Below are 111,452 nucleotides of genomic sequence, written 5' to 3'. Positions count from 1 at the left end.
GGGGCAGCGTGCCCATGCTCAGGAAGCGCAGGTCCGCCGGCAACGCTTCGGGCATGCGCCAGGGGCGGCGGCTGGCCACCACGAAGCCCCATTCGCCGAAGCTCGGCACGTGCGCGTGGTAGGGCGCCGTCTTCAGACCCACCGACTCCATCGTCTGCACCACCGTCCAGTAGCTCTGGCGCGCCACCAGGGGCGAGGTGGTCTGCACCACGGCGTAGCCGCTGGCCGCCAGGCGCTTGTCCAGCAGCGCGTAGAAGCTGTTGGTGTAGAGCTTGCCGATGGAAAAATTGGTCGGGTCGGGGAAGTCCACCACGATCACGTCGAAGACGTCTTCCGCCGCGTCGCAGCCGTGGGCCTTGCAGTGCTGCAGCCACCGGAAGGCATCGGTATTGACCACCTGCACCTTGGGCGAGCGCAGCGCGTCGCCGTTGAGCCGGGCGAGCGTCGGGTCTTCGCTGAACAGGCGCGTCATGGCCGGGTCCAGCTCCACCAGGGTGACGGATTCGACCGAGGGGTACTTGAGGACCTCGCGCACGGCCATGCCGTCGCCGCCGCCGAGCACCGCCACGCGCCGGGGCGCGCCGTGCGCCGCCATCGCGGGGTGCACCAGGGCCTCGTGGTAGCGGTACTCGTCGCGCTCGGCGAACTGCAGGTTGCCGTTGAGGTACAGGCGGTGGCCCAGCTTGCCATTGGTGACGACGATGCGCTGGTAAGGCGAGGCGCTGCTGATGACGATGCGGTCCTGGTAGAACTTGTCCTCCGCAAAGCTGGTGATGTGGTCCGCACCGACCAGCCCGGCCAGCAGCAGCGCGATCACGGCCAGGCAGGCAAAGGCATGCGCGCGCAGGCGGCGCAGCTCATGGCGGAACAGCCAGACGGCCCACAGTGCAACGAAGGCATTCATGAGCCCGAACAACAGACCTGTGCGGATGAGCCCCAGCTGCGGCACCAGCAGCAGCGGGAAGGCCATGGACACGGCCAGCGCGCCCAGGTAGTCGAAGGTCAGCACCTGCGAGACCAGGTCCTTGAGCGCCACGTTGCGCTTGAGGATGCGCATGACCAGCGGAATCTCCAGCCCCGCCAGCGTGCCGACCATGAACACCATGCCATACAGCAGCAGGCGAAAGGCCCCGGGCGCGTAGGCGTTGGCCAGGAACAGCGTGGCCGGCAGCACGCCGCCGATCAGCGCCACCAGCAGTTCGACGCGCAGAAAGTGCGCCGGCAGCTGCCGCTCGAAATAGCGCGACAGCCACGAGCCCACGCCCATGGCGAACAGGTAGGTGCCGATGATGGTGGAGAACTGCAGCACCGAGTCGCCCAGCACATAGGAGGCGAGGGCACCGGCCGCCAGTTCGTAGAGCAGGCCACAGGCGGCCACGACGAACACGCTGGCCAGCAGCGCGACATCGATGGGGCGCACGCCCGGTGCGGGCACGGGGGGGAGGGAGGTGGTGGTAGGGTTCGAGGACAAGCCGCTATTGTGCTGCGAACGGCGAGGGCACCGGCGGCTGGTGCGGCGTTGCGGTAGCCGGCACCGCCGCCGGGCCCAGCAGGCCCCGGGGCAGGTCCTTGCCCTGGGCCGTGAGTTGCGCAGCCAGGCCCTGGGCGATGGCTTCGGCGCGCGCCTGCCCCCGGGCCACCTGATCGGGCGGCAGGCGGGCCACCTCGCGTTGCATGAAGTCGGCCATGGCGTGCGGGTGGCGCACCATGCGGGCCAGCAGGATGCGGTAGGCATGGCCTTCCGCGGGGTCGTGGACTGCATACGCAGGGGCAGGCGGGACGCTGGGGCCCGCGTCGTAGAGCCACGCCAGGGTGCTCACGGCCGGCAGGGGCTCTTCCACGAGGGCCTGCTTCGCATAGCCCAGTACCTCCTGGTACCAGGCCGCCAGTTGGGCGTCGCTCTGGGGCACGCCCGCGAAGCCTTCGGGCCCATGGCGGCCGGTGGGCCCCACGTACTGGAAGTGCAGCTGCGCGTCCACATTGCCGGCCCGCGCGTGCAGACGCAGGATCTCGGTGCGCAACGCATAGTCGCTGTCCGACAACCGCGCACACAGCGCAGTGGCCTGTGCATGCCGGGTATCGAGCTCCTTCAGCTGGGCCGCCGATGCAGTGCCCTGGGACCGGCCCTCCCACAGCAGCCTTGGCAGGTCACCGCTGTACTCGCAGTAGCTGAGTGCAACCAGCATGTCCACATCGGCGTCGATGCCCGCCACCGAGGGGCCGGGATAGTTGCGCAGCATCTCCCACACGGGACGTGCGGGGGGCATGAAGGCGGCCGACATCATGCTGAAGCGGCTTGGCGGCCGCTGGACACCCGGCGGTTTTGAAGCTGTTGAGGGTGCACTGGCGGCGCCCAGTTGGGAATCCCACGGGAAATCCGTGGCCCGGGGCGCTGCGGCGCCGGCCGCGAGGCCCTGCCTGGATGCGGTGTGGGCTTTCGGTGCACCAGGCAGTGGGTAGCTCCAGAAGGTGCAGACGGCCAGCACCACGACAGCAACAGCCCCCGCCACCCAGCCCCACCCGCCGGGGCGTCGGGGTTTGGAGCGGGGTGCAGGTGCCATCACACAGCCAGTCTGCACGGGGGCGCATTGCCCCTCTTCCATGGCAGACAAATGGCGGGTTGCGTCAAAACTGGTAGTTCACGCTGACCAGCAGGCTGCGCGGAGCACCCGGCATGGCGTTGCCGCGCCAGTATTCCCTGTCCAGCAGGTTGGAGATGGCGGCCGTGGCGGTCCACACGCCCTGGCGCCAGCCGACCAACGCATCCCAGCGCGTGTAGCCGGGCAGGATTGATGTGTTGGCGGCATTGAGCCAGCGTGCGCTGGTGTGCGTGGCGCCGATTTCCGCGTACCACGGGCCTTGCGGCGCGTAGCGCACGAAGACATTGCCGTTGCGCAGGGCGGTGTCGACCAGGTACTTGCCCACCAGGGCCGGCTGCAGCTTGTCCTCCGTCACCTTGGCGCTGGTCACGCCCACGCCGCCGCGCACGTACCACGACGAGGCCACGCGGCCCGCCGCGCTGAACTCGATGCCGCGCGAGCGCTCCTTGCCGCGCACGGCCCAGGTGAAGGGGTCGTTGGTCGCGTCGGGGCGGTAGCGGATGTTGGCGTGTTCGAGCTGGTACACCGACAGCTGGGTCGAGAGCGCGCCGTTCAGCCAGTCGCTCTTGACGCCCACCTCGACCTGGCGCGAGTGCTGAGGCTCTTCGTCGTACACGGCGGTGGGCGAGACGTCCACGCTGATCATGCCGCGCCCGCCGTAGGGCGAGTAGCTCTTGTTCCACGAGGCGTACAGGCTGTGCGCGCGCACCGGCTGCCAGACCACGCCCAGGCGCGGGCTCACCGAATCACCGTCGTAGCCACGGCCCACATTGGTCAGCAGATTGGTGCTGTTGAAGTCGAAGCGGTCATAGCGCAGGCCGGCGAGCAGCTTCCACTCGGGCGTGAGGCTGATGAGGTCCTGCAGGTACAGGGCCTGGCCCTCGGCCTTGTGCAGGTTGTGCTGGGTCGGGTTGCCCTGCGCCGGCTTGGCGCCCCAGGCGATGGGCAGCAGCGGGTCGTAGCTGAAGGTGGACGCCGGCTGGCCGATGCGCGGGTGGCGCTTTTCCTCGCTCACTTCGACACCGGCCAGCACTTCGTGCTGGATGCCGCCGGTGCGGAACTTGCCCGTGAGGTCCACGGTGTTGGACAGGGTCTCGTTGGCCGTCTGCTGCCAGGCGTAGTTCGGCCGCACCTGGCCGCGCCAGGTGCAGGCCGCCCCTGCGGAGGTCTGGCCCGCCGTGTTGCAGTAGGTGCCGGCGAAGTAGTGGTCAAAGTCCTGGCTGGCCTCGCGCTTGCTGGCCACCCAGCGCACGCTCCAGGCGCTGTTGAAGTCGTAGGACAGGTCCGAGCGCAGCACGCGCAGGCGGTCTTCCACATGGTCGCCCGGGTGGGCAAAGCCCTTGCGGATGGAGACACCGGGCGGCAGCTGGTCGTAGACCGGCCCGCGGTCGGGCACGCGCCAGATGTTGTCGTAGGTGTACTGGCCACTCCAGCGCAGGCCGGTGCGGGTGTCCACCACGATGCTGGGCGAGACCATCTCGTTCCTGTTGCGGATGCCGCTGCGGAAGCTGTCGGCCTGCTCGCGGTCGGCCGTCAGGCGCACGGCGACGTGGTGGTTGATGACCTTGTTGATGTCCAGCGTGCCGCCGTAGTTGTCCCACGAACCACCGCGCAAGGTGACGCTGCTCTTGGCATCGAAGCGGGCCTGCTTGCTCACCAGGTTGACGATGCCGCCGCCGCTGCTGCGGCCGTAGAGCACCGAGGCCGGGCCCTTCAAGATCTCGATGCGCTCCACATTGGCGGTGCTGCGCCGCACCTGGCCGGACTCGCGCACGCCGTCGCGGTAGATGTCGCCCGAGTCGGCGTTGAAGCCGCGGATCACCACGCCCTCGCCGCGCATGTCGTACTTGGTGTTCACGCCGGGCACGCCGTCGAGCATCACCGCCAGGTCGTTGATGCCGTAGCTCTTGTACTTGTTGACCTCCAAGGTGTCGATGGTCTGCGGGATGTCCCGCGGCGCCATATAGGTCTTGGTGGCCGTGGTCACGCCCTCGGGGCGCACATCGTCGGCGTCGTACTGCGAGCCCGTGACCTGCACGGCAGGCAGTGCGGCATCGGCCTGGCCCCAGGCCTGCGGCGCCGTGCCCAGTAGGGCCAGCAGGCTGGCTGCTGCGGTGGCGGTCCAATGAAAACGGGCAGCCTTGTTGCTGCCCGCAGGGTGCTTGTGTGCCATGGGTACTCCAGATATTCGAACGTGCAGCCCCCTCCGGCCGCTACCGCTCACACGAAGTACACATTTTAATACAAACGATAATTATTCTTATTCAATTTTTTACACACCAAGGGACAAACGCGAGCAGGGCCCGTGAAAGCCCGTTGGAATCCGCCACCCCCTGCCCTCAATGGATGGCGGCAGCGACGATGATGCTGATGCCCAGGCACATGGCGGCCACCACCATGCCCAGCGCCCGGTTCTGCTTCTCGACGATCTCGCGCCACAGGTCGTACGGTGTGATCTTGTCGACGATGACAAAGCACAGCCAGAAGATCAGGACGCCGATCAGCGCGTACAGGATGGACCCGAGGAACGCCGCGGGCTTGAGCCATTCGATTCCCATCATGGTGGAAGCTCCTTGATAAATTACTTGTGCCCGCCGCCGCTGGAATAGCCGCCGAACGAGCCGCCCGAACTGCGGTAGCCGCTGCCGGATGACCCGGAACAGTTGCTCAGCAGGATCAGCAGGATGATGATGACGATCGCGATGATGATGATGGTGCCGCAGCCCAGGCCCGATTTGGCCACGAAGGGCCCCGGGTCGTCGCGCTGCAGCACATCCTTCTGGTCTTCGAGCTTGAAGGCCTTGGCCACGGTGTCGCTGGCCAGCTTGTCGCCCGAGGACCAGGTCAACTCATTGGGTGTCTGCTCCATCGACAGCAGGCCCTTGGCGCTGGCGAAGTCGCGGTTCGATGTTTTCTGGCCGCGCGTGACCTGCCAGTAGAACTCGCCGAGCACGTAGGTGGTTTCGGCCTCGTAGCTGTACTTGAGCTGGTAGGTGGTGCCCATGTAGCTCGCGCTGCGGCCGCTGGCGGCCATCTGCGGGGCGCCGGTGGTCGGGCGCACCATGCTCCAGCCGTCTTCGGCGTCCACCAGGAAGGCGAAGCCGCGCTTCTGGTTGTACAGCAGGTACTCGCTCCAGCCGAAGTGCTCGTCGTCGCCCGGCTCTACGCCCATGCGGTGCTGAAAGCCCACCACCTGCCAGTGCACGCCCTGCAGCTGGCCCTTGCTGCCCAGCGGGATGATGGGACGCACGGGCTCGTCCTGCTCGGTCGATTGCAGCTCACCGCCCACGCCGCTGTCCAGCGAAATGATGCTCGCGCACGATCCGCAGGTGATGCTCTTGGTGGTCGACAGCTGCACCTGCACCGGCGCACCGCAGTGCGGGCAGTTGAACTGGCGGCCCTTCTCGTCCTTGGCCGATTCGTCCTTGAGGCCGGTGAGCTTGAGGTCTTCGAGCAGCACAGCGCGGCCGCGCTCCAGGTGCGGCGGCGTGTGGCCGTAGTCGATGCTGAGCACCTCGCCATCGGCGCTGCGCAGCTCGACCATGTCGAAGGGCTGGCCCAGCGGCGGCAGCTTGGGCAGTTCGCCCTGGGCCGAGATCAGCGAGGCGCTGCCGCTGAAGGCGACGGAGTACGACTTGCCGCCAATGGCGGTGGTGGCGCCGATGCGAAAGCGGGCGGCCTCGGGCAGCTCGCGCCCGGCCTCCATGGGCCGCGTGAACACATAGGCGCCGTTGTCCTCGCCCAGGCTGGCCAGGGTGCCGTCCTGCAGGAAGGCGGCCCATTCCGTCCAGACGCCGGCCTCGGTCTTGTACTGCAGCCGGCCGATCAGGGTGAAGGGGATGTCCTTGCCATCGAGTTCGATGCGCCCGCTGGCCATGAGCTGCAACGGGCTGTGGTCGTCGAACAGCTCGGCCATCTTGCCCACGCGCTGCAGCACGTCGCCGCTGCGCACCACGGTGCTCTGGCAGTAGCCGCAGACGGCGTGGGTGGACTGCGCGCTGCGGAATTCAACCGGCGCGCCGCAGCCCGGGCAGGGCGCACGGTAGGAACGCTGTGTAGGGTCAGTGGCCATTCGGGCGGTGCCAATGGCGGCCGGGTGCGGCAGTGCAGGGGCCCGTCAGCCCGCTGCCGCCCGCACCCCAGGCGCCGGTAGCAAAGGTAGGTTGCGCCGGCCTCAGATCAGCTTCTTGAGCAGTTCGGACTTCTTGGCGTCGAACTCTTCCTGCGTGAGGATGCCCTTGGACTTGAGTTCGCCCAGCTTCTCGATCGTGGCCATCACGTCCTCGGGCTTGACGCCGGAGGACACGGCCGCCGCCGCTGCGGCAGCCGGTGCCGCATTGCCGCCACCCTGCAGGCCTTGCTGCAGGTTCTGCGCCATCACCTGGCCCAGCGCCACGCCGGCCCCCAGGCCCATGGCATCGCCCGCGATGCCGCTGCCGCCGCCACTGTTCTCGGCGAACTTGGGGATGGCCTGCGCGGTCTGGTACTGCATGAACTTGGCCATGTCGTTGCCGACCATGCCCATGCCGATCTTCTGGTCGAGGATCTTCTGCAGCTCTTCGGGCAGCGAGACGTTCTGCACCGTGAGGTTCTCGATCAGGAGGCCGAGCTTGGCGAAGATCGGCGCGAGCTCCTTGGTCAGCGCATCGGCGAACATGACCTGGTTGGCCGCCAGGTCCAGGAAGGGCAGGCCGCTGCCGGCAATGGCGTTGCTGATGTTCTGCAGCACCAGGCCGCGCAGTTGGCCTTCGAGGTCGCCCACGGGATAGGACTCGCGCGTGCCCGAGATCTCGGTGTGGAACAGCTTCGGGTCGGCAATGCGGAAGGCGTAGTTGCCGAAGGCGCGCAGGCGCACCGCGCCGAAGTCCTTGTCGCGGATGGTGATCGGCTGGGGCGTGCCCCACTTCTGGTCGATCTGCTGGCGCGTGCTGAAGAAGTAGACATCGCTCTTGAAGGGCGACTCGAAGAGCTTGTCCCAGTTCTTCAGGTAGGTCAGCACCGGCAGCGTCTGCGTGGTGAGCTTGTAGGTGCCGGGGCCGAAGACGTCGGCCACCTTGCCTTCATTGACGAAGACCGCCATCTGCGACTCGCGCACCACCAGCGTGCCGCCGTTCTGGATTTCCATGCCGCTCATGGGGAAGCGCCAGGCCAGCGTGCCGTCGCCGTCCTCGGTCCACTGGAGGACGTCGATGAACTGTTTCTTGATGAAGTCCATGAGGGCCATGTCTGCTCCCTAGTGCGTTGCCGCAGTTGAAAAGATGTCCATCATAGCAACGGGGTTGGCGCCGCCAAGGGCATTTTGTGTCCCCACTGCGTGACGGAATTAACGCGGAAGGCCGCAGACTTTCGCGGCCCCGCGCTTGATAGTTTCAATGACGCACTTAGCTGCGTTCAATTGGCAATTGCTATTGAGAATGCCTACCATTTCTCCATGCCTGCCCCGCCCTTGCGCAGGCGCTGAACGAAAAGGAATCCACGATGGCCCGCATTCGCCAACTCGCCCGCCAGAACCAGACCATGCTCAAGAAGACCGGCAGCTACTACCTGATCCACATCAGCGTGGCGGCCATGGTGGCCTATGCGGTCACGGGCAACCTCTGGGCCTCGCTCACGCTGAGCCTGCTCGAACCCACAGTGCAGGCCGTGGCCTTCTTCTTCCATGAGAAGGCCTGGGACCGTGCGGCACGCCGCCGCGCGGCCAATGCCACAGATGCCGTCCCTGCAGCAGCCTGACGGCCATGCGCAGGCACTTTGCCCAATGGCTGCAGCAGGCCCTCGCGGCCTATGCGAACGCGCAGTGACCGCCGCCGCGGCGGCTCAATGCCCCGCGAAATCGACCAGGGTGTACAACGGCAGGCCTGAGTCCTTGAGGCGCTGCGACCCACCCAACTCGGGCAGGTCGACGATGGCGGCGCCCTCGGTCACCGTGGCGCCCAGCTTTTCCAGCAGGCGCCGGCCGGCCATCATGGTGCCGCCGGTGGCGATGAGGTCGTCGATCAGCAGCACCCGGTCGCCGGGTTTGACGGCGTCGGTGTGCAGCTCCACCGTGGCGCTGCCGTATTCGAGTTCGTAGGTCTCCTCCACCGTGGTGAAGGGCAGCTTGCCCTTCTTGCGGATCGGCACGAAGCCCACGTTGAGCTCGTAGGCCACCACGGCGCCCAGGATGAAGCCGCGCGCATCGAGCCCGGCCACCACGTCGGGGCGCAGGGCCTTGTCCATGTAACGGTGCACGAAGGCATCGATCAGCACGCGAAAGACCTTGGGGTCCTGCAGCAGCGGCGTGATGTCGCGGAACTGCACGCCGGGTGCCGGCCAGTCGGGGACGGTGCGGATGTGCTGGCGCAGGTACTGGTTGACGCTGAGGGGCTGCATGGGGTGGGAGGCGGATGGCACAAAGGCTGCGAGTGTAAACACCCGCCCCATGGCGAACCCCGTCCGCAAGCTGTAAATGCTGACCCATAATGGGCCATCGTTACACCTGCGCCATGCAGGCTGACCTCCTCGCCTTGAAATTAAGCCAGATCGGCCATGCCCATCTCCGTCCTGTTGATCGAAGACGACCGGGAGCACGCACGGGCGTTGGTCGAGGCCTTGGTAGACCCCTGGCTGGGCTGGCGGGTCGAGGTGGCGCCCTCGCTGGCGCAGGCGCAGGCGTGGCTGCAGAACCACACCCCTGACATCCTGCTGGTCTGCCAGCATTTCGAAGACGGCTCGGCCTACGACGTGCTCGAACGCATGGGCCGCATACCGGCCTTGATCATCGTCGACGCCGGTGCCGACGCGCAGGCGGCGCACGCCATGCGCCATGGCTTTGCCGACTTCACCATCCGCGACCCCGACTGCAACTACCTGCTGGCACTGCCCGCGCAGATCGAGGCCGTGCTCGAACGCAGCAGCAGCGTGCGCGCCCGGCGCGCCGCCGAGGCCATGCTGGCGCGCCAGCACCGGCTGCTGCAGGCGATTTCGCGCGCACAGGCGGTGTTCATTGCCAGCTCGGCGCCGCGCGCCGCCTTCGATGCGCTGCTGCACGAGCTCATGGAGCTGACCGGGAGCCGGTTCGGGCTGGTCGGGCAGGTGCAGCGCACGGCCGAGGGCAAGCCCTTTCTGCGCATGCATTCCATGACCGATGTGGCGTGGGACGAGGCCACGCGCGCGCGCTACACCCGGGACGCGGAGGAGGGCCGGGTCTTCGATGACCTCGATTCCCTGCCCGGCCAGGCGATGCAGACCGAAAAGCCGGTGATCATCCACAACGCGCAAGGCGACCCCCGCAGCGCCGGCATGCCGCCTGGGCATGCGCCCGTGGTGTCCTACCTGGGCCTGCCTATCCTGGCCTCGGGCGAGCTGGTCGCGGTGGTGGGGCTGGCCAACCGGCCCGAGGGCTACACGGCGGCCGACGTGCAGTTTTTGCAGCCGCTGCTGAGCACCGTGGGCCAGCTGGAGCTGGCGCGCCGCGCCGAACTGGCACGCCGGCAGGTGGAGGAAGAGCTGGCGCGCACCAGCGACCTGTTGGCCGAAAAGACCCGTGCGCTGCAGAGCACGCTGGCCAGTGTGTCGCAGGGCATCACCAAGGTCGATGGCGAGGGCCGCATCCGCGTCTACAACCAGCGCTACCTGGAACTCCTGGACCTGCCCGAGGAACTGCTCGCGGGCGAGCCCCGGGTGGAGGAGGTGGTGCGCTTCCAGACCGAGCGCGGGGATTTCGGCACCGGTTTCCAGCTGATCGAATCCAAGGCCCGGGACTATGTGGGCGCCGAGTACGCAGCGCATGGCGGCAAGCTGACCATGCCGGACAGCTACGTCCGGCGCACGGTCACGGGCCGCTTCATCGAGGTGCGCACGCGCCCACTGGAGGACGGGGGACGCGTGCGCACCTTCACCGACGTGACCGACTACCTGGGCGCACTGGAGGCCCTGCGCGAGAGCGAGGCGCGCTGGCGCAGCCTCACCCAGCTGTCCTCCGACTGGTATTGGGAGCAGGATGCCGAGTTCCGCTTCGTGCGCATCGAGGGCAGCCCGCAGAACAAGATGGACCTGCCCGACGATCAGCTGTTCGGCCTCACGCGCTGGGAGCTGCCCAACACCCAGGCGGACGAGGGCCAGTGGCGCGCGCACCGCGAGCAGCTCGCGCAGCGCCAGGTGTTCCGCAATTTCGAGATCCAGCGCATGTCGGCGCAAGGGGAGCCGCTGTGGGTCTCCATCAGTGGCGAGCCGATCTTCAACGCCGAGGGCGAATTCACCGGCTACCGCGGCCTGGCGCGCGACATCACGGAGCGCAAGCGCGCCGAGGCCGAGATCCAGCGCCTGGCCTTCTACGACGAACTGACCCGGCTGCCCAACCGGCGCCTGCTGCTGGACCGCCTGGAGCGCGTGGCGACGGCCTGCGAGCGCGATGGCCAGCATGGCGCGCTGCTGTTCCTGGACCTGGACAACTTCAAGGGCATCAACGACACCATGGGCCACGAGTGGGGCGACCGCCTGCTGGTGCAGGTGGGCATGCGCCTGCGTGACAGCGTGCGCGCCACCGACACCGTGGCGCGCCTGGGAGGCGACGAATTCGTCGTGGTGCTGCAGGGCCTGAGCAGCGAGGAGACCGGCGCCGCCGTGGAGTCGGAGGCCGTGGCCCAGAAGGTGCTGCAGGCCCTCAACGAGCCCTACGACATGGATGGCAGCGAGCTGCACAGCACGCCCAGCATCGGCATCGCGCTGTTCCGCGACCGGCAGCAGCCCGTCAACGAGCTGCTCAAGCGGGCCGACCTGGCGATGTACCAGGCCAAAGCCCAGGGGCGCAACACGCTGTGCTTCTTCGACCCCGCCATGCAGGCGGCAGCCACGGCACGCTCGGCGCTGGAGGGCGACATCCGCCAGGGCATCCAGCGCAACGAGTTCCTGCTGCACTACCAGCCCGTGGTCAACGCCACCGGCCAGACCCTGGGCGCCGAAGCGCTGGTGCGCTGGCAGCACCCGCAGCGCGGCATGGTGCCGCCCGGGCAGTTCATTCCGCTGGCCGAGCAGACCGGCCTGATCCTGCCCCTGGGCCAGCGCGTGCTGCACTTGGCCTGCGAGCAGCTGGCGCGCTGGAACCGGGAGCCCGCCACGCAGGCCTGGACGGTGGCCGTGAACGTGAGCGCGCAGGAGTTCCGCCACACCGAATTCGTGCCCCAGGTGCTGCAGGCGCTGTACACCACGGGCGCCGACCCCGGGCGGCTCAAGCTGGAGCTGACCGAAAGCCTGCTGCTCACGGATGTGGAAGAGAGCATCGTGAAGATGCAGGTGCTGCGCAACCTGGGGGTGGGCTTTTCGCTCGACGACTTCGGCACCGGCTACTCCTCGCTCGCCTACCTCAAGCGCCTGCCGCTGGACCAGCTCAAGATCGACCAGAGCTTCGTGCGCGACGTGCTCACCGACCCCAACGACGCGGCCATCGCCTGCACCATCGTCGCGCTGGCCCACAGCCTGGGCCTGGACGTGGTGGCCGAAGGCGTGGAGACCGAAGGCCAGCACGACTTCCTGCTGCGCAACGGCTGCCAGCAGTTCCAGGGCTACCTGTTCGGGCGCCCGGGCCCGGCGCAGGCATTGCAGCCCGGCTGATCCGGCCGGTCAGCCGTTGAGCAGCTTGGCTTCGGCAAGGCTCAGCGCCGCAGGGTGGCCCGACAGCACCAGCGTGTCGCCTTCCGCCAGCGCTGCGCCGTCGACCGCTGCACTCACATGGCCGTTGGAGCGGCGCAGGTTGACCACGCGCACGCCCATGGCCGGCAGGGCCAGCTCGCCCAGCGCCTGGCCCAGGGTCTTGGCGCCCGAGGGCAGGGTAACGGTGGCCAGGCGCTCCTGGTCGCGCTCGTTGACGGTGTCGTCGTCGGCCCCGTGGAAGTAGCCGCGCAGCAGGTTGTAGCGCGCATCGCGCTGATCCTGCACCAGGCGCAGCACGCGGCGCATGGGCACGCCGACCAGGGCCAGCGCGTGGCTGGCCAGCATCAGCGAGCCCTCGATGGCCTCGGGCACGACCTCGGTGGCGCCGGCCTCCTGCAGCTTGTCCAGGTGCAGGTCGTCCTGGGTGCGCACCACCACCGGCACCTGCGGTGCATGGGAGCGGGTGTTGGCCAGCACCTTGAGCGCAGCAGGCACGTCGATGTAGGTCACGGCCACGGCACTGGCACGCACCAGGCCGGCGGCCATGAGGGCCTGCAGGCGCGTGGCATCGCCGTAGACCACCGAGTCGCCGGCCGCAGCGGCCTGGCGCACGCGGTCCGGGTCCAGGTCGAGCGCCATGTAGGGAATGCCCTCCTGCTCCAGCATGCGTGCCAGGTTCTGGCCGCAGCGCCCGTAGCCGCAAATGATCACGTGCTTGCTCGAATTGATGGATTTGCGCGCAATGGTCGTCATCTGCAGCGACTGCTGCAGCCAGTCGCTGGCCACCAGCTTCATCACGATGCGGTTGCTGTACATGATGAGGAAGGGCGTGGCCAGCATGGACAGCACCATGGCGGCCAGGATGGGGTTCATGAGCGCGGGCTGCACCAGCCCGTTGTTCTGGGTGAGTGTCAGCAGCACGAAGCCGAACTCGCCGGCCTGCGCCAGGTACAGCCCCGTGCGCATCGAAACGCCGGTGGTGGCCCCCATGGCCCGCGCCAGCACCAGGATGACCGCGAGCTTGAGCGACAGCGGCACCACCACCAGCGTCAGCACCAGGCCCCAGCGGTCCACCAGGATGTGCCAGTCCAGCATCATGCCGATGGTGATGAAGAACAGCCCGAGCAGTACGTCATGGAAGGGGCGGATGTCAGTGCCCACCTGGTGGCTGTACTCGGTCTCGGAGACCAGCACGCCGGCAATGAAGGCCCCGAGCGCCAGGCTCAGGCCCGCCAGCTCGGTCAGCCAGGCCAGGCCCAGGGTGATCAAGAGCAGGTTGAGCATGAACAGCTCCTCGCTCTTGCGGCGCGCCACCAGGGTCAGCCACCAGCGCATCACGCGCTGGCCGCCGGTGAGCAGCAGGCCCACCAGCACGGTGGCCTTGATCAAGGCCCAGCCCAGCGACCCCAGCAATTGGTCGGGCGTGGAGCCCAGCGCCGGAATCAGCACCAACAGCGGCACCACCGCCAGATCCTGGAACAGCAGGATGCCCATGACATTGCGGCCATGCTCGCTTTCGAGCTCGGCGCGCTCGGACATGAGCTTGACCACGATGGCCGTGCTGCTCATGACCATCACGCCCGACAGGGCCAGCGCCGTCTGCCAGCCCATGTCCCACACCCCGCCCAGCACCCGCGAAAGGATGAGCGATCCGCCGGTGACCAGGGTCATGGTCACCACCACCTGCATCAGCCCCAGGCCGAACACCTGGCGGCGCATGGCGCGCAGCTTGGGCAGGCTGAACTCCAGCCCGATGGCGAACATCAGGAACACCACGCCGAATTCGCCCAGGTGGCGCACCCCCTCGGAGTTCTGCGCCAGCGCCAGTGCATGGGGACCGATCAGCACGCCGGCAGCAAGGTAGCCCAGCATGGGCGGCAACTTCAGGCTGCGGCAGACCACCACGCCCAGCACTGCGGCCAGAAGGTAGAGCAGGGTGAGGGCGAGTGAGGACATAGGTTGATGCTATCCGAGCCCAGGCAGGCCGGTCGATAGAATCTCGCGCATGACCGCCGCTTCCCCCGTGCTCCCCCCCTTCGATGCCGAACAGGCCCTGCGCCTGGCCCGCGAGACCTTCGACATCGAAGCCGCCGCCCTGAACGCCCTGGCCGCCCGCGTGGATGCACGCTTTGCCCAGGCCGTGCAGATGGCGCTGTCCATCCGCGGCCGTGTGGTCGTGATGGGCATGGGCAAGAGCGGCCATGTCGGCCGCAAGATCGCCGCCACCCTGGCCTCCACCGGTACCCCGGCCTTTTTCGTGCACCCGGGCGAGGCCAGCCATGGCGACCTGGGCATGGTGACCGAGAACGACATGGTGCTGGCCATCTCCAACAGCGGCGAGAGCGGCGAGCTCACGGCCATCCTGCCGGTGCTCAAGCGCCTGGGGGTTCCGCTCCTGGCCCTGACCGGTGGCCTGGACTCCACCCTGGCGCGCCATGCCGACCTGGTGCTCGACTGCAGCGTGGACCGCGAGGCCTGCCCGCTGAACCTGGCCCCCACCGCGAGCACCACGGCCCAGCTGGCCATGGGCGACGCGCTGGCCGTGGCGCTGCTCGATGCTCGGGGCTTTCGGCCCGAAGATTTCGCGCGCTCGCACCCCGGTGGTGCCCTGGGCCGCAAGCTGCTGACCCATGTGAGCGACGTCATGCGCTCGGGCGCCGATGTGCCGCGCGTGGTGCCCGAGGCCTCGTTCAGCGAGCTGATGCGCGAGATGAGCGCCAAGGGCCTGGGCGCCTCGGCCATCGTCGACCCGGCCGGCCAGATCCTGGGCATCTTCACCGACGGCGACCTGCGCCGGCGCATCGAGGCCGGTGCCGACCTGCGCACCGCCAGCGCTGCCGAGGTCATGCACCCTTCGCCACGGCGCATTGCCCCCGATGCCCTGGCCGTGGACGCCGCCGAACTCATGGAGGCCCACAGCATCACCAGCGTGCTGGTCGTGGACGCCACCGGTGCGCTCGTCGGCGTGGTGCACATCGGCGACCTGATGCGCGCCAAGGTGATCTGAGCCATGGCCAACCCCCTTTCCATGCAACAGCCGGCCCTGAACTTCGCACCCGAGCTGTTGCTGTGCGCCCAGGGCGTGCGCGTGGCCTTCTTCGACGTGGACGGCGTGCTCACCGACGGCAGCCTGCTGTTCACCGACGCGGGTGAAACCATCAAGCGCTTCAACACGCTGGACGGCCACGGTCTCAAGCTGCTGCAGAAGGCGGGCATCACCCCGGCCGTGATCACCGGGCGCGACTCGGCCCCGCTGCGCGTGCGCCTCAAAGCCCTGGGGGTGGAGCATGCGGTCTTCGGCACCGAGGACAAGCGCCCCGCGGCCGAGGGCATCCTGGCCGGCCTGGGCCTGTCCTGGGCGCAGGCGGCCGCCATGGGCGACGACTGGCCCGACCTGCCGGTGATGCGCCGCAGCGCCTTCGCCTGCGCACCGGCCAATGCCCAGATCGAGGTGCGCCAGAACGCGCACTACGTGACCGCCGCCCGCGGCGGCGATGGCGCTGCCCGAGAACTGTGCGACCTGCTGCTGGTGGCCACCGGCCACTATGCGCGCCTGCTGGCAGACTACACCGCATGAACACCGCCCCGCTTTTCTTCTTGCCCGCTGCAGCCACCGGGCTGCGCGCCGGAGGCCGCCCATGAGCCGGCGCCAGATGCTGCGCCAGAGCTGGGAGCGCATCACCTTGTACCTGCCGGTGCTGATCATGGGCCTGCTGGCCCTGGGCACCTGGTGGCTGGTGCGCAATGCGCCCATGCCCCTGGCCCCCACCACCGAGAAGGTCCGCAGCAACCAGCCCGACTATGCGATGAAGGCGTTTTCGGTCAAGAGCTTCGATGCCAAGGGCCGGCTGCAAAGCGAGGTGCAGGGCGACCTGGCGCGCCATTTCCCGGACACGGACACGCTGGAGATCGACCGCGCGCGCATGCGCTCGGTGGCACTGGACGGGCGCCTGACCCTGGCCACGGCCAACCGGGCGCTGAGCAATGCCGACGGCAGCGAAGTGCAGCTCTTCGGCAACGCCATCGTCACGCGCGAGCCGCTGCCGGCCCGCCCCGGCGTAGCCGCCCAGCCACGCATGGAGTTCCGCAGCGAGTTCCTGCATGCCTACACCCAGACCGAGCGCGTGCGCTCGGACCAGCCGGTGGTCCTGACCCGGGGCAACGACCGCTTCACGGCCGACGGCATGGACTACGACCACCTCGACCAGGTGCTGCAGCTGCGCGGCCGGGTCAAGGGCGTGCTCATGCCCGGCACCGCCAGGTAACAGAGCCATCAGCGCCGGCCGGCGCGTTCCAACCCACCCCCCAAGGCCCCCATGACCCTGCAGCAGCGACCCCCACTGGCCTTCATCACCGGCGCCTCCAGCGGCATCGGCCAGGCCCTGGCCCTGCGCTTTCACCAGGCCGGCTACCGCCTGGCGCTGGTGGCGCGCCGCACCGAGGAGGTCAAGGCCTGGGTGATCGCGCAAGGCATAGCTCCCGCAGACTACGAGATCTACGGCGCCGACGTCTCGGTGGTGGACAGCATCGTCGCCGCCGGGCGCGACTGCCTGGTGCGCCAGGGCGCGCCCGATGTGGTGATCGCCAACGCCGGCATCAGCGTCGGCATGGACACGGCGGTGCGCGGCGACATCGACGTCATGGCCCGCACCTTCGCCACCAACAACATCGGCATGGCCGCCACCTTCCACCCCTTCGTCGACGCCATGGTGCAGCGCCAAAGCGGCACCTTCGTGGGCATCGGCAGCGTGGCCGGCATCCGCGGGCTGCCCGGGCACGGCGCCTACTGCGGCAGCAAGGCGGCGGTCATCAGCTACTGCGAGAGCCTGCGCGGCGAGATGCGGCCCCACGGCGTGCGCGTGGTGACCATCTCGCCAGGCTACATCGACACACCGCTGACCCAGCACAACCGCTACGGCATGCCCTTCCTCATGAAGGCCGAGGATTTTGCCGAACGCGCCTTCCGCGCCATCACCGCGGGCGCCAGCTACCGCGTGATCCCCTGGCAGATGGGCGTGGTGGCCAAGCTCATGCGCCTGCTGCCCAACGCTGTGTTCGACAAGGCACTGGCGGGCCGGCCGCGCAAGCGGCGAGTGGACGAGTGACAAGTTGCTGAGTCGCTGGCGCGGCAGTCGTCGGCCTGGGCCGTGCGGCCATGCAAAGCGCGTCCAGAAATGAAAAAAGCCCCCGAAAGGGCTTTGTTGCTGGGAGAGCGCAGGGATCAGTAGCCGCTGTTGCCGCCACCGCCGTAGCCGCCGCCACCACCGCTGCGGCCACCGCCGCCGCCGTTGCGCGAGCCGGAGCCGTAGGGGCTGCGAAAGCCGCCTTCGCTGCGACCGCCGCCTCCGCCGTAGCCACCACCGCCGCCATCACCACGGCCACCGCCGCCGTAACCGCCACCGCCGTCACCACGGCCACCACCGTAGCCGCCGCCACCACCGTAGCCGCCACCGCCGCCGCTGCGGCCACCACCACCGCCGCCATAACCGCCACCACCGCCGCCGCCAAAGCCGCCGCTGCGCGGTGGGCGGGGTTCCATGGGACGTGCTTCATTCACGACGATGCTGCGGCCACCCAGGGGCTGGCCGTTCATGCCGTTGATGGCGGCTTGCGCTTCCGGGTCACTGCCCATCTCGACGAAGCCGAAACCCTTGGAGCGGCCGGTGTCGCGCTCCATCATCACCTTGGCACTGGTCACTGCGCCAAATTGGCCAAAGGCCTGCTCCAGATCGCTGTCGCGCACCGAGTACGGCAAATTGCCAACGTACAGTTTGTTGCCCATCGAGGGACTCCTCAAAAACACATGGATAAAGCGATGGAGTCCCGATACCGCAGCCAGCTAATCTCAATGACGCTCTCAGCGCGAAACTGACGGATCACCGCAAACTTGAGACGGGCAAAACCCGCCAAGCCATTATGCGCCACAAATTTCCCAAAAAAGCAAGCCTTATGGTCTGGGGGGCTACGGTGTGGTGGCATGGTGACAAATGCCACAGCGATGGCAGAAACGGGCGGGTACACGCCGCACGCAGGCATGAAAAAAGGAGCCCGAAGGCTCCTTGTTTTTGTCGTCAGCAAGCCAGGCCTGCCGGGACGGATGTGCGCTGCTTAGTAGCTGCTACGGCCACCGCCGTAACCACCACCGCCGCCGCCGCTACGACCACCACCGCCGCCGTAACCGCCGCCGCCGCCACCACCGTAGCCGCCGCCACCACCACCGCCGCCACCGAAGCCACCGCTACGGGGAGCGCGGGGCTCCATGGGGCGGGCTTCGTTGACCACGAGGTCACGGCCACCGAAGTTGGTGCCATGCACGCCTTGGATGGCGGCTTGTGCTTCGGCATCGCTGCCCATTTCGACAAAGCCGAAACCCTTGGAGCGGCCGGTGTCGCGCTCCATCATGACCTTGGCGCTGCCAACCGAGCCGTACTGGCTGAAGGTTTGCTGCAGGTCTTCGTCGCGGAAGCTGTAGGGCAGGTTGCCCACGTAAAGTTTGTTGCCCATGAAGGACTCCTGAAAAAACATGAAAACGCGATGGAGCCCGACGCAATCAACAAACCTGTGACGACTTCAAAGACGCGAAACTGACCATTCACCGCTAACCTAACTGCCTTGCTGCTGAGCAGAAAAGCGAAGTCATTATTAATCACTTTTGTCGCTTGTGGGGTTTTATTTCAGCAAATGCGTTGGGGGCCTGCTTTTTCATCCGCCGGGGGCGGGCAGGGTTTCACCTTAGATTCATATACAATTGTCGGGTCTTTGGGGAGTAGCCCGTCCGGTCGCGCCATGCGCCGGGGGCATGCGTCAACACACTTGGGTTCCTTGAAACCTATGGCGCATGCGGTTCTTGAGCTGGGCGAGACCATTGACTGCATGCCGATCCAATGGCCGGAGTCGGGGTGCAGTCAATGCGCGTCTCATCACAATCCGGCCGGATTGACCCCACCCCATGGAAGCCTTTTTCGTTTCGACCGCCCTCGTCGCCCTCGCCGAGATGGGCGACAAGACCCAACTGCTGGCGCTGGTACTCGCCGCCCGTTTCCGCAAACCCTGGCCCATCGTTCTGGGCATCCTGGTCGCCACGCTGGCCAACCACGGCCTGGCTGGCGCCGTGGGCGCCTGGGTCACCACGGTGCTGGGCCCGCAACTGCTGCGCTGGATCCTGGGCGCCTCGTTCATCGCCATGGCCCTGTGGATGCTGATCCCCGACAAGCTCGATGAGGAAGAGACCGGGGGCACCCCGCGCTGGGGCGTCTTCGGCACCACGCTGATCGCCTTCTTCCTGGCCGAGATGGGTGACAAGACGCAGATCGCCACCGTGATGCTGGCGGCCCAGTACAACGCCTACCTGTGGGTGGTGGCGGGCACCACGCTCGGCATGATGCTGGCCAACGCGCCCGTGGTGTGGCTGGGCGAGCGCATCACACGGCGCGTGCCGATCCGTGCGGTGCACCTGGTGTCGGCCGGGATCTTCCTGGTGCTCGGCGGCATCGCGCTGTTTGCGCCGCTGGCCTCCGCCTGAGAGGCTGAGAGTCTTTCATCCATGCCCGCCTTGCACGCCAAAACTCCCAGCCTCTGAGGTCGTGCGGCCGTCGCCCGGCTTTGGTATAGTCGTGCCTGCGCCGATTTGCCATAGCTTGCGGGCGCTTTATAAATTCTGCTAAAGACCCGACCGACACCCAAACCCCGGCCTCGTTTTTAGCGATGCCGGGTTTTTTGTTTATGTCGTTCATTGCCACACCCCAGTCCATGCATTTCGAGGAAGCGCTGCCACTGCAGAGTGGCGCCTCCATCCGCGACTACGTGCTGGCCTACGAGACCTACGGCACGCTCAATGCCGAGCGTTCCAACGCCGTGCTGGTCTGCCACGCCCTGAACGCCTCGCACCACGTGGCCGGCGTCTACGAAGGCCAGCCGCGCAGCGAGGGCTGGTGGGACAACATGATTGGCCCGGGCAAGCCGGTGGACACCAACCGCTTCTTCGTGATCGGCGTGAACAACCTGGGCTCGTGCTTCGGCTCCACGGGCCCCATGCACACCCACCCCGACACGGGCGAGGTCTACGGCGCCGATTTCCCGGTGGTGACGGTGGAGGACTGGGTCAGCGCCCAGGCCCGCCTGCTCGACCGCCTGGGCGTCACCCAACTGGCCGCCGTGCTCGGCGGCAGCCTGGGCGGCATGCAGGCGCTGGCCTGGACGCTGCAGTACCCCGAGCGCATGCGCCATGCGGTGGTGGTGGCCAGCGCCCCCAACCTCACGGCCGAGAACATCGCCTTCAACGAGGTGGCGCGCCGCGCCATCGTCACCGACCCGGACTTCCACGGCGGCCACTTCTACCGCCACGGTGTCATTCCCCAGCGCGGCCTGCGCATCGCGCGCATGATCGGCCACATCACCTACCTGAGCGACGACGTGATGAACGAGAAGTTCGGGCGCCAGCTGCGCGAGGGCCTGACGCCCAAATACTCCACACAGGACATCGAGTTCCAGATCGAGAGCTACCTGCGCTACCAGGGCGACAAGTTCAGCGAGTACTTCGACGCCAACACCTACCTCTTGATCACGCGCGCGCTCGACTACTTCGACCCGGCACTGCAGTACGGCGGCAGCCTGACCCAGGCGCTGGCCCGCGCCACGGCGAAGTTTTTGCTCATCAGCTTCACCACCGACTGGCGCTTTTCGCCCCAGCGCAGCCGCGAGATCGTCAAGGCCCTGCTCGATAACCGCCGCCGCGTGAGCTACGCCGAGATCGACGCGCCGCACGGGCACGACGCCTTCCTGCTCGACGACCCGCGCTACATGGACACCATGCGCTCGTATTTCGACAGCATCGCCCAGGAGCACCAGGCATGACCGAGAAAGCCACCATGCAGGCGCTGGCGCGCCTGGTCCCCACCGGCTCGCGCGTGCTCGACCTCGGGTGCGGCGATGGCGCCATGCTGTCCTACCTGCAGCGCGAGCGCGGCTGCAGCGGCTACGGCATCGAGATCGCCGACGCCAACGTGCTGGCCTGCGTGCGCCGCGGGGTGGACGTGATCCAGCTCAACCTCGACGAAGGCTTGGCCATGTTCGGCGACAACAGCTTCGACGTGGTGCTGCAGATCGACACCCTGCAGCACCTGCGCAACGCCGAGGTGATGCTGCGCGAGACCGCCCGCGTGGGCCGCACCGGCATCGTCGCCTTTCCCAACTTTGCGCACTGGCCCAACCGCCTGTCCATCCTGCGCGGGCGCATGCCGGTCACGCGGCGCCTGCCCTACCAGTGGTACGACACGCCCAACATCCGCGTGGGCACCTACAAGGATTTCGAGGTGCTGGCGCACAAGAACGAGCTGCGCGTGCTCGAGTCCTTCGGCCTGCAGGACGGCAGGGAAGTGCGCTTTCTGCCCAACGTGATGGCCGGCACGGCGGTGTTCCACTTCGAACACGCCTGAGCGTTCGCAGGCGTGCGCCATGCGCACGTCACGCAACCGGTTTATGGTGGAAGGCTGGAGATAACCGTCCCGGAGAACACCATGCGCCTCGCTCCCCTGAAGACCGTCCTCGCCGCTGCCCTGGCCACCCTGGCCCTGGGTGCGGCCGCCCAGACCGCCTGGCCACCCACCCCCACGGTGATCGCGCACCGCGGTGCTTCGGCCCTGCGCCCGGAGCACACGCTGGCCGCCTACCAGAAAGCCATCGACGACGGTGCCGACATCATCGAGCCCGACCTGGTGATCACCAAGGACGGGGTGCTGGTGGCCCGGCACGAGAACGCCATCGCCATCCTCAACCCCGACGGCTCGGTGAAAGAGGCCACCACCGACGTGGTGGAGCGCCCCGAGTTCGCGGCGCGCAAGGCCACGCGCAGCATCGACGGCCGGGCCATCACCGGCTGGTTCACCGAGGACTTCACCCTCGCCGAGCTCAAGACCCTGCGCGCGCGCGAGCGCATCCCGGCGCAGCGCCCGGCCAACGTGGCCTACAACGGCCAGTTCGAGATCCCCACACTGCAGGAGGTGATCGACCTGGCCCGGGCCCAGAGCGCCAAGCTCGGCCGCACCATCGGCATCTACCCCGAGACCAAGCACCCCACCTATTTCCAGTCCATCGGCATGCCGCTGGAGGCCCCCCTGCTCGCCGTGCTGGAAAAGAACGGCTGGAACCACAAGGACGCGCCGGTGTTCGTGCAGTCTTTCGAGGTGGCCAACCTGCAGGCCCTGCGCAAGCTGAGCACGGTGCGCCTGGTGCAACTGGTCGCGCCCTCGGGCCGGCCCTACGACTTCGTGGCCCAGGGCGCCGCCAACACGCGCAGCTATGCCGACCTGGTCACGGCCGAAGGGCTCAAGCAGGTAGCGACCTACGCCAACGCCGTCGGCCCCTTCAAGACCCTGGTGGTGCCGGTGAAGGACGGTGTGCTCGGCGAGCCCACCGCGCTCGTGGCCAACGCCCGCGCGGCCGGCCTGTCGGTGCACATCTGGACGCTGCGGCCCGAGAACAGCTTTTTGCCCACCAGCCTGCGCCAGGCCCCGGCCAGCGATGCCACGGCGCGCGGCGACAGCAACGCCGAGATCACGGCCTACCTGCGCGCGGGGGTGGACGGCTTCTTCACCGACGACTCGGCCGTGGGCCGCGCCGCCGTGCAGGCGTTCGGCAAGAAGTAATCAGGAGGCCGTCGCCGCAGCCGGGGCCCGCCCGCCGTGCCGCGCGCCCAGCGCACGCGCCTGCCCGACCCAGGTGCCCAGGCGCTTCGCACCGGCCGTGCGCACCGGGCCGAAACTGTGCACCTGCACCGGCCGGATGCCGCAGAACTCCAGGGTGGCCTTCTTCATCTGGTGGTGGCCCGGCATGCGCGTCACCCAGCGGAAGTACCAGGGCGGCGAATCCATGGCCACCAGCAGCTCGGCCGAGCGGCCGGCCAGCAGCTTGTCCCACAGCGAGGAGCCCTGGCGGTACTTGAAGGCATAGCCGGGCAGGAAGACACGGTCGATGAAACCCTTCATCAGCGCCGGCATGGCGCCCCACCAGATGGGGTAGACCCAGACCAGGTGCTCGGCCCAGGTGATGTCGGCCTGCGCGGCCAGCAGGTCGGGCTCCAGCGACTGCCCGCCGTAGTGGCCGGCATGCAGCAGGGGATCGAAGTGCAGGGTGGACAGGTCCAGCCGCCGCACCTCGGCGCCAGCGGCCTGCGCGCCCTCGGTGTAGGCGGTCGCCATGCCTGCGCACAGGCTGTCGAGGGCAGGGTGGCCTAGGATGACCAGAATGCGTTGCGCCACGAGAACTCCCGAAAAGTGGTTGAGTTCCCCATGCTCACCTTGCCCCACGGGACAGAGTCAAGCGGCGGGATCAAGCACTCCGGAAAAAGCGGCTTCAAGCGGTGGCGTGGCCCAGGGGCACCAGTTGGCGCAATGGGCCCAGGGGCGCATCCGGTGCGCCGCAGGCCTGCGGCGTGGCGGGGGCCGCCATGGCATCGCAGGCGTACAGCTCGGCCTCCAGTGCGGCCAGTTGCCCGTCGAGCACCGCCAGGCGCGCCATCTCCTGGGCCAGCGCCGCGCGCCGCTGTGCCAGCAGACCGGCCATGCGCGCCCAGCCGGCACTGCTGTGCAGATCGGGCAGGCCCTCGAGCTGCGCCAGGCTGAACCCCAGGCCCTGGGCCTGGCGGATCAGCTGCACGCGGGCCACGTCGGCCTCGCCGTAGTGGCGGTAGCTGCCGTCGCGCGCCACCGTGCCCAGCAGGCCGCGCGCCTCGTACAGGCGGATGGCCTTGGGCGTGGTGCCGGTGCGTTGGGCAAGTTTTCCGATGCGCATGGGGGCGGTTCCTGAAGGGGGTGGGCGGTGGAGGGGTGGCTCCACCGCAAAATAGTAGCCTACGCAGTCCTGGCCTTCCACCTTTTGCCCACCACCATGCCCCAGTTCGCCGCCAACCTGAGCCTGATGTACACCGAGCTGCCCTTCCTCGCGCGCTTTGCCGCCGCCGCGCGCGACGGCTTCGCTGCGGTGGAATGCCAGTTCCCCTATGCCTTCGACCCGGCCGATCTGGCAGCGCGGCTGGCCGACAACGGCCTGGCGATGGTGCTGTTCAACGCGCCGCCCAGCGGCAGCGAGCGCGCCAGCATGGCCACGGCCTGGGAGCAGCAGGCGCGCGGCACGGCCGCGCTGCCCGGGCGCGAAGCGGAGTTCCGCCGCGGCGTGCAGGAGGCGCTGGAATATGCCGACGTGCTGGACTGCCCGCGCATCCATGTGCTCTCGGGCATGGTGCCGGCCGGGTTGGAGCGCGAATCGCTCAAGAGCCTGTGCGTGGACAACCTGCGCTGGGCCGCGGCCGAGGCGGCGCAGAGCGGGCGCGAGATCCTGATCGAGCCGATCAACCTGCGCGACATGCCGCGCTACTTCCTGAACCGCCAGGACCACGCGCATGAGCTGCTCGACGCCGCGCAGATGGACAACCTCAAGGTGCAGATGGACCTGTACCACTGCCAGATCGTGGAGGGCGACGTGGCCAGCAAACTGCGCCGCTACCTGCCCACGGGGCGCGTGTCGCACCTGCAGGTGGCGGGCGTGCCCGAGCGCCAGGAGCCCGACCGGGGGGAGCTGCACTACCCCTATCTGTTCGATCTGATCGACAGCCTGGGCTATGCCGGCTGGGTGGGCTGCGAGTACCGCCCGGCCGCCGGTACCTCCGAAGGCCTGGGGTGGCTGGAGCGCACCCAGTCGGGCCATTGACCTGCGGCTTTGGCCATGGCGGTACGCAGCTTTGCGTAAGGGAATGCGTGAATAAATGTAACAGTCACTCGGGCGTAGAGTGAATGCAGACCGGCGCAGCCGGCAGTGCACATTCACTTTCAGGAGACAAGCCCCGTGTCAGCCCCCCTTGCCAACAACCGTTCCGTCGCGCGCCAGGTCACGCTCATGGCCATTGCCCTGGTGGCGCTGGTCATGGTGCTCGTGGGCCTGGCCATCGCCGTGCTGACCGAGCGCAACACCCGTGCCCAGTTGATCGCCAGCGTGGGCGACACCGCGCAGAGCGTGGCCCAGTCGCTGGACGCGGCCGACAACACCAACCGCGAGCTGGTGCAGCTGACGATGAAGGGCTTCCAGCGCTATTTCGACGCGGCCATGCACCTGGACGAAGCCACGGGCGAGCTGCGCAGCTATGGCGCGCTGGTCAACGAGGACTATGGCTCGGTGGACAAGTTCGCCAACGAGACCGGCGGCATCGCCACCGTGTTCGCGCGCAAGGGCGAGGATTTCATGCGCATCACCACCTCGGTCAAAAACGACAAGGGCGAGCGCCAGCAGGGCACGCCGCTGGCGCGCACCGACCCGGCCTATGCTGCGGTGAGCAAGGGCGAGCCCTACACCGGCGTCACGGTGGTCAATGGCAAACCTTACATGGGCCACTACCTGCCCACCAAGGACGGCGCGGGCAAGACCACGGCGGTGCTGTTCATCGGCAACGACATCAGCGTGTTCCACACCATGCTGCAAAAACAGGTCGCGCAGACGCGCTTCTTCGAGCATGGCGGCACCTACGTGGTGAACCCTGGCGCCGGGCTCGACAAGGCGAATTTCGTCTACCACCCGAGCGCTGGCGGCAAGCGCGTGCTGGAAGCCTACCCCCAGGCCGGCCCGTTTCTGGAGGCGCTGGCCGCCTCGCAGGACGGCTTCGTGCGCGAGGCCGTGTCGCTGCTGGGGCTGGGTGCAGAGGACCCCTTCGCCCTGGTGCGCAAGACCGCCGGCGGCTGGTGGGTGGTGGCCGAGGTGCCCTACGGCGAGGCCATGGCCGGCCAGCGCCGCGTGACCCTGGCCGTGTGGGCGCTGATGGCGGTGGCCGTGGCGCTGCTGGCCGTGGGCCTGTTCCTGATGCTGCGCCGCGGCGTGAGCCGCCCCCTGCGCGACCTGACCCAGGCCATCACCCTGGTGGCCCAGGGCGACCTGACCCAGGCCTTTCGCACCACGCGGCGCGACGAGATCGGTGCGCTGGTGCAGGAGGTCGAGGGCATGCGCCAGCGCTACACGCAGATGCTGCAGCAGGTGCGCACCGCCGTGGACAGCATCGGCACGGCCAGCGCCGAGATCGCCAGCGGCAACCAGGACCTGTCGGCCCGCACCGAGGCCACGGCCAGCAGCCTGGCGCAGACGGCCCAGAGCATGGACCAGCTCACCGCCACGGTGCGCCAGTCGGCCGACGCGGCGCGCCAGGCCAACCAGTTGGCCAGCAGCGCCGCCGAGGTGGCCGCACGCGGCGGGCAGGTGGTGGGCGAGGTGGTGACCACCATGGGCGAGATCAACCAGAGTTCGCGCAAGATCGCCGACATCATCGGCGTGATCGACTCGATTGCCTTCCAGACCAACATCCTGGCGCTCAACGCCGCCGTCGAAGCCGCCCGCGCGGGTGAGCAGGGCCGGGGCTTTGCCGTGGTGGCCAGCGAGGTGCGCAGCCTGGCCGGGCGCAGTGCGGATGCGGCCAAGGAGATCAAGCAGCTGATCAACGCCTCGGTGGAGCGCGTCGAATCCGGCGCGCGCCTGGTGCACAACGCGGGCACCACCATGGACGAGATCGTCGGCTCGGTGCAGCGCGTGGGCCACATCATCGGCGAGATCACGGCCGCGTCGGGCGAGCAGTCGGACGGCATCGGCCAGGTCAACACCGCCGTGAACCAGCTCGACCAGATGACGCAGCAGAACGCCGCCCTGGTCGAGGAATCGGCCGCCGCTGCCCACAGCCTGCGCGAGCAGGCCACCCGGCTGGCCGGCGCCATCCAGGTGTTCAAGCTCTCGGGCACGCCGGCGCTGGGCCTGTCGGCAGCGGAGGTGCCCGCCCTGCCATAGCCCCGGGGCGTGTTGCGGCACGCCCCCAGTGGCACTTTGTCTGACGGGACTGGCCGGCGCCATCGTTTATCCTGCTCTCTCTGCGGCTTGTGCCGCCCGTCCCCGACTGAGCGCCATGGTTCCCTTCACTGCCGACGTGCCCACCATGCTGGTGATGATCATCCTGTCATCGCTGGCAGCCGCCTTGGCCATGGCGGTCATGACCTGGGGCAAGCGCCGCGAAGGGGTGGAGCTGTGGGCCCTGGGCCTGCTGCTCAATGCCATGGCCTATGCCCTGTTCGCATCGCGCGGCCACATCCATGGCCTGCTGTCCATCGTGCTGGGCAATGTGCTGCTCAGCTGCATGTTCACCTGCCTGGCGGCGGCCCTGCTGCAATTCCAGGGCCGGCCACTGCCGTGGCCCACCATGGCGGTCGCGCCGGTGCTCATGGCCGCCGGCATGGCCTGGTTCATCGACGACTACGCTGCGCGCGTGGTGGTGGCAGGGCTGCTGCTGGGGGGGCTGAACCTGTGGGCCCTGTGGATCCTGTTCTCGCGCCGTGGGTCCACGCCCGGCCGGGGCGCCTGGCTGGTCATGGCCGTGCTGGCCCTGCAGGCGCTGGTGTTCCTGGTGCGCGTGGTCGCAGTCGGCGGCAGCGACCAGCCGGCCACCGGCATCATGCAGTCCAGCGGCGTGCAGACGCTGACCTTCAGCACCACCTTCATCGAGCTGATGGTGGCCACCATGGGCTTCATCTTCATGGCCCGGGACCGGGCGGACGAGGACAACCGCCGCCTGGCCGCGCTGGACCCCTTGACCGGCGTGGCCAACCGGCGCGCAGCGATTTCGGCGCTGGACCGTGACGTGGCGCGCGCGGTGCGCACGCGCGAATCCATCGCGGTGATGATGGTGGACATCGACCACTTCAAGCGCGTCAACGACCACTACGGCCACCCCGTGGGCGACCAGGTGCTGTGCCACGTGGTGAGCATGCTGCGCGACCGCATACGCTCCCAGGACCTGGTGAGCCGCTACGGAGGCGAGGAATTCCTCGTGGTGCTGCCCGACACCGACCTGATCGGCGCCCACCAGTTGGCGCGCCAGCTGTGCGAATCGGTCTCTGGCGCACGCTACCGGCATGAGGGCAAGGAGATCACCGTGACGGTGAGCATCGGCGTCTTCGGCGGCCGGCTGGAGCCGGGCGATAGCTGGGACATGCTGATCTCGGCCGCCGACCGGGCCCTGTACCGGGCCAAGGAGCTCGGACGCAACCGGGTGGAGGCCGCCGTCGCACTGCACCCGCCCTCGGCGCCGTCCTCCCTGGACAGCAACCCCGAGACCCTTCCCGCGTCGGGATACTCCGGGTACTGACAGGGACGCGGCCCATTCCATCCCGGGACAGGGGCCGTTGCCGGGCCATGGCGCGGGCGCGCGCATTGTGTTGGAATGGCGGTTTCATCCCGCCAGAGGAACACCACCATGAACGCCCGCGTCCCCCCCCACGCCCTGCAACCCGCACTGGCGCTTGAGCGGGTGAGCCAGGCGTGGGACACCGACATCCTGCGCCAGCTCACCGACTACATCGCCATCCCCGCCAAATCCCCCGGTTTCGCCCCCGACTGGGCCGAGCTGGGCCTGCTCGACACCGTGGTGCGCAACGCCGCCACCTGGGTGGAGGCGCAGAAGGTGGCCGGCCTGCGCCTGGAGATCGTGCGCCTTGCAGGCCGCACCCCCGTGCTGTTCTTCGAGATCGACGCCACCGCGCCGGCCTCGACCCAGACCGTGCTGATGTACGGCCATCTGGACAAGCAGCCCGAGTTCTCGGGCTGGCGCAATGACCTGGGCCCCTGGACGCCCAAGTACGAGGACGGCAAGCTCTATGGCCGCGGCGGTGCCGACGACGGCTATGCGGTGTACGCCAGCATTGCCGCCGTGCAGGAGCTCAAGCGCCAGAACGTGCCGCACCCGCGCATCGTGGGCCTGATCGAGACCTGCGAGGAAAGCGGCTCGGGCGACCTGCTGCCCTACATCAACGCCCTCAAGCCCCGCATGGGCGACGTGGCGCTGGTGGTCTGCATGGACTCGGGCGCCGGCAACTACGACCAGCTGTGGCTCACCACCAGCCTGCGCGGCATGGCCAGCGGTACGCTCAAGGTAGAGGTGCTGACCGAAGGCATCCACTCGGGCGACGCCTCGGGCCTGGTGCCATCGTCGTTCCGCATCATGCGCCAGGTGCTCGACCGCCTGGAAGACAGCGCCACCGGCCGCCTGCTGCCCGCCAGTTTCCACTGCGAGGTGCCGGCCGACCGCCTGGCCCAGGCCCGAGCCACCGCCGCCATCCTGGGCGAGGAGGTATACAGGCGCTTCCCCTGGGCGCACTACGACTGCGGCGGCTCCACCGCCTTTGCGCTGCCCACCACCACCGACCCGCTGCAGGCCCTGCTCAACCGCACCTGGACACCCACGCTCAGCGTGACCGGCGCCGAAGGCTTCCCGGCCCTGCAGGATGCCGGCAACGTGCTGCGCCCCTACACCGCCTTCAAGCTCAGCCTGCGCCTGCCCCCGCTGGTGGACGCGGCCCAGGCCGTGCAGGAGCTCAAGGCACTGCTGGAGGACAACGCGCCCTACCAGGCCCGGGTCACCTTCGACCATGGCGGCGGCGCCACGGGCTGGAACGCCCCGGCCACCACGCCCTGGTTCGAGCAGGCGCTCAACGAGGCATCCCAGGCGCACTTCGGTGCGCCCTGCGGCTACATCGGGCAGGGCGGCACCATCCCGCTGATGAACATGCTCAGCGAAGGCTTCCCCCAGGCACAGATGATGGTCTGCGGCGTGCTCGGCCCCAAGAGCAATGCCCACGGCCCCAACGAGTTCCTGCATGTGCCCTATGCCAAGCGCCTCACGGCCTCGGTGGCCCACGTGATCGCGGCCATGGCCGCCGAGCAGACCGCGCCAGCCACCCCGGCCTGACCCTTCCTCTGGTGCCCTGCCTTGGCGGGGCGCCGGTTCACCGCTTCCCTGTTGCAGGCCCTGATGATGGACAAACGCGCTTTTCTGCAGACCTTCGCCACCTCGGCCCTGGCATCCACCCAGGTCGGTGCCTGGGCCCAGCCTGCGCCCCCTCCCGCACCGGCAAAGGGTGCGCAGCACCAGCTGTCCGGCACCGGCAGCGATGGCAAGCCGGTCATGCTCTCCGACTTCAAGGGCAAGGTCTGCCTGGTGAGTTTTTTCACCGCCGGCTGCGCCCTGTGCGTGAACGAGCTGCGCCTGATGCGCGAGTTCTACACCAACAACCGCCAGCGCGACTTCGTTCTGCTGGGCGTGAATCTGGACGACAAGAGCGCGGATTTCATGCAGTACATCGACCTGCTCAAGGTGTCCGTGCCGGCCGAGCAGCGCTTTCCCATTGCCTGGCGCAATGCCCCGGGCCACCAGGACAGCTTCGGCGCCATCACGCGCCGGCCCACGCACTACGTGCTCAACCGCCAGCACCAGCAGGTGCTGCGGCGCGAGGGCAGTTTCCAGCCCACCGACTGGGACGATCTCTGGATCTCGCTGAACTAGGGCCTGTTAACCGGCCCTGAACCGTTGGGTACTCGCCATGGCCCGGACCTGCCAGGGCCTGGCCTTGCATGAAATCCATTGACGGCGCTGCACGGCCCCGTCACGATGCCTGCATGCGGCAGATGGCCGCCTGCGTGACCCCTTCCTGACCGCCCTTGCGCTACGCCGCTCAATTCTGCCGCCTTGTCCGATGACCGAACCCGTTGCCTCCACCCTGACCACCTTCACCGCCAGCGATGGTGAGAACCTGGCCGTCCAGGACTGGCCGCTGGCGCCGGGCCAGGCCCAGCGCGGCACCGTGCTGCTGATACATGGCCTGGGAGAGCATGTGGGCCGCTACGACGCGCTGGCGCGGCGGCTCGGTGGCTGGGGTTTTGCCGTGCGGGGCTACGACCAGTACGGCCATGGCGAATCGAGCGGGCCGCGCGGCGGCCTCACCTCCGACAGCAGGCTGCTCGACGACCTGGCCGACATGGTGGACGCCCTGCGCGCACGCACCCCCGAGGGGCTGCCCCTGGTGCTGCTGGGCCACAGCATGGGCGGGCTGGTGGCCTCGCGCTTCGTTGCGCTCGGCGTGCGGCCTGTGGATGCGCTGGTGCTGTCGTCACCTGCGCTGGACCCCGGCCTGGGCGCGGTGCAGAAGCTGCTGCTGGCCACCCTGCCGCGCCTGGCCCCCAACCTGCGCGTGGGCAACGGCCTCGATGCGCAGTACCTGTCGCACGACAGCGCCGTGCCCAGCGCCTACCTGGCAGACCCGCTGTGCCATGACCGCATCAGCGCGCGCCTGGCACGCTTCATTGCCGATGGCGGCCCGGCCACCGTGGCGGCAGCAGCCCAGTGGAAAGTGCCGACCCTGCTGATGTGGGCCGGCAGCGACAAACTGGTGAACCCCGCCGGCAGCCGCGCGTTCGCGGCCGCGGCGCCCAGCGCCCGGGTGCAGTCGCGCTGCTTCGAGCCGCTGTACCACGAGCTGTTCAACGAACGCTCCGACCTGGCCGCCCCCGTGTTCGACACCCTGCGCCAGTGGCTGGACATGCGCTGCCCGGCACGCGCCGACCGCCCCCAGGCCCGGGACCGGATCGCTTCCGTCGCCTGATCCCGATCCGCCAAGGCCTGCGGCGGGCTTACTTGCTGAGCAGGCCGCCCAGCATGCCGAACAGGTCGCGGCTCTGGCCCAGGCCGCCCTGGGGCGCGTGGCCCTGCGGCGTGAGTTGGTCGAGCAGGCCGGGCAGCACCTGCGCCAGCTGGTTGGCGGCATCCGTCTGGCCCACGCCCAATTGCGACGCCACCTGCGACAGCGGGCCGGAACCGAGCACGCGCGAGAGCTGGTCGCCCGAGATGGCCTGGTTGGCCCCGCTGCCCAGCCATGAGGCGATGATGTCGCCCAGCCCTGCCTGCTGGAATCTGGCCACCAGGCCCGGCAGGCCGCCGACCGGGCCGTCATTGCCCACCAGGGACAGCACCGCCTGGATGAGCTGCGGGTTCTGCGCGGCCAGCGCCACCACGCCCGCGAGGCCGCCACCACCTTGCGCGGCCGATGCACCGCCATGGCCCTGCGACGCGTTCTGAATGACAGCGCCCAGCACTGAATCGAGCAAACCCATGGTGATCTCCTGAAAAAGGTCAGGGCAGGGCCGAAGCGGCCCGCCACCCGGCGATGGTACGCAGGCCAGGGCCGGCCTTGGTGTCAACAATGGTGAATTGTTCTACTGCGGGTGGCCGGTCGATAGGAGACCGGCGCCCCTGCGGCCTCATTTGCTGCGCGCGGGGCGCTTTTCGAGCAAGGGCTGGCTGATGCCCTGCACGCCGACCAGGCCGAGCACGGTGACCAGCGAGTTCTGCGCACCCTTCCAGGCGTCGGTCAGGTCGATCCATTCCGACAGGGCATGGAAGCCGCCGGTCTTGCCGCCGCCGCCGATCACGATGGCCGGGATGCCCAGGGACATGGGCACGTTGGCGTCGGTGCTGGCGCCGCTGAGCACCGTCTTGTGGCCGAACGCGTTGTTGGAGCGCACGGCGGCCTCGACCAGGACCGTGTCCACCGCCGTACGGCCCCCAGGGCGGTCGCCGATCAGCTTGCTGGACGCGCTCAGCGTGCCCACGCCCCAGCGCTTGTTCTCTTCCGCCACGGCCTCGTCCACGGCGGCCAGCACCTGCTTTTCGGTGGCCAGCAGCGGCTCCATCGCGTCGGAGCGGATGTCCACGGCCATGCGCGCATCGGGCGCAATGGTGTTCACCGAGGTGCCGCCACCCACCGTGCCCACGGTGAAGGTGGTCTTGGGCGTGGTCGGTGTGCGGATCTCGGAGATCTTGGCGATGGCCCGGCCCATGCCGTGGATGGCGCTCGGCACCTGGCCGAAGGCGGCGAAGCTGTGGCCCCCCGGCCCCTTGAACGTGACCTCATGGCGGTGGCTGCCCGTGCCCTGCATCAGCACGGTGCCATCGGGCGCGGGCTCCAGGGCCACCATGCCGTCGATGTCCAGGTGCTCGGCGAACAGGTGCTTCATGCCGCGCAGGTTGCCGAGTTCCTCCTCGCCCACGTTGCCCACGAACACCAGGTCACCCACGGTGGCGATGCGGTTGTCGTTGAGCACCTTGAGCCAGGACAGCAGCACGGCCAGGCCGCGCGTGTTGTCGGAGATACCGGGCGCGTACAGGCGACCGTCGCGCTCCTTGACCTTCACGTCGGTGCCGGCCGGGAACACCGTGTCCATGTGGGCCGAAATCACCAGCTTGGGCCCCTGGCCGGTGCCCTTGCGCACCCCGACCACGTTGCCTTCGGCATCGATGGCGGCGCTGGTGAGGCCCAGCGCCTTCATGCGGCCCAGGAAGGCTTCGGCACGCTTTTGCTCCTTGAACGGTGGCGCCTCGATCTCGGTGAGCATCTTCAGATCGCCAATGGAGCGCTCATGGTCGGCCTTGACGGCCTCGAGCAGCTTCTGGATCTGCGGCGCCGCCAGGAGCTGGGTGTAGGCCTGGTCCACGGCGGGGCGCAGTTGCGTGGGGGTGGGAGCGACGGCCTGGGCATGGGCAGTGCCCGCGAGCAGGGTGGCGACGGACAGCGACACGGCGCTGGCGGCGAAGGCGGCGAAGGCGAAACGGCTGACAGAGAATGGGGTCATGGTGAAAGGAAAATTGACAATCGGAATGCGCAGCGGGTGGACGGCTCCAAGGCCGTGCCACCTTGTTGATCGAGCAATTGTTGGGCCGCAAGGGGGCTTTGCGCTCTGCTTTAATCTGGCAACCCGTCAGTTTTTCTTACATGCACCGCCATATCCCTAGCACCCGCGCCCTGCTGATCTTCGACGCCGTGGCACGCCACCACGGCGTGGGCAAGGCCGCCCAGGAGCTGTTCCTGACGCACAGCGCCGTGAGCCAGCAGCTGCGCCAGCTTGAAGGCCAGCTCGGCCTGCAACTGGTGCGGCGCAGTGCGCGCGGCACCGACCTGACCGAGGTGGGCCGGCGCTACCACGCGCAGATCACGGGCGACCTGCTGCGCCTGCAGAACCACACGCGCGAAGCCATGGCCCAGCGCGCCGACGGCACCAGCCTGCAGCTGGGCTGCGTGCCGGTGTTCGCCGAGCGCTGGCTGCTGCCGCGCCTGCCCGCGTTCCTGGCCGAGGAGCCGGCCTGCAGCGTGCACCTGCAGGTCTACCCCACGCAGACCTACATGGCCGAAGTCCCGTTCGATGTGGCCGTGCAATACGACGATGCGGCCTGGCCCGGCGCCCTGCAGCAGCCCCTGCTGCGCGAGACCTGCGTCGCCGTCTGCGCACCCGGCTCGCGCCACCGGCGCGCCATGGCGCGTGGCGACTTCAGTGCCGTGCCGCTGCTGCAGCTCAGTTCGCGCCTGGGGGCCTGGGACGACTGGTTCGGCCACGCGGGCATCGCCCACACACCGGCGCACAGCCTGGGCGGGCACCGCTTCGACCTGTTCTCGATGCTCGTGGAAGCGGTGCGCGCGGACCTGGGCGTGGGCCTGGTGCCGCAGTACTTCGTGCAGCGCGAGCTGCAATCGGGCGAGCTGGCGCTGGCCCATCCCTTCGTCGACAGCGGCCTGCGCGGCTACAGCCTGTTCGTCGCACGCGAACGGGCGCAGGAGCGCGCCATCGCCGCCTTCGTGCGCTGGCTCACGCAGGCCGTGGCTGCGCAAGCGCCCGCCACGGCACCCTGACGCTCAGGCCCTGCGGCGCTGCTGCACTGCCAGCCACGCCAGGCCTGCGCCCGTGACCGCGATGGGCACCAGCGAGCCCGCGTTGAGCAGCGTCCAGCCCTGGGTGGTGACCAGCACGCCCGACGAAAAGGCACTCACTGCCAGCGTCGCGAAGACGCAGAAGTTGATGGCGGCCTGGGCGCGGTCCTTCTCTTCGGGCCGGTAGGCCGTCATGGCCAGCGTGGTGGCGCCGGTGAAGAGGAAATTCCAGCCCACGCCCAGCATGAACAGCGCAATGCCGAAGTGGTGCAGCTCCACCCCCGACAGCGCCACGGCCACGCAGGCGAAATTGAGCAGCACGCCCGTGCCCATCACGGGCAGCACCCCCAGGCGCTTGATCAGGTGGCCGGTGAAGAAGCCCGGCGCGAACATGCCGATCACATGCCACTCGAGCACCAGTGCCGCCTGGTCGAAGGCGAAGCCGCAGACCTGCATGGCCAGCGGCGTGGCCGCCATCAGCAGGTTCATCACGCCATAGCCCAGCGCGGCTCCCAGGATGGCCACCACGAAGGCGGGCTGGCGCATCAGCTCGGCCAGCGGCCGGCCGGTCTGCGGCTGGCCCGCTGCATTCAGCACCACCGGCAGCTTCTCGAAGCGGATGGCCGACATGGCAACCATGGCCAGCAGGGCCACGCCCATGAGCGCGAGGTAGGCGCCGGCAAACGGCACAGCGAACAGCGTGCGCGTGGCGCTGGCCAGGTTGGGGCCGGCCACGGCCCCCAGCAAGCCGCCGGCCAGCACCAGGGACACCGCCTTTTCGCGGTAGGCCGGCGCAGCCAGTTCGGCGGCGGCAAAACGGTACAGCTGGCCATTGGCGCTGTAGTAGCCGGCCACCACGGTGGCCGCGCACAGCAGCCAGAACTGCGCGCTGAAAGCAGCCCAGGCGCACAGCGCCGCGGAGAGCATGGCCACGGCCAGGCCGATCTGGAACGACACCTTGCGCCCCCAGCGTGCCTGCGTGGCCGCCACCAGCGCGGTCGACAGCGCGCCGCCCACCACGTAGCCCATCACCGGCAGCGTGGCCATCCAGCCATAGGGCGCCAGTTGCAGGCCGACGAGCCCGTTGATGGCGATGAAGACGACGTTGTTGGTGAGGAAAAGGCCCTGGCACAGGGCCAGCAGCCAGAGGTTCTTGTTCATGCAGCACAGGCCCGTGGGCCGATCACTCCAGCCAGCCCTTGGGCACCTTGTCGGCCTTCTTTTCCAGCGGGTTGGCGGTGAGCCACTGGGCCGGGTACTGGCGCATGAACTCCTTGGCCTTTTCCTGACGCGCGCCGAGCCAGGCGTCGTAGGCGCCTTCGTTGAGGATGGCGGGCATGCTCTTTTCGCTGCCGGGCTGCTGGTAGCGGTGCATGAGGGCATGGTTGTTGGCATTCACCGTGAGCAGTGCGTAGCTGAGCAGCACTTCGCCATCCGGCCCCTGCCAGCGTGCCCACAGGCCCGCCACACCCATGGGCTTGCCATCCACCCGCGTGATGCGGGTGGGAACGGCCTTGCCGGGGCGAAAGTCGTCCTCGTAGAAGGCGGCCATGGGCACGATGCAGCGCTGGCCATTGAGCCAGGCGTCACGAAACGCCGTGCCGGTGGAGGCCGTGTCGGACTTGGCATGCGCCAGCTTGGGCGCACGCAGCTTGCCGTCGGACGCCGATTTGACCCAGTGCGGCACCAGGCCCCACTGCGCGGGCACCAGTTCGCGGCGCCGTGGGGCGCGGCTGACTGGGGCTTGCTCCAGCCCCTCGTCCGCGACCACCGAAGCGGACTCGTCCACCATCTGTGCAGCAGCGCGGATGAAAAAGCCGTTCTTGCGCGGCCACAGATGCCGCTCGCCCAGCACTGCAGGGGACTCCACTCCGAAGGATTCGGGGTAGGCGCTGGCGTTCTGCAAGGTTTCGTAGTAGGTGCTCATGCGGCGATGGTACCCGTGCGTGCATCCCCAGCGAACCCGACGCTGTCCAGCGCCGGGGCTCACGAGCGCGCGTGCCCTGCCGAAGCGGCTGCAGCTGTCGCCTGCCGGGGGCCTGGCGCCACCGCCACCCGGTTGCGGCCCAGGGCCTTGGCGGTGTAGAGCGCCTGGTCGGCGCGCTCCAGGGTGTGCTCGATGGTCTCGTCGGGCAGGTGCTGGGCCAGCCCGGCCGACACGGTGAAGTGCACCGCCTCGGGCACATGCAGCACCTGCAGCCCCGCCACCGCAGCGCGCACGCGCTCCAGCAGCTCGTGCCCATCATCGAGCCGGGTGTCGCAGAGCATGAGCACGAACTCTTCGCCGCCCCAGCGGGCAAGCACGTCGGTATCGCGCACGCTGGCGCGCACGGCGGCGGTGAAGGCCTGCAAGGCCCGGTCGCCCGTGGAGTGGCCGTGCAGGTCGTTGATGGGCTTGAAGTGGTCGATGTCCAGCAGCGCCAGCAGCAGGGGGCGGCCGCTGCGCAGGCTGCGCCGCTGCTCCAGCAGCATGAGGTCCACCATGGCGCGGCGGTTGAGCAGGCCCGTGAGTTCGTCGCGCATGGCCAGCTCGCGGTTCTCGGCCAGCGCCTGGGCCAGGGCCTCGCGCTGCAGGCGCAGCCTCTGGCGAATGCTCTGGATGCGCAGGTTCAGCGCGATCGAGCCCCCCAGCACGAGCAGCACCATGAGCGCATAGGCGGTGTCCACCACGCCGTAGGTGCCGGCATTGAACCGGGCTGCCGCCGCGACCGCCACGACAAAGGTCAGCAGGGCATAGGCGCCGATGCCAACGACCTGCGCCAGCGTCAGGCCGAAGGTGCCGAAGAACAGGATCATGGCCAGCACGGCGGGCACCACGCCGCGCGCGTCCCCCGCGAGCACGTAGGCCACGGCGCCACTGGTGATGGTCCAGGCCATCTGGGCCATGGTGAGCGAGGGGTCGGGCAGGCGCGCCGACCAGCCGCTGAAGACCATGGCCGTCATTACCATGAGGCCGCCCACCGAAATGGCGGCCCACCACTGGACCGCCTCTTCGTGGGCGGTCACGCCCGCATGCGCGAGCATGAGCATCACGCCCGAGCTGCCGATCATGAGCAGAAGCGCGAGCAGGGCCATGCTGCCTATCGTGCGCTGCCGACGGTCAGTGGGAAGGAAGGAGCCCACCAGCCGCCGCCAGTGGGTGGGTTTGTGCAAGGTGGCCTGCCTCTCCTGCCAAGGGCACGTCGCCCGGGCTGGGCGCACTGGGCCAGCGGCGCTGGCCGGGATTTTACGGGCGGTGCTCCCCGGGCGGGGAGTTTTTGTGTCGCATCCGCGCCTGGGTCAGGCGACCGTGAGTGCGGCCAGGGCCGCCAGGGGTGCGGTTTCGGCCCGCAGCACGCGTGCGCCGAGGGTGACGGGCGCAAAGCCATGCTGCAGAGCCAGATCCTCCTCGGCCGCGCTCAGGCCACCTTCCGGACCCGAGAGAAACACCAAGGGGCCATCGCCCGCGGCCGCGGTGTGCAGCGGCACGGTGCCCGCGCGCAGCGACAGCAGCAGGCGCTGCGCCGCACCGGGGCTGCCCGGCGGCTGGGCCTGCGCGCACACCCAGGCGGCCAGGTCCACGGCACCATGCACCACGGGCACGCGGTTGCGCCCGCACTGCTCGCAGGCGGCCACGGCCACGGCCTGCCAGTGGGCCAGCTTCTTGTCGGCGCGCTCGCCCTTGAGCTTGAGCACGCTGCGCTCGGCCACCAGCGGGGTGATGCTGGCCACGCCGAGCTCGGCGGCCTTCTCCACGAGCCAGTCCATGCGCTCGTTGGCGGTGATGCCGGCCAGCAGGTGCACGGCGCGCGGGGCTTCGCGCTCGACGGCATGGTGCGCGCCGACCTGCACGCGCACGTCGCTGCGGCCCATGCGCAGCACGGTGGCGTCGAATTCGCCACCGGGGCCGTCCTGGCTACCGTGGAACAGGGTGATGGCGTCGCCGGGCTGCAGGCGCAGCACCTGCACATGGCGGGCGGCGCCCGGGGGCAGGTCGATTTCGGCGCCGGGCGCAAGCTCGGTGGGGCAGTGGAAGCGAGGCATATGCGTTATCTCTTCAATGGCATATCAGTTGCCTGTAGCGCTGCACGCCACCCGCAATGCATAAAACTGGCACGGTGCAGGCCAGTGCCCCCGCGCAAGGGCCGCCAAGCCGCATAGGCGGCGCTTCGCTTGCGTGCGCTGGGGGCGTCCCCCTCCCAGATTGCGAAGCAATATGAGAGAGGGGGAAGGCGCGAAGCGACTCAGGGGGTGCTTCATCAAACCCTGCCAAAGGCATAGCCCATAGGCGCCTCGGTGCCCTCGATCTCGTCGAGCATCTTGAGCAGCGGGCCCAGCTGGCGGTAGCGGTGGGTGGTGGCACGGATATAGGCCATGAAGCGCGGGGCGTCGGCCAGGTATTTGGGCTTGCCGTCGCGCAGGGTGAGGCGGGCGAAGATGCCGGCTACCTTGAAGTGCCGCTGAAGGCCCATCCATTCCACGCTGCGGTAGAACTCGCCGAAGTCGTCGCCAAAGCCGCTGGCGCTGTTCGCGCCCAGCAGGCCGGCCTTGCGCGCCCTCTCCCAGTAACGCACGGTAATGTCGATGACAAATTCCTCTTCCCAGCTGATGAAGGCGTCGCGCATCAGGCTGGCGATGTCGTAGGTGATGGGGCCGTAGACCGCGTCCTGGAAATCGAGCACGCCGAGCGGCGCCCCGTCCTGCACCGGCACCATGAGGTTGCGCGCCATGAAGTCGCGGTGCACATAGACCTGCGGGGCCGCGAGGTTGTGCGCCACGATGGCGTCGAATGCGCCCGAGAGCGTGGCCTGCTGCCCGGCGTCCAGGGTGACGCCGCGGTGCTTTGCCAGATACCAGTCGGGGAACAGCGCCAGCTCGCGGCGCAGCAGCGCCTCGTCGTAGGCGGGCAGCACGCCGGGCTTCGAGGCCAGTTGCCACTGCAGCAGCACGTCGGTGGCCTGCTGGTACCAGGCATAGGCGTCACGGGGTTTCTCGGGGTCGAGCAGCTCGATCAGCGTGCGGTGTCCCAGGTCGGACAGCAGCATGAAGCCGCCGGCCTCGTCCCAGGCCAGGATCTGCGGCACGTTCAGGCCGGCATCGGCCAGCAGGCGCTGCACCTGCACAAAGGGGCGGCAGTTCTCCTTGTCGGGCGGCGCGTCCATCACGATGCAGCTCGTACCCAGCGTGGTGTCGATGCGCAGGTAGCGCCGAAAGCTCGCGTCGGCCGACGCCGGGCGCAGCGTTTCGGGCTTCAGTTGGTGGCCGCCCACCAGGGGCGCCAGCCAGGCGTCGAAGGCGCGGTGGCGTTCGGCGTCGGGCCAGGTGACGGTGGAGGAAGGGGGGGTTGCCACCGCCGCACCGGCGGGTGGGGGGGAGGAAGGTGGGGGGAAAGGGTGGCTCATGGATAATCCGATTTTACAAACCCGTTCCCTGGAGCGGGTTCCCTTCTTCTGATCCAGCCCCTACCGTCCCACGTGCCACGCCGCAAGCCCCCCACCGTGCAGACCCCTTCCTCCCGGACCCGGCCCGCCACGGCACCCGGAGCGCGGCTGCGCCCGCCGGTGCCGCGCGCACTGGCCTATGGCGTGGCGCTGGCCTGGTGCGGCCTGCCGCTGGCAGCCCTGGCGCAGGACAGCGGCCCCGCCGCGCCCAGTGCCTGGGACGCCCCGCCCGCCCTGCGCAGTTCGCCGCTGCTGCAGGAAGACATTCCCGAGGCGGTGCGACCGAAACTGCCGATCTTCGTCACCGGCGACCACATCAGCGGCCAGACGGACCTGAACGCCACCATCGAGGGCAACGCCGAGTTGCGCCGGGGGGACACGGTCATCCGCGCCGACCGCCTGGACTACGACGTGCCCGAGGACCTGGCCAAGGCGCGCGGCTCGGTGCGCATCAACCGGGCCGGCAACATCTACGAGGGCACGGCGCTCGACCTCAGGGTCGAGGCCTTCGAGGGCTTCTTCAACGACGCGCGCTACCGCTTCCTGGCCACGCAGGCGCACGGTGATGCCACACGCGTGGACTTCATTGACCGCCAGCGCTCCATCGTCCACGATGCCACCTACACCACCTGCCAGAAGGGCGACGAGGCCTCCTGGCAGCCCGACTGGGTGCTGCGCGCCAAGACCATCCGCATCGACCGCGAGGAAGAAGTGGGCACGGCCGAGAACGCGGTGCTGGAGTTCAAGGGCATTCCGCTGCTGCCGATCCCGCGCATCACCTTCCCGCTGTCGGACAAGCGCAAGTCGGGCCTGCTGCCCCCGTCCTTCGGGCTGGACAGCCGCGACGGCGTGGCCTACTCGCAGCCCTATTACTGGAACATCGCGCCGAACCGCGATGCCACGCTGCGCGCGGCCCTGCTGTCCAAGCGCGGTGCCAACCTGGGCGGCGAGTTCCGCTACCTGGAGCCGACCTACAAAGGCGAGATCAGCGGCGACTACATGCCCTCGGACCGGCTGCGCGACCGCGACCGCTGGGGCTTCACGGGCAAGCACGACGCCCTGATCGCCTCGCCCGTGGGCGGGCTGAACCTGAGCCTGAACCTCAACCGGGTGAGCGACGACAACTACTGGCGCGACTTCGGCCGCGTCTCCGAGCCGCTGCGCCAGCGCCTCCTGCCCGGCGATGCCACGCTGACCTGGGGCGCCGGCGACATGTCGGTGCGAGCTCGCGCCCTCAAGTGGCAGACGCTGCAGGACGTCTCGGCGCCCATCGTGCCGCCCTACGACCGCATGCCGCAACTGGTCTGGCGCTACGAGCCGACCATGCTGCCCGGCGGCTTCGACGCCAGTGTCGAGCTCGACACCACACGCTTCCAGGCCGATCGCTTCCTGACCAAGCAGCCCGATGCCAACCGCTCGTTCGCGGTGGCGCAGATCAGCCGGCCGTTCCTTGCGCCCGCCGGCTTCATCACGCCACGCCTGCAGCTGCACACCACGCAGTACCAGTTCGACGGTCCGCTCAGCGATGGCTCGCGCTCGGCCAGCCGCTCGCTGCCGACCTTCAGCCTGGACAGCGGCCTGGTGTTCGAGCGCGATGCCAGCTTCTTCGGCCGCTCGTTCCTGCAGACCCTGGAGCCCCGGGCGTTCTATACCTACACGCCCTACCGCGACCAGAGCAAGCTGCCGCTGTACGACACCGCGCTCAACGACTTCAACTTCGCCACGATCTACACCGAGAACTCGTTCGGCGGCAACGATCGGCTGGCGGACAACAACCTGCTGACCATGGGCGTGACCACGCGCCTGATCGACCCCGACTCGGGCGCCGAGGCGGCGCGCTTCGGCGTGGCGCAGCGCGTGCGCTTCTCGGACCAGCAGGTGACGCTGCCCGGTGCCGCCCCGGTGAGCGAGCGGCTGTCGGACATCCTGGTGGGCGCCGGCATCAACTGGACGAAGAACTGGGCCTACGACTCCACGGTGCAGTACAACCCCAAGACGCGGCGCTCCATCCGTTCGACCGTCGGCGCGCGCTACAGCCCGGGCAACTACCGCACCGTGAGTGCCGCCTACCGCTTTCAGCGCGGCACCAGCGAGCAGATCGACATCGGCTGGCAGTGGCCACTCAACGACCTCTGGGGTGACAAGGGCCAGGACCTGGGCCCCGGCCGCGGCCAGGGCGCTGGCCGCTGGTACACCATCGGCCGCCTGAACTTCAGCATGCAGGACCGCAAGCTGGTGGACAGTGTGGTCGGCCTCGAATACGACGGCTGCTGCTGGATTGGCCGCGTGGTGCTGGAGCGCCTGCAGAACAGCGTCTCCACCTCCAACACCCGCCTGCTGTTCCAGATCGAGTTCGTCGGGTTCTCCCGCCTCAGCCTGGGCTCCAGCCCCCTCGACACCTTCAAGCAGAATGTGCCGCGCTACCAAAATCTGCGCGACCAGGTTGGCTCGCCCAGCCGCTTCAGCAACTACGACTGACTGACACCGCCATGAACCACCGTGTTTCCGCACTGGCACTTGCCTGCCTGGCTGCCCTCGCCTCCGGGGGCGCACTCGCGCAGGGCCTGCGCATCCAGGGCAACACCGGCCGCCCGGCCGCCGCCCCGGCCCTGAGCCTGCCCGTGCCCGCTGCAAACCAAGGCCCGCAATCGGCCGACTTCATCGTGGCAGTGGTCAACTCCGAGCCCATCACCAACAACGAAGTGCGCGCGCGCCTGGCCCGGGCCGAGCAGCAACTGGCGCAACAGCAGGGCGCCAACCGCCCCCCGCGCGACCTGCTGGCGCGCGAGGTGCTCGAGCGCCTGATCCTGGAAAAGGCCCAGATGCAGCTGGCCAAGGAAAGCGGCGTGAAGGTCGAGGAATTCGCCCTCAACCAGGCCGAGCAGGGCATTGCCCAGCAAAATGGGATGACGCTGGACGACATGCACCGGCGCCTGGCCCGCGATGGCATGAGCAAGGAGCGTTTTCGCGAAGAGCTGCGCAGCCAGTTGCTGATACAGCGCCTGCGCGAGCGCGATGTGGACGCCAAGGTCCGGGTCAGCGACCAGGACATCGACCAGTTCCTGCGCGAACAGCAGTCGGGCGCCGACGCCACCTCCATGGAGATCAACCTCGGCCACGTGCTGGTGCTGGTGCCCGAGAACGCCACGCCCAGCCAGGTGGCACAACTGCAGGCCCGCGCCCAGAGCGCGGCCGACAAGGCGCGTGCCGCAGGCAGCGACTTTGCCGCCGTGGCGGCCGAGTTCTCCGATGCGCCCGAAGGCAAGCGCGCCGGTGGCCTGCTCGGCCTGCGCCCGGCCGACCGCTACCCCGAGCTGTTCGTCAACTCCGTGCAGGGCCAGCCCGTGGGCGGCATCGTGGGCCCCGTGCGCTCACCCGCAGGTTTTCACATCCTGAAGGTGGTGGAGCGCAATGTGGCCGGCCTGCCATCCACCGTAGTGCAGAACCACGCGCGGCACATCCTGCTGCGCCCCAGCGCGCAACTGAGCGAAGCCGCGGCCGCCGCCCGGCTGGCCGACTACCGCCGCCGCATCCTGGCCGGGCAGGCCGATTTTGCGACCCTGGCGCGCGAGAACTCGGTGGATGGCAGCGCCAAGCAGGGCGGCGACCTGGGCTGGGCCAGCCCCGGCCGCTATGTGCCCGAGTTCGAACAGGCGCTCAGCACGCTCAAGCCCGGCGACATCAGCGAGCCCCTGATCTCGCGCTTTGGCGTGCACCTGATCCAGCTCATGGAACGCCGCGAGGCCAAGCTCACGCAGCGCGAGCAGCGTGACATGGTGCGCGACGCCGTGCGCGAGAAGAAGATCGAGGAAGCCTACGCCACCTGGGCGCAGGAGTTGCGCGGCCGCGCCTATGTCGAGTACCGGGAACCACCGCAATAAGTATGGCCCCCATGGTCGCGCACTGCGTGTCGCTCCCTGCCCCCCGAGGGGGCCGCGCCTTGCTTGGGGCGGCCCGGCGCAAGGCGAACACCCCCACGCTCCCCACTGCGTGTGGTTCGCTGCCCCCCAAGGGGGCCACGCCTTGCTTGGGGCGGCCCGGCGCGGCGGCCGTCCCGCCCTCGGACCACGCGCTGTGGGTGATCGACCAGGTGAACTCCGCCTAGGCAGGATCTCGGGATCACTGGCCCAGCAGCCCTGCATCTGCGAATGGTGCATCATTCGCCGAAACGCGCTCAGCATCTGGGCGCTTTGCTTCTTTTCCCACGCGGGCCGATAGGTGCCACGTGCACCCTGCAGTTGATATGAAACACATTCCCCGCAAGCGCTTCGGCCAGCATTTTCTGTCCGACAAGGGCATCATCGATGGCATCGTGGACGCGATCGCACCGCAGGCAGGCCAGCCGATGGTGGAGATCGGGCCGGGCCTGGCGGCGCTGACGCAGCCGCTGGTGGAGCGGCTCGGGCGCCTGACGGTGATCGAGCTGGACCGCGATCTGGCGCTTCGGCTGCGCCTGCATGGGCAGCTCGAAGTCATCGAGTCGGACGTGCTCAAGGTGGACTTCACGCAGCTGGCGCAGGACTGGCGCGCGCGCGCGGAGCAGCCGGCGCTGAAGCTGCGCGTGGTGGGCAATCTGCCTTACAACATCTCCACCCCCATCCTGTTCCACCTGCTGGCGCATGTAGCGGTGATCGAGGACCAGCATTTCATGCTGCAAAAGGAAGTGATCGACCGCATGGTGGCCTCGCCCTCGACCAGCGACTATGGGCGCCTGTCGGTGATGCTGCAGTGGCGCTATGCGATGGAGAACGTGCTGTTCGTACCGCCCGAGAGCTTCGACCCGCCCCCGCGCGTGGACAGCGCCGTGGTGCGCATGGTGCCCCGCGAGGCACCGGTGGCGCTGAACGAGCGCCTGCTCGAAGAGCTGGTGCAGGTGGCCTTCAGCCAGCGCCGCAAGCTGCTGCGCCACACCCTGGGCCGCTGGCTCGAAGCCAAGGCTTACCCGGGCGTGTTCGACGTACAGCGCCGCGCAGAAGAGGTGCCTGTAGACGAGTACGTGGCCCTGGCTGCAGCGATGGGCCAGAGCACCTGATTTTGGAGACACCGCACCCCAGCCTGCCTTGCAGGCGTAGGGGGAGTGCAGGGGAACTGCCGCCTACGGCGGCAGAATCATGCAGCGCTGAGCCAGTAGCCCGCGTTGAAGGGGCTGCTCATGCGCAACGCCAGGGGAGATACGTCCACCAACTTGTCAGTGGGCATCTTTTCGGCGGGGTCGGCGGGGATCTCGATGCCCTGGACCTTGGTCTGTGCTTCGGTAGCCTCGTTCGCCCGTTCTGCTTGGCTGGTGGATGCAGAACGGGCTACAGAAAAGAATAGAAACAGCGGAACGGGATCTTGCGGTCGCTCCAGTAGTCGGCGGCGTCGCGGAAGATGTCCAGGAGCTGCTCGCGCGCTTCCTTGTCGAACTTGCCCGTGGCCGGGATCTGTTCGAGCACCACGATGAAGCCGGGCTGCGGGCCCGATTTGTGCAAGGGATCCGTCATGCAGTCGTACAGCGCGTCGAAATTCTTGCCGAAGTGCGACGGGAAGGTGAACTGTCCCGCGATCAGGTCCAGCACGTCCTGCTTGGACTGTGCATGGGCCAGATTGGCGTACAGGAAATGTTGGCCCAGGGAAGTGGCTGCATCCTGCAGGTCCTGCACGCGGAATGCGCGGATGGACTGCACGATGTTGGTGCGCACGCCACGAAGTGGCGTTTCCAGGTCTTTACGAAGTGGCGTCTGCATCTCCGCTACTCTTTCTTTATAAAGTCCAAAAACTTCGGGTATCCGCCAGTCCACGGGGGCCGACTGCCGGTTGGGGGATTCAAGAGCGCGCACCATTCACAGCCGGAAAACCGGCCGTCGCGTGGTGCGTCGGGCGTCATTTTTCGATGATTTCGCGAAAACTGGCGTAGTGGTCGCTGGTGTAGTAGCAAGCGTCCGGTACCCGGGGCTTGCCGCCACACACGATACGCCGGGCTCCCCGGTCGCGCGAACCTGGTGTTCTGACGGTGTACTCACGGTAGTAGCCGCGCTTGTGGGCGGGCAACAGCCGCTCTCGATTGCCGAAAACCGATCCGTCCTTGTCGTACGGAAACGGGCCTCCTTCACGGATCAGCGCATACGTTGCACGCCCCTGGGGCGGCAACTCGGCCAGTGCGATAGGGGTGGTGGAACCGTGGGTAGAGGGGGATTGGCGGGCCTGCCCCACCAGCGGGGAAAGAACAAACGCAACACCCACCACACACAAAAACCCTGCTTTGCGCGCCCGGGTGGCTACAGCCTTCAGCATCAACAACACCTTTCAGAAACTACGGGTTAACCCGAAATTTCGAGCCCGTAGTGTGACTCAATGGCCCCCAAAAAGCAAGCGCCTGCACAAAGATTGGGCAGGCGCTCAAGGAGATTGCAAGCAATAAAAGTTAGTGCTTGCTATCAACGGATCACTTATCGAGAAGCGTTGGCATCGGCCACGGTGAGGGCTGTCATGTTGACGATGCGGCGCACCGTGGCGCTCGCCGTCAGGATGTGCACCGGCTGCGCAGCACCCAGCAGCACGGGGCCGATGGCGATGTTGCCGCCGGCTGCCGTCTTGAGCAGGTTGTAGGAAATATTGGCGGCGTCAATATTGGGCAGCACGAGCAGATTGGCGTCGCCAATGAGATCGCTGTGCGGCATGATGGCCGCGCGGGCCTTGCCGTCCAGGGCCACGTCGCCGTGCATCTCGCCGTCCACCTCCAGCCAGGGGGCCTGCACGCGCAGCAGTTCCAGGGTCTGGCGCATCTTCACCGCGCTGGGCTGGTTGCTGCTGCCGAAGTTGGAATGCGAGAGCAGGGCCGCGCGCGGCTTGATGCCAAAGCGCATCATCTCCTCGGCCGCCATCACGGTGATCTCGGCCAATTGCTCGGCCGTGGGGTCGTAGTTGACGTGCGTGTCCACCAGGAACACCTGGCGGTCGGGCAGCAACAGGCCGTTCATGCAGGCATAGGTGGCCACGCCGGCACGCTTGCCGATCACCTGGTCGATGTAGTTCAGGTGCAGGGCGGTGTGGCCCCAGGTGCCCACGATCAGGCCGTCGACCTCGCCCTTGTGCAGCAGCATGGCGCCGATCAGCGCCAGGCGGCGGCGCATCTCGATCTTGGCGATCTGCACCGTCACGCCCTTGCGCTCGGTCATGCGGTGGTAGGTTTGCCAGAAGTCGCGGTAGCGGTGGTCCTGTTCCACGTTGACGATGTCGTAGTCCACGCCTTCACGCAGGCGCAGGCCGAACTTCTGGATGCGCTCGGCGATCACGGCGGGGCGGCCGATCAGCGTGGGGCGCGCAATGCGCTCGTCCACCACGATCTGGGCGGCGCGCAGCACGCGCTCTTCCTCGCCTTCGGCATAGGCCACGCGCTTCTTGCTGGCGGCCTTGGCGGCGGCGAAGATGGGCTTCATCATGGTGCCCGAGGCGTAGACGAAGCTTTGCAGCTGGTCGCGGTAGGCGTCCATGTCGGCGATGGGGCGCAGGGCCACGCCACTGTCGGCGGCGGCCTGGGCCACGGCCGGGGCGATCATCATCATCAGCCGCGGATCGAAGGGCTTGGGGATCAGGTACTCGGGGCCGAAGGCCAGTTGCTCACCCACGTAGGCAGCGGCCACGACCTCGCTCTGCTCGGCCTGGGCCAGCTGGGCGATGGCATGCACTGCCGCGATCTCCATCTCCAGCGTGATGGTGGTGGCACCGCTGTCGAGCGCCCCGCGGAAGATGTAGGGGAAGCACAGGACGTTGTTGACCTGGTTGGGGTAGTCCGTACGGCCGGTGGCCATGATGGCGTCGTCGCGCACGGCCTTCACGTCCTCAGGCTGGATCTCGGGGTTGGGGTTGGCCAGCGCGAAGATCAGCGGACGCGGCGCCATCTTGCGCACCATGTCCTGCTTGAGCACACCGCCGGCCGACAGGCCCAGGAACACGTCGGCGTTCTCGATCACTTCGCTGAGCGTGCGTGCCGAGGTCTTCTGCACGAACTGGATCTTGTCCTCGTCCATGAGCTCGGTGCGGCCTTCGTAGACCACGCCGGCCAGGTCGGTGACCCAGATGTTTTCGCGCCGGATGCCCAGCTTGACCAGCAGGCCCAGGCAGGCCAGGGCGGCCGCGCCGGCGCCCGAGGTCACGAGTTTGACGTCCTCGGGGTTCTTGCCGGCCACCTTCAGGCCGTTGAGGATGGCGGCGCCAACCACGATGGCCGTGCCATGCTGGTCGTCGTGGAAGACCGGGATCTTCATGCGCTCGCGCAGCTTGCGCTCGATGTAGAAGCAGTCGGGCGCCTTGATGTCTTCGAGGTTGATGCCGCCGAAGGTGGGCTCCAGGCTGGCGATGATCTCGACCAGCTTCTCAGGGTCCTTCTCGTTGATCTCGATGTCGAACACGTCGATGCCCGAGAACTTCTTGAACAGCACGCCCTTGCCTTCCATGACCGGCTTGCCCGCCAGTGGGCCGATATCCCCCAGGCCCAGCACGGCCGTGCCGTTGGTCACCACGCCGACCAGGTTGCCGCGCGCGGTGTACTTGAAGGCCGCGTTGGGGTCCTTGACGATCTCCTCGCAGGGGGCGGCCACGCCGGGCGAATAGGCCAGCGCGAGGTCGTGCTGGTTGATCATCTGCTTGGTGGCAGCGATCGCGATCTTGCCCGGCTTGGGAAACTCGTGGTACTCGAGAGCGGCGCGGCGCAACTGGGCGCGTTTGTCGGGATGGTTGTTGTTGTTCTCGGCCGTGGTGTTCTCGGGCATTCAATTGTCTCCAGCTTGGGGTGTGCGCAGGGCGTCAGTCAGCTCTTGTAGGAACATGCTTACACGTTCCGGGGGAAGGGATTGTAGGCCGCGTTCGGTAAAAACCCTAGTAAGCGAATCTGCTTAGTTGGGTGAGACAGCTTTGCGCTCCAGGTTGGAAAGCGGCTGTCCCCCACGGGCGCAGGATCACCCCAAATCCCTGCACGCCGTTGGGACAAGGCCGCGCGCCATGGCCCTGGCTCCTAGCCAAACAGCGCCTCATAGCGCGGCACGTTCGGCGCCCTGGTATCGGGCATGACCGGCACCAGCATCCACTGCACGCGCCCCAGCTCCGGATGGTCCAGGGTGTAGGTGTCCTGCGACAGCCTGGGCTCGTCGGGGCCATGGAACAGCAGGGAGAATGGGGTGCGAAACTGCTCGGGCAGATGGCCGCGTTCGCGCTCCGTGGCCTCTGTCAGGACCAGTTCCACCGGGCCATGCTCGGTATGCGCGACGAAGCGGCTGCCCACCACGGCGCTGACAGGTTCAAAAGTGGTATTCATCGGTTGCTTCGCAGGAGAGTGATTCAAAATTTGGACACCGCCCATTCCCTTGCCAGAATGGGCAGGTTTCCACGATCCGACCAAACATCGTACCGCCGGTGATCCACTGTGTATCCATTGCCAGAACCATTTGCCCTGAGGGACAGGACCGAGGCGGACGCTGCCTTCCTGCAGGCGCTGTACCTCTCCACCCGCGAAGACCTGCAGCAGGCCCTGCCGGACCCCGCGCTGCTGCAGCAGCTGGTCGCCATGCAGCAGACCGCGCAGGAAGCCGGGTTCCGCCTCCGGTTTCCCCAGGCCCGCCAGCTCCTGCTGCTGCGCTCGGGCCTGCCCATCGGCCGCGTGGTGGTGGTGGACACGGGCCCGCAGGCCTTGCGCCTGGTGGACATCGCCATCACCCCACAAGCCCGCCGCAGCGGCGCCGCAAGCGCCGTGCTGGCTGCCTTGCAGGCCCATGCCGTGGCACGGGGGCTGCCGCTGTGCCTGGCCGTGGCACATACCAACCATGCAGCGCAAAGCCTGTACCGCAAGCGGGGATTCGCCACCGCCTCCGAGGACGATCTGCTCGCGCAGATGGTCTGGCAGAGGGCGCCCGCATGACTGCCGCCATGGAGCCCACCCGCTACCTGAAGCTGCCCATTGCCTTCGACCGGGCCCGGTTGCAGGAAGATCTGCGGCGCATCGCCCCTGCGGACTGGATCGGCCACTTCAACACCTCGGCCTACGAAAAGGGCTGGGGCTGCGTCCCGCTGCGTTCCGTCGACGGCCGCACGGACCACATCATGCCGGTGCATGGCGGCCGCTTCGAGGACACCCCCATCCTCGCCCGCTGTCCTTACTTCCGGCAGGCCATCGACCATTTCCAGTGCGAGAAGACCTCCGTGCGCCTGATGGGCCTGGAAGCCGCAGGGGTGATCCACGAGCACCGTGACGAAGGCGGCGCCCTGGAGGACGGCCTGACCCGCCTGCACATTCCCGTGCAGACCTCCCCGCTGGCCACCTTTCGCATCGATGGGGAAGAAGTCCATTTCTCGGCAGGCCATGCCTGGTACCTCAACGCCGCCTGCCTGCATGGCGCTGAAAACCGCAGCCCGCAAGCCCGCATCCACCTCATGATCGACTGCGTGACCAATCCGTGGCTCACGCAGCTGTTCCAGGCAGCTGGCGGGGTCCTGCGCGAAAGCCCGCCCTATGGCGATGCCAACATCCATGACGGCAACGTGCTGCAGGTGATTGCCGGGCTGCGCGCCAGCGGCCATGCCGCCGGTGTCCAACTCGCCACCCGATTGCAGGAAACCCATGCTCGCAGAACAGGCACTGCTGCGCGGCCGTGAGGTCGGCCCGGCCGAGCGGCAGTCGCTGCACGGCTGGTTCCCGGTGAGCCTGCAGCACGACCCGGCCTCGGTCTGGTGGCGCTTTCTAGGTGACCAGCGGTTCACGGCCCCCTTCTTTGAAGACAGCCTGGCCTGGCAGGCCGTGCAGGACCGCAAGGTGTGCACCACCCCCCTGTCCGCGCTGGAAGATCTGCCCGAGAACGTGCCGCCGGCGGCCTTCATCTTCCACGTCTCGCGCTGCGGCTCCACGCTGCTCACGCAGGCCCTGGCCACCTTGCCTCAGTGCATCGTGATGTCGGAGCCCCCGGCCCTCGACGCCTTCTTCCGGCTGCACCACCGGCACCCGGAGCACAGCGGCGGCGCGCACACGCTGAGGCGGCTGGTGGCGGCCCTGGGGCAAAAGCGCCATCCGGCCGAGCGGCACCTGGTCATCAAGTTCGACTGCTGGCACCTGCCCTGGATTCCCTTCGTGCAGGCGGCCTTTCCGGGCACTCCCACCGTGTTCCTGTACCGCGAGCCCGGGGAAGTGCTCGCATCCCACCGCCGACAGCGCGGCCGGCAGATGGTGCCGGGCTTGATCGATCTGTCGCGGCTGGCGGCCCTGGTGCAGCGGCCTGGCGCCCAGGAACTGGCGCCCGGAGACCTGGACGGCCATGCGGTCCGGGTGCTCGAAAGCCTGTACCGCTGCGGGCTGGAGATGGCGGCCGCCTCGAACCTGCTGCTGATGGACTATGGGCAGCTTCCCGACGTGATTTGGAACCCGCTGCTGGACACCCTGGGGATGGAGTGCACGCCCACTGAACTGGCCACGCTGCAGGCCCGCGCAGGCTTTCACTCCAAGCATTCGGGCAACCGGTTCCAGGGAGACCCTGCGCCCGCGCGCGCCGCACCGAGCCCGCCAACCCCCGAGCGCCTGGACGAGGCGACCCGGTGCTACCAGCAACTGGAGCAATGGCGGCTGGCGCGCAGCCCGGGCTGAATGCCGGACCTGGCGCCGACCGTCCTCAGTTGCGGGACGGGAAGATGCCTTGCGCGCAGATGATGTAGTTGAGACCCAGGTAGGGCTGCATGATGGACACGGTGGCATTCGTCTGCACGGGTGCCTGCAGTGGCTGGCCGCTTCCCGTAGAACCCACGGTCACAGCGCCCGCCGCGGCCGCTGTGCTGACGCCACCCAGGTTGACCGGCCCGGTCACCGTGGGGCAGTAGATGGAAGCACTGCCGGGACCGCCGGGTGACGCACTCAGGAAGGAGCCATTGGCCGGGGAAGTGCTGGTTCCGGTGGTGCCGGTGGACGCCTCCAACGTGGTCTTGATGGCCGTAGGATCAATGCTGGCGGTGTGGGTGTGGGCAGGCAGATTGGCGGTGGCCAAGGTCACCGTCGCCGCGCCGGTCGCAAGCACGGTGACATTGTTGCTTCCCGCCATTTCTCCCTGGACCACGTTGGCAATGCCCGGACCGGCACCCTGAGAACCGACCGGAACCCTCCCCCGCAGATCCGGCAGGCCAAAGGTGGTCTGGCCATCGCCGCCATACATCGTCCCCAGCAGCGAAAACAGCGCGGAATTCTGGGCAATGGGCACTGTCTGGCCATTGCAGAACATCCAGCCGCGCGGCGCGTAGTTGAACGCGACCGGCACGATCATGCCCATAAATGCATCCATGAAGGCTCCTTCAAAAAAGCGGGTGAGAGGCGCCGGATGCTAGGGCGGTGGCGTGCGTACGGTCAACGAAGAAATTGCCAGATTGCGATGCATGCATGCGACCGTGCAAAGGCGCCATGCCCCCACCGGACCGGTGAACCGCGAAGGAGGGTCGGGGTGCTTTCGCCCACCACGCAGAGCCGGCCATCCCAACCCGCTGACCTGTTGTCCTTGTCGGCCGGACAGTGCCGCGCCCCCATCGCCGAAGCGGCCTGCGGAGCGCCGCGCCCCCTCCGCAGATCGCCGACGAAGGTTGACGCAAAGATTTTCGCGACAGATCAGGGGAACAGCCCGTTCACGAAAGCGCTCCGAAACCGGCGATATGCAGTTGTCACATATGTATGTGATTTTGTGAATTGTATCCGGGCGTTTTTCCGATCTTATAGATTCTGCATTTCTCTTTCCTTTTGTTGCATATGTTTCAACGCAAATGGGGCGTATAGGCTGATTTCGAGAGTTTTCCCGCCGTTAGGGGGGCTTCTGCGAAAACCGCGCGAATTTAATGAATTTGTCACGGACGGGCTTGAAACTGCCCTTGGACATGAAAAGATCAAAAAGTTCCTTGCCAATCTTCGTCCAACAAATCGCCAACACCCTGCCGGAGCAAAGCATGCAGCGAACTGAATGCGATTACCGGCAAGCCGAATATTGAGTGAATTGGAACCTGGAATGATGCATCTGATTTCTCCCTGGATCGCAGCAGTGGCACTGGCCCCCGCCTTTGCCCACAGCGCTGGCAATCAACAGACAGTCGAATTGAGCGGCGGCGCCGCGAACGTGGCCGCCACGGGCGGCACTGCGGTGATGAATATCTCGTCCACCCAGGGTGCCCAGGTCATCAGCGGCAATTCGCAGCAGGTGGTGGTGCGCGGGGCCGTGCTGAATGCCGCGACCTTCGGCGCCCACAGCGAGCTGAATATCGCCTCCCGCACGGGACCCGGTGCCGGCTCGGGCAGCCAGGTCATATCGGTCCAGGGCCCTGTCGTCAATCAGGCCGCTGGCAAGGGAGTGAAAAGTGTCGTGAATATTGGCGGGAGGTGATTCCCACCAAAACCTCCGGTAGATTATTGAATATCAACCGGATTTTCCAGTGGCAGCCATTATCGATCTGGCGCCTTTCTTTTATCCTCATCAATGGAGTTCATTATGCAAAAGACTTTCGCACTGGCTATTTCCGCTCTGGTCCTCGTCGCTGGCGCTGCGCATGCAGAAGTGAAAATCGGCGGCAATAACAACCAGAAAGTGACCGTGCAGAACGGCGCCGTCGCCAACATGGCCTTCGGTGCTTCCACCGCCAAGCAGAACCTGGCGTCCAACAAGGGCAACGTCAAGATCGGCGGCAACAACACCCAGGAAGTCTCCGTGAAGAACGGCGCCGTCGCCAACATGGCCTTCGGCGCTTCCAAGGCCGAGCAGAACCTCGCCTCCAACGACGGCAAGTAAGCCCTTCTGCGGATCACCGACCGATCCGCCATGACAGATGAACAAGGCGCGCAGTAGCGCTGCTGCGCGCCCTGGGAACCTGTACCTGTCCAAAGCCTTTTGGGCCGATCGCACCAATGCGATGGCAAAGGGCTTTGGACAGGTTCTTAAGAGGAGAAGCACCCATGAAATCCCACCGCCTTGCCGCGCTGTGCCTGGTCTCGGCCTGCGCCGCCGCATCGTCGCCATCCGTTCTGGCCCAGACGCCCGTCCAGAAGCCCCCGGCAGGGCGCAGCGGGCTCGATCCTGCCTCGCGCACCAAGGTCACCAACGTGCTCTCGCGCACCCGCATCGATGCCGAGGACACGCTGGCCACGGTGGACCGCAAGCTCGTCACCGGCCCCAGCGGCAGCAGCTGCGCCACCAACATCGGCGCGCCCAAGGTGTCCGAGGGCGACAGCGGCATCGGCAACCGTTTCGGTACCTCCAACAACGATCAGGTCATCGTGGTGCAAGGCCCCGTGATCAATCTCTGCAAGTAACCACCACCACGCCATCACCACCGGTTTCCAGCATGAAGAACAACAACAGCACCCACCACCCGCGCCGCCCACGCCACCTTCTGGCCCTGTCAGCCCTGGCGCTCCTGATGTCTGGCTGCGCGATCCAGCCCAGCGTGAGCGACCGCGTGAACATCATCGAGCAGGGCACCGTGGAGCAGGCCCCCTTGATCTCGCCGAGCAAATCGGGCTCCGTGCTGCGCGAAGGCCTGGCCTGCATGGACCGCATGCTGGCTGCCGAGAACACCCCCACCACGCTTATCGCCGTGAAGTCCATCCCCGACCCGTCGGGCCTGTTCAGCACGGGCACCAAGGAGATGCTGATCACCGCCCTGTCGCGCATGTCGCGCACCAGCCAGGCCTTTCGCGTGGTCGACTACGAGGTGGACGCGCTGCGCCAGGACACGGTGCAGACCCTCACCAGCCTGCTGCTCAACAACAACCAAATGGAGCTGCGCAAGCCGCAGATCTACATCTCGGGCGCCATCAGCTTCGGCGACAAGACCGTGGTCTCCAAGCGCCAGAGCCTGGGCATCTCCACCGCCGCTACCGACACCGGCTACAGCTGGGACGTGCTGGGCAGCGCGGTGGGCCTGGACCTGCACCTCGGTGACATGAACACGCGCACGCTGTACTCGGGCATCGAATCGGCCAACGAACTCATCGTGGCCACCGGCGGCAAGGCGGTGGAGATCGGCGCCAAGGCCACCGGCCTGCCCCGGCACATCTACCGCGTGGGCGTGCAGTACGAGGTGGCGGCCGACAACAACCAGGGCGCCGGCGCCGCCATCCGTCTGCTGGTGGACCTGGCCGCCATCGAGCTGGTGGGCAAGTGGGCCAAGGTGCCCTACTGGGACTGCATTGACTACGAGCAGAACCACCCCGAGTTCCTGCGCCAGATGCGCGCCTGGTTCGACGAGGCCAGCGTGGCCGAGCGCTGGACCCTGGCGCAGCGCGTGCTGCAGACCCATGGCATCTGGAACGGCACGGCCGACGGCACGGACTCTGCGGCCTTCCGCAAGGCCGTCACCCAGTACCAGGCGTCGCAGGACCTCACCCCCGTGGGCGTGGTCAACTTCGAGACCTACACCCGGCTGATGCGCAGCTTCGTGGGCATGTCGGCCGAAGGCAAGCTGCGCCGGCCCGAGTACGCAGACGACAAGCTGGTGGTGCGCCCCAGCGGCCTGCCGGCCAACGAGCCCGACCCGCGCAGCATCGCGCTGACCATGGTCGGCCGCAAGGACCGCGACCTCAAGGTCGGCGAATCCATCGTGGTGCGGGTGGTGCCGCCGCGCACTGGCTACCTCTATTGCTACTACCAGGACGCGGGCGGCTCCATCAGCCAAGTCTACCCCAACCCGATGCAGCCGTCAGCCACGGTGCAGGGCCGCACCAGCGTGCTGATCCCCGACATCAGCAAACCCAACTCCTTCCTGATCGAGACGGCGCGCGGCGGCACCGAGAACATGTTCTGCGCCATGACGGCCCAGCCGCTCAAGGGCCAGGTGCCGGTGGCCCTGACCCGTGCCAACCTGGAGCCTATCAAGAGCGTGACCAGCCTGGCCCAGGTGCAGGGTGCATTCGAGCAGGCCGGCGTCGGCGTGATGAGCACCTCGCTCGACTGGAACGTGCAGACCCCGGTCGCAGAGCCCATCCGCGGCAACACCGCCAACCGGCCACGCAAATGAACACCGCACCACGGCAACCCCATGGCGCGCCCGCAGACCGGGCCCGCCGAACGGCCCTGCGCTGGTCCCTGGCCGCCTGCTGCGCGACAGCCGCCGGCGCCGCGCAGGCCGTGATCCAGCTGCCCTCGCAGCCGGTTTCGGCCGCCCAGGGCGACGCAAGCCGCACGCCCCCGACGCCGGGCGGCTCGCTGCGCCTGCCTTCGGCCAATACCGAGCAGGTGCTCAACAGCCTGATCGAGGCGGCCAACGCCGGCGATGCCGATGCCATGGTGCAGGTGGGCATGTACTACCACGCCAACCCTGGCCTGCCCCAGGCTGCGGCTACCGCACGGCGCTGGTGGGGCCGCGCCGCCGATGCCGGCGACGTGCGCGGCATGGCCGGCTACGGCTACCTGCTGGGCGTGGACAATGCCGGCGGCCAGCGCGACCTGTCGGTGGCCCGCGAGTGGCTGCACAAGGCCCGCGCTGCAGGCCTGGTGCGCGCCACCTACATCGAGTCGCTGCTTGAAGGCCAGATCACCGGCCCGCGCAAGCTGCGCGATGCGCGCCGCCTGCTGGAGCAGGCCGCCCAGGACGGCGACCCTCTGGCCATGAACGACCTGGCCGTGGCCTGGGAGCTCGACGGCAGCCCGGAGCGGGCACGCGAGATGTACGTGCTCGCGGCGGCCCAGGGCTACGGCGCGGCCCGCGCCAACTACCTGCGCCTGGAGCGCCAGAACCGCTCCAGCGATTCGGCCACGCTGGCCCGGCTGCGCACCCTGTCGGACGACGGCAACGCCGATGCCACGCTGCAGCTGGCCCAGCTGTACCACCAAGGCAGGGGCGGCGTGCAGCGTGATTTCGCCCAAGCCATCCAGCTGTACCGACGCGCAGCCGACGGCGGCTCGCGCAGCGCCCGCGAATTCCTGGCACTGGCCTTCAGCCGCTCTTCACGCGACAACTCGGCGCGCGGCGTGGATGCGGCCTGGATGGAGGAGCTGGCCACGCGCATCAATGCCCGCACGGACGCCGGCAAGGAGGGCCGGGACATGCTGTCCGACCGTCCCCGGCGCAGCGAGGACGCGCTGTGGAATCTCACCAGCTTACGTTGGACACCGCCTGTTACCGACGAGCCCGCCGTCCCCCCTTACAGTCCAGCCCGCGCTCCGGCCGAGGGCCTACCGATTGACGAATGACCAAGGAAATCCAGAGATGAAGAAGCACCCCCTTGCCAGCACCCTGATCGCCCTCACGGCCGTCACCGCCTGCCTGCCCCTGGCCCATGCCCAGCGCAACCTCGCCTCCAATGGCTCCGGAACGGTGATCGCCGGGGACAACAACGCCTCGGTGGTCGTCAACGGCCAGCAAATCATCACCGCCACCGATGGCAACGCCCGCGTGGAGACCACCATCGGCGGCGGCAGCGGTCGCGTGGTGGTGCAGGGCACGTCGACCACGGTGACCAACTCCGCCAATGCCAAGCCCGCTCCCGTCGGCAAAGGCGGCAAGAACCAGGACTACGTGAACAGCGACCTCTCGGGCCGCAACTTCGCGGGCGCCCAGCTGGCCGGCCGCAAGTTCACCAATGTGGACCTGTCGCGCGCCAATCTCTCGGGCGCCGACCTGCGCGGCGCCGAGTTGGTCAACGTGAGCCTGGAGCAGGCCGACCTGCGCGGCGCCAATCTTTCGGGCGCGAAGATGGTCAACGTAGACCTGGACGCGGCCCAGCTCGAAGGCGCGACCTGGACCGACGGCAAGCGCTGCCGCGCCGCCTGCTAAACCACACCCCCATGAAAAAACGGCCCCGCAGGGCCGTTTGTCTTGTGGGACGCCGTCGAATCAGCGGCTGCTCGGGAAGCTGAACACCGCGCCTTCGCGCACGCCGGCCGAAGGCCAGCGCTGGGTGATGGTCTTGCGCTTGGTGTAAAAGCGCACGGCATCGGGGCCGTAGGCGTGCAGGTCGCCGAACAGGCTGCGCTTCCAGCCGCCGAACGAGTGGTAGGCCACGGGCACGGGCAGGGGCACGTTCACGCCCACCATGCCGACCTGGATGTGGTCGGTGAAGTAGCGCGCAGCCTCGCCGTCGCGCGTGAAGATGCAGGTGCCGTTGCCGTACTCGTGCTCGTCGATGAGCTTCATGGCTTCCTGCAGCGTCTTCACGCGCACCACGCCGAGCACGGGGCCGAAGATCTCCTCCTGGTAGATCTTCATGCCGGGCTTGACGTTGTCGAACAGGCAGGCTCCCAGGAAGTAGCCTTCCTCATGGCCGGGCACGGTCACGCTGCGGCCGTCGACCACCAGCGTGGCGCCTTCGGCCACGCCGCTGTCGACATAGGCCTTGACCTTCTCGAAGTGGGGCTTGGTCACCAGCGGGCCCATGTCGTTGCCGTTGTCGGTGCCGGGGCCGACCTTCATCTTGGCGATCTCGGTCTTGAGGCCCGCCACCACCGCATCACCGGCCTCGTCGCCCACGGCCACCACCAGGGGGATGGCCATGCAGCGCTCGCCGCAGCTGCCGTAGGCGGCGCCCATGAGGGCGCTTACGGCGTTGCCGATGTCGGCGTCGGGCATCACGATGGCGTGGTTCTTGGCGCCGCCCAGGGCCTGCACGCGCTTGCCGTTCTTGCAGCCTTCGGCATAGATGTACTCGGCGATGGGGGTGGAGCCGACAAAGCTCACGGCCTTGATGCGCGCGTCCTGCAGCAGCGTGTCCACGGCCAGCTTGTCACCGTTGACGACGTTGAGCACGCCCGGCGGCAGGCCGGCTTCCAGCGCCAGCTGGGCGATAAACAGCGTGCTGCTCGGGTCACGCTCGGAGGGCTTGAGCACGAAGGTGTTGCCGCAGGCCACGGCCATGGGCCACATCCACAGCGGCACCATGGCCGGAAAGTTGAAGGGCGTGATGCCCGCCGCCACACCCAGCGCCTGGAACTCGCTCCACGAGTCGATGCCGGGGCCGACATTGCGGCTGTGCTCGCCCTTGAGCAGCTCGGGCGCGTAGCTGGCGTACTCCACGTTCTCGATGCCGCGCTGCAGCTCGCCGTGTGCGTCGCTGAGCACCTTGCCGTGCTCGGCCGTGATCATGGCGGCGATCTTGTCGGCGTTCTCTTCGAGCAGCACCTTGAGCTTGCCCATCACGCGGGCGCGCTTGAGCGGCGGCGTGTTGCGCCAGGCCGGGAAGGCCGCCTCGGCCGAGGCGATGGCGCGCTCCACCGTGGCCTTGCTGGCCAGCGCGACATTGGTGGTGGACTGGCCCGTGGCGGGGTTGAAGACCGGCTGCGTGCGCTCGGTGTCGGCAACGATCTGGCCGTCGATCAGGTGGCCGATGGTGGTGGTGACGCTCTTGTCGTGGTTCATGGCAAAGGAATGGCTAAAAAATGGATCTCAGGCGGTTTCCGCGAGTGCGTCGCCCAGGGCATTGACGAGGCGGTCGATCTCGGCCTTCTCGCTGATGAAGGGCGGTGCCAGCTGGATGGTGTCGCCACCGTAGCGCACGTAAAAGCCCTTCTTCCAGCAGTTCATCGCGATCTCGTAGGGGCGGCGTGCCGGCTCGCCGGGCAGCGGGGCGATGGTGATGCCCGCGGCCAGGCCGTAGTTGCGGATGTCGAGCACATGCTTGCTGCCCTTGAGGCTGTGCACGGCCTGCTCGAAGTGCGGGCTCAGCGCGTTCACGCGGCCGATGGCGTCTTCGCTCTGCAGCAGGTCCAGCGCGGCGATGCCGGCGGCGCAGGCCACGGGGTGGGCCGAGTAGGTGTAGCCGTGCGGGAACTCGAGCATGTACTCGGGGCCGCCCGCCGCCATGAAGGTGTCGTAGATGTCCTTGCTGGCCACCACGCCGCCCAGGGGCTGGGCGCCGTTGGTCACCTGCTTGGCGAAGTTCAGGATGTCGGGCGTCACGCCGAAGGCCTCGGCGCCGGTCCAGGCACCCGAGCGGCCGAAGGCGGTGATGACTTCGTCAAAAATCAGCAGGATGTTGTTCTGCGTGCAGATCTCGCGCAGGCGCTGCAGGTAGCCCACGGGCGGGATCACCACGCCGGCCGAGCCCGAGAAGGGCTCGACGATCACGGCCGCGATGTTCGAGGCGTCGTGCAGCGCGATCACGTCCAGCAGGCGGTCGGCCAGTTCCTTGCCGGTGGGCGGCATGCCCTTGTGGAAGGAGCCGGCGACCGGCTGGGTGTGGGGCAGGTGGTCGGCTTCGACGCCCTGGCCGAAGAGCTTGCGGTTGGCCGCGATGCCGCCCACCGAGATGCCGCCGAAGTTCACGCCGTGGTAGCCCTTTTCGCGGCCGATCAGGCGCGTCTTGCTGGCCTGGCCCTTGGCACGCCAGTAGGCGCGCGCCATCTTCAGCGAGGTGTCGGCCGCTTCCGAGCCCGAGCCGGTGAAGAACACGTAATCGAGGCCGTCGGGCGTGATGGCCTTGATGCGGTTGGCCAGCTCGAACGAGAGCGGGTGGCCGAACTGGAAGGCCGGCGCGTAGTCGAGCTTCATGGCCTGCTTGCCAATGGCATCGGCGATCTCGCGGCGCCCATGGCCCAGGCCCGTGCACCACAGGCCCGACAGGCCGTCGAAGATCTTGCGGCCGTCCGAATCGGTGTAGTAGGCGCCGCTGCCTTCCACGATCATGCGCGGAGCCGCCTTGAACTGGCGGTTGGCGGTGTACGGCATCCAGTGCGCGTCGAGCCAGGCGGCGTCCAGGCGGTCACCGCCAGCGTCGGAAGCGGGTTTTTCGATGTTGACGAAGCTCATGGGAATCTCCAGTGCAAAAAACGGCCGCCAAAGCGGGAGCAGGCCGGGCAAAAAAGCAGGTCTCGGTGCGGATTGTTGTCCCCGGTGTTAATCTCGCAAAGAGAGCAATATCAATGTTTACTTGCGGATTTATGCAAGTAAAGACCCTTCCCGATGACCACCACCAAAAACCGCGCCGTGCTCGGCCAGCTCAGCGACATGGACCTGCGCCTCTTGCAGGTGTTCAAGGCCGTGGCCGAATGCGGGGGCATGTCGGCCGCCGAGCTGGAGCTGAACATCGGCACCAGCACCGTGAGCCGCCACGTCAAGGACCTGGAGACCCGCCTGGGCCTGACCCTGTGCCGGCGCGGCCGGGCGGGCTTCGCCCTCACGCCCGAGGGCCAGCGCGTCTACGACGAAACCCTGCGCCTGCTGGCCTCGGTGCAGGGCTTTCGCAATGCGGTGGACGACATCCATGCGCGCATGGGCGGGCAGCTCGCGGTGGCCGTGTTCGACAAGACCGCCACCAACCCCGCCGCGCGCATCGGCCAGGCCATCGCCGCCTTTGCCGGGCAGGCGCCCGATGTGCATCTGCAGATGCACGTGGGCACCATCAACGCCATCGAGCGCGGGGTGATCGACGGCACCTACCAGGTCGGCATTATCCCGGCGCACCGCGCCTCGCAGAGCCTGCTGTACACGGACCTGTTCACCGAGACCATGCTGCTGTACTGCGGTGCGGGCCACCCGCTGTTCGGGGTGCATGATCCCTCGCTCGACTGGGAGGCGCTGCGCCACCAGCCCTTCGCCGGCCTGGGCTACCACTCGCCCAACATGGAGCTGAGCCACCAGGCGCGCCTGTCGCGCACCGCCACGGGCTTCGACCAGGAGTCGATCGCCACGCTCATCCTCTCGGGCCGCTACCTCGGTTTTCTGCCCGACCACTATGCCGAGGTCTACGAGCGGCGCGGCCTGATGCAGGCCGTGCAGCCCACGCTGCTGCGCTATAGCTGCCAGTTCGTGGGCCTGCTGCGGCGCTCGCCCGAGCCCTCGCGCGCGGCCCAGGCCTTCCAGCAGTGCCTGGCGCAGGCCCACGGGGTGGGCTGACAGCTCAACCGCCGAGCGCAGGCAATTGCTGCCGGCGAAACTCCGCCGGGGTACAACCCGCCTCCCGCCGGAAGAACTTGCTGAAATGGGTCGCCTCGTCGAAGCCCAGGCGCTCGGCGATGTGCGCCACGGGCACGCCGGTGTGCAGCAGCAGGCGCTTGGCCTCCAGGCAGATGCGCGCGGCGATGAAGGCCTTGGCGCTGGTGCCGGCCGCAGCGCTGGTGGCGCGCGCCAGGCTCTTTTGCGTGCACCCCAGCGGGCCGGCGTAGTCCGCGACCTGGTGCCACTGGGCAAAGCGCTGCTCCAGCAATTGCCGAAAGCGCTCGAAGCGCTGCATCGCGCGGTCGTTCGCGGGCTCCCGGGCGGCACTCTGGCCGTGGGCGATGGCCAGCCGCGCGAGCAGGGCATACAGCTGGTAGCGCAGCAGCGCGTGCAGGTCCTGCGCCGGCGCATCGGCCGCCGCGTCCGCGCGCATCTGCACGATGGCATCCGCCACCGTGCGGGCCTCCCCATCGCCCAGGGCCAGGTGCACGGGAAACCGCTCCAGCCCGACCACCAGGCGCAGGTCGCTGGCCGGCGCAGCACCAGCCGCGAGCAGGAATTCCGGGCGCAGCAGCATGACCCACCCGTCCCAATCCTCTGCCAGCCCGAAGTGGTGGGCCTGGCCGGGCCGGATGGCCAGCAGCGATCCGGGGGCGCAGGGCACGGGCTCGAAGTCGATCACCTGGGTGCAATGTCCCCGGGTGACCAGCACCAGCATGTGGAAGGCGTAGCGGTGGGTGCGCAGGACCTCGCCCTCGGGGCCGCGCTGGCGCAGGTCGGACATCGGGAAGATCTCCAGGTCCAGCCCGTAGGCCCCGGGCGGGCGGTAGTCGAAGCGTTCGATGTCGGCGGCGCTCCATGTTTTCTTCGGGGCCATCACTTTCCCTGGGTTGCGGTGCTGCTCGCATTTTGTCCGATAAGTGTCTTTCTTTGGCTTGGGGATGCCGTGCTTTCCCGCACCCCCAGTCCAATAATTGCCTATCTTCAACACCTGCAAAGAGCCCCATGTCCGCCATCGATATCGCCAAAGACTACATCCGAGCCGCCCAGACCGGCGACCAGGCCCTGCTGGCCGCCACCGTGTCGCCCTCCGTCGTCTGGCACCAGCCCGGCGCCAACCGTTTCTCGGGCACGCACCGGGGACTGGCCGCCGTGGGGGCGATGATCGGGGGCATGATGGAAGTGTCCCAGGGGAGCTTTGCCATCACCGAGGCCAGCCACTACATGGAGAACGGCGACTGGGTCGCCGTCAGCATCCGCTTTGGCGGCGAGCGCGAGGGCGCCCGCCTGGACCAGGCCGGCGTGGACCTGCTGCGCATCGCGGATGGCAAGATTGCCGAGGTCTTTCTTTTCTCCAGCGACCCGGCGCAAGAGGACCGCTTCTGGGGCCAGTGACCATTCCGGCAGGATGGGTGGTCTCGCGTGAAATCCGGTAGCGCGGGATAATCTGGCCATCCTTCGCCACCGCGAGCACTCCACCATGGCCTCCATTTCCTCGATCGGCGCTTCCGGCATGCAGGCCGCCCAGTTGCGCCTGGATGCCTCGGCCAACAACGTGGCCAACATGAACACCCCGCGCTACCAGCGCCAGGTGGTCGAGCAGGAAGCCACACCCGGCGGTGCCGGTGTGACCGGTTCCGTGCGCCGCAGCCAGGAGGAGGGCGTGGCTCTGGAGAAGGAAGCCGTCGAGCAGATCTCGGCCACCTACGCCTTCAAGGCCAACCTGCAGGTGGTGAAGACCCAGGACCAGATGATGGGCTCGCTGCTCGACGTCAAAGCCTGAGCGATCCATCCTCGCAAATGAAAAAGGCGGCCTCGAAGGCCGCCTTTGTTTTTCCGCTGTGCAAAAGATCCTCAGCGCAGCTCACCGTACTGCGTGCTGCTCAGGTCCGGGCCGCGCTCTTCGGCGCCGGGCATTTCCGTGTCCTCGAAGCCCGTCGCATTGGGCGGCCGGGGGCGGATGGGGCCCGAGCGCACCGGGGCACCGCCGGGGCGTGCCGGGGTGACAGGCGCAGGGTTGGTGCCCGCAGCGTCGGCCAGGGCGCGCTTGAAGGCGGCCACTTCGTCGGCCTCGATGGGCTCGAAGCGCGGCACCGGGCGGGTGGCTTCGTAGTCCACTGGCGTGGGCGAGCGCGGTGCGGCCGTGCCCGTCAGCGGGGCCGGGGAGGTGGCCACGGGAGCGGCTGCGCGCAGCGGAGCAGGGCGCGAAAGGGGGGCGGATGGCGTGGCCGACAGCGGGGCAGGGGCCGATACCGGTGGCAGCGGGCGGCGCACGGCGGCGGCCGCAGCCGGAGCCTGCGTGCCCACGGGCAGGGCGGCACCCAGCGGGGCAATGCCCTTTTGCGGAATGCCCACCGCCACATGGTCATTGATGCGCCAGTACACGGCGGTCACCAGGATGTCGTAGCGCGTCTTGGCGGTCTGGGCGATCAGCGCCTCGATCTCGGACAGGCGCACGGTCTCGCCACCGTACTCGCGCGCCAAGTCCATCATCACCAGGAACTGGCGGCCCCGCTGGTCCAGCGAGAGCACCTTGAACTTGTAGCTGGCCGACAGCACGCCGGCACGCACCATGGCATCGCGCACCACGGTGTAGAGCAGCTCGCGGCGCTCCATGCGCTCGTTCTTGCGGTTGGCGGCGTGCTCGGGCGGCACGGCATCGAGCAGGGGCTTGCCCTGGCGGCCGGCAGACAGCGGCACCGTGGCGTCGGCGTTGAGCAGGCCCGAAGGCTCCGAGCCCGCATTGGGCCGCGGCTTGGGCGGTGCCGGTTTGCGGCTGAACCAGCTGAACAGTGACATGGCTTGCTTTCCTCGGGGTGCGCCTGCAGTGGGTTGTCCGATTCAAGTGTACCGCGAGCCCTGCACCGCCAACGAAGCCACCGGTCCCGAAAGGGCTGCCGGCTGACAGGGGTGTCAGGTCGCCGCAACGCGCCGGCGGCGATTGCCCAGGCGCTTGGCCAGTACCGAACCAGCCGCCATGGCCAGACCCAGGGCAATCGCGGGCTGCCGGTTGGTCAACTCGGTGAAACGGATGGCCGTCAGGCTCCACAGCTTGCAAGGCCCGGTGGCCTGCACCGTGGCGCTGCGCGCCCGGTGCGAAAAGAACGCCCCCTCGCCGAGCACCGAGCCCGGGCCCACGATGGCCAGGCGCAAGCGCTCCTTCTCGTCCTGGAAGTGCACGCTCAGGCTGCCACTTTCCACGAAATACAGGGTGCGGTCGGTCGTGCCCTGGGTGAACAGCACATGCCCCGTGGGCAGGATGCAGGGCAGCAGGTAGGAGGCGACGATGTCCCACTGCGCCGGCGTGAGCGGGTTGGTCATGCTGTCGTCGGCACTGGCCTGGGCGATGGCATCGATCAGGCCCTGCAGATCGGCTTTGGTGGCAGCGGGGGATAGGACGTTCATGGTTGTCCTTAAAGTAACCCTGTTACAGGTTGCGCACAAGCGCTGTTTACGTCCGTTTACAACAAAAGAAAGCGTGCAGAACGCCGCAGCGCGCTACTTGCCGATGCAAAAGCTCGAAAAAATCACGCCCAGCAGGTCATCGGAAGTGAACTCGCCGGTAATGGCCCCGAGCGCGTTTTGCGCCAGGCGCAATTCCTCGGCCAGGATGTCAAGGGCCGGGGCCCGTGCCTGTAACTGCATGTGCGCTTCGTCCAGGTGCGCGGCCACGGCCTGCAGCGCCTGCACATGGCGGGCGCGGGCGATGTACACGCCCTCGGGCGCCGACTGCCAGCCGGCCACCGTGAGCAGCGTGCGGCGCAGCACATCCAGCCCCGCGCCCGTGCGGGCCGACAGCTGCACCGAACGCCCTGGGCCGTGCGGCAAAGTGGCCGTGGCCTCGTCCACGCAGTCGATCTTGTTCCACACGTCGATCACCGGCACCGAGGCCGGCAGGCGCTGCTCCATGTCGGCTCCGATGGCGGCATCGCTCTCGGCATAGGCGGCCGTGTGCGCACGCGACAGGTCGTGCAGGAACAGCACCGCATCGGCCCCGGCGATCTCGTCCCAGGCGCGGGCGATGCCGATTCGCTCCACCTCGTCCTCACTGTCGCGCAGGCCGGCGGTATCGATCACGTGCAGCGGCACGCCCTCGATCTGGATGGTCTGCTGCACCTTGTCGCGCGTGGTGCCGGCAATCGGGGTCACGATGGCCAGCTCCGCCCCGGCCAGCGCGTTGAGCAGCGAGCTCTTGCCCGCGTTGGGCTGGCCGGCGATCACCACCTTGATGCCCTCGCGCAGCAGCGCGCCCTGCTGCGCGCGCTGGCGCACACGCGCCAGGGTCTGCTGCAGCCGGTCGAGCTGGCCCTGGGCATCGGCCTGCTTCAAGAAGTCGATGTCCTCCTCGGGGAAGTCCAGCGTCGCCTCCACCAGCATGCGCAGGTGGACCAGCGCATCGCGCAGCGCGTGGATCTCGTTCGAGAAAGCGCCCGTGAGCGAGCGGCTCGCACTGCGCGCCGCCGCCGAGGTGGAGGCGTCGATCAGGTCGGCGATCGCCTCGGCCTGGGCCAGGTCGATCTTGTCGTTGAGAAAGGCGCGCTCGGTGAACTCCCCGGGCTCGGCCACGCGCAGGCCGGCCAGCACGGCGGGGCCCCCCTCGGCCTGCACGGCGGCTGCGGCCTCCAGGCAGCGCGCCACCAGCAGCTGCAGCACCACGGGGCCACCATGGGCCTGCAGCTCCAGCACGTCTTCACCGGTGTACGAATGCGGCGCCGGAAAGTACAGCGCCAGCCCCCGGTCGATAGCCTGGCCATCGGCATCGCGAAACGGCAGGTAGTGCGCCTCGCGCGGGCGCAGGTCGCGCCCGCACAGGGCCTGCACCAGCGGCGCAATGCCCTTGCCGGACACGCGCACGATGCCCACGGCGCCGCGCCCCGGGGCAGTGGCAATGGCAACGATGGGGTCGGAGTGGCGGGCAAGCATGGGGTGACTTTAGCGGTATGGATTGAAAAAGGCCGCTTGCGCGGCCTTTCGGGGTCAGTCAGCGATCAGGCGGTGATCACTTGAACTTGGGCAGGTTGAACTGCGGTGGCACGCCCATGCGGGTGTTGATGAGCCACTGTTGCGCGATCGACAAAATGTTGTTCGTCAGCCAGTACAGCACCAGGCCGGCCGGGAAGAAGAAGAACATCACGCTGAAGATCAGCGGCATGAACCACATCATCTTGGCCTGCAGCGGGTCCGGTGGCGCGGGGTTCAGGGCCGTCTGCAGCAGCGAGCTGACGGTCATCAGCAGCGGCAAAATGAAGAACGGGTCCGGTGCCGACAGGTCGTGGATCCACAGCACCCAGGGTGCGTTGCGCATTTCCACGCTCGACAGCAGCACCCAGTACAGGGCGATGAACACCGGGATCTGGATCATGATGGGGAAGCAGCCACCCATGGGGTTGACCTTCTCCTCGCGGTAGATGCGCATCATCTCCTGCTGCATCTGCTGCGGCTTGTCCTTCAGGCGCTCGCGCATCTCCATGATCTTGGGGTTGATGGCCTTCATCTTGGCCATGCTCGAATAGGCCTTGGCGTTGAGCCAGTAGAAGGCGATCTTGAGCAGCAGCACCAGGGCCACGATGGCCCAGCCCCAGTTGCCCAGGATCTTGTGCAGCTGGTCCAGCAGCCAGTACAGCGGCTTGGACAGGATGGTCAGCCAGCCATAGTCCTTGACCAGCTCCAGGCCGGGGCTCAGGGTTTCCAGGGTCTTCTCGACCTGGGGGCCGGCGAACAGGCGCGCGTCCAGCGTCTTGCTGGCGCCGGGGGCGATGGCGCCCAGCTGGGTGATCATGCCCACCGAGTACAGGTTGGTGTCCACCTTGCGCATGAACAGGTTGCGCGGCACGCCATCGGCCAGCAGCCAGGCCGTGGCGAAGTAATGCTGCACCATGGCCACGTAGCCGTTGGTGGAGTCCTTCTGGATATCGACCTTGCCAGCCTCGACGTCCTTGAACTCGACCTTCTGGTACTTCTTGGCCTCGGTGTAGACCGCAGGGCCGGTGAAGGTGGAGTAGAACGACGACTCGCCTGGCGGCTTGTTGCCGTCGCGCACCAGCTGCAGGTACAGCTCGGGCGACACGGGGGCCGTGCCGGTGTTCACCACTTCGTGCTTGACGGCGATGTCGTACTGGCCGCGCTTCACGGTCCAGGTCTTGACCAGCTTCACGCCGCCCTGCTCGGGCGACTCGAAGCGGATGGACAGCTCGTCCTGCCCGTCCTTGAGCTCGCGCGGGCCGGCCACGGCCGTCATCAGCGTCTTGTGGGTGGGGAAGGCGCCGCCGATCAGGCCGGTCTGCGCCACGTACACGCGGTTCGCGCTTTCGTCCAGCAGCAGGAAGTTCTTGCCGCTCTTGTCGCCGATGTCGGCGTGCTTGAGCAGTTCGGCATGCGTCAGCGAGCCGCCTTCGCTGTCGAAGGTGAGGCGGTAGACGTCGGTCGTCACCTGCACGCGCTCACGCGTGGCAGGCGCTGCCGTGGGGGCTGGCTGACCAGGCACGGCCGCTGCGCCCTGGCTCGCGGCGGAGGCCACAGGGGTGCCGGTCGCGGAAGGCACGCTCGCAGCGCCGGCCGAAGCCGAGGCAGTGCCCGCAGGTGCAGGCGCGACCACGGGGGCGGCGGTGGGGAAGAAGGTGGCCTTGTTGCCATTGTGCAATTGCCACTTGTCCCACAGCAGAACCATGGAAAAGCCAAAAATCACCCACAGTATGGTGCGGCGAATGTCGTTCATGAAGACTTCTTTGGTGAGGATGTTGGAGTGGTGGACGATGGCGGAGTGAACCGCGAGAAAAGCCGCATGCTGCGCGGCAGCTCCTGCGGGACCGGGTCATGGCCCCCGTCACACCAGGGGTGGCAGCGTACCAGCCTGCGCACCGTGAGATAACTGCCGGCCGCAGCGCCATGCTGCTCCAGCGCCTGCAGCGAATAGACGGAGCAGGTCGGCTCGAAGCGGCAGGCCGAGCCCAGCCAGGGGCTCAAAAACAGGCGGTAGCCCTTGACCACCCCGATGAGCAGCGCACGCATCATGGCGCAACCGCCGACACCCGCGGCGCGCTGGGGCTTTTGTCGCTTCTGCTACCGCCCTTGCCTTCGCCGCCCTGGCCCGTGCCCGTGCCCGAACGCCTGGCAGCGTAACCGAACAGCTGCAGCAACTCGGCCCGCACCGCCTCTTTGAGCTGGTCGGACGTGGCGCTGATGAACTGCTTGCGGTCGAAGGTGCTGCGCAGGCGCACCACATGGGCAGCCTGGGGCAGGCGCGCCTCGAAGGTGGCGCCCACGGTGTAGATCTGCCGCTTGATGGTGTTGCGCGTAACCGCGCGGCGCGCCCAGCGCTTGGGCACCATGGCCCCCAGCCAGACCTCGTCGGCCATGGCAAACAGGGCCTGCGGCGAAACGCCGGGCCCTGCGGGGGATGCCGATGCAGCTGGCTGCGCCGGGGCTGCCGGGGCGCTGGCGCCAGACGCAACAACGGCACCGCCAGTCGTGGCAGTGCCGTCGGCGCCCAGCACCAGGCGGTGCAGCGCAAAATGGGCGGTACGGGAAACAGTGCCCCCCGCCATGGCGGCCTGGAACTGCGGACGGGTTTTCAGCCGTTGCATGCTTCAAGCGCCCCCGTTTGGTACCTGACGGTGCAAACCGGGGTGCAGGCCCAGGACCGCGCCGGCCTTAGACGGCCAGGCGCTTGCGGCCCTTGGCGCGGCGTGCGTTGATGACGGCGCGGCCACCGCGGGTCTTCATGCGGACGAGGAAACCGTGGGTGCGGGCGCGGCGGGTCTTGGAGGGCTGGTAAGTACGTTTCATGGTGCTCTATTCCTTGAGGTTCAGTTCCGGACTGCTGCGCAGAAATAACGGCACGCCCGGTCTAATCGCCCTGAACACATTCAGGGAAACCCAAAATTATCGCAGGCTTGTGGCCCGCTGGCAATGCCTGCGACAGGGAAGACCCTGTGGCGCGCTGGAATCAGGGGTTCAAAATGCCATTTCCGGGCCCACCGCAGGGGCCCGATCCCATGGGAGAAACCGGCTTTTCAAATTGTGGATAACTCCTTGACAAGCTACAATGCCCGGCCCAGCACCGTTCCTCCTATCCACAAAAAGAATCACCGATAAATGACCGAGGAACCTTCCAGCAGCTCCGCATCCAACCCCGGGGCCGACGCAGGCCAGAGCCTGTGGCAGGCCTGCCTAGAACAACTGGCGCAAGACCTGCCAGAGCAGCAGTTCAACACCTGGATCAAGCCCCTGGTGGCGCAGGTGGCTGAAGACTTCTCCAAGGTGACCCTGTTCGTCGCCAACCGCTTCAAGCTCGACTGGATCCGTGCCCAGTACGCCAAGCGCATCTCGCTGCTGCTCGAAGACCTGTACGGCCAGCCCGTCACACTGGAGTTAGCGCTTGCTCAGCGTGAAGCCGTTACCCGTACCTACGTGCGCCCCAATGCGTCGGGCACGCAGACCCCGGTTTCGCACAACGACCAGCAAGGCCAGGGGCAGGGCAGCAGCCACAACAACAGCTCTGGCAACGGCAACAGCGCCAGCAGCCCCCCCGACGAATCGGCTGGCGCCTTCCGCAACCGCCTGAACGCCGGCCTCACCTTCGAAACCCTGGTCGAGGGCACGGCCAACCGCATGGCCCGCTCGGCCGCCATGCACGTGGCGGGCATGCCCGGCCACCTGTACAACCCGCTGTTCATCTACGGCGGCGTGGGCCTGGGCAAGACCCACCTGGTGCACGCTGTGGGCAACCGTCTGCTGGCCGACAAGACCGACGCCAAAGTTCTCTACATCCATGCCGAGCAGTTCGTGTCGGATGTGGTTAAGGCCTACCAGCGCCGCACCTTCGACGAGTTCAAGGAACGCTACCACTCGCTCGACCTGCTGCTCATCGACGACGTGCAGTTCTTTGCCAACAAAGACCGCACGCAGGAAGAATTCTTCAACGCCTTCGAAGCCCTGCTGGCCAAGAAGAGCCACATCGTGATGACCAGCGACACCTACCCCAAGGGCCTGGCCAACATCCACGAGCGGCTGGTCTCGCGCTTCGACTCGGGCCTCACGGTCGCCATCGAGCCGCCCGAACTCGAGATGCGCGTGGCCATCTTGATCAACAAGGCCCGCGTGGAAGGCACCGAGATGCCCGAGGAAGTCGCCTTCTTCGTGGCCAAGAACGTGCGCTCCAACGTGCGCGAGCTCGAAGGCGCACTGCGCAAGATCCTGGCGTACTCGCGCTTCAACCAGAAAGAGATTTCCATCCAGCTGGCCCGCGAGGCGCTGCGCGACCTGCTGTCCATCCAGAACCGCCAGATCTCGGTCGAGAACATCCAGAAGACCGTTGCCGACTACTACAAGATCAAGGTGGCCGACATGTACAGCAAGAAGCGCCCGGCCAGCATTGCCCGCCCGCGCCAGATTGCGATGTACCTGGCCAAGGAGCTGACGCAAAAGAGCCTGCCCGAGATCGGCGAGCTCTTCGGCGGCCGCGACCACACCACCGTGCTGCACGCCGTGCGCAAGATTTCCGGCGAGCGCCAGCAGCTCACCGAGCTGAACCAGCAGCTGCACGTGCTGGAACAGACGTTGAAGGGCTAAGCCACCGTGCGTTCCCCCTCGGCCTTTGATGTAAGAACTTGTTCGGCGCTCTGGTGCCACGGCAAACACGTCCTTACAAGGCAAAATGGGGGGGTTATGGGCAGCTGGGGGGCACAACCCGTGCCGCTGCCCGCACCGTTCCAAAAAAGATCCACAAGCAAGGGGTTGATGACATGATCGTCCTGAAGGCAACACAAGACAAGGTACTCGCGGTTCTGCAATCGGTGGCTGGCATCGTGGAGCGCCGCCACACCTTGCCCATCCTGGCCAACGTGTTGATCCGCAAGACCGGCAACGCGCTGCAGCTGACGACCAGCGACCTCGAGATCCAGATCCGCACCACCGCAGAGCTGGGTGGCGACACGGGCGACTTCACCACCACCGTGGGTGCGCGCAAGCTCATCGACATCCTGCGCACCATGCCCAGCGACCAGACGGTGAGCCTCGAATCCTCCCAGTCCAAGCTGATCTTGAAGGGTGGCAAGAGCCGCTTCACCCTGCAAAGCCTGCCGGCCGAGGACTTCCCGCTGGTGCAGGAATCTGCCGCCTTCGGCCCCGTGTTCGCCGTGCCGCAAAAGACGCTCAAGGACCTGCTGGGCCAGGTGTCGTTTGCCATGGCGGTGCAGGACATTCGCTACTACCTGAACGGCATCCTCTTCGTGGCCGAGGGCAAGCAGCTGAGCCTGGTGGCCACCGACGGCCACCGCCTGGCGTTTGCCAGCGCCACGCTCGATGTGGAAGTGCCCAAGCAGGAAGTCATCCTGCCGCGCAAGACCGTGATCGAACTGCAGCGCCTGCTGTCCGACGCCGGCGGCGAGAACCAGCCCCACATCGAGATGCAGTTTGCCAACAACCAGGCCAAGTTCACCTTTGGCGGCATGGAGTTCGTGACCAAGCTGGTCGAGGGCAAGTTCCCTGACTACAACCGCGTCATCCCCAAGAACCACAAGAACAGCATCACCCTGGGCCGCGCCCCGCTGCTGGCCAGCCTGCAACGCACGGCCATCATGACCAGCGACAAGTTCAAGGGCGTGCGCCTGAACCTGGAGCCCGGCACCCTGCGCGTGGCGTCCAACAACGCCGAGCAGGAAGAGGCCGTGGACGAGCTCGACATCGACTACGGTGGCGACACCATCGAGATCGGCTTCAACGTGACCTACCTGATCGACGCCCTGGCCAACATGGGCCAGGACATGGTGAAGGTGGAGCTCTCGGACGGCAACAGCTCTGCGCTCTTGACCATCCCCGACAACGAAAGCTTCAAGTACGTGGTGATGCCGATGCGCATCTAGCCCTGCGCCGTGCCCGCTGCACCCCGGCGGGCACCCTCGCGAGCTATTGAATTGATAGCTAACTGACCCCATCTGATGGGAATCAGAGCACTATTTGAACCTTATTGACAGATATCGGAAGCCCACCCCGGCTTCCCCGGACCCCAAGGCCACCATGACCGCTGACAACAACCTGCCCGAGCCAGAAGAACCTACCGGCACTGGTGAGCCCGTTCCGCACAAGATCGACACCAACCAGGCCGGCGCCAGCGAAAGCTACGGCGAAGGCTCCATCACCATCCTCGAAGGCCTGGAGGCCGTGCGCAAGCGCCCCGGCATGTACATCGGCGACACGAGCGACGGCACCGGCCTGCACCACCTGGTGTTCGAGGTCGTGGACAACTCCATCGACGAGGCCCTGGCCGGACATTGTGACGACATCGTCGTCACAATTCATTCCGACAACTCCATCAGCGTGACCGACAACGGCCGCGGCATCCCAACCGGGGTGAAGATGGACGACAAGCACGAGCCCAAGCGCAGCGCCGCCGAAATCGCGCTGACCGAACTGCACGCCGGCGGCAAGTTCAACCAGAACAGCTACAAGGTATCGGGCGGCCTGCACGGCGTGGGCGTGAGCTGCGTGAACGCCCTCTCCAAATGGCTGCGCCTGACCGTGCGCCGCGAAGGCAAGGTACACCAGATCGAGTTTGCGCGCGGCTTTGTGCAAGACCGCCTGCTCGACACCGTGGACGGCTTCGAAGTGAGCCCCATGAAGGTGACCGGCGAGACCGAAAAGCGCGGCACCGAGGTGCACTTTCTGCCCGACACCGAGATCTTCAAAGAGAACAACGACTACCACTACGAGATCCTGGCCAAGCGCCTGCGTGAACTGTCCTTCCTGAACAACGGCGTGCGCATTCGCCTCAAGGACGAGCGCACCGGCAAGGAAGACGACTTCTCGGGCGCCGGCGGCGTGCGCGGTTTTGTCGAGTTCATCAACAAGGGCAAGACGGTACTGCACCCCAACTCGTTCTACGCCGCAGGCGAGCGCCCGGCCGAAACCTACGGCGGCATCCCCGGCACGCACATCGGCGTGGAAGTGGCCATGCAGTGGAACAGCGCCTACAGCGAGCAGGTGCTGTGCTTCACCAACAACATCCCCCAGCGGGACGGCGGCACCCACCTGACCGGCCTGCGCGCCGCGATGACCCGCGTCATCAACAAGTACATCGAAGAGCACGAATTTGCCAAAAAGGCCAAGGTCGAAGTCACCGGCGACGACATGCGTGAAGGCCTGTGCTGCGTGCTGAGCGTGAAGGTGCCCGAGCCCAAGTTCAGCAGCCAGACCAAGGACAAGCTGGTATCGAGCGAAGTGCGCGCCCCCGTGGAAGACATCGTGGGCAAGCTGCTCACCGACTACCTGCAGGAGCGCCCGGCCGACGCCAAGATCATCTGCGGCAAGATCGTGGAGGCCGCCCGCGCCCGCGAAGCCGCCCGCAAGGCCCGCGAAATGACCCGCCGCAAGGGCGTGCTCGACGGCATGGGCCTGCCCGGCAAGCTGGCCGACTGCCAGGAAAAAGACCCGGCCCTGTGCGAGATCTACATCGTGGAGGGTGACTCCGCCGGTGGCTCTGCCAAGCAGGGGCGCGACCGCAAGTTCCAGGCCATCTTGCCGCTGCGCGGCAAGATCCTGAACGTGGAAAAGGCCCGCTACGAAAAGCTGCTGACCAGCAACGAAATTTTGACGCTGATCACCGCCCTGGGCACCGGCATCGGCAAGGCCGGCGGCACCACCGGCGGCGATGACTTCGACGTGGCCAAGCTGCGCTACCACCGCATCATCATCATGACCGATGCGGACGTTGACGGCGCCCACATCCGCACCCTGCTGCTCACCTTCTTCTACCGCCAGATGCCCGAGCTGGTGGAACGCGGCCACATCTACATTGCCCAGCCACCGCTGTACAAGGTGAAGGCCGGCAAGGAAGAGCTGTACCTGAAGGACGCGCCCGCGCTCGACGGCTTCTTGCTGCGCATTGCGCTGAACCACGCCAGCGTGAGCACCGGCGGTGCCAACCCGCAGCTGCTGGCCGGCGAGACCCTGGGCGAACTGGCGCGCAAGCACCAGGTGGCCGAGAGCGTGATCAACCGCCTGGGCAACTTCATGGACACCGAAGCCCTGCGCGCCATTGCCGACAGCGTGAGCCTGAAGCTCGACACCGTGGCCGAGGCCGAGGCCAGCGCCGTGGCCCTGCAGGCCAAGCTGCGCGAGCTGAACACCACCGGCGCGCCCGCCGAAGTGGCCGGCGAATTCGACGCCCGCACCGACAAGCCCATCCTGCGCATCAGCCGCCGCCACCACGGCAACATCAAGAGCAGCGTGATCACGCAGGACTTTGTGCACGGCGCCGACTACCAGGCCCTGGCCGAAGCTGCCGAGACCTTCCGCGGCCTGCTGGGCGAAGGCGCCAAGGCCATGCGCGGCGAGGGCGAAAAGCAGAAGGAAGAAAAGGTCGGTGACTTCCGCCAGGCCATGAAGTGGCTCATCAGCGAAGCCGAGCGCAGCACCAGCCGCCAGCGCTACAAGGGCCTGGGCGAGATGAACCCCGAGCAGCTGTGGGAAACGACGATGGACCCCACCGTGCGCCGCCTGCTGCGCGTGCAGATCGACGACGCCATCGAGGCGGATCGCGTGTTCACCATGCTCATGGGCGACGAGGTGGAGCCGCGGCGGGACTTCATCGAGACGAACGCGCTGCGGGCTGGCAACATCGACGTGTGATGGGCAGGTAGGGCCTTGCCCTTACCGCCCGCACCACCATCTGCAGCTTGGGTCATAAAGGAGGCGCAGGCATGACGATTACTGTCGTACCCAGCCAGGAATTCGACCAGGCCGCGAGCAAGGCATTGCTGGCCGCAAACAATGGGCCTGTTTTCATTACAGACCAAGGCCGTACCACCCATGTGCTCATGGGCTATGGGATGTACCAGGCCCTGAGCAGTGGCCGCCAAACCATCGCGGACCTTCTTGCCTTGCCAGGCACCGGCGATGCCGAGTTGGACATCGCGCGCTCACGCGAACTCCCTGCCACCAAGCCATTGATCTGATCAGCCAATGCCGCTGCAGTCAAACGTGTCACCCAACGTATCCCAATCCCAGGACCCCAAATCACTCCAGCAACTGGCCCTGCGCCTGCAGGACTTCGCGCAGCAGCGCGACTGGGGCCAGTTCCATTCGCCCAAGAATTTAGCCTCGGCCCTTATCGTGGAGGCCGGCGAACTGCTGGAGCACTTTCAGTGGCTGACCGAGGAGCAGAGCCGCCACCTGCCAACGGACAAGAAGCAGGCCGTTGCGCATGAGATGGCGGATGTGCTGCTGTACCTGGTGCAGATGGCTACGGCGCTGGATGTGGATCTGATCGAGGCGGCGAATGCCAAGGTGGAGATCAACGAGCAGAAATACCCTGCGGATCAGGCGCGGGGTAGCAATCGCAAGTACAGCGAGCAATAGGCCGCGCCAACATCAGATTGAGAGTGCACGCCAAGCGTCTACGGCAACTCCGCGCACAACCGCTAAGGTGCGCATGAAGGACCATCTTCTTGGCGCGCCAAAATGCGCAGCACGACTTCCTAGCAGGCGAAGCTTATGGGGAGGCAAACCTACTGAGTGATTGCCTGCCCCAGAAGCCGTCTACAGAAACTCTGGTCGAATTCCTAGCACAGCGCAGTTTTCCTTTACTGTACGCTGCAGTGCCGGATCAAATCCTTGCGCACTGCGCGCCTCTATCTCCACCGTGATAGTTACTTCAACACCCGTCTTTGCAGCGAAGTGCTGAATCACCTCATTCACAATGGTGGAGAAGTCCATGGTCGCAGTCGTAGCATCAACTTTCCCGATACCGAAAAAGCGCTTGGGCTGCACTGCAGCGGCATTTGTTGACCCAGAAGAATCCTCTCGTCCGGCGTGAGGCTCCCCTTGCGAAGTACCAGCTCCAGTTGAAGCCGACGACGAACTGCTCGCAGCAGTAGCCAGTGCGGCGGCTTGCTCGCGCTGCTTCGCGTCCAAGCCTTGCTGGTGTTCAACGGCTGCGTCATGACTGATAAGCAGGCTGTCGCTGTCCATCGTTACGAGTGCAGACTGGCCAAACACAAAGCCCAGCCAGCGATCACCATCCTTGGCTGCGGCATAGCCAAAACCATCGCGACTAGCGCAGCCAGCTGTAACCGCCTGAGCGAAAACATCACCGTTCAGCAGACGCGGCAGGTACAAATACTGGCAACTATCCTGCCAGACCTTCAAGGCCGATACCTCGGATACGCCATCCTTGAAGTACCACAAGTTCAGCATGCGGTTCAGATGCACGGGCGACCACGCGCTGACTAGCCACTCCTCCTCTTTGAGCTTATTTTCTATTGCGTCAATCAGGCTTGGCGCCGCTGCGGACAGGGCCACAGCCTCCCAGCGCAACGCCAGCTTGCCCCGCACCATTTCCTCGGTTGGCACCATCAGCCAGCGATAGGTCTCGCGCACCATCTGCTTGACGCCGTCTTCGGCACCATCCATGGCGCGTTTGGCCTGATCGGCCTGGTACGTACCCAGATCGATGCGGCGGTTCTGCACGTCTTCCACAATGGACTTCCATGCCAGATAGGTTCGCGCAGCATCGCGCAGGCGCTGTACGGCATCACCGTCGGGCGCCAGGAAAATCAGGCGGTTGCGTTTGAGCCGTGGCGCATCGCCCCGCTTTTTCCAGCACTTCAGTGGCAGCCAGCAAGGCCAATGATTCATCTTGCTTGCGGTAACCTGCATTGGGCGGCAACACCACCAGTCGTGGCCCCAGGCCAAAGTCGTCGGGCACATCGGCAGACGGTGTGAAAAAATGGATGCCCGCAAAGTGGTTGCCCTTGGAAAACACCCGACCCACGCGGTCGCGCAGCAGCGGCAGCACGTCGTCCACGTCTTTCAGGTTGGCCTTGCGGCTTTCCATTTCGCGTCGCAAGTTGGGGCGCGTGTCAAACCAATAGCTGTCTTTTTCGCCGTACAGGTAGTGCAGCCGGTCACGCAGGCGCTTGATGACATCCTCATATGTGCCCACCGACTGCCCCGGCTGCATGGCGCCAAGCAAGATGCCATCCACCCGAATGCCACGCACGGTCTGCGCTGCGTTCGATGGCGCACTGCCCAAGAAGATGGTGCGCGCCACACGCCGTGCGGCCTGCACGCTGCCAAAGCGGGTGTCATGCCCGTCTATGTCGGCCGCAGCAGAACGCGGGCCATCTATTTCGCGTTCAATCACCGGCTCCCAGCCGTTGGGCAGGTAGTGGATGCTCTTGTTGCGCACCACCGCGTCGTCTAGCGGCAGCGAGCCCGGCATGATGATCGGGTCTTTGTCATTGCTATTCCACAGCCGGTGGATGACGATTGCCATGTATTGCAACACCCCGCGCGTGCGCTGAAACTTGTCCAGCGTGGACCAATCCTCGTACAACCGGTCAAATATCTCCGGATGAATCGGGTAGGCATGTGCAATCCGCTCCTCGTAGCGCGCCTCCTGTGTCTCGGCAGGAAACTTGGTAGGGTTCTGCCGATACAACTCACCATACGCCCGAGCCGTGGCACGCACCTGGGTCGGGTCGCCAACAGTGTCGAACAGGCGCCTACGCACAATCTCGAATGCCTCTTCTGCTGCCACTGGCTTCCACACCGACTCTACACGGCCAAAATACTTCTCCAGCACATCCAGCGCGCGCTGGCCCTGAGTACCCGCCGACTCGGTCTCAGATTGCGGTAGCGATGCCAGCAAGATGGCGTTGGGCACGCTCTTCATCGCCTCTGTCAGCGCCTGAATGAAGGTGATATTGCTGTCAAACGTGCCGCCAGGGTAGCTCTTGCCCGGCTCCAACTGCCGCACATAAGCCACCAGCTCATCCAGCAGCACCACGCACGGCGCTGCGCGTTGCAACAGCGTCGTCAGCACGTCTTTGCCGGGGGAGGTGCCCGCCTGATCGGCATCGGCCAGCAACGCATAGCCCTCGGCCCCCTGCAGTTGCACCGCCAGGTCGCCCCACAGCGTGTTCACCGTGGTGCCAGCATGGCTGCGCGGCAGGCTGGGCGAGAACTTGATGCCATCGATCACCGCCACCCGCGCCTGCGGCAGCGAGGCAATGCCCGCCGCATCCAGAATTGGCGGAATGCCTGCCAGCCGCTCCGTGGGGCACTGGCGGCTGGCCAGGTGGTACACCGCCAGCAGTGTGTGCGTCTTGCCGCCGCCAAAGGCCGTCTGCAACTGGATGACCGGATCGCCCCCCCGGCCCGACAGCCGCTCTGCCACGCTTTGCAGCAGCAGCCGCATGCCCTCGGTGATGAAGGTACGGGCAAAGAACTTTTCGGCGTCCTGGTATTCGGGCTCCGCCGTGCCTGCGTGGACTTGCGAGATGTCAGCAGCGAATTCACTTTGCTTGAACGTGCCTTCCAGCACGTCCTTGTGGGGGTGGGCGACTTCGCGCCAGGGTTTGATGGTCATTCTCTTATCCCTGTACCGTCCAGTTCATGCCGGGCTTGATGGAATCCTGGTTCACAACGTAAGGATGCGGATCAACCGAGCGGATCAACTGCTTTAGCTTTTGCAACACCGTGACTGGTTCGATCAAATTTGGCTGCAGCCGTGAAAGACTGCGAGGATTCTCCAGGTGTAGCACAACCCGCAAGTGACGCTTGCGCAGCAGTGCTTCCGCTACGCGCTTTTCGTCGGCGTCATTGGCGTGGAGACGTGCTGACACCAATCCCGCTAACGTGTCGCGCACCTTCAAAGCTACTTCATCGGCCAGATCAATAGCCTTGGTGCGTGAATTGACACGATAGTCCTTTACTTCGATGAGCCATGCGATATCTTCCGCCGCATAAACCATGTCAACAGCTTTGGTGCCACCAAACGCACTATTAAATTGATTTCTATAATGTGACCAATTATCGTATTTACTGGACATAGCCTGTGCGGGAAATTTAAATATCAGTCGGTCTTCTTGAATAAAGTTTTCAATCACGGTCATGCAAGCTCTCCGCAGCCATATACCGATCAGATTGAAGAAGATTTTCATCCAGCAATATCAAGGGGTTAATATCTGCAACATCCGCCCCTTGACTGACTGTAACGGAACCATTATTCTCCTGGCGGCCCAGGCCAAAATACCTGCACGGCAACGCGCTACTTCGATCATGCAAAGAACGCGTTTGCAAAATTTCAAACTCGCGCAACAGAAATAGGCTATGTGTGGCCACTACGACCTGCACGTCCGAATTTGCCAGTGTATACAAAGCCTCTGCCAACAACTTCAACGCAGCTGGATTCAGATTGGATTCCGGCTCGTCCCAGAACAGGGTGGCGCCCCGCTCTATCACACCATAGCGTAGTAAATAGATCAGCATGGCCAACTTGCGATAGCCCTCGGCCATGAGAGGAATGCCCATCAGGGAGCCATCCCTTCGCTCAAATACCAATTCGCCCTTCTCCAGCTTTAATTCTCCGTCCAGCAGGCCCTGCATTCGTTGCACGGCATTCGACATCAAGGAAGGGCTATCGCGCAGTTCTAGGGTGGACATGGCGGCGACTAAGTCGCGATAGCTGACATCCAGGGGGAAGTTTTTATATTTATCGTAAATACCGATAAATCCATTGAATAAAGAGACAATTTCTTTACTTGGCACTAATACCTGATGAGGGAACGAAGCCCCCCGCTCTCTCGCGTACATCACATCCAGGGTGAACTCTAAGACTGAAAGCTTAGTTTTATGACCACGCTGCTGAATTTCAACCTTCCATGGCATTGGAATCTTAGTGGAGGACACAAGCCACGACATATGTGCTTCAATGCTCGCCCCGCCCTTCGAGCGAAATTTCAATAATGCGGAAAGATCATTTACCTGAAAGAGATCTGCCAAACGCTTCTCTAAATATGATTCAACTCGATCATTATTCACAGCCAAGCGCTCGCTGGTTAAATCTGGCCAAGCCCGCGAAAACAGATACCCCAGCTTGAGCACATGTGTCTTGCCCGCACCGTTCTCACCTACGATCACATTGAGCCCAGGCGAGAACTCGAACTCCACGTTGTCAAACACAGTGAAGTTGTTGACCTTGAGTGTTTTGAGCATTTTTGTTCCTTACAGCATCTTCAGGCATCAAACCCCAACTGCTCCCCGCGCGGCCCTTCCTCGCGGCTGGCTTGCACCACCGCATGCCAGGCGGTAATCAGCTCGTTGTACGCCCGCGCTTCCTCCGCCCACTTCTTGCGCTCGCACAGGGTATACAGGTGGTATGCCAGTTGGCGCACCGGCTCGGCTCGCCTTGTCGGGCATGGCGGCCAGCAGGGCGCCGGCAGCGCTTTCGCCCTGGGTGTTCAGGGCGCGGATCAAGTGGTGCGTGGCCTCCCACACCGGGGCACGGGTCATCGCCGCGCGGGTCCCAGCCTGCTTCGTATTCGGTCCAGCGCAACAGGCGCACCTTGCCTGCGCCGCTTTGCACCACGCCCGTCTGGGTCACGCCGGCGACGCTGGTGCCCTTGGCCTGTGCGAGCACGTTGGCTTCCCCAAATGGGCCTTCGGCCCAGCCATATTGCTCAAACCAGCCGTTGGCAAACAACGTGTCAGCATCAAAGCTACCCGCGTCGGGCGTCAGGTACTCGGTGATTTCGCGGTTGATGAGCACCAGCGCGTCGTGCACGCGCATGGGTGTGCCGTCCTGGTTCAGCACGCCCGCGTATTGGCTGTAAATCGCCATGCCGGGGCCAATGGCCGCCTGTGCCAAATCCACCGGAGCAATCGGGCTTTGGCCGCTGGTGCCGCCAATCATGGTTTCCAGCGCTTCGGGCAGGTGCTCACGCAACTGGCGCTGGAACTCGCGGCGGCTGATCGTTTCGGCACTGGCATCGCGTTGACGACACACCAACACGATGCTGGACGCCAGGGCGTTGGCGCCCGAGCCGATCATGCGGTTGCTCAATTCGGTGCGCATGGGCCAGGTGCCGGTGAGGGCGAAGCCTGCGCGCAAAACCGCTTGGAGAAAAGTTTCCCAGCCGGTGCTGTGGGTGCCGTCACCTCAGAGGTGTCGCTTTGCTTGAAGGCGTAGTAAATAGTGACCGGAAACGCTGGGTGCGCCTGCGCGGCCAGGTTATGCATGGCTGCGGTCATGCCGTCGAGAAAAAAGACCTCGGCGGCCTGCTTGCTACCGTGGCGGTAGGGCGTGGCAATCAGCTCTTCGGCCTTGGGCACGGCCAACGTGGCGTAGAGATTGGGAAATATGGGGCGCAAACTGCGACGCAGCCAGACATAGAAGAAGTCGGACAGGTCGGCATAGCCGATGTTGTCGTAATACGGCGGGTCGGTGGAAATGACTTTGTTCGCGCTGATGGTTTGAGACTGGGCGTCGGATTGGGTGGCTGTGCCCGCCGCACTGGCTGGAAACGAGCCTATCGCTTTTGCACCCCATTCAACGTTGAAAGTCCAATTTCCACTGGAATCAGAAAACGGATTGCCTTCTGCAAAGTCCCACGTCATGGGCACCGCTTGTCGGCCAAACGTATTGCGCAAGGCTTCCATCTTAGGGCTACTGTCCCATGAGCAAATTGAAGAACCACGGTCTGCGGATCGACTGATTGCAAAGGCCATGAACAGCGAAACCGCCTCCGCATACGCCGTGGCTCCATTGCCCCCAGCATCCAGACCTCGGCCATCGTCGGCCATGCCTGCGGTCAGGGCATCGGCGCGGATGCGGGTGGTGGCTTCGGGCACCAGGTCGGAAAACGTGGTCAGCGCCACCAGTTGGCGTGGGGTGAATAGGTCGCCGAACTTGGTCAATCCGTAGTTGGGCGTTTTGAAGTCGCGCGGGTTGTTCGGCAAATCCATTTCGGGTGACCATACGGGCTGGGCACTTTCGGCAATTCCAATGTGTTCGCTGGTCGGGGCTAGATACACACGCCCTCTTGCGCCCTCCGCCACGATGGCCATCAGCCTTTGTCCCATCCGTCCCAGCGCTGCCTTCCGCGCGGATGTATTTATAGTCAATTGGTGAGCCAGAAAGTAGGCAAATGAATGCAGCACGTTTGCCAGCCGTCGTTCCGGCTTTGGCCCCTTCCGGCGGCGTGCCGGTGAGCACCTCAAAGCGGTAGCAATCACCCTCGATAACCGGCTGCACATAGGTCTCTTTGCCCGCCTTGCTGCTCAAAATGAAGGTGCTGGCCAGCGGCACATCCACATGGCTGAACGCCGGGTTGGGGCTTTTCACCGTGCGCGCCCACAGCCAGGCGATCACCGTCAGTTCTTGTCCCGGCTGCAAGCTGGCTAGGCCCGCATTTTTATGGTCGTTTTGGCCACCATTGCTTATTTCACCTGCATTAGCAGCTATCAACTCAGGAGCAACTCGAAAGCGGGGGTACAGGTGCCCGATGCGTTGTTGCGCCTGCTCGCGCATCCATGCGCCATAGCGACGCACGTCTTCGGCCAAACCACGCGCGCCAGACCAGTCTTCAAAGGCATTGCGCGTGCCCTTCTTGGTGCCGCGCTCCGGCCTCAATCCTGGCCCACCGGGGAGCGGCCCGCGAACTTGGGCGGTATCTCAATCATGGCCTTGTTGATAGTGACGGCCACAGGGTTAAGGTCGCTGGCGTAGCTTTCCAGTCCCAGGCGCTGCGCTTCCAGCGGCAGCGCTCCGCCACCAGCAAAAGGGTCGTGGAAGGCTGGCAGCACTTCGGGGTCAAAGCCAGGCTTGCCGGGGTTAAGCGCACAAGTTTCGCGCCAGCTCTTGGCAACGGCGGCGCGGGCGCGGCCCAGCACTTCTTCGTTGTTGGTGTTCTCCCACAACACCAGTTCGCGCATGATCTGGAACAGTTCTTCACGCTCGGCATCTGCCTGCGCGCGCGTCTTGCCCGCGTAGTAGCCGCGCTCGCCACCGGGGTCGTTGACCATCTGCGCGAAGATCACCGCACGCGCTGCGGCCAGCGGGCGGCGCGCCCACCACAGGTGCAGGGTGCTGGGGTGGCCGTGACGGATGGATTTTTCGCGTGCGCTAGCTACGTTGATGTCGTCCAATGGCAGTGCGACTTCAATTAGTTTTTTGGGAGAGCGAATGGAGGACATGTAGCGCTGTTTCTGGACCTATGGTTGTGCACCTACGGATAATACGAGGCAAAAGCCTCTCAGGATTGCACTTCCAGCCTGGCTCCCCAGAGCGCAATGTCTGGGGCACAGCTCTTTTCTGGTGACCTTGCTTATCCATGGAACACCTTGGGCTCCATCGCTCTTCCTAGCAACAACCCCAAGTCAAGGTTCTTGCTGGCCTCGGCCCAGTCAGGCTCTTGGGTGAAAGGCATGGGAATGTAGTTCACCGACTCGGCACTTTCTCCATTGACCACTACCACAGCCAGAACGAACTTGTCTTTCTGGTTGAGCCCATGGCGGATTTCGTTGCTGGTGACTGTGATGGTGTCTTGCCCTTTGGCCCGGCCCTTGACTTCGATATGGCGCTCCAACGCCAACCCCTGCGCTTGCTCGATGTAGGCAGTGATGTCCCACCCGCATTTTTCTGCGGATACGTCTTTGGTGCGGTGACCCAGCGCATGTTCGGCGCCAAGGACTGCTTGCATGGCAACGCGCTCGACGCGGGCACGGGCTGCAGCGTCTGCGCTGAAATCAGGCACACCGCTGCGCTGGGCGAGCAAGCCTGCGGGAATGATGAGCGCACCGCCTATGACATTGGGAGTGCCTGATGCCACATGGCGCATGGCTTGAAGTTCGGCAGTGCGCTGCTTGAGACGTGCACTCAACTCTTCGGCACGGCGGCGGGCGTTTTCAGGTTGAAGGCGAGGTTGCTTGCCTGCGCGCACGTCCATGTCCAGCCGAATCGCGCGGTCTGACCAGTATTGAATCTCTTTGACCAAGCGCTCGCGAACGGCGGCGAGCTGCTTGTCAGCTTGTCGCTCACGGCGGCTGGCGATTTCTTGAGTGTGTTCAGGAACGAGGTGTTCCACGGCATAGGCTAAAGCGCGGGCTTCGATGTGCTGAGTGACCCAGTCGGCCTGTAACACGTCGGCTACCTGAGCTGCCTCCAAAGGGGCTATGGGCACCAAGTCAAGGTGGCGGGCAAACGGCGCGGGAGCGGCTTGCCCATCCGCAGTCATTTCCACAAACTGCAAACGGCGCGACACGTCGCGCGGCGTGCCGTCGCTGGGCGTTGGGGTTTCGCGAACACTGTGGTCGAGCATGAACAGCACGCGCGGTTCAACGCTGTCATCGTTCGGGTCCACCAAAATGGCCCCCCGTTTGAGCAAACTGCGATGGCTGGACAGCACCAGATCGGTCACTGCTGCCATGAGGGGGTGGCCGGGGTGCACCAAGTCGGCTGTAGGTTTGCCATAGACGGTGCGGTGCTCCCGATCAAAGCAGATGCGTTCGTACTTCTTCACCACGGGCGTGCGGGTGTGGCCGATGACGCGGTCGCGCTCGATAACATCAGCCGGAACGTGGCGCACTTCGTAGCGGCCCGACTCGCGGTCACGCAGTTCGCCGCCTACAACGCGAAAGGCTTCGCGGAAAAAGGCGCTGATAAAGTGCGGTTGGAGTTTGCGAGCTTCCGCTTTGTCCATTTCCTCTCGAATAGCATAAAGGTCTTCCAAGCTCATGTGGTTTTCAACCAGCGCATTGCGAGACATAAGGTCTTTGAGATGCTGGGTGTCGAGCGCCTGGCCGATGACCTGCTCCATGCGAGCGCGGGTTTCGGGCTTTTCGCCATAGCGGATGGCGTCTATCAGTAGGTCTTTGAGTGAGATATTGTCGAAGGCCTCACCCAGTACGTTGAATACCCGGCCGCCCAGCGCTTCTCGTTCCACCGCCAATTTTTCAAGCAAGCATTTGAACACTTCACCTTCACGGGTTTGATCGGCCACTAGATTCCACAGGTGGCACACCTCGCGCTGGCCAATGCGGTGGATGCGCCCAAATCGCTGCTCCATGCGATTAGGGTTCCAGGGCAAGTCATAGTTGACCATGAGGTTGGCGTTTTGCAGGTTCACGCCTTCGCCTGCCGCATCGGTGGCCAACAGCACCAGCACGTCTGGGTCGTTGCGGAACGCCTCTTGCACCTTGCGTCTTTCGTCACGGTTGACGCTACCGTGGATGGTGACCACTGCTTGTTCACTGCCCAGCGTGTCGCGAATGCGCAGTAGCAGATAGTTGAGCGTGTCCCTGTGCTCGGTAAAGACGATGATCTTGCGGCGACGACCATCTGCTGTGCGCATTTCGGGCTCGTCTTGCAATAGGCGAGAAAACTCTTCCCATTTGCGGTCGTTGCGCGATTGCACGACGGATGCCGCCGCGTTTTCAAGGTCCCGCAGGATCAGGATTTCGGCTTGGAGTTCGGGAATGGTCTCGGCTGCCGTAGCCTGGTCCACCACTTGGTCAGCCACCACTTCGTATTCTTCAGCGCTGAGCTCCTCTGCAGCATCATCCAGATCGTCGGGCAAGTCCATTTGGCGCTTGACAACATATTCGCCAAGATTTTCTCGCAGTACATCGGCGCGGGCTTCGAGTTGCAGTTCCTCAAGGCGCGCCTCCAGCTTTTTCCGTCGACGCGACAGCGACACATAGATGGCCTGCGGGCTGGAGGCTAGGCGTCGCTGCAGCTGGGTAAGCGCAAAGCCGACGGTGCCCTTGCGCTTGCCTTCAAGTCGATCAGCACGGTCCATTTCGTTGCGCACGTAGTCAGTGACTTGGTCGTAGAGCAATACTTCCGCATTCGACAACGTGTAGTTGACCGTGTAGGCACAACGCTCAGGAAATAAGGGCTTGCCATCAAAGCGCAGCAGTTCCTCCTTGACCATGCGGCGCATCATGTCGGAGATGTCCACCTTATGGGCACCTTCGCGAAACTTGCCATAGAAGCGGTCACCATCGAGCAGCGACATAAAGAGTTGAAAGTCCTCTTCCTTGCCGTTATGCGGCGTCGCAGTCATCAGCAGGTAGTGGCGCGTAATGCCGCCCAAAAATTTTCCCAGCTTAAAGCGAGCGGTTTCGTTGACCTTATTGCCGAAGTAGTTGGCCGACATCTTGTGGGCCTCATCCACAACGATGAGATCCCACTCGGTCTGCGCCAACAACTGCTGGTATTCCTCGCTACGCGAGAGTTGGTCTAGGCGGACAATCAGGCGGTCTTGCTCGGCAAAATAGTTGCGGCTGTGGCATTGCTCCTGCTTTTCGCGACTGAAGAGCCTCGAAGTCGAGGCCAAATTTTTTCGCGCAGTTCGTCCTGCCACTGCTCCGTTAGGGAGCCAGGCGAGACGATAAGGACGCGCCGTGCATCGGCACGCAAGGTCATCTCACGAATCAGCAGACCCGCCATCACTGTCTTGCCCGCGCCAGGGTCGTCAGCCAATACAAAACGCAATGGCTGGCGTGGGAGCATGGCCTCGTATACGGCGGAGATCTGGTGCGGCAAAGGCTCCACATTAGAAGTGTGGACGGCCATTAACGGATCAAACAGATGCGCGAGGCTTATACGGTAGGCCTCCAACGCAAGCTTAAATGCTGCGGGAGCAGCATCGAATGCCCATGCCTTGCCCGCCACAGCCATAGACAGGCGGTGCTCATCGTGACGGAATATGGTTTGTTCATCGAGCTTGCCTTGCGCGTTGCGGTAGGCAACGAGGCGTGCGTTGGGGCCAATTTCCTCGACATTGACGACCTTAACCACTTCGTTGGGAATCAGGCCATTGATCTGAGCATCTTTAACGATTTCTTCCAGCTTCAGCATGCACTAAACCCCGACGAATTTGTAACTGATCGGGTCAGTCTAACAGGCGGTCTCACGTGATTCGCATGCGAAATTGCCGGCATCGGGAGGGGTGTGTAACCGGTGCTCGCGTTGAATCTTTGCAGCTAACCTCCGCGCCCACAATGCGCTCTTCCCTGCGTTGCCCAAGACATGCCGACTACTACCACCAACGATACCGACGACGCTTCTCCCGGCTGGGACGCCATCTCCACCCGCCTGGACCAACTCTACCCCGGCCAGGAGCCCAAGCACTTTGGCACGGTCATCAAGTACATGCTGGGCGGGCCAGACCCGCTGGACGGCATCAGCGCATGGCGGCGCACGGACCCGGTGCCGCACTGGCACTTTGTCACCTATGGGTTCAGCGAGCTGTATGCCAAGGAGTCTCATGAGCCCGAGGTAAGCGGCTATGGGTTCGAGCTGACCTTCCGACTGGCGATTGCGCCCGAGGCAGCGGCCGATGCCGAGCCCCCAATGTGGGCCCTGGGCTTTCTGCAGAACCTGGCGCGCTATGTGTTCCAGAGCGGCAATGTGTTTCGGGATGGGGATTGGATGACCGCCAACGGCCCCATTGCGCTGGGGCAGGCCACGCAGATCTGCTCCATGGGCTTTGCCACCGACCCGGACCTGGCCGAGCCGCTGGCCACGCCCAATGGGTCTGTCGCCTTTTTGCAGGTGGTGGGCCTGACGCTGGACGAGGAGCGCGCGGCCAAGCAGTGGCGCACGCGCAATCTGCTCGATGCGCTGCTGCCGCACATGCCGCTATGGGTGACGGACCTGGGCCGCGCATCGCTGCTGGCCCACCCGGCGGTGAAGCAGCAGGTGGATGAAGGCTTGCGGCGAGATGGCTCGTCGAGCGGATTCTTGTTCACCGATGTGCTGGGCCTCAAGCAGGTAAAGCGCCTGCTGCGCAAGCCGCTGACGCAGGTGACCCTGGGCGCCCGCCAGGTGGACGAGCTGGTGGCCCTGCTGCCGCTGCGCCTGCCGTTTGGCCGCACGCTGCGCGTGGCGGGGCATGAATGGCAGTTGCTGCTGGAGCCTGCGGGTACCGATGGCCAGAACGCGGTGGAGTGGCAGGGCGAAGGGGAGGGCGCCGTGGTGCTGCGCCTGACCGATGCCACCGTGCAGCAGTTTGCCCAAACGTTGCAGCCGCGCGAGGGCCGGTATGTGCTGCCGCTGCGGCCTGGGGTGGAGTGGCGGGTGGAGAAGACGACCATCAAGGATTCGACGGGCAAGGTCGTCGATGTGATCGGCTGACCAGCCTGCCTTTCAGGCCATCACACGCTGTGCAAGGCGTCCCAACGACGCCAGGCGGTCGAGGGCAAAGCCGTGCTTACTCTTGCTTGGTTTGCTTCCAAATGCGATCGGCGCGCTCCCAGGCGGCCTTGGCTGCGGGCTCGGCCTCCTTCCAATCCAGGCGGCTGGTGGCTCGGTCTGATTCCCAGCGCTGGTGCAGGTCGGCGCGGGCGTCTTGCCAGCTGCCGTGGCCGTCGATCACGCTCTGGTAGCCCGTGCGGTAGGCGGGTGCGTAGTCGTCGTAGGTGTAGGCGTCGGAGTAGTAGGGCTCCTTGGCATGGGCGTCGCGCCAATAGGCGTCTTCGGCCGTGGGGTTGACGGCTTCTGCCGCGCCCCTGCCGGCAAGGCCGCCAACGACAGCGCCAACCACTGCACCCACGGCAGTGCCGATGGGTCCGCCGACGGAGCCGACTGCCGCGCCGGTGACTGCACCGCCCGCAGCGCCGATGCCGGTGCCGACGGGGTGGGCACCGGGTGCGCCGGTGATGGGATCGGGGTTCAGGTCGGGGGTGGTCATGTTTTGGGGATGGGTCATGGTCGTCTCCTTGATTGGAGCGGCCGACAGCCGCTCTTGGTGGGGTGGACTTTCATGATCCATGCGGCCCCGTTGCCGTGGCGTAGGTCAACGGCCCAATGCGGCGACAGGGACTGCCCCCGACGCAGGCCAAGGCCGCATCAGCCTGGCTGCATGGCTTGGGGCTGCGGGCTCGCCAGGGCTTGGTGACTGACAGTAGTAGCAGCAGCGCCAGGCCGCACGAGACAAGGCTTACAACACCCTGCGCGGCGCTGCCGTGGCGGCATCGCCACTGTTGGGCGTGCCGGTGGATTCGATCAGCAAAATATGCGCCTCGGCACTGGCGCGCGGGCGGTGCTGCACGCCCTTGGGCACCACGTAGAGCTGGCCAGGGTGCAGGGTGACCAGGGCGCCGCCGGGCAGGTCGATCTCTACGGTGCCTTGCAGCACGAGGAAGAAATCGTCGGTGTCGGGGTGGCTGTGCCACTGGTACTCGCCCTCGATCTTGGCGACCATGATGTCGTGGCCGTTGAACTCGGCCACGGTGCGCGGGGCCCAGTGGTCGGTGAACTGGGTGAGCTTGTGGGCCAGGTCGATGGCAGGGACGGCGGTGGGGGTGTGGGTGGTGTCAGGCATGGGGTGGCTTTGTTTGTTGGCATTACCGCGTGGATGGGCGGGTTGCCTGAAGTGTCTCCACCGGGCGCGGGGCGGTCTTGTACATTTGTTGCATGCATGCCGGGGACCCAAGCTCCTCCTCTTCCTCCTCTTCATCTCCCGCGTCGCCCAGCCCGCGCGACTGGGCCGAGATGCGGCCGCTGGCCTCGGGCGGGGTTACGCTGCTCAACGCGCATTTCACGCAGCACCGGTTCGAGCGGCACAGCCACGAAACGTATTCGATTGGCGTCACGCGCTCGGGCGTGCAGACCTTTGCCTGCCGGGGCGCGCGCCATGCCAGCCTGGCGGGCGATGTGATCCTGTTCAACCCCGATGAGCCGCACGACGGCAGCCGGGGCACGGAGGCGGGGTTCGGCTATTCCATGCTGTATGTGGATGCCGCGCTGGTGCATGCGTGGATGGGCGACCGTGGCGCGGCGGGCGGTGGCGGGCACGACCGCAGCAGCATGGCCACCCGCTACTTCAAGGCGCCGCTGGTGCACGACCCGCAGGGCGCGCTGCTGCTGCAGCAGGCCGTGGCGGCGGTGGCCGAGCGGCAGGAGTCGCTGCACGGCGAGGAGCGCACGGCCGAAGCCATGGTGGCGCTGCTGGGCCGGCATGGCGAGTTGCGCCGGCCCTGGGCGACCACCGGCGTTGACACAGGCCGCGCCCGCATGGCCCTGGTGCGCGAGTACCTGGACGCGCACTTTGCCGACGACGTGACGGTGCAGGCCCTGGCCACGCAGGCCGGCCTGTCGCGCGCGCACCTGACGCGCGCCTTCACCGCCACCTTTGGCATGGCGCCGCACGCCTACCTGAACATGGTGCGTATTCGCCAGGCCCAGGCCGCCCTGCGGCAGGGTGGCGCGGTGGCCGATGTGGCGGCGGCCTGCGGCTTTGCCGACCAGAGCCACCTGACGCGGCGCTTCAAGGGGCAGGTGGGCATGGCGCCGGGGCGGTGGCTATCGCACATGCAGGCTGGCTGATCAATCGCCAAAAGGGGGGTGTTGCGCCCACCGCACAGCCCATGGGTACCCGCACCTAAGTTGCTGCACCCCGCTGTAAGCGTTTGCAACCGGGTGCTAGAGTGCGCGGGCGGGTTCGCCCGCCTGCGTGGGGAGCGCAGTACCACCCAACAACGAATCCAACATCCATCATGCGTTTTCTGACGAGATACTTTCGCGCGCTTGCCTTGTTCATTGCCGCGCTGGCCTTGGTGGGCTGCGCGCAGGTGCCCCGGGCCTCCGTGGACCAAGAGGCCAAGGCCAAGCAGTTCGCACCACAGGCCGAAACGGCTTCGCTGTACATCTACCGCGACGAGCTGTTCGGCGGTGCGATCTCCATGCCGGTGAACCTCAACAACCAGAACCTGGGTTACACGGGGCCCAAGAGCTTCTTCTACCTGAACGTGGCACCGGGCAGGTACACCATCGAGTCGATGGCCGAGAACCAGGCCACCATCAGCATCGACGTGCAGGCGGCCAAGAACTACTTTGTGTGGCAAGAGGTGAAGATGGGCCTGTTCCAGGCACGCAGCAACCTCACCCAGACGGACGAGGCCAGGGGTCGCCAGGGGGTGCTGGCCTCCAAGATGATCGCGGTGAAGCCGGGCATTGCATTCGCCCCGACGGGCGGCGTACCGACGGCCGTTGCACCCGCACCGGCGCTGGTAGCGACACCCGTGCCGGCACCTGCCTCCGCACCGGCCCTCGTGCCAGCGTCTACTGCGCCCGCGCCAAGGTCTGGCGCGGCCCCGGCAACCAACACGGTGTCGATGCCGTTCGTGCCCGACTCCAAGCCGGTGGGCCGTGTTGCCCCGCCAGCACCAGCAGCAGTGGCAGCACGAGCCGCCCCCGCAGCGCAAAGCGTGCCCACCGCCGCCACCGTGCCCGTGGTGAGCCCTGCCCAGCCCGCGCCTGCAGCTGCAACCGCTGCCGCCGCCGCGCCCATGCCCGCCAGCAAGAAGGAATCGCGCCTGCAGTGGCTCAAGCAGATGCGCGATGCCAACCTGATCACCTCGGGCGAGTACGAGACCAAGCGCCAGCAGGTGCTGAGCGCGCCCTGATAGGCCAGGGCAGGCCACCATCCTTCCATCGAAGGGCCCGCAGGGGCCCTTCTCTCATTGCGCGCTGGTGCTTCCCTGTAGGACATTGCGCACCCGCTTTGCCCGCCGCATCCGACCAGCCGATCGGCCCGGACATGGTCCGATAGACCCTTTGCATTTACAGGAGCCAAACCATGTCTGAAAAGAAAGCCAGCGTTCACTGGGAAGGTGCGGGCAAGACCGGCCAGGGCCAGGTGAGCACCGAGACCGGTGCGCTCGACAAGCACCCCTATGGCTTTGGCAGCCGCTTTGGCGATGACCGCAAGGGCACCAACCCCGAGGAGATCGTGGGGGCGGCGCATGCCTCGTGCTTCACCATGGCGTTTGCCTTTGCGGCCGAAAAGGCGGGCATCGCCACCGAGGTGATCGACACCACGGCAGCGGTGCGGCTGACCAAGGAGGGCGATGGCTTCGTCATCGACCGCATCGCCCTCACGCTCAAGGCCAAGGCGCCGGGCTTGGACGAGGCGGCCTTCCAGAAGCTGGCGGCCGATGCCAAGGCCAACTGCCCGCTGTCGAAGGCACTGGCCGCGGTGCCGGAGATCACGCTGACGGCAACGCTGGTGCAGTAGCCAGCGCACGCTGGGCGGCGCTGCCGCTGACCGAAGAGGGCCGGGCTGCCGATGGCGCCCGGCCTTTTTCGTTCTGGCCCGACTCAGCGCAAGGCGCCAGCCAGCGCCGCAAACGCCAGACGGTCATAGTTGTGCGTGAAGGCGGTGTTGGGAATGGGGTGCGACGAGAGCTTGACCACCACCAGCTGGGCGGCCGGGTTGATGTGGATGTGCTGGCCCATCAGGCCCTTGGCCTCGTAGCTGCCGTCCACGTCGTGCGGCAGCCACCAGTGGTTGTGGTACGAATAGCCGGCGCGCATGGTCTGGCCGGCGGCCTTGAACTTCTCGGGGTCGGCGCCCTTGCGCAGCTCGGCCACGGTGGCGGTGGAGAGGATCTGCTTGCTGTTGAAGTGGCCGTTGCGGCGCAGCATTTCGCCCAGGCGGCCCAGGTCGCGCAGCGTGGCGTTGATGCCCACGCTGGTGGACTGCGCGCCCGTGGGGTCGGCCCACACATAGCCGTCCTGCTCGGCACCCAGCGGGGTCCAGAGGCGCTCGGACAGCAGGGTGGAAAAGCTCTTGCCGGTTACGCGCTGCAGGATCCAGCCGATGACCTCGGTGTCCACCGACTTGTAGTTGAAGCCCTTGCCGTGCTCGCCCTCCTTCTGCACGGTGGGCAGGTAGTCGAGCATGGCCCTGGCACCGGGGTAGCTGGCGGGCGCGGGCACCAGGCCGGCCGCAATGAGGTACTGGAAGATGCCCGATTGGGGATCGGCAAAGTCCTCGGCGTACTTGACGCCGGTGGTCATGTCCAGCGTCTGCTGCACGGTGGCGTCGGCCCAGGCGCTGCTGGCCAGCTCGGGCAGGTAGCGGGTGACGAGGGCGGAAGGGTCGATGAGGCCTTCGTGGATCAGCTCGGTGGCCAGCAGGCCGGTGAGCGACTTGCTCATGGACCACAGCACATGGGGCACGTGTGGCTGGTTGCCGACGTAGTGGCGCTCGTACACCACGCGGCCCTGGTGGATGACCAGCAGGCCGTCGGTGTAGGTGGCCTTTTGCCAGTTGGCCAGGGTGGTCTTGGCGCCCTTGTCGTCGAGGAAGGGCAGGCCCTCGAGTTCGCGCGGCGTGGCCTGCAGTTCGCTTGCGGGGCCCGGGCCGCGCGCTATGTGGGCGGTGGGGCCCAGCTCGCGCAGGTGGTGCAGGGCCCAGCGGGCGTTGGGGTACTTGAGGATGGTGCCCAGCCGCACCTGCTTGTCGGGCGCGGGCGGAAAGCCCTGCATCAACTTGAGCGCCACGGGGTCGGTGGCGTCGGGCGGCGGCAACGCAGGCTGCGCGTGGCTGGGCGGTGCCAGGGTGAGCAGGGCGGCCGATGCGAGGGCGACGCAAAGGGTGAGGCGGCTGAGGTGGTACATGGCGGCATGCACCCCGGGCGGGGCGCTGGTTGGTTCATGAAGACTGCATTGAAGCCAGCGCAGGTATCGGGCGTTTGTCTTGCCGGGGGCTTTTGGTGTGCGCAGGTGTCGCCGCTGCGGGCGGACAAGTTGGGATACAAACCCTGTGCAGACGCGCCCGCATTGCCCGGAGAATCGAGCCCATGCAGCAGCACCCGCATCCGCCTGAAGACCACGTACTGATCGTCGACGACGATGCCGGCATCCGCGAGCTGGCGGCCCAGTACCTGCGCAAGCAGGGCCTGCAGGTGAGCGTGGCGGCCGACGGGCGGCAGATGCGCGCGGTGCTGGCCAGCACCCGCATCGACCTCCTGGTGCTGGACCTGATGCTGCCCGGCACCGACGGCATCACCCTGTGCCGCGAGCTGCGCAGCCCGGGTGCACCGGTGCTGCCCATCATCATGCTGACGGCGCGCAGCGACGAGGCCGACCGCATCCTGGGCCTGGAGCTGGGCGCCGACGACTATGTGACCAAGCCTTTTGCCGCGCGCGAGCTGCTGGCGCGCATCCACGCGGTGCTGCGGCGCACGCGCATGCTGCCGCCCAACCTGGCAGTCACCGAGCCGGCGCGCGAGCTGGCCTTTGGCGACTGGCGGCTGGACACCACGGCGCGCCACCTGCTCGACGCCAGCGGCGCCGTGGTGGCCCTGTCGGGTGCGGAGTACCGGCTGCTGCGCGTGCTGCTGGACCACCCGCAACGCGTGCTCACGCGCGACCAGCTGCTGCAGCTGACGCAGGGGCGCGATGCCGAGGTGTTCGACCGCTCCATCGACCTGCTGGTGAGCCGCGTGCGCCAGCGCCTGGGCGACGGGGTGCGTGGCTCGCGCTACATCAAGACGGTGCGCAACGAAGGCTATGTGTTCTGCGCCGCAGTGCAAACCGCGCGGGCGGGATCGGGAACGGCATGAGGCGCTGGTGGCCGGGCTCGCTGTTCGGGCGCATCCTGCTGGTGCTGGCGCTGGGCCTGGCGCTGGCGCATGCGCTGACCTTCATGCTGGCAGTGACCGAGCGCAGCATGAGCATGCGCAATGCCATGGTGGGCTACCTGGCGAGCGACGTGGCCAGCTCGGCAGCAGTGCTGGAGCGCCTGCCCGCCGATGAGCGCCCCCAATGGCTCACGCGCCTGGCGCGGCGCAACTACCGCTTCGTGCTGGCCGAGCCGCTGCCGGTGCCTGCCAGCCAGTCGGCGCTGGCCGTGATGGTGGCGGGCGCCGTGGCCGCCGCGCTGCCGCCGGGGCGCACGGTGCAGGTGGTGGACCCCGGAGTGCCCGGCACCGAGCTGCGGCTGCAGCTGCGCCTGGCCGACGGCACGCCGCTGGCGGTGGACATGGACGAGCCCCGGCTGCAGGTGTCGCGCTGGGTGCTGGCGGCCCTGGCGCTGCAGCTGGTGGTGCTGGTGGGCCTGTGCGCCTGGGCCGTGCGCGCGGCCACGCGCCCGCTGAACACCCTGGCCGACGCCGCCGACGCGCTGGGCCCCGCGCAGCCGGCCAACCCCCTGGCCGAGGACGGCCCGCGCGAGGTGGTGCGCGCCGCCGCGGCCTTCAACCGCATGCAGCAGCGCATACAGGCGCACCTGCAGGAGCGCATGCAGATCCTGGCGGCGGTGTCGCACGATTTGCAAACCCCCATCACGCGCCTGCGGTTGCGCGCCGACCTGCTGGACGATGCGGCCCTGCGCGAGCGGCTGCACGCCGACCTGGCGGAGATGCAGTCGCTGGTGGAGGAGGGCATTGCCTACGCGCGCTCGCCCCAGGCCGTGCGCGAGCCGCTGCAGCGCGTGGACCTGCGCGCGCTGGTGGAAAGCCTGGCCATGGACTACGCCGACGCGGGCATGCCGGTGCGCGTGCTGCACGCGGTGGACGGCATCTGCGACACGCGCCCACAGGCGCTGCGCCGGCTGCTGTGCAACCTGGTGGACAACGCGCTCAAGTTCGCGGGCAGTGCCGAGCTGGCGGTGGAAGCCGGAACACAGGGCCCCTGGTGCGTGCGCGTGCTGGACCGCGGGCCGGGCATACCGCAAGCGGACCTGGCCACCGTGCTGCAGCCCTATGTGCGGCTGGAGGATTCGCGCAACCGCGGCACCGGCGGCACGGGCCTGGGCCTGGCCATTGCGAACGAGCTGGCGCAGGCGCTGGGCGGGCGCCTGGTGCTGGGGCCGCGCGAGGATGGCGGCGAGGGGCTGGACGCACGCATTGAACTGCCCGGCACCAGGCGCTGGTACAGTGACCGCTCCGTGGACTCGTCAAGACAGGGAACGCCGTGGAAGCAATCGCCAACAGCAGCAGCAGCCATCAACACATCCGCATCGGCATCGGCGGCTGGACCTTCGAGCCCTGGCGCGACAACTTCTACCCGGCTGGCCTGTCGAACGCCAAGGAGCTGCACTACGCCAGCCGCCAGCTCACGGCCATCGAGGTCAACGGCACCTACTACAGCACCTTCAAGCCGCCGACCTTTGCCAAGTGGCATGGCGACACGCCGGATGGCTTCATGTTCTCGCTCAAGGCCAACCGCTTTGCGACCCACCGGCGCGTGCTGGCGGAGGCGGGCGATTCGATCAGCCGCTTTGTCGACAGCGGCATCTCCGAGCTCAAGGACAAGCTCGGGCCCATCGTCTGGCAGTTCATGCCCACCAAACAGTTCGATCCGGGGGATTTCGAGGCCTTTCTGGCCCTGCTGCCCAAGGCCGTGGATGGCCGCAAGCTGCGCCATGTGCTGGACGTGCGGCACGATAGCTTTGCCACGCCGGCCTTCATCGCACTGGCGCGCCGGTACGGCTGTGTGCCGGTGCATACCGATTCGGAAAAATTCCCGGCCATTGCCGATGGCGCGGCCGATTTTGCCTACCTGCGGCTGATGCGCAGCCAGGCCGACGTGCCCACCGGCTACACGCCCGAGGCGATTGCACAGTGGGCCCAGGGCGTGCGCAGCTGGACCGGCGGCGAGCGCCCGCGCGATGTGTTCGTGTATTTCATCAACGGCGCGAAGGAGCGGGCGCCGGCCGGGGCCATGGAGCTGATCAAGCAGTTGGGGATCGCGCTGCCAAAGGCAGAGCAGGGCACAACACAAGCGTTGTTCTAGACCGTTTCGCGCTGCGTGAAGCCCTGCGGCGCTTCGCCGCCATCGGGCACATTGCCCACCACCACGCGCTCCACCTGTGCCTGCGCCGGCCCCTGGTGCGCCCAGTCGACGAGGGCCTGCACCGCCTGCGGACTGCCCCAGGCGCAGGCCTCCACCCGGCCATCGCTGCGGTTGCGCACCCAGCCCTGCACGCCCAGGCGCTTGGCTGCCTGGGTCATGGACCAGCGGTAGCCGACCCCCTGCACATGGCCGGTGATGAGGAGGTGGCGGGTGATGGTGGTGTCAGCTGTCATGGGCCGCACTGTACCGCGTGCCTTGTGGGACGCGCGTTGCGGGCGCACACTGCCCGCATGAGCCCCACCCCACGCAAGGCCCTGCCCGCCATCGATACCGACCGCTGCACCGGCTGCGGCTGGTGCATTGGCGTGTGCCCGCCGCATGTGCTGTCTCTTCAGGTACAGGGGCCGCAGCCGTGGGGGCCCAAGCGCTCCACGCTGCACGACGAGGCGGGCTGCACGGGCTGCGCGCTGTGTGCGGTGCGCTGCCCTTTCGACGCGATACGCATGGTGCGAATCCACCCTGGATCGCTACCACAATCTGCGCAGTGAACTGCGAAAAAAATACCGCAACAAGATGCGCAAAATGGGTCGCATTTCCTGAAGAAAGTCTTTTCAAGTCATAGACTTGGCGATGCTTTTGAAGTCGCAATATTTTTCGCAGTACACCCACCCTTCACAGATGCAACCCCTGCTGCCAGCAACGCGCCGATTGGGCCCCTTGCTGGAGCAGGCGCATGGCCTGGTCCGCGGGGCCGACCGGCTGTCGGGCCTGTGCCAGCCCGGGGCCCTGGGCGGGCTGCGCGGATTGCTGAGGGCGATGAACGCGTACTACGCGCAAAAGTTCGAGGGTCTGAAAATGCAGCCGCTGGAGATCGAGCAGGCCCTGCGCGGCGAGCGGGCCGCCGATCCGGAAAATGCCGTGCGCCAGCGCTTGGCGCTGGCGCACATGGCCACCGAGGCCCAGCTGGAAATGCGGTGGCCCGGGTGGGATGCCAAAACGGTGTGGTCGCCCCAGATGGTGTGCGATATCCACCAGGATGTGTATGCGCGCCTGCCCGAGGCGGACCGGGCCTTGAAAGGCGGCGCCACGCTGCGGCCCGGTGCGCTGCAATCCGGGCCCGCAAAAGTACGAGCGTTGCTGGAGCAGTGGGGAAATGTCTACGGCGGCGTCCACGGGGGCGGTGGCATGCCGGTGCTGGCCATGGCCGCGTCGCACCAGCGCCTGCTGGGGATACAGCCGTTCCGCGAGGGCAGTGGCCGCGTGGCCAGGCTGCACACCCATCTGGTGCTGGGGCACCTGGGCCTGACCAACGGCCTGTGGTCGCCTCTGCGCGGGTTCGCGCGCAGCCAGGATGCCTACCGCGCCCACCTGGCTGCGGCCACCGATGCCCGCGGCCTGGAGGCGTGGATCGGCTATGTGCTGGCCCAGTGCGCGGAACAGGTGCAGCTGATGACCGGCCTGCTGGCGCCACAGGACATGCAGGACCGCATCGCGGCCTGCCTGGGCTTCGAGGAGCATGTGGTCAAACAGGGGGTTCGCACCGAGTCCTTGCGCGCATTGCACTACCTGTTCGTGACGCAGGGGGCCCTGGAGCGCCGGGACTTCAAGGCGATGCTGGGGCTGGGCGAACGCATGGCCACCACGCAGATCGGCGCATTGCTGCAGCGCGGCCTGCTGGAGACCGATTCGCCGCACGGCAAGCTGCGCTTCGGCGTACCGCAGCATGCGCTGCGCTTTTACTTTCCGAAGCTGTGGCCCGAGGCGGAACGCGGGGCGTAGCGGTATGGCACAGTGCGTGCGCCACACCCCCCTTGACGCCCCCCACGCCCAATCCGCTACACTGGCAGCCATGTCGTACACCTCCATCCACACCGCACGTGCTGCCGCTGCCCCCATGGGCATGGGCATGATGCTGCCTGCGTTCACGCGGCCGATGGGTGCACGAATGATTACCACCATTACCCCCGCGGCCACCTGAGCACGCGCAGGTGGCCGTTTCGGCAGCCACCTGGTGATCGCTCTCTCCCTCCTCCCCGGAATGAACGAATGAAACCCAGCTCTGGCAGCTGGGTTTTTTGTTTTGTTTGTTCGTTTGTTTTTTGGCTGCCTGGCAGCCAGCAACCCGGAGAAGGAAGTCCTATGTACCGCGATCCCGTCCAGTCCCTAGCGCCCCAGCAGCACGACCGCATTGCCAGCACGATGGCCATGCCTGCAGCCACCCGCCCGCTGCGCGTGGGCCTGATCGGCATTGGCAACGTGGGCGCGGGCACCTTTCGCGTGCTGGCACGCAACCAGGCCACCATTGCCGGGCGCGCGGGGCGCGGCATCGAGGTGGTGGTGGTGGCCGCGCGCAATCTGGCGCGCGCCGCCGGCGTGGTGGGCACGGGCGTGGCGCTGACCAACGACCCGATGCAGGTCGCCACCCACCCCGAGGTGGACGTGGTGGTGGAGGCCGCGGGCGGCACTGGCCCGGCGCGCGAGTGGCTGCTGGCCGCCATGGCGGCGGGCAAGCACGTGGTGACGGCCAACAAGGCACTGCTGGCGGTGCATGGCAACGAGCTGTTTGCCGCCGCGCGCCGGCACGGCGTGGCGCTGGCCTACGAGGGCGCGGTGGCCGTCAGCATCCCCATCATCAAGGCGCTGCGCGAGGGCCTCACGGCCAACCACATTGAGTGGGTGGCGGGCATCATCAACGGCACCACCAATTTCATCCTGAGCAAGATGCGCGACGAAGGCCTGGGGTTTGCAGAGGCGCTGGAGCAGGCGCAGGCCCTGGGCTATGCCGAGGCCGACCCGGCCTTCGACATCGAGGGCGTGGATGCGGCGCACAAGATCACGCTGCTGGCGGCCAATGCCTTCGGCATGCCGGTGCGCTTTGCCGATGCGCAGGTGGAGGGCATCACCGCGCTGCAGGGGTTGGACGTGGCCTGTGCCGAACAGCTGGGCTACCGCATCAAGCTGCTGGGCGTGGCGCGAGAACGGTCGGATGGCGTGGAACTGCGCGTGCAGCCTGCACTGGTGCCGGCCACGCACCTGCTGGCGCACGTCAACGGGTCGATGAACGGCATCCTGGTCAAGGGCGATGCGGCCGGCGTGACCATGTACTACGGCGCGGGCGCGGGGTCGGAGCAGACGGCATCGGCCGTGATCGCCGACCTGGTGGACGTGGCCCGGCTCGATGGCACGAACGCGGCGCAGCGCGTGCCGCACCTGGGGTTCCACACGCATGCGGTCAACGACAAACTGGCCGTGCTGCCGCGCGCCGCCGTGCACACGCGCCACTACCTGCGTGTGCCCGTGCGTGCGGCCCAGCAGATCGAGGCGGTGGGCGCCTGGCTGGCGGCGCAGCAGGTGCCGGTGGCACAGGTGGCACTGGCGGCCGAGAAGGCGCTGACCCCCGGCAGCGGCGCCCAGGTGCTGGTGCTGACCGATGCGGTGGCCCAGGCCACGGTGGACCTGGCCGTGCATGCGCTGGCGGCGCACCCGGCGGTGGCCGGGCCGGTAACGTCGCTGCGCGTGGAGATGCTCGACGCTTGAAGGGGGATCAGGCTGGCGCGCCCTGCTGCACCAGCGCCGCCATCTCCAGCGCCGCAGGCGTGCCTTCGGCCGTGAGGCCAGCCACCACGCCGGCACGGTCGGTGTCGGTGCGGTTCTGGCTGACCTTCCACACGCCCTCCCAGCGTTCCACCGCGAGCTCGATGCCGACGATGGCGCGCATCATCTGCTCGATGTAGGCAGGCGGTGCGTCGTCCAGGCGCCAGGGCTCAGCGCGGTGCGCTTCGTGCGCCTCGCTCAGCGTGTGCAGGATGGCGCGCAGGGTGGCGGGGTCGTCCTTGAGCGCGGTGAGCGTGCCGTGGGCATGCACCGTGGCGTAGTTCCAGGTGGGCACCTGCTTGCCGTCGATGGCCTTGGAGGGGTACCAGGTGGGCGAGATGTAGGCCTGCGGCCCGTGGAAGATGGCCACCGCCGTCTGCGGCAGCAGCGGCCACACGCTGTTGGCGCGCGCCACGTGGCCGACCAGCGTGCCGTGTTCGCCGCGCGTGGGGTCCAGGTACAGCGGCACATGGTTGGCGTGCAATGCGCCTTCGTGCGTGATGACCAGCGTGGCCAGGGGCTGGGCACGCACCAGGGACTGCAGCACGGCGGCATCGGCCACGCGGAACTGGCGGTTGGCATTGGCCATGGGTCAGCCCCCTTCGCTCAGTTGCAGCACGGGCGCGCAGTCGATCTGCGTCTTGACCGAGTTGGCCAGGAAGCACGAGGCATGGGCCTTGTGGTGCAAGTCGTCAAGCTGCTCGGCGCTGGGTGCGTGGGCCGCACCGAAGCGGGTGACCGGTTTGAGCTGCACATGGGTGACGACGAGCAGGCCCGCCTCGTTCTTGGCCATGGTGCCCACGGCCGCATCGCTGTAGCTGTCCAGCCGATAGCCCGCGCGGCTGGCGAAGTCCATGAACCACAGCATGTGGCAGCTCGACAGCGATGCGACGTAGGCCTCCTCGGGGTCGACCGCAGCCGCATCCGAATAGGGCAGGGGCACGACATGGGGCGAGGACGATGCGGCCACGGTGGCGCCGCCGTCGAACTGCCAGGTGTGGGCGCGGTGGTAGCGCTTGTCGAGGAAATCGTCGCTGTCGCGTTGCCAGGTGATGGTGGCGAAGTGCTCTGCCATGGTGGAATTGCTTTCGTGGGTGGTGCCTACAATGGTTCCTCAGTTTAGGTTGCCATCACTGCAACCAAAGGGCCAATTCATGCCGGTTGCCAGAGCCAATCCGACACTCAGCACCACGCTGCGCCAGCAGGTCTACGAGCGCCTGCGCGGCGCCATCGAGCAGGGCAGCCTGCGTGCGGGCACGCGGCTGCCGCCCTCGCGCGAGCATGCCGCAGCGCTGGGCGTGTCGCGCAACACGGTGCTGTGGGCAGTGCAGCGCCTGCAGGCCGAGGGCTATGTGGAGGCGCGTGTGGGCGATGGCACCTATGTCTCGCAGGCGGCCGGGGGCGCCACCCGCACGCAGCAACTGGTGGCACCACCCCGGGGCCTGTCGCGCCGGGGCCAGCTGATCGCCGACACGGCGGCGCGCTGGAACCCGCCGGTGGCAATGGCGCGGGCGTTTCGCATGGGGGCGCCCGAGGTGGACACCTTTCCGTATGCCGTGTGGGACCGGCTGGCACGCCAGGCCGGACCCGGCCAGCGCGCGGCGCGCGCGCAGTACCTGGACCCGGCCGGCGACCCGCAGCTGCGCGAGGCGGTGGCGCAGTGGCTGTGGGCCTCGCGCGGCATCCGCTGCGATGCGGGCCAGGTGGTGGTGTGCTCGGGTTCGCAGCAGGCCATCGACCTGATCGCGCGGCTGCTGCTGGACGTGGATGACGAGGTGCTGGTGGAGGACCCGGGCTACCCCGGTATCCGCGCTGCGCTGCTGGGCCATGGCGTGCGGGCCCGGCCCATGGCCATGGACGGTGAGGGCGCCTGCATCGCCGAGGCCACCGAGCGCTGGCCCGGCGCCCACATGGCGGTGGTGACGCCCACGCACCAGTACCCCACAGGCGTGCGCATGGGCCTGGCGCGGCGCCAGGCGCTGCTGCAGTGGGCGCGCACGCACGATGCCTGGGTGGTGGAGGACGATTATGACGGCGAGTTCCAGTACGGCGCGCAGCGCGTGCCGGCGCTGTGCAGCCTGCCGGGGTCGGAGCGGGTGCTGTACGTGGGCACCTTCTCCAAGACGCTGCACCCGGGGCTGCGCCTGGGCTTCATCGTGGCGCCGCCGGCGCTGGTGCAGCCCTTTGCCATGGCGCGCGCCATCACCGACCGGCACGCGCCCGGCGATGCGCAGGCGGTGCTGGCGCAGTTCATTGCCGAGGGCCACCTGCTGCGCCACCTGCGCCAGATGCGCGAGCTGTACCAGGCGCGCCAGCAGGCCCTGCGCGATGCGCTGGCCGATGCCAGCGATGGCGCGCTGCAACTGGCCGCCAGCGACCGGGGCATGCACCTGCTGCTGGAGCGCGCGCCGGGCAGCGATGACGAGACCCTGTGCCGCCAGGCCCAGGCGGCGGGGGTGATGCTGGCGCCGCTGTCGCGCTATGCGATGGAGTCCGAGCGGCGCGGCTGGCTGTTCGGCTACGCGGGCTTCGGCGTGGTCGAGGTCACGGCTGCGGCGCGGATTGTGGGCCAGCTCGCCCGGCGCCTGCCGCGCACCTGACCACCCGGCTCACTCCGCGCTTTTCCACCAGCCTTGCGACAGGGCGGGGTTGCGGATGTCCAGCCGCTCGCCCATCACCGGCGCCACCAGGGGCACCTGGCTCGCAGCGGCCAGCGTGGTGATGCGCTCGAAGGGCTCGTGCCAGGGGTGCAGGGCCAGGTCGAAGGTGCCGTTGTGGATGGGCATCATGTGGCGCCCCTTCACGTCGCGGTGGGCCTGCAGGCTTTCTTCGGGCTGCATGTGCACGTCGGGCCACTGGGCGTCGTAGGCGCCGGTCTCGACCATCGTCAGGTCGAACGGGCCATAGCGCTCGCCGATGGCCTTGAAGCCGTCGAAATAGCCCGTGTCGCCGCTGAAGAAGATGCGCGTGTCGCCGGCCATGATGACCCAGGAGGCCCACAGCGTGCGGTTGCCGTCCGACAGGCTGCGGCCCGAGAAGTGCTGGGCCGGGGTGGCGACGAACTTCACGCCGCCCACGCTGGTGCCCTGCCACCAGTCGAACTGCTGCACCTTGGCGGCGGGCACGCCCCAGGCGATGAGGCGGTCGCCCACGCCCAGGGGGGTGAGGAAATGCTCGACCTTGGGCGCCAGCTTCTGGATGGCGTCGAAATCGAGGTGGTCGTAGTGGTCGTGCGAGAGCACCACGCCGGTGATGGGCGGCAGCTCGTCGATGGTGAGCGGCGGCGCGTGAAAGCGCTTGGGCCCGAGGAACTGGAAGGGCGAGGCGCGCTCGGAGAACACCGGGTCCGTGAGCCAGAACTTGCCGTCGAGCTTGAGCAGCATGGTCGAATGGCCCAGGCGCCACAGGCTCTGGTCGGGCGCGGCCAGCACGTCGGCCTGGGTCAGCGGCTTGACCTCGATGGGCTTGGCGGGCACGGTGTTGGCGGGCTTGTCGGTGGCAAAGCGCCAGAAGATGGCCACGGTCTTGAAGAAGCCGGGCGCCTGGCGCGGGGCAACGTTGCGGAACTTGCCTTCCACGTACTGGGGCGATTGCTCATACGAGGCCGAGGGCAGGTTGGCACAGGAGAGGATGCTGTAGGCCATGGCAATGATTGCGGTGAGGATGAGGAGGATTCGGGGTACGCGGCGGAACATGGGGACTGCCTTTTCTCAAAAGTGCACTGCACAGTGTAGTGTTGTTTTCAAAAAAGTAAACTCCCGGGTGTAAAATTTCTCCTATGCACCCGATAGTCCCCCCTGCCGCCCCGACCCGCCTGACCGACCGCAAGCGCGAGGCCATCGTGCAGGCCGCCATTGCGGAGTTCCGCGAGAACGGTTTTGCCGGCACGAGCATGGACCGGGTGGCCGCAGCGGCCGATGTCTCCAAGCGCACGGTGTACAACCACTTCCCGAGCAAGGATGAGCTGTTCGAGGCCATCCTGGCCCAGATGTGGGAGCGCAGCCATGCACAGGCCGAGATCCGCTACGACGCGGGGCGCCCGCTGCGCGCGCAGCTGCTGGCCGTGCTGGAGCAGAAGATGCAGATGCTGGACGACGCGAGCTTCATCGACCTGTCGCGCGTGGCCATGGCCGAGCTGATGCACACGCCCGAGCGCGCCCGCGCGCTGGTGGACCGCCTGTCCGAAAAGGAAGAGGGCCTGCCGCAGTGGCTGCGCGCCGCCCAGCTGCACGGCCGCCTGCGCGCCGGGGTGGACGCGAACTACGCCGCGCACCAGTTGCACGGCATGGTCAAGTCCTTCGCCTTCTGGCCCCAGCTGGCCATGGGCCAGCCGCCGCTGGCCCCGGCGCTGCGCCAGCAGGTGCTGGAGGACGCGGTGGACATGTTCCTGGGGTTCTACGCCGTGGCGCCTCCAGTGGCCTGAGCGGGGCGGGGAAAAGCAGGTAGCCGGATAATCGGGCACTTCCACGATTCCCCACGAGGCGGCACTGCATCGCCCTGTCCGCCCCCACCATGTCTGCCCCACCGCTCCGCGTCCTGTCCGTCATCCCGCCGATGACGCAGCTGAACACGCCCTACCCGTCGACGGCCTACCTGACGGGCTTTCTGCGCTCGCGCGGCATCACGGCGGTGCAGGAGGATCTGGCGCTGGCGCTGGTGCTGCAACTGCTGTCGCCCGAGGGCCTGCGCGCCGTGGCGGAGAAAGTGGCTGCGCTGCCCGCCAAGAAGCACAGCCCCGCCGTGCAGGCCTTCGCGGCGCAGCGCGACCGCTACCTGGCGACCATCGCACCGACCATTGCCTTTTTGCAGGGGCGCGACACCACGCTGGCGCACCGCATCGTGGGGCGCAACTTCCTGCCCGAGGGGCCGCGCTTCGCCACGCTCGACGTGTACATTGACGACGAGGGCGGCGACCCGCTGGGCTGGGCCTTCGGCGCCCTGGGCCTGCACGACCGGGCCAAGCACCTGGCCACGCTGTACCTGAACGACCTGGCCGACGTGCTGCGCGACGCGGTGGACCCGCGCTTCGAGTTCGTGCGCTATGCCGAGTCGCTGGCCGGCAGCCAGCCCACGTTCGACCCGCTGGCCGCCGCGCTGGCACAACCCCTGAACCTGGTGGACGAGACCCTGCGCACGCTGGCGCTGGCCGCCGTGGAGCGCCATGCGCCCTCGGTGGTGCTGCTGTCGGTGCCCTTCCCCGGGGCGGTGTACGCGGCCTTTCGCATCGCGCAGGCGATCAAGGCGGCGCACCCGCACATCGTTACCGTGCTGGGCGGCGGCTTCGTGAACACCGAGCTGCGCGACCTGACCGAGCCGCGCGTGTTCGATTATTTCGACTACGTGTCGCTGGACGCGGGCGAGCGCCCGCTGCTGGCGCTGCTGGAGCACATACAGGGCCAGCGCGGGCGCCAGCGCCTGGTTCGCACCTTCGTGCGCGATGCCGAGAGCGGCGCGGTGCGCTACATCAACATGCAGGAGGCGGACATCGCCTTTGCCGAGGTGGGTACGCCCACCTGGGACGGGCTGCCGCTGGACAAGTATCTGTCTCTGCTGGACATGCTCAACCCCATGCACCGGCTGTGGAGCGACGGGCGCTGGAACAAGCTTACCGTGGCGCACGGCTGCTACTGGAAGAAGTGCAGCTTCTGCGACGTGAGCCTGGACTACATCAGCCGCTACGAGGGCGCCTCGGCCAGCGTGCTGGCCGACCGCATCGAAGCCATCGTGCGCGAGACGAGGCAGACGGGCTTTCACTTCGTGGACGAGGCCGCGCCGCCCAAGGCGCTCAAGACCCTGGCCACCGAGCTGATCGAGCGCAATGCGGGCATCTCGTGGTGGGGCAACATCCGCTTCGAGAAAACCTTCACGCCCGAACTGGCCGAGTTGCTGGCCGACAGCGGCTGCATCGCCGTCTCGGGCGGGCTCGAAGTGGCGTCGGACCGGTTGCTGGACCTGATGAAGAAGGGCGTCTCGGTGGACCAGGTGGCGCGCGTGACGCGGGCCTTCACCGACGCGGGCATTCTGGTGCATGCCTACCTGATGTACGGCTTTCCGACGCAGACCGTGCAGGACACGGTGGATGCTCTCGAGTACGTGCGCCAGCTGTTCGCCAACGGCTGCATCCAGAGCGGCTTCTTCCACCGCTTTGCCTGCACCGTGCACTCGCCCGTGGGCAAGGCGCCCGAGGAGTACGGCGTGACGCTGGAGCCCCTGCCGCCGGTGAGCTTTGCGAAGAACGACATCGGCTTTCACGACCCCACGGGCGTGGACCACGACGCGCTGGGCGGCGCGCTCAAGAAGGCGATCTACAACTACATGCACGGCATCGGCCTCGAAGAGGACGTGCGCAGCTGGTTCCCCTTCAAGGTGCCCAAGACCACCGTGCAGCGCAACCGCATCGAAAAGGCACTGCAGCAGCGGGGCTGACCGGCATGCCCCAGCCACCCTTCACGGCCGCCATCTTCGACATGGACGGCCTGCTCATCGATTCCGAGCGCGCCACCCTGCGCGCCTGGACCGGGGCGGCCCTGGCGCTGGGCGTGGTGCTGCGCGAGAGCGACTATCTGCAGGTGGTGGGCAAGGCCGCGCAGGATTCGCACGCCATCCTGCAGGCGCACCTGGGCGGGGTGGCGCCGTTCGAGCAGGCCATGGTGGCGGTACGGGCCGCGCTGGAGGAAGGGGAGGGCAAGGAGCTGCTGTTCCCGCTCAAGCCCGGTGCGGCAGCGCTGCTCGCGCACTTGCAGGCCGCGGGCATTCCGTGTGCGGTGGCCTCATCGTCGCGCACCGACGAGATCGCGCAGCGCCTGGCGCGCGTGGGCGTGCTGCCGCACTTCGCGGCCGTGGCCGGCGGCAACGAGGTGCTGCGCGGCAAACCCGACCCGGCGCTGTACCTGCTGGCCGCCCAGCGCCTGGGCGTGGCGCCGGCACAGTGCCTGGCCTTCGAGGACAGCCACAACGGTGCCTGCGCCGCGCTGGCCGCAGGCATGGGTCTGGTGGTGGTGCCCGATTTGCTACAGCCTGCGCCCGAGGTGGAGCAAGCCTGCCTGGCGGTGCTGGGCTCGCTGGAAGACGCCCTCCCGCAGGTACCCCTTTGGTTTGGGGCTCCCTGACCCGGTCAGATGGCGGTCTGCGCCTCGGCTTCGAGCACCTTGCGGCGGGCCATGGCCAGGTTGGCGCGGCTGCGGTCGAGCACGTAGTAGATGAACAGGCCGTCGTGCTTTTCCACGGGGCGGATGATGTGGTACTGCTGGGTCAGCGTGATCAGGATGTCCTCAATGGCGCCCTGCATGCCCAGCGACTTCATGGTCTTCATCTTGGCGCGCACGACCTCGGTGTTGCCCGCGGCGGCCAGCTCCAGGTCCAGGCCGCTGCCCACGGATTCGAGCAACATGCCGCTGTTGTAGTCCACCAGCGCGGCGCACAGGGCACCCTCGGTCTGCATCAGCTGGTTCAGGAGTTCTTTGGGGGTGAATGCCATGGTGGGGTCTCCGGTGGTGGTGGAACAAGGGAACGGGAACGGCAAAAAGAGGGATCAGCCCGGCTGCGGCGCCGCGGCGCAGGCGGCAAGCACTTGGTCGGCGGTATTGCGGCAGCTCCACAGCAGCTTGCCCAGCAGCGAGGATTCGTTGGTGACCACGGTGAGCACCAGGTCGCCCGAGGGCACGGGCACATTCATCGAGACGATGTGGCCGCTGCCCGATTCGAGGATCAGCCGCTCGGGCGCGCTGTGCCCGGCTTCGCGCGTCATGGCGCCGGCCAGCGCGCTGAGCGAGCCGGACATGGCCGAGAGCTTGTCGGCGTCCTGGCTGTCCGAGAGCGTGGAGGCCACCGTGAAGCCGTCGGCGCTGGCCAGCGTGGCGCTCAGGATGCCGGGGGTGCTGCGCTGCAGCTCACCCAGCAGCCCGGCCAGCTGCGCGATGGTGACCAGGCGCAAGGACGTGGCGACAGGCACCAGGCCCGGGGTGCCGCTGATGTTGCTACTCATGTTCGATCTCCGCCATGCTCACCAGGACCGACAGCAGGAGGCGCACGTCGGCATCGCGCCGCACGTCCACCTCCAGCACCGGGGGGTTGTATCCGAGGGCACCCAGCAGCTCGCAGTAGTCGGCGATGCCGGGCGAGGGGTGCGTGTCGAGCCGGCCCACGCCGACCACGGTGCGCCGCGCCGGCACATGGGGCGCAAAGGCCTTGAGGTAGCGCGCGACCTCGCCCACGGGGTCGGGCTGCGAGTTGTCGGCCAGCACGATCAGGCCGAAGGCGCCGGCGCCCAGGATGTCCCACATGAAGCGAAAGCGCTCCTGCCCGGGCGTGCCGAAAAGCTTGAGCACCCACTGGTCGCCCAGGCGGCATTCGCCGTAGTCGAGCCCCACGGTCGTCATGGTCTTGCCGGGCATGGAGAGCTCGGCGCCGCCGCTGATGGGCACGTCGGTGGAGAGCACCTCGCCATCGCTGATGGCGCGGATCGCGGTGGTCTTGCCGGCGCCCATGGGCCCCGTGAAGACGATCTTGAGATCGCGCGAAGTGCCCGCAGACACGGCGGGAGCGGGGGAGGGCATCACCATAGCTTGAGCCGTTCACGCAGGTTGCCGAGCCAGCCCGGCGGGATGGCTGCGGCCGGTGGTTGGGGGGGCTTCTTCACCGAAGCGGCCGGGGCGGCGTTGCCTTCGTCCACCGCCAGGCCCAGCGCCAGGCAGGCTTCGAGGAACCAGCGCACGGTGGCCTCGGGCACGCCGCTGCTCGTGCAGACCTGTTCGTAGCTCAGTGCCCGGCTGGTCAACAGCGCCGCCAGGCGGGGATGGCCTGCGGCCGTGAGTCCGATCGCATCGGGCCAGCGCAAGAGCCGGTAGTGGCCGGTGCGCAGCGGGGCGCTGGCACCCGACTGTGCCAGCCGCATCGCCAGGTTCCACAGCAGGTTGCGCAGGCTGTGGGCAGGCACCGAGCGGATGAGTTCCTCCTCGACCGGGCTGACGCGGTGCGGCTCGCCCAGGGTGTATGCGCCCGAGAGCAGCACCTCCATGGGCATGGAGGTATGCACCAGCTGCTGCACGAAGTCGAACACGATCTGCTGGCCCGCACTGATGGGCACCACGGCGCGACGGCGCTCGGCCGTGCGGGTGCGCTCGCCCAGCAACTCGAACAGGGCGCGCTGGCCCTTGACGGGGTCGAACTGCGAGACGCCGTGCACCCGCTGGGTGGCCGATTGCAGCACGGCGATGACGTTGGTCATGCGCAGTGGCGTGGCCACCGTGAGGTCGGCCGTCTGCCCCAGCGCCACCGCGGTGTCGTCGGGGTCGAGCACGCGCACCGTGATGCACGGGGCATGGAAGCGGTAGGGCCAGTCGCCGGGAACGAAGACCACATTGCACTCGGTCAGTTGCTCGCTGAAGCGCGCACGGATGTTCACCCCGCCTTCGAGCAGGCGCACCAGTGCGCGCAAGACCAGTTGGTCTTTCTGCGCGATATCCTGGGTACCGATGACCAACCCGTCGCCCATACCGTCAAACCCCCTGTGCAGCAGGATGGCGCCTGTGAAGGCGGCCATGGATGGCCCGGCCCGCGCTCGAAGCAGGAAGATCAGGAGCAGAAACGGCGAGTGCGGGACCTGGGCGGTGTTGCATCGCTGGGGCGGCCTCTCGGTTGTGTGGTTGGCAACAACTGAGACGGCAACTCCCCTGAGCAACCTGGTTTCAACATGGCAGTCCCGCCGCCGTGGGCCCGGGAATGGTTTTTCCGGGGGCCGGTAGGCCGGTGACTTTGCGGACCCGGCTTTCGCGCGGGGGTGCCGTTTCAGTGTTTTTCAGTATAGGGGAATGGGTTGCGCTGGCAACCATTGATTGCCACGCCGCAACGCACCGCCAGCGGCGGGCGATTCACCGGTGTTGCGCCGATGCACCGGCCTGGCGGCGCAGCAGCCGCCGCGCTGCGCTATTTCTGCTTCTGGTAGGCCTTGTCGGCCGGGGGGCCGCGGTCCGTGTCCTGCAGGCCACGCTGCACATCGCGGTAGGCCTGCTGCACCTGAGCGTCGGGCTTGCCGTGGGTCATGTCCACCGACTGGTCACGCTCGTGGGGCAGCTTGGGATTTTCTTCCTGCGCGGCGTTCTGCGCATCGGCATCGCCGCTGGTCGGGGTGCTGGCGATCTGGCGCTTGGTGGTGTCCACCGAGGGTTCGTTTTTCTGGGTCGTTGCGGTGGTGTTCATGGGGTTCTCCTGGGCGCCGAGGCGCGGTGGGTAGCGCGGTCCATGGTAGGCAGGCACCCGGGGCCTTGGTGTAGGCCCGCATCCCAAACGCGCTACAGACCCCACAAGTACTGTATGCCCAACCATATGCCACACTCTCACCTTATGTCTTCAACAGAGTGGGCCCAGGCGGCCCTGCAGTCGTTCGATGCGGTGGTACAGGCCACCCCGGGGTTCCGCAGCCGGGGTGGGCAGCGGCGCA

Annotated in this window: 106 protein-coding genes, 1 pseudogene and 2 riboswitches (1 of these 109 running past the window's edge); of the genes and pseudogenes, 52 read left to right on the top strand and 55 right to left on the bottom strand. The window is 66.9% G+C overall.

The annotated features are described in order from the left end of the window. From U5N23_RS00535 to U5N23_RS00510, 6 genes are all read right to left on the bottom strand, one after another. Positions 1-1,435, bottom strand: the 5' portion of a protein-coding gene (locus U5N23_RS00535) for a polyamine aminopropyltransferase (RefSeq protein WP_416208556.1). The gene continues 116 nt to the left of window position 1, outside the view; the window shows 1,435 of its 1,551 coding nt (coding positions 1-1,435); its start codon is at positions 1,433-1,435; the stop codon falls past the left edge of the window. Between the two features lie 40 nt (positions 1,436-1,475). Next, positions 1,476-2,267, bottom strand: a complete 792-nt coding sequence (locus U5N23_RS00530) for a hypothetical protein (RefSeq protein ID WP_322590923.1) — start codon at positions 2,265-2,267, stop codon at positions 1,476-1,478. 358 nt (positions 2,268-2,625) lie between these two features. After that, positions 2,626-4,773: a TonB-dependent siderophore receptor gene (locus tag U5N23_RS00525; RefSeq protein ID WP_322590922.1), complete on the bottom strand. Its 2,148-nt coding sequence runs from the start codon at positions 4,771-4,773 to the stop codon at positions 2,626-2,628. A gap of 166 nt (positions 4,774-4,939) precedes the next feature. Beyond that, a complete protein-coding gene (locus tag U5N23_RS00520; RefSeq protein WP_416208555.1) occupies positions 4,940-5,161 on the bottom strand; it encodes a DUF350 domain-containing protein in 222 nt (73 codons plus the stop codon). A gap of 20 nt (positions 5,162-5,181) precedes the next feature. Beyond that, positions 5,182-6,672, bottom strand: coding sequence for a DUF4178 domain-containing protein (locus U5N23_RS00515; RefSeq protein WP_322590921.1), 1,491 nt, complete (start codon positions 6,670-6,672; stop codon positions 5,182-5,184). Positions 6,673-6,774: 102 nt separating this feature from the next. Beyond that, positions 6,775-7,824 carry an SPFH domain-containing protein gene (locus tag U5N23_RS00510; RefSeq protein ID WP_322590920.1) on the bottom strand — a complete coding sequence of 350 codons (1,050 nt, stop codon included), beginning with the start codon at positions 7,822-7,824 and terminating at the stop codon, positions 6,775-6,777. Between the two features lie 254 nt (positions 7,825-8,078). Between U5N23_RS00510 and U5N23_RS00505 the strand changes: the two genes are divergently transcribed. Next, positions 8,079-8,333, top strand: coding sequence for a DUF2061 domain-containing protein (locus U5N23_RS00505; protein WP_322590919.1), 255 nt, complete (start codon positions 8,079-8,081; stop codon positions 8,331-8,333). An 84-nt stretch (positions 8,334-8,417) separates the two neighbouring features. On the opposite strand, the gene U5N23_RS00500 is transcribed toward U5N23_RS00505, so the two are convergent. Further along, complete coding sequence (locus tag U5N23_RS00500) at positions 8,418-8,972, bottom strand: adenine phosphoribosyltransferase (RefSeq protein WP_322590918.1); 555 nt, start codon at positions 8,970-8,972, stop codon at positions 8,418-8,420. Positions 8,973-9,128: 156 nt separating this feature from the next. Here U5N23_RS00500 and U5N23_RS00495 point away from each other — a divergent pair, with 156 nt between their 5' ends. Beyond that, positions 9,129-12,191 carry an EAL domain-containing protein gene (locus U5N23_RS00495; RefSeq protein WP_322590917.1) on the top strand — a complete coding sequence of 1,021 codons (3,063 nt, stop codon included), beginning with the start codon at positions 9,129-9,131 and terminating at the stop codon, positions 12,189-12,191. 9 nt (positions 12,192-12,200) lie between these two features. Here U5N23_RS00495 and U5N23_RS00490 read toward each other — a convergent pair whose 3' ends face one another. After that, on the bottom strand, positions 12,201-14,186 hold the full coding sequence (locus U5N23_RS00490) for a cation:proton antiporter (protein ID WP_322590916.1): 1,986 nt from the start codon (positions 14,184-14,186) through the stop codon (positions 12,201-12,203). Positions 14,187-14,235: 49 nt separating this feature from the next. Here U5N23_RS00490 and U5N23_RS00485 point away from each other — a divergent pair, with 49 nt between their 5' ends. From U5N23_RS00485 to U5N23_RS00470, 4 genes are all read left to right on the top strand, one after another. Further along, positions 14,236-15,237: a KpsF/GutQ family sugar-phosphate isomerase gene (locus U5N23_RS00485; protein ID WP_322590915.1), complete on the top strand. Its 1,002-nt coding sequence runs from the start codon at positions 14,236-14,238 to the stop codon at positions 15,235-15,237. Positions 15,238-15,240: 3 nt separating this feature from the next. Then, entirely contained in the window at positions 15,241-15,807 is a 567-nt protein-coding gene (locus U5N23_RS00480; protein ID WP_322590914.1) for a KdsC family phosphatase, read from the top strand. A 61-nt stretch (positions 15,808-15,868) separates the two neighbouring features. After that, entirely contained in the window at positions 15,869-16,495 is a 627-nt protein-coding gene (lptC, locus tag U5N23_RS00475; protein WP_322590913.1) for an LPS export ABC transporter periplasmic protein LptC, read from the top strand. Positions 16,496-16,546: 51 nt separating this feature from the next. After that, a complete protein-coding gene (locus tag U5N23_RS00470; protein WP_322590912.1) occupies positions 16,547-17,335 on the top strand; it encodes an SDR family oxidoreductase in 789 nt (262 codons plus the stop codon). Between the two features lie 116 nt (positions 17,336-17,451). Here the strand turns inward: U5N23_RS00470 and U5N23_RS00465 are convergent, their stop codons facing one another. Further along, positions 17,452-18,012 (bottom strand): RNA-binding protein, encoded by a 561-nt coding sequence (locus tag U5N23_RS00465; RefSeq protein ID WP_322590911.1) that lies wholly within the window; start codon positions 18,010-18,012, stop codon positions 17,452-17,454. Between the two features lie 326 nt (positions 18,013-18,338). Continuing rightward, entirely contained in the window at positions 18,339-18,734 is a 396-nt protein-coding gene (locus U5N23_RS00460; RefSeq protein WP_322590910.1) for an RNA-binding protein, read from the bottom strand. 241 nt (positions 18,735-18,975) lie between these two features. Continuing rightward, a riboswitch (yybP-ykoY riboswitch) is annotated at positions 18,976-19,168 on the top strand. 11 nt (positions 19,169-19,179) lie between these two features. Here U5N23_RS00460 and U5N23_RS00455 point away from each other — a divergent pair. The 4 genes from U5N23_RS00455 to U5N23_RS00440 all read left to right on the top strand — a co-directional run bounded on the left by U5N23_RS00455 (position 19,180) and on the right by U5N23_RS00440 (position 22,873). Beyond that, positions 19,180-19,752, top strand: coding sequence for a TMEM165/GDT1 family protein (locus U5N23_RS00455; RefSeq protein WP_322590909.1), 573 nt, complete (start codon positions 19,180-19,182; stop codon positions 19,750-19,752). 200 nt (positions 19,753-19,952) lie between these two features. After that, positions 19,953-21,083 carry a homoserine O-succinyltransferase MetX gene (metX, locus tag U5N23_RS00450; protein WP_322590908.1) on the top strand — a complete coding sequence of 377 codons (1,131 nt, stop codon included), beginning with the start codon at positions 19,953-19,955 and terminating at the stop codon, positions 21,081-21,083. Continuing rightward, positions 21,080-21,664, top strand: coding sequence for a methionine biosynthesis protein MetW (gene metW / locus U5N23_RS00445; RefSeq protein ID WP_322590907.1), 585 nt, complete (start codon positions 21,080-21,082; stop codon positions 21,662-21,664). Before metX ends, metW begins: the two co-directional genes overlap by 4 nt. Before the next feature lie 81 nt (positions 21,665-21,745). After that, positions 21,746-22,873 carry a glycerophosphodiester phosphodiesterase gene (locus U5N23_RS00440; RefSeq protein ID WP_322590906.1) on the top strand — a complete coding sequence of 376 codons (1,128 nt, stop codon included), beginning with the start codon at positions 21,746-21,748 and terminating at the stop codon, positions 22,871-22,873. Here U5N23_RS00440 and U5N23_RS00435 read toward each other — a convergent pair whose 3' ends face one another. Beyond that, entirely contained in the window at positions 22,874-23,485 is a 612-nt protein-coding gene (locus U5N23_RS00435) for an NAD(P)H-dependent oxidoreductase (protein WP_322590905.1), read from the bottom strand. 94 nt (positions 23,486-23,579) lie between these two features. Next, positions 23,580-24,017, bottom strand: coding sequence for a MerR family transcriptional regulator (locus U5N23_RS00430; protein WP_322590904.1), 438 nt, complete (start codon positions 24,015-24,017; stop codon positions 23,580-23,582). A gap of 96 nt (positions 24,018-24,113) precedes the next feature. Here U5N23_RS00430 and otnI point away from each other — a divergent pair, with 96 nt between their 5' ends. From otnI to U5N23_RS00400, 6 genes are all read left to right on the top strand, one after another. Then, entirely contained in the window at positions 24,114-24,932 is an 819-nt protein-coding gene (gene otnI / locus U5N23_RS00425; RefSeq protein WP_322590903.1) for a 2-oxo-tetronate isomerase, read from the top strand. A 135-nt stretch (positions 24,933-25,067) separates the two neighbouring features. Further along, positions 25,068-27,041, top strand: coding sequence for a methyl-accepting chemotaxis protein (locus U5N23_RS00420; RefSeq protein WP_322590902.1), 1,974 nt, complete (start codon positions 25,068-25,070; stop codon positions 27,039-27,041). 115 nt (positions 27,042-27,156) lie between these two features. Then, positions 27,157-28,392 (top strand): GGDEF domain-containing protein, encoded by a 1,236-nt coding sequence (locus U5N23_RS00415; RefSeq protein WP_322590901.1) that lies wholly within the window; start codon positions 27,157-27,159, stop codon positions 28,390-28,392. A gap of 108 nt (positions 28,393-28,500) precedes the next feature. Further along, positions 28,501-29,991: a M20 family metallopeptidase gene (locus tag U5N23_RS00410; protein ID WP_322590900.1), complete on the top strand. Its 1,491-nt coding sequence runs from the start codon at positions 28,501-28,503 to the stop codon at positions 29,989-29,991. 66 nt (positions 29,992-30,057) lie between these two features. Then, the gene (locus tag U5N23_RS00405; RefSeq protein ID WP_322590899.1) at positions 30,058-30,585 is read left to right on the top strand and encodes a TlpA disulfide reductase family protein; all 528 of its coding nucleotides are present in this window, start codon (positions 30,058-30,060) and stop codon (positions 30,583-30,585) included. Positions 30,586-30,775: 190 nt separating this feature from the next. Beyond that, complete coding sequence (locus tag U5N23_RS00400) at positions 30,776-31,681, top strand: alpha/beta hydrolase (RefSeq protein WP_322590898.1); 906 nt, start codon at positions 30,776-30,778, stop codon at positions 31,679-31,681. A 28-nt stretch (positions 31,682-31,709) separates the two neighbouring features. Here U5N23_RS00400 and U5N23_RS00395 read toward each other — a convergent pair whose 3' ends face one another. After that, on the bottom strand, positions 31,710-32,189 hold the full coding sequence (locus U5N23_RS00395; protein ID WP_322590897.1) for a YidB family protein: 480 nt from the start codon (positions 32,187-32,189) through the stop codon (positions 31,710-31,712). Positions 32,190-32,336: 147 nt separating this feature from the next. Then, the gene (locus U5N23_RS00390) at positions 32,337-33,707 is read right to left on the bottom strand and encodes a M20/M25/M40 family metallo-hydrolase (RefSeq protein WP_322590896.1); all 1,371 of its coding nucleotides are present in this window, start codon (positions 33,705-33,707) and stop codon (positions 32,337-32,339) included. Positions 33,708-33,847: 140 nt separating this feature from the next. On the opposite strand from U5N23_RS00390, the gene U5N23_RS00385 reads away from it, so the two are divergent. Further along, on the top strand, positions 33,848-34,759 hold the full coding sequence (locus U5N23_RS00385) for a LysR family transcriptional regulator (RefSeq protein ID WP_322590895.1): 912 nt from the start codon (positions 33,848-33,850) through the stop codon (positions 34,757-34,759). A gap of 3 nt (positions 34,760-34,762) precedes the next feature. On the opposite strand, the gene U5N23_RS00380 is transcribed toward U5N23_RS00385, so the two are convergent. From U5N23_RS00380 to U5N23_RS00360, 5 genes are all read right to left on the bottom strand, one after another. Next, positions 34,763-35,938 carry an MFS transporter gene (locus U5N23_RS00380; RefSeq protein WP_322590894.1) on the bottom strand — a complete coding sequence of 392 codons (1,176 nt, stop codon included), beginning with the start codon at positions 35,936-35,938 and terminating at the stop codon, positions 34,763-34,765. Positions 35,939-35,960: 22 nt separating this feature from the next. Then, positions 35,961-36,704, bottom strand: coding sequence for an SOS response-associated peptidase (locus U5N23_RS00375; RefSeq protein WP_322590893.1), 744 nt, complete (start codon positions 36,702-36,704; stop codon positions 35,961-35,963). A gap of 59 nt (positions 36,705-36,763) precedes the next feature. Further along, on the bottom strand, positions 36,764-37,852 hold the full coding sequence (locus U5N23_RS00370) for a diguanylate cyclase (RefSeq protein ID WP_322590892.1): 1,089 nt from the start codon (positions 37,850-37,852) through the stop codon (positions 36,764-36,766). Positions 37,853-38,056: 204 nt separating this feature from the next. After that, entirely contained in the window at positions 38,057-38,800 is a 744-nt protein-coding gene (locus U5N23_RS00365) for a 16S rRNA (uracil(1498)-N(3))-methyltransferase (protein ID WP_322590891.1), read from the bottom strand. 215 nt (positions 38,801-39,015) lie between these two features. After that, positions 39,016-40,158 carry an aminoglycoside phosphotransferase family protein gene (locus U5N23_RS00360; protein ID WP_322590890.1) on the bottom strand — a complete coding sequence of 381 codons (1,143 nt, stop codon included), beginning with the start codon at positions 40,156-40,158 and terminating at the stop codon, positions 39,016-39,018. A gap of 96 nt (positions 40,159-40,254) precedes the next feature. Between U5N23_RS00360 and U5N23_RS00355 the strand changes: the two genes are divergently transcribed. The 3 genes from U5N23_RS00355 to rsmA all read left to right on the top strand — a co-directional run bounded on the left by U5N23_RS00355 (position 40,255) and on the right by rsmA (position 45,229). Beyond that, positions 40,255-42,675 (top strand): LPS-assembly protein LptD, encoded by a 2,421-nt coding sequence (locus U5N23_RS00355; RefSeq protein ID WP_416208554.1) that lies wholly within the window; start codon positions 40,255-40,257, stop codon positions 42,673-42,675. Between the two features lie 11 nt (positions 42,676-42,686). Continuing rightward, entirely contained in the window at positions 42,687-44,078 is a 1,392-nt protein-coding gene (locus tag U5N23_RS00350) for a peptidylprolyl isomerase (RefSeq protein WP_322590889.1), read from the top strand. 362 nt (positions 44,079-44,440) lie between these two features. Then, complete coding sequence (rsmA, locus tag U5N23_RS00345; protein WP_322590888.1) at positions 44,441-45,229, top strand: 16S rRNA (adenine(1518)-N(6)/adenine(1519)-N(6))-dimethyltransferase RsmA; 789 nt, start codon at positions 44,441-44,443, stop codon at positions 45,227-45,229. Between the two features lie 268 nt (positions 45,230-45,497). Here the strand turns inward: rsmA and U5N23_RS00340 are convergent, their stop codons facing one another. The 4 genes from U5N23_RS00340 to U5N23_RS00325 form a co-directional block, all read right to left on the bottom strand. After that, the gene (locus tag U5N23_RS00340) at positions 45,498-45,923 is read right to left on the bottom strand and encodes a barstar family protein (protein ID WP_007854744.1); all 426 of its coding nucleotides are present in this window, start codon (positions 45,921-45,923) and stop codon (positions 45,498-45,500) included. A gap of 136 nt (positions 45,924-46,059) precedes the next feature. Continuing rightward, on the bottom strand, positions 46,060-46,470 hold the full coding sequence (locus U5N23_RS00335) for a ribonuclease (protein WP_322590887.1): 411 nt from the start codon (positions 46,468-46,470) through the stop codon (positions 46,060-46,062). Between the two features lie 155 nt (positions 46,471-46,625). Then, a complete protein-coding gene (locus U5N23_RS00330) occupies positions 46,626-48,947 on the bottom strand; it encodes an NADP-dependent malic enzyme (protein WP_322590886.1) in 2,322 nt (773 codons plus the stop codon). A gap of 242 nt (positions 48,948-49,189) precedes the next feature. Continuing rightward, the gene (locus U5N23_RS00325; RefSeq protein ID WP_322590885.1) at positions 49,190-49,489 is read right to left on the bottom strand and encodes a DUF6916 family protein; all 300 of its coding nucleotides are present in this window, start codon (positions 49,487-49,489) and stop codon (positions 49,190-49,192) included. Between the two features lie 117 nt (positions 49,490-49,606). Between U5N23_RS00325 and U5N23_RS00320 the strand changes: the two genes are divergently transcribed. From U5N23_RS00320 to U5N23_RS00310, 3 genes are read left to right on the top strand one after another with little or no spacing between them, the layout of a single operon-like run. Continuing rightward, the gene (locus U5N23_RS00320; protein WP_322590884.1) at positions 49,607-50,089 is read left to right on the top strand and encodes a GNAT family N-acetyltransferase; all 483 of its coding nucleotides are present in this window, start codon (positions 49,607-49,609) and stop codon (positions 50,087-50,089) included. Beyond that, positions 50,086-50,823, top strand: a complete 738-nt coding sequence (locus U5N23_RS00315) for an aspartyl/asparaginyl beta-hydroxylase domain-containing protein (protein WP_322590883.1) — start codon at positions 50,086-50,088, stop codon at positions 50,821-50,823. The genes U5N23_RS00320 and U5N23_RS00315 overlap by 4 nt, the downstream gene beginning before the upstream one ends. Next, positions 50,789-51,802: a hypothetical protein gene (locus U5N23_RS00310; RefSeq protein WP_322590882.1), complete on the top strand. Its 1,014-nt coding sequence runs from the start codon at positions 50,789-50,791 to the stop codon at positions 51,800-51,802. Before U5N23_RS00315 ends, U5N23_RS00310 begins: the two co-directional genes overlap by 35 nt. Positions 51,803-51,827: 25 nt before the next feature. Here the strand turns inward: U5N23_RS00310 and U5N23_RS00305 are convergent, their stop codons facing one another. After that, complete coding sequence (locus tag U5N23_RS00305) at positions 51,828-52,487, bottom strand: phage tail protein (protein ID WP_322590881.1); 660 nt, start codon at positions 52,485-52,487, stop codon at positions 51,828-51,830. A gap of 708 nt (positions 52,488-53,195) precedes the next feature. Between U5N23_RS00305 and U5N23_RS00300 the strand changes: the two genes are divergently transcribed. The 6 genes from U5N23_RS00300 (at position 53,196) to U5N23_RS00275 (ending at position 57,954) form a co-directional block, all read left to right on the top strand. Continuing rightward, positions 53,196-53,567 carry a hypothetical protein gene (locus U5N23_RS00300; RefSeq protein WP_322590880.1) on the top strand — a complete coding sequence of 124 codons (372 nt, stop codon included), beginning with the start codon at positions 53,196-53,198 and terminating at the stop codon, positions 53,565-53,567. A 105-nt stretch (positions 53,568-53,672) separates the two neighbouring features. Next, positions 53,673-53,969 carry a hypothetical protein gene (locus U5N23_RS00295; RefSeq protein WP_221480051.1) on the top strand — a complete coding sequence of 99 codons (297 nt, stop codon included), beginning with the start codon at positions 53,673-53,675 and terminating at the stop codon, positions 53,967-53,969. A gap of 164 nt (positions 53,970-54,133) precedes the next feature. Then, positions 54,134-54,490, top strand: coding sequence for a hypothetical protein (locus U5N23_RS00290; protein WP_322590879.1), 357 nt, complete (start codon positions 54,134-54,136; stop codon positions 54,488-54,490). A gap of 32 nt (positions 54,491-54,522) precedes the next feature. Then, positions 54,523-56,196 carry a DUF4384 domain-containing protein gene (locus tag U5N23_RS00285; RefSeq protein WP_322590878.1) on the top strand — a complete coding sequence of 558 codons (1,674 nt, stop codon included), beginning with the start codon at positions 54,523-54,525 and terminating at the stop codon, positions 56,194-56,196. After that, positions 56,193-57,371 (top strand): tetratricopeptide repeat protein, encoded by a 1,179-nt coding sequence (locus U5N23_RS00280; protein WP_322590877.1) that lies wholly within the window; start codon positions 56,193-56,195, stop codon positions 57,369-57,371. The genes U5N23_RS00285 and U5N23_RS00280 overlap by 4 nt, the downstream gene beginning before the upstream one ends. 16 nt (positions 57,372-57,387) lie before the next feature. Then, positions 57,388-57,954, top strand: coding sequence for a pentapeptide repeat-containing protein (locus U5N23_RS00275; protein WP_322590876.1), 567 nt, complete (start codon positions 57,388-57,390; stop codon positions 57,952-57,954). Positions 57,955-58,014: 60 nt separating this feature from the next. Here the strand turns inward: U5N23_RS00275 and U5N23_RS00270 are convergent, their stop codons facing one another. Beyond that, complete coding sequence (locus U5N23_RS00270) at positions 58,015-59,532, bottom strand: CoA-acylating methylmalonate-semialdehyde dehydrogenase (RefSeq protein ID WP_322590875.1); 1,518 nt, start codon at positions 59,530-59,532, stop codon at positions 58,015-58,017. A gap of 27 nt (positions 59,533-59,559) precedes the next feature. Further along, on the bottom strand, positions 59,560-60,921 hold the full coding sequence (locus U5N23_RS00265) for an aspartate aminotransferase family protein (RefSeq protein WP_057200500.1): 1,362 nt from the start codon (positions 60,919-60,921) through the stop codon (positions 59,560-59,562). 153 nt (positions 60,922-61,074) lie between these two features. Here U5N23_RS00265 and U5N23_RS00260 point away from each other — a divergent pair, with 153 nt between their 5' ends. Further along, the gene (locus U5N23_RS00260) at positions 61,075-62,007 is read left to right on the top strand and encodes a LysR family transcriptional regulator (RefSeq protein ID WP_322590874.1); all 933 of its coding nucleotides are present in this window, start codon (positions 61,075-61,077) and stop codon (positions 62,005-62,007) included. Positions 62,008-62,011: 4 nt separating this feature from the next. On the opposite strand, the gene U5N23_RS00255 is transcribed toward U5N23_RS00260, so the two are convergent. After that, positions 62,012-62,926 carry an AraC family transcriptional regulator gene (locus tag U5N23_RS00255; protein WP_322590873.1) on the bottom strand — a complete coding sequence of 305 codons (915 nt, stop codon included), beginning with the start codon at positions 62,924-62,926 and terminating at the stop codon, positions 62,012-62,014. Between the two features lie 128 nt (positions 62,927-63,054). Here U5N23_RS00255 and U5N23_RS00250 point away from each other — a divergent pair, with 128 nt between their 5' ends. Further along, complete coding sequence (locus U5N23_RS00250; protein ID WP_322590872.1) at positions 63,055-63,444, top strand: nuclear transport factor 2 family protein; 390 nt, start codon at positions 63,055-63,057, stop codon at positions 63,442-63,444. A gap of 85 nt (positions 63,445-63,529) precedes the next feature. Continuing rightward, positions 63,530-63,832 carry a flagellar basal body rod protein FlgC gene (locus U5N23_RS00245; protein ID WP_322590871.1) on the top strand — a complete coding sequence of 101 codons (303 nt, stop codon included), beginning with the start codon at positions 63,530-63,532 and terminating at the stop codon, positions 63,830-63,832. Between the two features lie 71 nt (positions 63,833-63,903). Here the strand turns inward: U5N23_RS00245 and U5N23_RS00240 are convergent, their stop codons facing one another. The 7 genes from U5N23_RS00240 to rpmH form a co-directional block, all read right to left on the bottom strand. Beyond that, a complete protein-coding gene (locus tag U5N23_RS00240) occupies positions 63,904-64,848 on the bottom strand; it encodes a hypothetical protein (protein WP_322590870.1) in 945 nt (314 codons plus the stop codon). 114 nt (positions 64,849-64,962) lie between these two features. Next, entirely contained in the window at positions 64,963-65,454 is a 492-nt protein-coding gene (locus tag U5N23_RS00235; RefSeq protein WP_145694075.1) for a Crp/Fnr family transcriptional regulator, read from the bottom strand. A gap of 93 nt (positions 65,455-65,547) precedes the next feature. Then, entirely contained in the window at positions 65,548-66,972 is a 1,425-nt protein-coding gene (gene mnmE / locus U5N23_RS00230; RefSeq protein WP_322590869.1) for a tRNA uridine-5-carboxymethylaminomethyl(34) synthesis GTPase MnmE, read from the bottom strand. A 76-nt stretch (positions 66,973-67,048) separates the two neighbouring features. Then, the gene (gene yidC, locus U5N23_RS00225) at positions 67,049-68,764 is read right to left on the bottom strand and encodes a membrane protein insertase YidC (protein WP_322590868.1); all 1,716 of its coding nucleotides are present in this window, start codon (positions 68,762-68,764) and stop codon (positions 67,049-67,051) included. Next, positions 68,761-69,060, bottom strand: a complete 300-nt coding sequence (yidD, locus tag U5N23_RS00220) for a membrane protein insertion efficiency factor YidD (RefSeq protein WP_322590867.1) — start codon at positions 69,058-69,060, stop codon at positions 68,761-68,763. Before yidD ends, yidC begins: the two co-directional genes overlap by 4 nt. Next, positions 69,057-69,632: a ribonuclease P protein component gene (locus tag U5N23_RS00215; protein ID WP_322590866.1), complete on the bottom strand. Its 576-nt coding sequence runs from the start codon at positions 69,630-69,632 to the stop codon at positions 69,057-69,059. The genes yidD and U5N23_RS00215 overlap by 4 nt, the downstream gene beginning before the upstream one ends. 67 nt (positions 69,633-69,699) lie before the next feature. Next, positions 69,700-69,834 (bottom strand): 50S ribosomal protein L34, encoded by a 135-nt coding sequence (gene rpmH / locus U5N23_RS00210; RefSeq protein WP_005798102.1) that lies wholly within the window; start codon positions 69,832-69,834, stop codon positions 69,700-69,702. A gap of 309 nt (positions 69,835-70,143) precedes the next feature. On the opposite strand from rpmH, the gene dnaA reads away from it, so the two are divergent. The 5 genes from dnaA to U5N23_RS00185 all read left to right on the top strand — a co-directional run bounded on the left by dnaA (position 70,144) and on the right by U5N23_RS00185 (position 76,404). Further along, positions 70,144-71,619 (top strand): chromosomal replication initiator protein DnaA, encoded by a 1,476-nt coding sequence (dnaA, locus tag U5N23_RS00205; RefSeq protein WP_322590865.1) that lies wholly within the window; start codon positions 70,144-70,146, stop codon positions 71,617-71,619. A gap of 173 nt (positions 71,620-71,792) precedes the next feature. Next, complete coding sequence (gene dnaN, locus U5N23_RS00200; protein ID WP_322590864.1) at positions 71,793-72,911, top strand: DNA polymerase III subunit beta; 1,119 nt, start codon at positions 71,793-71,795, stop codon at positions 72,909-72,911. 154 nt (positions 72,912-73,065) lie between these two features. Next, the gene (gene gyrB, locus U5N23_RS00195) at positions 73,066-75,675 is read left to right on the top strand and encodes a DNA topoisomerase (ATP-hydrolyzing) subunit B (protein ID WP_322590863.1); all 2,610 of its coding nucleotides are present in this window, start codon (positions 73,066-73,068) and stop codon (positions 75,673-75,675) included. A gap of 71 nt (positions 75,676-75,746) precedes the next feature. Further along, the gene (locus U5N23_RS00190; protein WP_322590862.1) at positions 75,747-76,001 is read left to right on the top strand and encodes a type II toxin-antitoxin system Phd/YefM family antitoxin; all 255 of its coding nucleotides are present in this window, start codon (positions 75,747-75,749) and stop codon (positions 75,999-76,001) included. A gap of 25 nt (positions 76,002-76,026) precedes the next feature. Then, on the top strand, positions 76,027-76,404 hold the full coding sequence (locus U5N23_RS00185; protein ID WP_322590861.1) for a nucleotide pyrophosphohydrolase: 378 nt from the start codon (positions 76,027-76,029) through the stop codon (positions 76,402-76,404). A gap of 180 nt (positions 76,405-76,584) precedes the next feature. On the opposite strand, the gene U5N23_RS00180 is transcribed toward U5N23_RS00185, so the two are convergent. The 9 genes from U5N23_RS00180 to U5N23_RS00140 form a co-directional block, all read right to left on the bottom strand. Next, entirely contained in the window at positions 76,585-77,523 is a 939-nt protein-coding gene (locus U5N23_RS00180; protein ID WP_322590860.1) for a hypothetical protein, read from the bottom strand. Positions 77,524-77,578: 55 nt separating this feature from the next. Further along, positions 77,579-79,417, bottom strand: a complete 1,839-nt coding sequence (locus tag U5N23_RS00175; protein ID WP_322590859.1) for an ATP-binding protein — start codon at positions 79,415-79,417, stop codon at positions 77,579-77,581. Positions 79,418-79,421: 4 nt separating this feature from the next. Beyond that, positions 79,422-79,943, bottom strand: coding sequence for a hypothetical protein (locus U5N23_RS00170; protein ID WP_322590858.1), 522 nt, complete (start codon positions 79,941-79,943; stop codon positions 79,422-79,424). Continuing rightward, on the bottom strand, positions 79,930-81,045 hold the full coding sequence (locus tag U5N23_RS00165; protein WP_322590857.1) for an AAA family ATPase: 1,116 nt from the start codon (positions 81,043-81,045) through the stop codon (positions 79,930-79,932). The genes U5N23_RS00170 and U5N23_RS00165 overlap by 14 nt, the downstream gene beginning before the upstream one ends. A gap of 97 nt (positions 81,046-81,142) precedes the next feature. Continuing rightward, on the bottom strand, positions 81,143-81,904 hold the full coding sequence (locus U5N23_RS00160; RefSeq protein ID WP_322590856.1) for a hypothetical protein: 762 nt from the start codon (positions 81,902-81,904) through the stop codon (positions 81,143-81,145). Further along, a complete protein-coding gene (locus tag U5N23_RS00155) occupies positions 81,889-82,794 on the bottom strand; it encodes a hypothetical protein (RefSeq protein ID WP_322590855.1) in 906 nt (301 codons plus the stop codon). The genes U5N23_RS00160 and U5N23_RS00155 overlap by 16 nt, the downstream gene beginning before the upstream one ends. Positions 82,795-83,457: 663 nt before the next feature. Next, a complete protein-coding gene (locus U5N23_RS00150) occupies positions 83,458-84,024 on the bottom strand; it encodes a DUF1156 domain-containing protein (protein ID WP_322590854.1) in 567 nt (188 codons plus the stop codon). 131 nt (positions 84,025-84,155) lie between these two features. Beyond that, the gene (locus tag U5N23_RS00145; RefSeq protein ID WP_322590853.1) at positions 84,156-87,167 is read right to left on the bottom strand and encodes a helicase-related protein; all 3,012 of its coding nucleotides are present in this window, start codon (positions 87,165-87,167) and stop codon (positions 84,156-84,158) included. Further along, positions 87,083-87,691, bottom strand: a complete 609-nt coding sequence (locus U5N23_RS00140) for an SNF2-related protein (protein ID WP_322590852.1) — start codon at positions 87,689-87,691, stop codon at positions 87,083-87,085. Before U5N23_RS00140 ends, U5N23_RS00145 begins: the two co-directional genes overlap by 85 nt. A gap of 171 nt (positions 87,692-87,862) precedes the next feature. Here U5N23_RS00140 and U5N23_RS00135 point away from each other — a divergent pair, with 171 nt between their 5' ends. Beyond that, positions 87,863-88,969 (top strand): suppressor of fused domain protein, encoded by a 1,107-nt coding sequence (locus tag U5N23_RS00135; protein ID WP_322590851.1) that lies wholly within the window; start codon positions 87,863-87,865, stop codon positions 88,967-88,969. 76 nt (positions 88,970-89,045) lie between these two features. On the opposite strand, the gene U5N23_RS00130 is transcribed toward U5N23_RS00135, so the two are convergent. Next, complete coding sequence (locus U5N23_RS00130; RefSeq protein ID WP_322590850.1) at positions 89,046-89,543, bottom strand: hypothetical protein; 498 nt, start codon at positions 89,541-89,543, stop codon at positions 89,046-89,048. 231 nt (positions 89,544-89,774) lie between these two features. Continuing rightward, positions 89,775-90,158, bottom strand: a complete 384-nt coding sequence (locus tag U5N23_RS00125) for a cupin domain-containing protein (RefSeq protein WP_322590849.1) — start codon at positions 90,156-90,158, stop codon at positions 89,775-89,777. 92 nt (positions 90,159-90,250) lie between these two features. Between U5N23_RS00125 and U5N23_RS00120 the strand changes: the two genes are divergently transcribed. The 3 genes from U5N23_RS00120 to U5N23_RS00110 all read left to right on the top strand — a co-directional run bounded on the left by U5N23_RS00120 (position 90,251) and on the right by U5N23_RS00110 (position 92,852). Continuing rightward, positions 90,251-91,162, top strand: a complete 912-nt coding sequence (locus tag U5N23_RS00120) for an AraC family transcriptional regulator (RefSeq protein WP_322590848.1) — start codon at positions 90,251-90,253, stop codon at positions 91,160-91,162. A 170-nt stretch (positions 91,163-91,332) separates the two neighbouring features. After that, entirely contained in the window at positions 91,333-92,241 is a 909-nt protein-coding gene (locus tag U5N23_RS00115) for a DUF2846 domain-containing protein (protein WP_322590847.1), read from the top strand. Positions 92,242-92,414: 173 nt separating this feature from the next. After that, a complete protein-coding gene (locus U5N23_RS00110; protein ID WP_322590846.1) occupies positions 92,415-92,852 on the top strand; it encodes an OsmC family protein in 438 nt (145 codons plus the stop codon). 83 nt (positions 92,853-92,935) lie between these two features. Here the strand turns inward: U5N23_RS00110 and U5N23_RS00105 are convergent, their stop codons facing one another. Further along, positions 92,936-94,240 (bottom strand): serine hydrolase, encoded by a 1,305-nt coding sequence (locus tag U5N23_RS00105; RefSeq protein ID WP_322590845.1) that lies wholly within the window; start codon positions 94,238-94,240, stop codon positions 92,936-92,938. 182 nt (positions 94,241-94,422) lie between these two features. On the opposite strand from U5N23_RS00105, the gene U5N23_RS00100 reads away from it, so the two are divergent. From U5N23_RS00100 to U5N23_RS00090, 3 genes and pseudogenes are all read left to right on the top strand, one after another. Next, positions 94,423-95,187 (top strand): response regulator, encoded by a 765-nt coding sequence (locus tag U5N23_RS00100; protein WP_322590844.1) that lies wholly within the window; start codon positions 94,423-94,425, stop codon positions 95,185-95,187. After that, positions 95,184-96,479: pseudogene (locus tag U5N23_RS00095) on the top strand (ATP-binding protein); the annotation flags it as partial. The gene U5N23_RS00100 and the pseudogene U5N23_RS00095, both read left to right, overlap by 4 nt. Before the next feature lie 68 nt (positions 96,480-96,547). Then, a complete protein-coding gene (locus tag U5N23_RS00090) occupies positions 96,548-97,360 on the top strand; it encodes a DUF72 domain-containing protein (RefSeq protein WP_322591163.1) in 813 nt (270 codons plus the stop codon). On the opposite strand, the gene U5N23_RS00085 is transcribed toward U5N23_RS00090, so the two are convergent. Next, a complete protein-coding gene (locus tag U5N23_RS00085; RefSeq protein WP_322590843.1) occupies positions 97,357-97,653 on the bottom strand; it encodes an acylphosphatase in 297 nt (98 codons plus the stop codon). The two genes, U5N23_RS00090 and U5N23_RS00085, sit on opposite strands and share 4 nt — an antisense overlap. Before the next feature lie 57 nt (positions 97,654-97,710). On the opposite strand from U5N23_RS00085, the gene U5N23_RS00080 reads away from it, so the two are divergent. The 4 genes from U5N23_RS00080 to U5N23_RS00065 all read left to right on the top strand — a co-directional run bounded on the left by U5N23_RS00080 (position 97,711) and on the right by U5N23_RS00065 (position 100,957). After that, entirely contained in the window at positions 97,711-97,968 is a 258-nt protein-coding gene (locus U5N23_RS00080) for an ATP-binding protein (RefSeq protein ID WP_322590842.1), read from the top strand. 130 nt (positions 97,969-98,098) lie between these two features. Further along, complete coding sequence (locus U5N23_RS00075; RefSeq protein WP_416208553.1) at positions 98,099-99,199, top strand: Fic family protein; 1,101 nt, start codon at positions 98,099-98,101, stop codon at positions 99,197-99,199. Between the two features lie 70 nt (positions 99,200-99,269). After that, entirely contained in the window at positions 99,270-99,398 is a 129-nt protein-coding gene (locus tag U5N23_RS00070) for a hypothetical protein (RefSeq protein ID WP_322590841.1), read from the top strand. 161 nt (positions 99,399-99,559) lie between these two features. After that, the gene (locus tag U5N23_RS00065) at positions 99,560-100,957 is read left to right on the top strand and encodes a homoserine dehydrogenase (RefSeq protein WP_322590840.1); all 1,398 of its coding nucleotides are present in this window, start codon (positions 99,560-99,562) and stop codon (positions 100,955-100,957) included. Between the two features lie 7 nt (positions 100,958-100,964). Here the strand turns inward: U5N23_RS00065 and U5N23_RS00060 are convergent, their stop codons facing one another. Together U5N23_RS00060 and U5N23_RS00055 are read right to left on the bottom strand one after the other, a co-directional pair. Beyond that, positions 100,965-101,603: an FMN-binding negative transcriptional regulator gene (locus tag U5N23_RS00060; protein WP_322590839.1), complete on the bottom strand. Its 639-nt coding sequence runs from the start codon at positions 101,601-101,603 to the stop codon at positions 100,965-100,967. A 3-nt stretch (positions 101,604-101,606) separates the two neighbouring features. After that, positions 101,607-102,089: an OsmC family protein gene (locus U5N23_RS00055; RefSeq protein ID WP_322590838.1), complete on the bottom strand. Its 483-nt coding sequence runs from the start codon at positions 102,087-102,089 to the stop codon at positions 101,607-101,609. A 79-nt stretch (positions 102,090-102,168) separates the two neighbouring features. Between U5N23_RS00055 and U5N23_RS00050 the strand changes: the two genes are divergently transcribed. Next, complete coding sequence (locus U5N23_RS00050) at positions 102,169-103,614, top strand: PLP-dependent aminotransferase family protein (RefSeq protein ID WP_322590837.1); 1,446 nt, start codon at positions 102,169-102,171, stop codon at positions 103,612-103,614. Between the two features lie 9 nt (positions 103,615-103,623). Here the strand turns inward: U5N23_RS00050 and U5N23_RS00045 are convergent, their stop codons facing one another. Continuing rightward, positions 103,624-104,658 carry an MBL fold metallo-hydrolase gene (locus U5N23_RS00045; RefSeq protein ID WP_322590836.1) on the bottom strand — a complete coding sequence of 345 codons (1,035 nt, stop codon included), beginning with the start codon at positions 104,656-104,658 and terminating at the stop codon, positions 103,624-103,626. Positions 104,659-104,792: 134 nt separating this feature from the next. Between U5N23_RS00045 and U5N23_RS00040 the strand changes: the two genes are divergently transcribed. The 3 genes from U5N23_RS00040 to U5N23_RS00030 all read left to right on the top strand — a co-directional run bounded on the left by U5N23_RS00040 (position 104,793) and on the right by U5N23_RS00030 (position 108,123). Then, entirely contained in the window at positions 104,793-105,437 is a 645-nt protein-coding gene (locus tag U5N23_RS00040) for a TetR/AcrR family transcriptional regulator (RefSeq protein WP_322590835.1), read from the top strand. Positions 105,438-105,526: 89 nt separating this feature from the next. Next, positions 105,527-107,440 (top strand): B12-binding domain-containing radical SAM protein, encoded by a 1,914-nt coding sequence (locus U5N23_RS00035; protein ID WP_322590834.1) that lies wholly within the window; start codon positions 105,527-105,529, stop codon positions 107,438-107,440. 5 nt (positions 107,441-107,445) lie between these two features. Continuing rightward, positions 107,446-108,123: an HAD family phosphatase gene (locus tag U5N23_RS00030; protein WP_322590833.1), complete on the top strand. Its 678-nt coding sequence runs from the start codon at positions 107,446-107,448 to the stop codon at positions 108,121-108,123. 5 nt (positions 108,124-108,128) lie between these two features. Here the strand turns inward: U5N23_RS00030 and U5N23_RS00025 are convergent, their stop codons facing one another. From U5N23_RS00025 to U5N23_RS00005, 5 genes are all read right to left on the bottom strand, one after another. Next, the gene (locus U5N23_RS00025) at positions 108,129-108,491 is read right to left on the bottom strand and encodes a hypothetical protein (RefSeq protein ID WP_322590832.1); all 363 of its coding nucleotides are present in this window, start codon (positions 108,489-108,491) and stop codon (positions 108,129-108,131) included. 54 nt (positions 108,492-108,545) lie between these two features. Next, complete coding sequence (locus U5N23_RS00020; RefSeq protein ID WP_322590831.1) at positions 108,546-108,998, bottom strand: roadblock/LC7 domain-containing protein; 453 nt, start codon at positions 108,996-108,998, stop codon at positions 108,546-108,548. Then, positions 108,991-109,569, bottom strand: a complete 579-nt coding sequence (locus tag U5N23_RS00015; RefSeq protein WP_322590830.1) for a GTP-binding protein — start codon at positions 109,567-109,569, stop codon at positions 108,991-108,993. The genes U5N23_RS00020 and U5N23_RS00015 overlap by 8 nt, the downstream gene beginning before the upstream one ends. Continuing rightward, a complete protein-coding gene (locus U5N23_RS00010; protein ID WP_322590829.1) occupies positions 109,569-110,555 on the bottom strand; it encodes a hypothetical protein in 987 nt (328 codons plus the stop codon). Before U5N23_RS00010 ends, U5N23_RS00015 begins: the two co-directional genes overlap by 1 nt. A gap of 149 nt (positions 110,556-110,704) precedes the next feature. Then, a riboswitch (cyclic di-GMP riboswitch) is annotated at positions 110,705-110,807 on the bottom strand. 131 nt (positions 110,808-110,938) lie between these two features. After that, positions 110,939-111,211, bottom strand: coding sequence for a hypothetical protein (locus tag U5N23_RS00005; protein ID WP_322590828.1), 273 nt, complete (start codon positions 111,209-111,211; stop codon positions 110,939-110,941). Between the last annotated feature and the right edge of the window lie 241 nt (positions 111,212-111,452).

Source organism: Acidovorax sp. (genome assembly GCF_034519795.1).
Lineage (GTDB): Bacteria > Pseudomonadota > Gammaproteobacteria > Burkholderiales > Burkholderiaceae_C > Acidovorax.
Note: the sequence above shows the minus strand (reverse complement) of the source record. Positions and strands in the feature narration are given on the sequence as shown.

Coding starts and splice junctions, on each gene's coding strand:
- rpmH (WP_005798102.1), bottom strand. CDS start 69,834: ATGAAACGTACTTACCAGCCCTCCAAGACCCGCCGCGCCCGCACCCAC.
- U5N23_RS00440 (WP_322590906.1), top strand. CDS start 21,746: ATGCGCCTCGCTCCCCTGAAGACCGTCCTCGCCGCTGCCCTGGCCACC.
- U5N23_RS00270 (WP_322590875.1), bottom strand. CDS start 59,532: ATGAACCACGACAAGAGCGTCACCACCACCATCGGCCACCTGATCGAC.
- lptC (WP_322590913.1), top strand. CDS start 15,869: ATGAGCCGGCGCCAGATGCTGCGCCAGAGCTGGGAGCGCATCACCTTG.
- U5N23_RS00245 (WP_322590871.1), top strand. CDS start 63,530: ATGGCCTCCATTTCCTCGATCGGCGCTTCCGGCATGCAGGCCGCCCAG.
- U5N23_RS00150 (WP_322590854.1), bottom strand. CDS start 84,024: ATGTCCTCCATTCGCTCTCCCAAAAAACTAATTGAAGTCGCACTGCCA.
- U5N23_RS00410 (WP_322590900.1), top strand. CDS start 28,501: ATGAACGCCCGCGTCCCCCCCCACGCCCTGCAACCCGCACTGGCGCTT.
- U5N23_RS00265 (WP_057200500.1), bottom strand. CDS start 60,921: ATGAGCTTCGTCAACATCGAAAAACCCGCTTCCGACGCTGGCGGTGAC.
- yidC (WP_322590868.1), bottom strand. CDS start 68,764: ATGAACGACATTCGCCGCACCATACTGTGGGTGATTTTTGGCTTTTCC.
- U5N23_RS00480 (WP_322590914.1), top strand. CDS start 15,241: ATGGCCAACCCCCTTTCCATGCAACAGCCGGCCCTGAACTTCGCACCC.
- U5N23_RS00390 (WP_322590896.1), bottom strand. CDS start 33,707: ATGACCCCATTCTCTGTCAGCCGTTTCGCCTTCGCCGCCTTCGCCGCC.
- U5N23_RS00350 (WP_322590889.1), top strand. CDS start 42,687: ATGAACCACCGTGTTTCCGCACTGGCACTTGCCTGCCTGGCTGCCCTC.
- U5N23_RS00190 (WP_322590862.1), top strand. CDS start 75,747: ATGACGATTACTGTCGTACCCAGCCAGGAATTCGACCAGGCCGCGAGC.
- U5N23_RS00080 (WP_322590842.1), top strand. CDS start 97,711: ATGAGCCCCACCCCACGCAAGGCCCTGCCCGCCATCGATACCGACCGC.
- U5N23_RS00370 (WP_322590892.1), bottom strand. CDS start 37,852: ATGGCCCTGCTCGCGCTTCTGCTCATGATCGGCAGCTCGGGCGTGATG.
- U5N23_RS00035 (WP_322590834.1), top strand. CDS start 105,527: ATGTCTGCCCCACCGCTCCGCGTCCTGTCCGTCATCCCGCCGATGACG.
- metX (WP_322590908.1), top strand. CDS start 19,953: ATGTCGTTCATTGCCACACCCCAGTCCATGCATTTCGAGGAAGCGCTG.
- U5N23_RS00040 (WP_322590835.1), top strand. CDS start 104,793: ATGCACCCGATAGTCCCCCCTGCCGCCCCGACCCGCCTGACCGACCGC.
- U5N23_RS00260 (WP_322590874.1), top strand. CDS start 61,075: ATGACCACCACCAAAAACCGCGCCGTGCTCGGCCAGCTCAGCGACATG.
- U5N23_RS00285 (WP_322590878.1), top strand. CDS start 54,523: ATGAAGAACAACAACAGCACCCACCACCCGCGCCGCCCACGCCACCTT.
- otnI (WP_322590903.1), top strand. CDS start 24,114: ATGCCCCAGTTCGCCGCCAACCTGAGCCTGATGTACACCGAGCTGCCC.
- U5N23_RS00070 (WP_322590841.1), top strand. CDS start 99,270: ATGTCGTACACCTCCATCCACACCGCACGTGCTGCCGCTGCCCCCATG.
- U5N23_RS00065 (WP_322590840.1), top strand. CDS start 99,560: ATGTACCGCGATCCCGTCCAGTCCCTAGCGCCCCAGCAGCACGACCGC.
- U5N23_RS00085 (WP_322590843.1), bottom strand. CDS start 97,653: ATGACAGCTGACACCACCATCACCCGCCACCTCCTCATCACCGGCCAT.
- U5N23_RS00460 (WP_322590910.1), bottom strand. CDS start 18,734: ATGGGCAACAAACTTTACGTGGGCAACCTGCCCTACAGCTTCCGCGAC.
- metW (WP_322590907.1), top strand. CDS start 21,080: ATGACCGAGAAAGCCACCATGCAGGCGCTGGCGCGCCTGGTCCCCACC.
- U5N23_RS00455 (WP_322590909.1), top strand. CDS start 19,180: ATGGAAGCCTTTTTCGTTTCGACCGCCCTCGTCGCCCTCGCCGAGATG.
- U5N23_RS00130 (WP_322590850.1), bottom strand. CDS start 89,543: ATGACCCATCCCCAAAACATGACCACCCCCGACCTGAACCCCGATCCC.
- U5N23_RS00520 (WP_416208555.1), bottom strand. CDS start 5,161: ATGATGGGAATCGAATGGCTCAAGCCCGCGGCGTTCCTCGGGTCCATC.
- U5N23_RS00275 (WP_322590876.1), top strand. CDS start 57,388: ATGAAGAAGCACCCCCTTGCCAGCACCCTGATCGCCCTCACGGCCGTC.
- gyrB (WP_322590863.1), top strand. CDS start 73,066: ATGACCGCTGACAACAACCTGCCCGAGCCAGAAGAACCTACCGGCACT.
- U5N23_RS00015 (WP_322590830.1), bottom strand. CDS start 109,569: ATGCCCTCCCCCGCTCCCGCCGTGTCTGCGGGCACTTCGCGCGATCTC.
- U5N23_RS00155 (WP_322590855.1), bottom strand. CDS start 82,794: ATGGATTTGCCGAACAACCCGCGCGACTTCAAAACGCCCAACTACGGA.
- U5N23_RS00250 (WP_322590872.1), top strand. CDS start 63,055: ATGTCCGCCATCGATATCGCCAAAGACTACATCCGAGCCGCCCAGACC.
- U5N23_RS00140 (WP_322590852.1), bottom strand. CDS start 87,691: ATGCTGAAGCTGGAAGAAATCGTTAAAGATGCTCAGATCAATGGCCTG.
- U5N23_RS00505 (WP_322590919.1), top strand. CDS start 8,079: ATGGCCCGCATTCGCCAACTCGCCCGCCAGAACCAGACCATGCTCAAG.
- U5N23_RS00315 (WP_322590883.1), top strand. CDS start 50,086: ATGACTGCCGCCATGGAGCCCACCCGCTACCTGAAGCTGCCCATTGCC.
- U5N23_RS00175 (WP_322590859.1), bottom strand. CDS start 79,417: ATGACCATCAAACCCTGGCGCGAAGTCGCCCACCCCCACAAGGACGTG.
- U5N23_RS00500 (WP_322590918.1), bottom strand. CDS start 8,972: ATGCAGCCCCTCAGCGTCAACCAGTACCTGCGCCAGCACATCCGCACC.
- U5N23_RS00335 (WP_322590887.1), bottom strand. CDS start 46,470: ATGCTGAAGGCTGTAGCCACCCGGGCGCGCAAAGCAGGGTTTTTGTGT.
- mnmE (WP_322590869.1), bottom strand. CDS start 66,972: ATGCTTGCCCGCCACTCCGACCCCATCGTTGCCATTGCCACTGCCCCG.
- U5N23_RS00310 (WP_322590882.1), top strand. CDS start 50,789: ATGCTCGCAGAACAGGCACTGCTGCGCGGCCGTGAGGTCGGCCCGGCC.
- U5N23_RS00415 (WP_322590901.1), top strand. CDS start 27,157: ATGGTTCCCTTCACTGCCGACGTGCCCACCATGCTGGTGATGATCATC.
- U5N23_RS00300 (WP_322590880.1), top strand. CDS start 53,196: ATGATGCATCTGATTTCTCCCTGGATCGCAGCAGTGGCACTGGCCCCC.
- U5N23_RS00515 (WP_322590921.1), bottom strand. CDS start 6,672: ATGGCCACTGACCCTACACAGCGTTCCTACCGTGCGCCCTGCCCGGGC.
- U5N23_RS00025 (WP_322590832.1), bottom strand. CDS start 108,491: ATGGCATTCACCCCCAAAGAACTCCTGAACCAGCTGATGCAGACCGAG.
- U5N23_RS00305 (WP_322590881.1), bottom strand. CDS start 52,487: ATGGATGCATTTATGGGCATGATCGTGCCGGTCGCGTTCAACTACGCG.
- dnaN (WP_322590864.1), top strand. CDS start 71,793: ATGATCGTCCTGAAGGCAACACAAGACAAGGTACTCGCGGTTCTGCAA.
- U5N23_RS00385 (WP_322590895.1), top strand. CDS start 33,848: ATGCACCGCCATATCCCTAGCACCCGCGCCCTGCTGATCTTCGACGCC.
- U5N23_RS00120 (WP_322590848.1), top strand. CDS start 90,251: ATGCATGCCGGGGACCCAAGCTCCTCCTCTTCCTCCTCTTCATCTCCC.
- U5N23_RS00325 (WP_322590885.1), bottom strand. CDS start 49,489: ATGAATACCACTTTTGAACCTGTCAGCGCCGTGGTGGGCAGCCGCTTC.
- U5N23_RS00165 (WP_322590857.1), bottom strand. CDS start 81,045: ATGCTCAAAACACTCAAGGTCAACAACTTCACTGTGTTTGACAACGTG.
- U5N23_RS00125 (WP_322590849.1), bottom strand. CDS start 90,158: ATGCCTGACACCACCCACACCCCCACCGCCGTCCCTGCCATCGACCTG.
- U5N23_RS00290 (WP_322590879.1), top strand. CDS start 54,134: ATGAAATCCCACCGCCTTGCCGCGCTGTGCCTGGTCTCGGCCTGCGCC.
- U5N23_RS00375 (WP_322590893.1), bottom strand. CDS start 36,704: ATGAGCACCTACTACGAAACCTTGCAGAACGCCAGCGCCTACCCCGAA.
- U5N23_RS00030 (WP_322590833.1), top strand. CDS start 107,446: ATGCCCCAGCCACCCTTCACGGCCGCCATCTTCGACATGGACGGCCTG.
- U5N23_RS00430 (WP_322590904.1), bottom strand. CDS start 24,017: ATGCGCATCGGAAAACTTGCCCAACGCACCGGCACCACGCCCAAGGCC.
- U5N23_RS00160 (WP_322590856.1), bottom strand. CDS start 81,904: ATGCGCACCGAATTGAGCAACCGCATGATCGGCTCGGGCGCCAACGCC.
- U5N23_RS00465 (WP_322590911.1), bottom strand. CDS start 18,012: ATGGGCAACAAACTGTACGTTGGCAATTTGCCGTACTCGGTGCGCGAC.
- U5N23_RS00405 (WP_322590899.1), top strand. CDS start 30,058: ATGGACAAACGCGCTTTTCTGCAGACCTTCGCCACCTCGGCCCTGGCA.
- U5N23_RS00005 (WP_322590828.1), bottom strand. CDS start 111,211: ATGAACACCACCGCAACGACCCAGAAAAACGAACCCTCGGTGGACACC.
- U5N23_RS00525 (WP_322590922.1), bottom strand. CDS start 4,773: ATGGCACACAAGCACCCTGCGGGCAGCAACAAGGCTGCCCGTTTTCAT.
- dnaA (WP_322590865.1), top strand. CDS start 70,144: ATGACCGAGGAACCTTCCAGCAGCTCCGCATCCAACCCCGGGGCCGAC.
- U5N23_RS00255 (WP_322590873.1), bottom strand. CDS start 62,926: ATGGCCCCGAAGAAAACATGGAGCGCCGCCGACATCGAACGCTTCGAC.
- U5N23_RS00365 (WP_322590891.1), bottom strand. CDS start 38,800: ATGCCTCGCTTCCACTGCCCCACCGAGCTTGCGCCCGGCGCCGAAATC.
- U5N23_RS00100 (WP_322590844.1), top strand. CDS start 94,423: ATGCAGCAGCACCCGCATCCGCCTGAAGACCACGTACTGATCGTCGAC.
- U5N23_RS00330 (WP_322590886.1), bottom strand. CDS start 48,947: ATGCCCGAGAACACCACGGCCGAGAACAACAACAACCATCCCGACAAA.
- U5N23_RS00135 (WP_322590851.1), top strand. CDS start 87,863: ATGCCGACTACTACCACCAACGATACCGACGACGCTTCTCCCGGCTGG.
- U5N23_RS00510 (WP_322590920.1), bottom strand. CDS start 7,824: ATGGCCCTCATGGACTTCATCAAGAAACAGTTCATCGACGTCCTCCAG.
- U5N23_RS00400 (WP_322590898.1), top strand. CDS start 30,776: ATGACCGAACCCGTTGCCTCCACCCTGACCACCTTCACCGCCAGCGAT.
- U5N23_RS00380 (WP_322590894.1), bottom strand. CDS start 35,938: ATGAACAAGAACCTCTGGCTGCTGGCCCTGTGCCAGGGCCTTTTCCTC.
- U5N23_RS00050 (WP_322590837.1), top strand. CDS start 102,169: ATGCCGGTTGCCAGAGCCAATCCGACACTCAGCACCACGCTGCGCCAG.
- U5N23_RS00395 (WP_322590897.1), bottom strand. CDS start 32,189: ATGGGTTTGCTCGATTCAGTGCTGGGCGCTGTCATTCAGAACGCGTCG.
- U5N23_RS00470 (WP_322590912.1), top strand. CDS start 16,547: ATGACCCTGCAGCAGCGACCCCCACTGGCCTTCATCACCGGCGCCTCC.
- U5N23_RS00215 (WP_322590866.1), bottom strand. CDS start 69,632: ATGCAACGGCTGAAAACCCGTCCGCAGTTCCAGGCCGCCATGGCGGGG.
- U5N23_RS00055 (WP_322590838.1), bottom strand. CDS start 102,089: ATGGCAGAGCACTTCGCCACCATCACCTGGCAACGCGACAGCGACGAT.
- U5N23_RS00060 (WP_322590839.1), bottom strand. CDS start 101,603: ATGGCCAATGCCAACCGCCAGTTCCGCGTGGCCGATGCCGCCGTGCTG.
- U5N23_RS00485 (WP_322590915.1), top strand. CDS start 14,236: ATGACCGCCGCTTCCCCCGTGCTCCCCCCCTTCGATGCCGAACAGGCC.
- rsmA (WP_322590888.1), top strand. CDS start 44,441: ATGAAACACATTCCCCGCAAGCGCTTCGGCCAGCATTTTCTGTCCGAC.
- U5N23_RS00530 (WP_322590923.1), bottom strand. CDS start 2,267: ATGCCCCCCGCACGTCCCGTGTGGGAGATGCTGCGCAACTATCCCGGC.
- U5N23_RS00295 (WP_221480051.1), top strand. CDS start 53,673: ATGCAAAAGACTTTCGCACTGGCTATTTCCGCTCTGGTCCTCGTCGCT.
- U5N23_RS00020 (WP_322590831.1), bottom strand. CDS start 108,998: ATGAGTAGCAACATCAGCGGCACCCCGGGCCTGGTGCCTGTCGCCACG.
- U5N23_RS00240 (WP_322590870.1), bottom strand. CDS start 64,848: ATGTCACTGTTCAGCTGGTTCAGCCGCAAACCGGCACCGCCCAAGCCG.
- U5N23_RS00280 (WP_322590877.1), top strand. CDS start 56,193: ATGAACACCGCACCACGGCAACCCCATGGCGCGCCCGCAGACCGGGCC.
- U5N23_RS00170 (WP_322590858.1), bottom strand. CDS start 79,943: ATGACCGTGATTGAAAACTTTATTCAAGAAGACCGACTGATATTTAAA.
- U5N23_RS00075 (WP_416208553.1), top strand. CDS start 98,099: ATGCAACCCCTGCTGCCAGCAACGCGCCGATTGGGCCCCTTGCTGGAG.
- U5N23_RS00495 (WP_322590917.1), top strand. CDS start 9,129: ATGCCCATCTCCGTCCTGTTGATCGAAGACGACCGGGAGCACGCACGG.
- U5N23_RS00360 (WP_322590890.1), bottom strand. CDS start 40,158: ATGAGCCACCCTTTCCCCCCACCTTCCTCCCCCCCACCCGCCGGTGCG.
- U5N23_RS00045 (WP_322590836.1), bottom strand. CDS start 104,658: ATGGCCTACAGCATCCTCTCCTGTGCCAACCTGCCCTCGGCCTCGTAT.
- U5N23_RS00340 (WP_007854744.1), bottom strand. CDS start 45,923: ATGCAGACGCCACTTCGTAAAGACCTGGAAACGCCACTTCGTGGCGTG.
- U5N23_RS00490 (WP_322590916.1), bottom strand. CDS start 14,186: ATGTCCTCACTCGCCCTCACCCTGCTCTACCTTCTGGCCGCAGTGCTG.
- U5N23_RS00235 (WP_145694075.1), bottom strand. CDS start 65,454: ATGAACGTCCTATCCCCCGCTGCCACCAAAGCCGATCTGCAGGGCCTG.
- U5N23_RS00115 (WP_322590847.1), top strand. CDS start 91,333: ATGCGTTTTCTGACGAGATACTTTCGCGCGCTTGCCTTGTTCATTGCC.
- yidD (WP_322590867.1), bottom strand. CDS start 69,060: ATGATGCGTGCGCTGCTCATCGGGGTGGTCAAGGGCTACCGCCTGTTT.
- U5N23_RS00105 (WP_322590845.1), bottom strand. CDS start 94,240: ATGTACCACCTCAGCCGCCTCACCCTTTGCGTCGCCCTCGCATCGGCC.
- U5N23_RS00110 (WP_322590846.1), top strand. CDS start 92,415: ATGTCTGAAAAGAAAGCCAGCGTTCACTGGGAAGGTGCGGGCAAGACC.
- U5N23_RS00010 (WP_322590829.1), bottom strand. CDS start 110,555: ATGGCCGCCTTCACAGGCGCCATCCTGCTGCACAGGGGGTTTGACGGT.